Source organism: Thalassoroseus pseudoceratinae (genome assembly GCF_011634775.1).
GTDB lineage: Bacteria > Planctomycetota > Planctomycetia > Planctomycetales > Planctomycetaceae > Thalassoroseus > Thalassoroseus pseudoceratinae.
The window spans coordinates 57,672-173,014 of sequence record NZ_JAALXT010000002.1 but is presented as its reverse complement, the minus strand read 5'-3'; the positions used below and the strand labels follow the sequence as shown (position 1 = coordinate 173,014).

The window sequence follows — 115,343 nt, the reverse complement described above, 5'->3', positions numbered from 1 at the left end:
AGAAAGACTTGCACGGCCAACCGTGGGCGGTTTGTTTCGTGTTTACACGCTGTGCCGGACCGTGCCTGAACATCACCGCAAAGATGGCTCAGTTGCAGGAACGGGTTGCCGATGATGACGTTCGACTCGTGACGATCACTGTCGATCCGACATACGACAAACCGAAGGTTCTGCAAAATTACGCGGACAACTTCGGTGCCGATCCGGAGAAGTGGTTGTTCCTCACCGGTGACAAATCCTATGTGTACCCGCTGCTGCGAAGTGCATTCCGACAAGGCGTTGTGGAACATACCGGGGAAGCCCGTCAACCCGGCTATGAAGTGTTCCATACCACCGACGTATTACACATCGACGCCGAGGGGAACATCGTCAAACGGTACAACGGTGCGAGTGACTCCGAAATGATGGAACTCGCCTTCGCCCTGCGAGACGAAGCCGAACGATTGCGTCACTCGCCGGTGCAACCGAAAACCTCCGGCCCCGCGATCGCCGAAGAACCCTAATACAATTTCGATCAATAACAGTGGGACTGAATTCGTGGACGTGCCTGAGTGGGTCAATTCCCTGCCGACCGTCAACGCCAGCCTGAATGGCTTGGCGACCGTGCTGCTTGCGGTCGGTTACGTACTGATTCGAAGTGGACGAGTGACGGCTCACAAGTGGACAATGCTCGGGTCGTTTGCCGTCTCGATTGTGTTCCTCGGGTGTTATCTGGTTTACCACTATTACATCGGTTCCAAGAAGTTCGCCGGGACCGGAGCGGTACGAACTGTCTATCTTTTGATTTTAGTCACGCACATCATTTTGGCGGCCGCGGTTCCGTTTCTTGCGAGCATCACGATCTATCGCGGACTCATGGGCCAATGGGAGAAACACCGCCGGATTGCAAGAATCACTTGGCCAATTTGGATGTATGTCTCGGTGACGGGTGTGATCATCTACTTTATGTTGTATCATTGGTACGGTACGTTGCCGTGAACGTCTAGGAAGGATTGCAAAGCATGTCCCGATTTCTCCGCAGCCTGATGCTGGCGTCCGCAATTCTGTTGAGCACCGTGGGTAGTGCGTCGGCATGTCCGATGTGCAAGGAAGCCAACAAGAAAGATTCCAAGCTGCCCCAGGCCTACATGTACAGCATCCTGTTCATGATGTCGATGCCGGTCCTCGTATTCACTGGCTTTGGAGTGACCTTGTATCGACTGCATCGCAATGCCCAAGCGGACCAACAAGCGGAAGCCGAATTCAACGATTGGCAAGAACCTTGGACGCCGGATGAGTAGTCGAACCGTTGACTGACGGCACCATTTGAGACCGTGCTCGAATCGAGAGCGGCCATGGATCTTACGCTCGAACAAGTCACCGAGATGGCCCCGGATAGCAATTCGGCGGCTGCCGGCAAGAAGCTGATGGCCCTCAAGAATTGGCCAGACGTGGGGCGTGATGACCACTCGCTTTGGGGGAAGTGCCAGGGCAGTAAGGTCTACCAGATTATGGTCGACCTCTCGAATCTCGGCTACAAATGCAACTGCCCCAGCCGTAAATTTCCCTGCAAGCACGTGTTGGGACTCTTGATGCTTACGGCGTCGTCGCCCGATGCCGTTGCCGAAGCAACCCGTCCCGAATGGGTCGACGATTGGCTCAAACAACGCCAAGCCCGAGCCGAGAAAAAAGCGGAAGTCGCAAGCACGCCCAAAAAGCCGGTTGACGAGAAAGCGAAGAAACGTCGAGCAGCCAAACGTGAGAAGTTAGTCACCGAAGGGCTGTCGCGTCTCGACTTGTGGATGAAGGATCTCGTGCGAACGGGGCTCGCGGGTGTCGAAGCCAAACCACACTCGTTTTGGGACGAGCAAGCCAAACGGTTGGTCGATTCACAAGCAGGCGGGCTGGCTTCTCGGGTGTCTCGTTGGGCGGAAATTCCCGGGTCTTCACGAGATTGGCCCAAGCAATTGCTCACCGAATTCGGTCGCGTCAAATTGCTTCTCAAAGCGTTTGAGCGAATCGAGCAGCTCACGCCTGAACTGCAAAGCGATGTGCGGCAGATCATCGGATGGAACATCGGCAAAGACGAGTTAAGTTCCGATGGAGAGAAAGTCGAAGACAGCTGGATCGTTGCTGGACAATGGATCGATGACGACGGACGGATTCGGTCGCAGCGGTCGTGGGTCTTCGGTCGCAAGACTGACCGCACGGCATTGGTGTTGCAGTTTGCCGTGGGCGGGCAACCGTTTGCGGAGTCCATCGTCCCCGGCACGGAGCAGGTCGGCACGCTGGTGTTCTATCCCGGTGCCAGCAAACAGCGGGCGAAATTCGTCAGTCGCGAAGGGGAATTGTTGTCTGTGCAATCCCGAGTTTCCGGTTCGGCAACCATCGACGAATTTCTTGGCACCGTCAGCGATGCACTTGCGACGCAACCCTGGTTAGATGCCTTTGGCTGCGTGTTGCACGATGTGACGTTGATCCCCGGAGATGAATGGACTCTCCGCGACCGCAACGGTGCGGGTCTGCCGGTGCGTGGACGCGATCACTGGAAGACATTGGCGGTCACGGGTGGCCATCCAGTCGATCTCGTGGGGGAATGGGACGGACATCAAATACGTTTGCTCAATGTTTTCAACGACCGGTTCCAACACCGTACGGATTGACGCATGGACGACCTCACCAAAGTTGCATTGGCGGGTACTTCGCGGGGCAGATTGTCATCGCAAACCTTGAATGATGGCTTGGGTGCGGAACTTGTGAGTCAGCTGGAAAGTGACTCCGAAGACACTCTGTTACTGCAAGCCGGCGTGCAAACGGTCTGTGAACAAGCGGGGCGAATTTCATCGCGTGAAGTGCAACCGATTTCACCAGCCCCAGCCGAATCGCGAAACTGCGGATCACGGCGGTTAGCGGGTCTGCTACAGAATGCATTCGCGACAAACTCCAAGGAACTGCTTGCCGAGTTTCTTCGACAGATGCAGGGCGGTGGGTTGGTGTTGCCACCGGACTTGCTGCCCACGGCTCTCGACGCCAGTGACGCCAACCTTCGCGAGCAATTGCTACCCGTTCTGGGAGAACGTGGAGTGTGGCTGAGTGAGTTCCGCCCCGAATGGAGTTGGGTCCGTACTGGCGTAGCGAGTTTGAGCGGTCGGGATCGGGACGTACTCCAAACCGAATGGGAGCACGGTACAATCCGCGAACGCTGCCAAGTTCTTCGAACCATTCGGCGAGCCGATCCGAGCGAAGGCCGCACATGGTTGGAATCGACATTCAGCCAAGAGAAAGCCGAGTTTCGTGCCCGGTTGCTAGGGGCGTTCGAACATGGACTGTCGGCGAACGACGAAGAATTTCTCGAAGCGGCTTTGGATGACCGCAGTACGCAAGTTCAATCCGTGGCGGCGTATCTTCTGTCCCAATTGACGGAATCAGCCTTCGCGACGCGGATGCACGAACGAGCCGAAGCCATGTTGTCGAAAACGCCCGACGCGGATCGGGAATGCGGTTTTCAGCTGGTGTGCAATCCGCCAGAAAAAATCGACAAGGCTTGGAAACGTGACGGTATTGCCAGCAAGCCACCAACGGGGCAGGGCAAGCGGGCCTATTGGACGCAGACCGTATTGGCAACGATTCCACCGTTACATTGGGTAACGCGGTTTGATTCCGCACCGGAGCACCTCATCCAAGCCACGCGGGGCGGGACGTTTGATCGTCCGATTCTCAAAGCCTGGACGACCGCGGCCGCTCGGTTTGTCGCAAGTGATCCGAAGTCCGGTGAATGGCTCACACCGTTGTGGAATTATTGGGCCGACCTCGCGGACCTGCTCAAAGGCAAAGGTCGTGAGGAAGCCTTCAGTCAATTGCACATCATTCTGCCCATCATGTCTGCCATGCAGATCGAGGAGACATTCGTCCCGTTCTTGCAAAAGACGGCGAAGAATCAAGCTCTTGAAATGACGGGACTACTCGGGTTCGTACCCCAGCCTTGGAGTGAGAAGCTGGGTCGCGCGTATCTGAACGCGGTCCGCCCGATCCTGAAAGCGTCGTCACGGAATTCGAGTTATCAGTGGAGCAATACGCTGTTCACAGCGGCCAAGGCGTTACCCCGCGAAGTCTTTGAGGAAGCCCTCGCGGGGTGGGAAGTCGCTGCGGCGGAATCGTCAGGATGGCATGCAAAAGCCATCGTCAAAGAGACCGAACGCTTTCAAGACATCATCCGCACGCGGCAGAGTTTCTACGAGGAAGTTCAAACCACGCCGTAGGCGAGCATGGCGTCGGCGACTTTGACGAAGCCGGCGATGTTGGCGCCGTCGACGTAGTTGACCCAGCTGTTGCCATCATTGCCGTATTGCACGCACTTCTCGTGGATGTCCCGCATGATTTCTTGAAGCTTCCCATCCACTTCGTCACGCGACCAACTGATCCGGAGTTGGTTTTGGCTTTGCTCCAAACCGGAGACCGCCACCCCGCCCGCGTTGGCGGCCTTCGCGGGACCGAAGAGAATCTTCGCTTTTAGGAACTCTTGGACGGCGTCGTACTCGCTGGGCATATTCGCCCCTTCGCAGACGACCTTCACGCCGTTCTTGAGCATCGTGCGGGCTTCGTCGGCGTTGATCTCGTTTTGAGTGGCACACGGGAACGCCACATCGGCTGGCACACCCCACGGACGTTGTTCGGCGTGGAATTCGGCTTTCGGATATTTCTTGACGTATTCGCTAATGCGTCCGCGTTGAACTTCTTTGAGGTGCTTGACGAAGGCGAGTTTATCTTCGTCGATACCGTCGGGATCGTATACGAATCCACCGGAATCGGAGAGTGTGAGCACCTTCGCTCCGAGTTCGGTCGCCTTCTGACACGCATAAGTGGCGACGTTGCCCGACCCGGAAATGATACAGGTCTTGCCTTTCAAGCTATCGCCGGTGTGTTCGAGCATGTGATTGCAGAAATAGACGCAGCCGAACCCGGTCGCTTCGGTTCGCACCAAACTGCCGCCGAATGCCAAACCTTTCCCCGTCAGAATGCCAGTGAAGCGGTTTCGCAATCGTTTATACATGCCGAACATGTAGCTGATTTCACGGGCACCGACACCGATATCGCCGGCGGGAACGTCGGTGTCTTCACCGATATGGCGATGCAATTCGACCATCAAACTTTGGCAGAACCGCATGACTTCGCGATCGCTTTTACCTTTCGGATTGAAGTTCGAGCCGCCTTTCCCGCCCCCCATGGGGAGACCGGTCAAACTGTTCTTGAAGGTTTGCTCGAAACCGAGAAACTTCAAGATGCTTTGATTGACCGACGGATGAAATCGCAAACCGCCTTTGTACGGCCCAATGGAATTATTGAACTGCACCCGCCAGGCCCGGTTCGCCCGAATGTTGCCTTCGTCGTCTTCCCAACTGACGCGGAAGATGATGATGCGATCCGGTTCGGTCATCCGTTCGAGAATTTGAGCTTTCTTGTAACTCGGATTGGCCATCACGAAGGGCATCACCGATTCGACGACCTCGTGAACCGCTTGGTGAAATTCGGTTTCATGCGGGTTCCGACGTTCCAACCCGTGCATGAAATGGTCAATTTCCTCACGTAATGAATGTGAGCTGGTCATGAAATCAATCCTTGAGAGTTTGGAAACCGATTGCGGAACACGCGGGAATAGGATGATAGACTGCCCTGTTTTTCGAATGTCGTCAAGGGAGAGCCTGAGAGAGTTCGTCTTGCTCCGATTTGGGGAAGTCGATATGGTTCCGCACCTCACGTCAAAAAAGTCTCAATTTCCCCTATCTTTCGCGGTGTTGACTGTTCCAGTCGCACTCTGAGATCCCTTGTCTTCACGTCTCGCGACACGGAGGTCGCCGGTATGAAATCCGCTTTGAAAACAGTATGGTCGCTGGGCGTTTTGCTTGGTGCCGGGATCATCTCGCTGACTGGCACGCTCTACGGTCAGGATTTCCGAATTTACACGCGTGTCTACAACGAAGCCTCGCCGAATCAGACCCGTGCGTCGGTGCTGGGGCGAAGTCTTTCGCTGTTCCATGCGGGAAAAGTTTACGACTACATCGAAAACGGCTCCGAGAGCGAAGTCATCATCTATGAACCGTCACAAGAACGGTTCGTCGTGTTGAATACCTCTCGAAACTTGGCCACGACGATTCACTTCGACGAAGTCGCTCACAAGATGCACTTGGCCCGGCAGGTCACGGAAAATCGAATTACCGAACTAGAAACGCAACAGCCGCCCGCGTCTCCGGATGTGCTGGATCAACTGCGGTTTCCGTTGGAAGCGAACCTCGTCGAGCACTTCGACGCCGAGCAAAATTTACTCACACTTTCCAGCCCACATCTGACGTACTCCGCCCGCTGCGTGGAAATTGAGAATCAAGAGGTCGTCGATTTCTACTTGGAATACGCTGACCAAATTGCTCAGCTGAATTACATCTTGCATCCCAATGCGTTGTATCCGAAACCGCGTTTGGAGCTTAATCGGCATTTGCGTCGGTTGGTACGATTACCGGTGGAAGTCCGATTGCGGTCGAGCATTGGAGTCGAAACACAATTGCGAGCCGAGCACCAAGTTCATTGGAAACTCGACGCCGGTGATCGCAGCTTGATTCATGAATGGGAATCCACCCTCAAAAGTGAGTTGACTAAAAATGTGCCGTTGAACGAATACCAACGAGCCTTGTTGATTAGCCAAACTTCCCGCCGTTAAACGTTTCCTGAATTGTCGGGTGTGTACGACATCGGCCTTGTCGTACCGACTGGATGCGATAGAGTAACCGCTGCGAACGATGGTGTTCGTCTCGCGTGGTCAATCCGTCCAGGGGATCGGTATGAGTTCAGGCAGTCAGTACCAGGAACGTCCGTTGGTCAAATCCAAGATCGTGGCAACGGTCGGTCCGGCGAGTCAGGAACCGAATCGTCTCCGCGAATTGGTTGAAGCCGGTGTCGACATCTTCCGGCTGAACTTCGCGCACGGGGAATACTCGCAGTTGGAACGGGTGGTGCAATCCATTCGGAGCATCTCCGAGGAACTCGAACGCCCCATTGGAATTCTGGGGGATTTATCCGGTCCCAAAATTCGGTTGGGCGAGCTTCCCGAGGATAGTATTGTTTGCCACGTTGGCGAGCATTTCCATTTCGTGCGGGATGAGAACATCGACGAACCGCACCACCTCACGTCGACCTATCCGCAGTTGATTGACGATCTCCGTAATGGTGATCGCGTCTTGCTTGCTGACGGCACCGTGGCGATGCGGGTCATCGGGAAACACATTGATGAAGGTCGCGTGGCCTGCGTGGTGGAAAACCCCGGTTTGATTCGTTCGCGTCAGGGGATCAATCTGCCGGGAGCCACGCTGAGTGCCCCATGTTTGACGGAGAAAGACCTCGAAGATTTAGCGTGGGCTGTCAAGCATGAGTTGGATTTCATCGGATTGAGTTTCGTCCGCAGCGCGAATGATCTGCAACAGCTCAAACGCAAGATCGAAGAATTCAAACCAACCGTCGTGCCGAGCGTGGTCGCCAAGATCGAAAAGATGGAGGCCGTCAGCGATCTCGATGCGATTCTCGATCTCACCGATGCGGTGATGGTGGCCCGTGGGGATCTCGGTGTGGAAGTCGAGATCGCACACGTCCCGGCGATGCAGAAGCAAATCATTCAGCTATGTAATCGGCATCGGATTCCGGTCATCACAGCAACACAGATGCTCGACAGCATGCAGGAAAATGAACGCCCCACGCGGGCTGAAGCCAGCGATGTCGCCAACGCAATTCTCGACGGCAGCGATGCGGTCATGCTCTCCGGTGAAACGGCGATCGGCAAACATCCGGTGGCTTCGGTCTCGATGATGAGCAGAATTGCAATCGAAGCAGAACGTCTCGTCCAACCGAACCCGAGTATCGACACCGACAGCCAGCCGAGTTCGCGGGCCACACTCGTGAGCGAAGCCGTCACCCTCGGAGCCGGTGCCGCCGCTGGACATCTCGAAGCGGACTTGATCGTGGTGGCGACGCATTCCGGGAAGACGGCAATGGCGTTGTCGAAGCAACGCGGACAGGTTCCGATTCTTGCCCTGACAGATTGCGAATCCGCCGCACGACGGATGTGTCTGTACTGGGGAATTCAGTCCATTCACACGCCCATCGTGAAAGAACCGCCGCAAACGGTTCTGAATTTTGTGATCGATTGGGGGCGGAAAAACAACATCCTCACCCGCGGGAGTCGTGTGGTCCTCGTGACCAGTTCGAATTGGGCGAAGGCACAGGAAGGCAAAGACTCTATGCTCGTGCACGCGATTCCATAACGGGATGCCCGACACTTGAGTCATTGCATCGGAGATTTGGTTTCCATCGCCGCCGTCACTCGGTGTGGGCGGCGCGTTGCAGACGATCGTTGAGGGCTCGACCGAGACCTTCACTCGGAAATGAGTCCGCCACGATTCCGTCGAGTTCCAACGCGTCGAGTCGACGCAGTGCCGCGAAGAAATTGGCGGCGGCCTCGACGAGATCGCCAGTCGACGAAAGCACCTCGACATTGCTCCAACCATCGCGAGAGCTTGGTTCCCGAAACGCAAGCAGGCCCAACTTCCGTGATGGGTCGGGTGGTGTGACGGATTCGCGAATTTGTAGCGGTGTGCCTGGTGCGTAATGGCTGGGCAACATCCCTGGTGCCGACGGATGAGTTTCGGCGGCCGACGAAGGCAACGCGACCGGCCCAATGACGTCTTCCAATGCTTCCACGGTCACACCACCGGGACGCAGTAAAGTCGGCGGATTCGTCGAGACATCGAGCACCGTCGATTCCACACCGACTCGGCAGGGCCCACCGTCGAAAATGTAGTCGATCTTCGTGCCAAGTTGTTCGGCGACGTGGTCCGCACGGGTCGGACTGATGCGTCCAAAGGGGTTGGCACTTGGGGCGGCAATCGGTTTCCCAGCGGCCGCGATCAACGCCCGTGCTTGCGGATGTTCCGGAATTCGCACCGCAACCGTCGGCAAGCCAGACGTGACCAAGTCCGGCACGTTTGGTTTTTTCGGCAAGACCAACGTCAAGGGTCCCGGCCAGAACACCGCCGCCAGTTGTTCGACCAATGAGTTTTCCACGTCGGCAACGGTAGAGAGTTGCTCGTAATCCGCGAGGTGGACAATCAGCGGATCGAATTTCGGACGCTCTTTGACAGCAAAGACACGAGAGACCGCATGCGGATTCAATGCGTCCGCGCCCAAGCCGTAAACGGTTTCGGTGCCGAACGCGACAACGCCTCCGTTGGCCAACAATTGCGCCGCTCGTTCTACATCCGTACCGACCGGACAGATTGCCGACGTTGATTCCGTGTTAGACGACATCGAGAATCAGGCAGGTGATGTTGTCTTTCGACCCGCCTTCCTGAGCAGATTCAACGGCAGTTTGAGCAGCGGTCTGCGGATCGGGATTCTGCGTCAGAATCTCCACGAGTTGGCTATCTGGAACACCATCGGTCACGCCGTCCGAACACATAAGGAACCGATCGCCCGGTTTCGGTTCGAGTTCTTTCGCCTCGGTGCCGTTGCTGCCTTCCTTCGTTCCCAAGTACCGATAGAGAACGTTTCGATAGCGGTGTGTTTTGGCATCTTCCGCGGTGATGGTACCGGCCCGGCGGAGGGCTTCGGTCAACGAGTGGTCTTCGGTGAGTTGCTCCAGCTTGCCGTCACGGAAGAGATAAATTCGACTATCACCGACACCAGCGGCAAACAAGCGTTGACCGACTCGGACGACCAAAGTGATCGTGGTGCCCATGTTGTGAAAAGCCGGCTCGACTTTCCCCAGGGCCATGATTTCATCGTTGGCATAGGCGACGGCTTCGTCGATCGCCCGACAAACCTCTTCAGATTCACCGCTCTGAAAATCGATGAGTTGCTCGAATTTCTCGGAGATCAATTCGGTCGCTAACTCGCTGGCTTTTTCACCGGCCGATTGCCCCCCCATTCCATCGGCCACGAGGAAATAGCGTCCCTCGGGATCGACGAAACCTCGATCTTCGTTATTGTCACGGAAATTGCCGGTGATGCTGACAAATCCGCTGCGAATTTCAATCATGGCGACTGCCGGATCTGCAACAGAACTTTATTCGATAATGACGACAACCTCGGAATGAGGTCAAGCCGATTGGTTTGCACGTCCTTAACCATTTTTTCAGGAAGTGAACCCTGGAAACATTATCGCATCCGATGCAGGAAACGCAACATCAGACACGCCCAGGATTTTCAATCATCAATCCCGCTTGGAAAAGCCGAGTTCGGTGGGTAGCAATGTTTGTACTAAGTCGTGCACTCCCAGAGCCGTCGAAGTAATGAACAACTCCCCGGCCACGAATCCGGCGGTGGTGCCAAGATGGTGGGCTCGGCTTTCCACCATGCGGAAGACACGTTCCTTCTCAGGGGGAAATTGCGTGCGATACGCCCGGACCGACTCCAGTTTCAAATCCAAGGTTTCAGAGATATCCATGACGAACTGTCCGCTGCCTTCGGTTCGTTCGAGCGAATGAAAACCGAGCGGATACCAAATCATTTTCGGAATCGTGTGCACGGGCAAGCCGTCGAAGTGTTCGTCCCATTTCGTCAAGCGTGAATAGAACACGGCGGCGTCGGTGATCTGCATGGCTTGCCAATGGTCGGGAGAGGCCATCGGTGTTTTTTCCGCAATGCCCATTACGATCTTCGGACGATACCGACGGAACACCTTGGCCAACTCACATCGGGATTCGAAGTTATCGAACAACCGCCGGTTGGGAAGTTCCAGAGTGTGTCGCACCTGGATGCCAAGAATCCGAGCGGCTTCCTTGGCTTCTTGCAGTCGAACTTCGGGACCGGGCGAAAGGGGTGTCGGTTCGCCATCGGTCAGATCGACAATCCCCACGCGATAGCCTTGCTGCACGAGTCGGGCCAATGTGCCCCCGACGGCAATTTCCACATCATCCGGATGCGCACCGACAGCGATCACGTCCAATGGTTCCGGAAGTTCGGAGGTTGAAACGGAATCGGTCATGCCTGGTCGTCCTCAAATGTGGAGATCAATTTTGCGACTCGGTGCGGATGCGTAATGTGCGGCAACTGACCGCTGGTATTCAACTTTTCGGAACTTACGTTCGGCAACAATTCCCGAAGTTCCTCCTGATGGGCTTCGAGCACACTGCCGTCACCTTCGGTCCGGATCACGAGAACGGGTTGTTGGATCTGAGGCAGGAGCGCGCGGAAGTTGTGTCGGTGGGCCCAACGTGCCCGTTGTCCCAGCACACGAACCGGGGTTTCACCGCTGTTCTCCAGATAGAACGGCCAACGAACTTGATCAAACGGCGGAAACCACGATCGATGGTTTTGCCGAGCGACAGCTTCACGACCGGGAAGCGATGTGATGCGTCCGGGGCAGATATTCGCTCCCAGCGCGAGTGCTCGTTCGGCCAACGACAACCGCCATTGAGCAAATCCCCCTTGCACGACCGCTCCCTGAACTCGGTCGGGCAATGACGTGAGGAGCTGCCAAGTCGGAAGACTCCCGAACGAAGACGCGTAGATCGTCCACGTGTCGTCACCCAGTTCGTCCGCAATCGTGGCCAGACTGCTCGCCCAATCGCGCGGTGAAGGCAGTTTGGCGGGATGCTCGAACGTCACGCAGCGAAAGTCGTCTTTCAAGAGGTATGTCAGAAAAGCGAATTGATCCGTCGTGCCCAGAAAACCGCCCAGGAAATAGACTGACGGACCATGCCCCCAGATCTTCCCGGTCCATTTCTGTCCGCCGGACGTCACCGTCCAAGGCTCCGCTTTCGACCGGAATTCGTTCAACACCTCGCCCGTCGAGAGCGGTGTGGGACACGGCTCGCCGACAGCGTCGTTGAGAGTTTCGGAGGTCGAATCAACCGTCATATTTTGAACCAATTGCTACAGGGAAACTGTTTCCGCGACGGGTTTCGTCCTCAGTTTACAGGATGAAACCCATCGTCCCAAGCGACGGGTCGGGGCAAACATTGGATTTGTCGATCATTGCCGAAACGCAGCCGATGACGTTACACTGAATCAACTTTGACCGCTCGATGGTCATCACCTCACCCTGCATGACTTTGCTAAAGGCAACTGAATGGCTGTAAGCTCCCTCGTGTACGCTAGTCGGGCAACACGCGATTTTACTTCTGAAGACCTCAACGGCTTGGCCGCACGTGCGAGCAGGAAGAACAAAGGTTTGCGAGTGACGGGTTATCTCTGTCATCAAAAGGGAATTTTCTTTCAATACATCGAAGGTCCAACCGCCGAGTTATCGGCCTTAATCAAATCCATCCGCAACGACGACCGACACGATATCTTCAATGAGATTGATCTCGGACGGATCGACGATCGGAAGTTCCCAGATTGGAACATGCGAAGCATCGACAGTACGAGTTTGCAAATGATTCAGATGGAAGACATCTTGCGTCAAGTGCTGGAAAATATGGCCGAGCGGAATTACGGCCTCGAACGACTTCGCAATTTGGTGCTTCCCATGGTCGCCAAAATCTCGGAACGTCAAGCGATGCTCAGTGGTCAAGCAGGATAGTAGGCATCCGTGTCGATCATGACGCAGATTTTCCACGCCGATGGCAGACGCCATTTCCAACGAAGTTTGCTACAATCTCGGAACTAATCATTCGATGAACTTCGCAGGAGAATTGACCGTGACGAGTTGGAAAATCTGGATGCTCACTGGTGTCGTTTGGATGACCTCGGTCGCCGGAGCAAACGCCGCCGACCCACTCAACGAACTAACCAAAGAAGAACGCCAAGCCGGTTGGGAATTGCTGTTCAACGGTGAAGACTACACCGGCTGGATGTGCAACAACGGAAAAGAAATCGCCTCGCCGATCGAAGATCACGCGATGGTTCCCTACAAATCGGGAGGGTATCTGATTATCCACAAGGAACCCGTGAGCGATTTCATTCTGAAATGCGACGTCAAAATGCCCGAGCAATGCAACAGCGGTATTTTCTTCCGAGTCGCGGACCCGAAAGACCCCGTTCAAACCGGGTTTGAAATGCAAGTCATGAGTGGCAAGGGAACCGGTTATCACGATTTCGGTGCCGTCTACGATCTCGCGAAGCCCGCCCTCAACGCTGCCAGTCCCACTGGTGAGTGGACAGCGATCAAGCTCATCTGCAAAGGACCGCACGTTCAGGTCATCGTGAATGGCAAAGTGACCACGGAAACCGATCTTTCCAAATTCACGGAAGTCGGCAAGCGTCCCGATGGTTCGAAGCACAAGTTCACCAAACACGGAAAACCCGTCTCCGAATGGCCTCACAAGGGGTATGTCGGGTTCCAAGACCACGGCCACCCGGTCTGGTATCGCAATGTGAAACTGCTCGATCTCACAGAGCACCCAGCGCCCAATGCGGGTAAATAATCGCCCCTCGATACTTCGATAGCACGGTGCGAATCGACCGCAACCGTGCTATTTTCTTGTCGTCAATTGCGGAATCCTTCGGAAAATCGAGAAGCAACTCGGCCTTCGCGAGCCGTTTGCAGTCCGAATTCTCGGAGTTTTCTGGCAATTTGTTCCAAATTCTCAGGGTGAAAGCCGACTTCTAAGGGCTTTCACCAATTTGAAGGGGTATCTGTAGATTGAATGGAAGGAGCCGCATATCGAACACACTCGCGAGCTTGTCCGATTCTGAGATGACCTTTCACGTTTCCATGCCAAATTTTAGTATACAATGCTGGTATGGTCCTTTTGCTGCTCGCCACCCTTTCTTGAACGGATCTCATTCCGTTTCCCGGAAACATGAGCCACACAAAAGAGTTCCTGAACCAACTCGTTCAGCTCGGTGTGCTATCAGTCCCAGATGTTAATCTGGACGATGAGACTGCGCTCAAAACGCTCGTGGCTGAGCTGCGAATGCATCAACGCATCACGGATTTTCAACGCTCCGTGATCCTAGGTCAAAAACAAGAACCGCTCATCCTGGGTGATCGCTATCTCCTGTGCGATTATGTCGGCGGTGGCGGAATGGGGTTGGTCTACCAAGCGTTCGATTGCCGAGTCGAGCGAACCGTCGCCATCAAGATGTTGCGGAACGTCGAGAATCTCGGCGAACGCGGGCTGGAACGGTTTAACCGTGAAATCATCGCATTGGGACGACTGAATCACCCGAACATCATCACCGCCTACGACGCGGGCGAGCACGAAGGTTCGCCGTTCTTGGTGATGGAATTGGTGGAAGGACGTGACCTCGGCGCATTGGTCGCCGACAACGGCCCGCTGTCCGTTCAGGGCGCATTGCGAATGACCATCGAAGCCGCCGTCGGCTTGGGGTATGCTCATCGGAAAGGCGTCATTCACCGAGACATCAAACCTTCCAACTTGATGCTGGAACTCGCCGATGACGAAGACGATTATTCACGACGATTGCAGACGGTCAAGATTTTGGACCTCGGACTGGCACGGGTCGGTTCCAAACGGGATGTGGTCGGTGAAGAAAGACCGGAAGCCAGCCTGACCGTTGTGAACACGACAATGGGAACTGTGGACTACATGGCTCCCGAACAGGCATCGAATGCGAAAATGGCGGATCATCGGTCCGACATTTACAGTCTCGGTTGCACGTTGCATTACCTGCTGACCGGGCGCCCGATGTTTGAAACCGACAATTTCATGGCGGCGATGCTGGCTCATGTGCAGAAGCCGATTCCCTCGCTGCGGATCGACCGACCGGATGTCCCCCCGGAATTGGATGCAGTCTTCGCCAAGATGGTCGCCAAGGAGCCAGACGATCGGTTCCAAACGTGGTCAGCGCTCATTAGAGCCTTGGAGCACTTCGTTGCCCGGTCCGATTCCACCTCATTTCCTAATGTCGATGAACTCATCCGGGGGAAACGCAACGACCCCATATCGTCTTATGCCCCAGGGATGGAATCTCAAGACGAGCCAACACAGGAGCTCCCGACTTCCGGATCGGCCCTGGAAGGCGAAGTCTTTGAAGCATCGAGCGGTTCGCGTTCCGGGGCATCGGTTGTTGAAGACACCAACAATCGTACCGGTGACGATAGCATCCCGGATCGAGGTGTTCCGTCACAATCGACGATCACGACTTCCCCAACAAGTCCTCATTTGCTGATCGGGATCGCAGCGGCGGCCGGTGTCCTCGCAGTGCTGGCGGCTTTGGTGTTTGTCTCTCCCCAAGAAACACCGGGAACGGCTCTTCAACTGGCAACGCGAATCGGTGAGGACTTCGATGCCAACGTCCTCACCGCCGTCAACAAACGCGGTCAAGAGACGCAACCCGAAAAAGGAAACAACGTTCCCAAACCTGGAATTCCAGAAGTTCAACAACCGCGATACACATACCCCGCCAAAGACGCAAAAATTCAAAAACTCGCGGTCACAGCGGTCTATTCCTTGTACTACTTCGATCGGATTGAACTCTCCATTAGCGATCTCGTACGAGACAAACACGGCATCGACGTGCCGGACATTCGCATTCCGTTCCGACTCATCAGCCCAAACGAAGGGTTCAACGACAGTTTCTACATGATGGAAACCGAAGTTTGGAACGATGTATTCGCAGAGTTTGCGACGCACAACGAAGACGCAATGACGGACAACAAAGCTTGGCGACTGGGGGCCACGGTGGAAGGGGTCCCGCTGGGCATCACGAACAACGGCCGACTGCCAGTCTTTCAGGTCCACCACCTCGATGCGTTTCGATTTGCGAATTGGATCGGCGGGCGACTTCCCACGAAGAAAGAGTGGAACATCGCTGCGGGAAGTGAAATCGAAAATCCCCCCACGGCAGGTCCGTTTCAAAACCCGAGCGATGGTCGGGAACTCGACATTGCGATCAACCGTCCAGGTGTCGGCCCGATGTCCGTTGGACAGGCAATTGACGATGTTAGCGTGTATGGCATTCGCGACATGACCGGAAACGGCGCGGAGTTCACATGCACCGGAATCGACACCAACAGTTTCGACTTGGCCGCAGCGACCTACGACAAAGGAATTCCTCCACAAACGGAGGACCTGTATTTTGTTCTTCGGGGTAGCCATTACCTCGCGGAAGACCTCTGGAACTTCACCGAAGCCTCGCGTGACGGTCCCACATGGAATGGCTCCGCGAACTACATCACGTTCCGCGTGATTATGGAGATGCAGTAGACGCCAAACGAAAACCGGCCGCTCGGTCAAGACAACCGAACGGCCGGCCAGGGAAGACAGATCAAGCAGTCTTCGTCAGATTTCTTGTTGAAACCGTTTTCTGCCTCGTGATGGTCTGGGACAACGAGCTTCCCAAACCCACCACCGACACAGACCATCGGAATCCGGTTTAGCGGAAGACGTTGAGGATCACGCTGAACTCACCGTCGAACGTCCGGTCGAATTCGCCATCACGCAACGGCACGTTGTAACCGGTGGTCAACAGCATGTTGCTGCCGATCAGCGTGTGAGCACCGACGGAGAGGTCGAGAATATCGACCCGGTTGCCAATGTTCCCAATGCGAGGACTTTGCTCGAACTGACGTTGGGTTCCATCGGCATTGAAGGTATCGCCGCGAATTGGCTCGGATGCCACGTTGATGATGTCCGCATCGTTGAGCGTGGTCGTGTAGTGAAGTTCCAACAGCGATGCGAGACCGGTGACGTACTTCGCACACGGATCACGATAGTGCCAGTATCCACCACCAAGGTCGAGGTGCATGAGAACTTGGTCGTCGATTTCACCGCTTTGGGAATTCGAGAACTGCTCGAAGTTCTCGGACGCACCGGGAAGCACACCTTGAAGGTCAACATCGCGTTCGGTGTATGTCCAGCTGCTGGAGTTCACAGGAACATCCAACTGCCAGAAACCGTTGAAGTACCACCGATTCGTGGGCACGGCTGTGAAGGCCATGAACGGTGACACCCCCCAGGTTTCGTTCTCGATGTCGAACGTGCGAACACGTTGGTCGATCGCCAGCGGGAACACACCTTGCAAGATCGCCAAGTTCTGGGAGGGTGCTGCCGAGCCATCGGGATTGAAGATCGCGAAGGTCAGGTCGGAGCCGGTTCCGAGGTAACGATTGAATGCGAAATCATCCACGCTGAAGTCGGTGACTCGCACGTTGAGATCCGGTCCGGTCGGTGCAGTCACACCTAGACCACCGGAAACGGTCCAACGACGATCAGCACTTTGGTAAAGAATTCCCTTCAGGATCAACTGAATGTCTTGGAATTCAACGTCGTCAAACCCCAGAGTTTGCCCCGGAGTAGCATTGATTCCGGGACGAATGTCATTCGCGTTGATGGCCCCAAAGTTCGTGCTGATATCCGGTGAGCCACTAAGCTGTCCCGAAACCAAGTCCAGATCGGAAGACAACGTATCCGCGAACGGAACACGCACGGCAACCGACGCCAATCCATCAAACAACGTCTTTTCGAGATCGAACGTGTAAAGGTGAACGTCGTAGGACTTCGAAGCCGGTCCCACTTGTTGGATGGGCTGATCCGAGGTCGCAACGAAATTCGAGCTACCGATGGACTGAATCACGTTGTCAATTGACGCTTGGCTGGCACCAACTGCGTCACCGACGGCTTGAACCGGAACTCCAAACTCCGATTGTGTGTCTCCCGTGAAACCGAGGCCGTCAACATCCAGTGCGTTTCGGAAGTACTGGTATCGGAACGACAAACGATCGACCGGGATGGCGAGGTTGTTCTCGGCGACTTTCGTGTTCCGGAAGTTAACCGTTCCCGATTGGTTCGCAGCGGCCAGGTCGCCCGAGAGCAGGTATTGGAACGTGATTCCGCGGTATGCACGGAGCAAGTTTCCTTGCATCGGCGGTGCGGCGTTGAAGGCCACTTCATTGCCACCGGCGGCCAAACCGGTATCGAAGGACAAATCCAACGGTTGCTGGGCTGGCGGTTGTGCAGCGGGTGGTTGTGCTACCGGAGGCGTCACCGGGTCAGGCGTGGTCGGTGGTGCGACCGGCGGTGTCATTGGATCTTGCGTTGACGGAGTCGGCGGGACCATGGGGTCTTGGGGTGTCGGCGGCGTGACCGGTGGAACCGAAGGGTCCATCGTCGATGGTGGAATCGTGCTTGGCATCTCGGTTCCCGGCATCATTTCTTGACCGGGTTGAGTCGGGACAACGTGCGGATGGTAAACCGGCGGTGTGGCACATTTGTGGCCCACCTGCGAAACATGACCCGTCGCATTCGTCGGATACGGGTTATACGGTTTCCAACCGGAAGGCAATTGTTGGGCGGAAGCCCCTCCCGCTGTCACGAACATCCCGAACGCGGCAGCCGCCGACCATCGGGTGAATTGTTTTGAAAATGGCATCATGCCGAACTCCTGTCGAACGACCATGTTCTGAGTGATTGACGGGCGATTCCGATCATGCCGTTTTCGCCACTATTGTCACTCAATCGGTCTGGCCGATCCGATCGATTGTGACAAAATAAGCGTTCATGTGGACCAGTGGACAAAGTCGGTCCGGTTGTAACGGTTGTGACTTTGATCACTACCGAACAGTTCAACAGATCCCAAGTTCCTCCCATCACATAAAAAAAACGTGAAGAGCCCGAATCGAGCCTTCACGTTTTTCATAACTTCAACTGAGAAATAAGTTTATCACCCTTCATCACCAAGAACGAGGTCTTGGAGTTCATTTGGGATTTGCGAATCGAACAAACTGGATTCAGGAATCGGCAAACGCGATCGGAGTTCCTCAACCAGTCGACCGATGCGTGTTGCCTGTGGAAGAACCTGGCCAATCATCCCGAAGAGTGTCTGATTTTCGGGCGAATCCGGATTAAACCAAATCGCACGGATCACTCCCAAATGGGCAACGCTCGGCCATAATTCCGCCGGCCGGCCGTCGGGTCGCATAACGTCGAGCATCACGAGATGAGCGCCTGGTGCCCGCTCCATAATTCTCGCCAGCCGCTGACTTTCATAGTGCTGAGCCGAAGTTCCGTTGGATGGGTTGATTCGCGTGGTGAGTGCGAATTGGCCGGCGTGCATGGTCCGTTCGATCCCGCGATAATACAGCAAAATCACATCCAACGACGGTTCCTCGCCATTCTGCATATGGACACGGCGTAGACCTTCAATCAGGTAGCTATTGAATTCCGATGGGTCGAACTGATCAATTAACGGTTTGTACGGAATCACTTTATTGAATGCCGGTGCTTGATCGACCGTGACCTGAAACGCTCGCTTAGCGTCAGCAATGAACTGGTCGCCGTTCTTTTCATTCAAGCCAACCAGGAACATGTGCAATTTCTGACGCGTCTCGGGATTTCGGCAATCGGTCACGAGAATCGCCGGGTGATCGGGTGCGTCGGGAAGTTCCAAAACGATGCGGTTGAAAGACTCACGGTTTAAGATGAAGTCCGTCGAGAATGGGATTGCACCATCAGCCGCATTCTGCCGAAGAACCGGCACGGACTTTTGCAGAAAACCATTGACCCAACATTTGATCCAGAACTTATTCTGGAGTCGGCCTTGGTCGTCTGCATTCGTCGGCAAAACGAGACGTCCATGCAATCGCCATCGGGGTGTTTCGGGTGGAGATTCCAACGCGAGAAATTGCCCGTCCCCTTCCGGCGTCAACGTTTCGGAACGATCGGCCGAAACCAGCTGATCAATTACGACCCGCACCGCTTGATGCACGACGGAAATTCGGACTTCCCGCTGATCCATGCTGCCATTCTCATCCACCACGAGTAACTCGACCCGGTTGGACGCCTGATTGAATTGCAACGTCGGCTTGAAAGTGTATTTGTTGTCCACCGGCAACGGGACATCTAGGCTCAGGTAGGCTCCTCGATTGTTCCGAATCTGAACACGGTCCAGTTTAGCTTCGGTTTCCACGGTGAATTCGAAGTTCGGGGCGTAGGTATCGACCGTTGTTTCCCGAGCGAATTGAAGTTGAATCCGAGGCGGCGGCGGGAGTGGTCGTTCCCACTCAACTTTGGTCTGCACGGTGTTCTGCAACGCGCCGTCTTCGTTCCAGATCATCAATTCCAATTGATTCGTACCTTCAGCCAACGGCACGCTATCAATCGACACTTGCCATTCGTCCGGTTTCTCGGTGGCGGCGATTTTCACATGAGGATCAGGTTCGTACTGCGGAACGCTATCGACCAAAACATCCTGGTTGTTTCGAAGTTGAAGATGAACCAAAGGCAACTCCGATCGCACTCGCGATGTGACCGTTGCCATCGGATTCGTCCCCGTCTCGGCTGACAATTCCAGCACACTGGGCAAACGAAGTACGCGAACTTCCACTTCATTCGACAACCGTTCCACACCATTCGGTCCAATCAACCGAACGGTCAACAAGTTGCTCCCAGCTTGAAGTGGAACTTCTTGTGCCAACGTCGTTTTATCTTTGTTGGCGGTCTTTCGCAGAGCCTTACCGTTCTTGAGAATCGGTTCGCCAGCGTTTTCAAATTGCACATCGAACGCGACGGGGGCGGGTTTATCGAACCGAACTTGCACCGGCACCGCTGACGGTTGGTCTCCTGCGATGATCGCTCGTAACGCTTCCGCCACCTCGATGCGAATTTTCGGCATCTCTGGTGACAATTCGAGTGGTGGTGGATCACCGGGCACGGGTTTTCGACGCGGAATGCCCGCCCGTCCAACGCGAATGGGGTTGGGATCTCCTTCGATTTCCGGTCGCCCGCTGATGACTGTCGGCCCCGATCCTAATTTCGCCGCGTCGAACTTCGCTTCCCATGCACCGGTCATTGTCTTCGACGGTTTGAATTCGCCAAGCCGTTTTTTGCCGCTATATAGACCGAAACTCCGCACACGTCGCGGATCGACATTGGGCAAATCGAAAACAACGTTCGTTTCACCCTCTGGAATCGCAACGTGCCCGTGAGACCCAGACGGTAACAAATCCCCATCGGGACCGATAAAAAAGATGTCGCCAGCGGAAATTTCCGGTTTCGGGGGCCAAATATCCGGCGGACCATCATTCTCGATGAGAGCTTTAAACAGACCTGTTCCGTAGAACTTGGGACGGTATTGGGCGATTGGTACGAAATCGGCGGGTTGGTCGGCGTTCTGGGTGTTGAAGTGCCAACCGACGAGCTCCTCGAACTCCTGGTTATTCGATTCGAACGGACCGACCGGACTCCACCCAATCCACGGTCGGCTTTCCAGCTCAGCATTCGCATTGCGACCAAAGAGCAAGGAAAACAATGGTTTTCGTTCATCGACCGCTTGACCAACTGTCACCGTTTTCTGTTGGCCAGCATTGTCCCCACGACGGATGGAAAGCGTGAGCTGCGTGCCGGGTTTCAAACGCGACACCAACCAATAGAAGTGTTGAGCCGTCGGGAACGTGCGATCCTTGCCGTGGACCACCGCGTGTTCGATGACGTCGTCTTCTTGCAGAACGGTTTTGATTTCCTCGGGAGTCGTCGACTCAAAGCGGTCAATCACGAGTGTGCCATCACGCATTGTGGCCACCACCCCGGGGAGCAGTCCGAGTTTTCCAATCGTTTCGGACAAGTCTCGTAGCGACCACACGCGAGTGGTTCGGTCATCGGCCACGGAGGCCAAAAGTTGGCCATTCTCCTCGAAGCTCAACCCCTGAATTAACGCAGAGTGCCCGAAGAAACGTCGGACACGTTCGCCGGTCTCTGCGTTGTAAATGTTCAAGACCGGCTCACCGAGACGGTTGAACGCCACCGCCAACAGAGCCGGTTGGTTGTCGATTGGCGGCACGAAAGCATGAGCAGTCATTTTCAAGGAATCCGGCCATGCCACGGTCGCAGACTCGTTGTCGGGGGATGTTACGACAACCTTCGCAGGCTCGGTTTGAGCGACCTGCCAACCTTTCGGGGCGGCACTTGCGGAATCCCAATCATCGACGACGGGCTGATCGTTGTTTGGGTCATCCTTCGGTCCGGGGACCGTAAAGCCATTCGTCAAATTGAAATCGAAGGTCCAACTGAGAATGCCATCGCCCGATCCGTCCGGATCTTCCGAGCGAAGCCGAAGCCCGAGATCGCCATCTTTGCGAATGAACTCGACCGACGAATGACGAACAACCGACGACTTCAATACCTGATGGGGTTCGTTTCGGTTCCGAAGTAAATCGGCCAACAGAAACATCCGCACGGTGTCATCACCGTTCGGTGCCACCGCGATCACATCGCTTTTCCCGCTGACGGCACATGACGGACGAGCGGACAGACTTCCAATCGACACGAAATCCGACGCGATCTTCCACTGCGGTTGAGTAGCGTCGACGAGAACCATTTGGAGTTGGCCTGAGCGATGGAAACAGACGGCGAACACGTAGGTCTTGCCGTTACTGCGGAACGTTTGCACTTCGATCGGTGCTCGACCGTCTGGCAACGCAACTTTCGATGCGAACCCGTCGGCGGCGGTCCATGTTCCCAGTGCCCCCTGCGTACTTGTGACCAGTTCGCCGGTTGGAAGCGTGGCGATTCCGTAGGCGTTCACCAATTGATGCTTCGTGATTTGATTGTTCGCGGTGTTCCACACACGAACCGTATGATCCCCCCAAGTCACAGCGACTTTGGTGACACCTCGACGGCCATTGTTGAACACAGCCATTTGAAATGGCGGTTGTTTCTGGAATGTCGGCAGCGATTCGTTCACCGCGATACATTCCGAGTCTTGGACATTCCAAAGCCGCAATGTGCCGGCGAATTCGGTTTCCTGCCGATCGAACTCCAATGCCAGCGAAACCAACCGCAGAGCGTCTTCCCGCCCTTGGTTCACGAACTCCAACGAAAGAACTTCCCCACGCGTGCCCTTCAATCGCAATGTGCGACCGGTCTGCCGATCATGGGCAAAGATTACGCCCTGGGCTTCCAACTGCTCATCGGATTGAGCCGCTGCGGGCCACATCAGACCATCGTTGTCGTAGGCACTTTCGTGTTGTCCGAAACTTCGGCCGCCAACCGCCACCCAACGTCCACTCGGCGAAATGGCGATGGCGTTCAAGTTTCCTTGGCGACCGGGACCGATGGGAACTTCCAACAGATCCTGCGGATCGGCGGAAATTGATTGGGCTACCGCATCCCAATTCCAAGTTTGCACCCGCTTGTTCCAACCAACCGCGTGCAAATCCTGGCCATTTTGATCGAACCGCATGGCGTTAATCGCCAAATACGGAGAATCGGAATTCATCCGTAAAATGGGTTTGACCAATGGGTCCGCTTTTGGACCCTCTTGGGCGAGCAGACTCGTCCCCAATGTGACGAGAGTTACGAGGGTGACGAAACAACGCATTTTCAACCTCGCCGAGTTGCAAGACCACCAAAGTGGTACGAAAGAATGGGAAGTGAACCCACGGATATCATATAGTGGAGCATCCGCGCAGACAATTTCCACGTCTACACTTAAAGATACCGGTTTTCATTCGGACGCGGACAGGGAAACTTGACTCACCGGAAAAGTTCCCTGTCGAATTGAATCACGCGGTCACGTCATTTATTCGCCGGCAAGAATTGAATCGCATCAACAACCACGTATCCATCCGTTTCGTCCGTGTTGATTTGCACCCACGCGTTCGCGGCATCGAACGTGTACGTTCCCAGGCTGACGAATACGCCGTCGATGTCGGGCTTTTGCCGTTCGTTGACCGTACGCAGAGTCGTTCCGTCCGCATGATGGATCGCAACGGGCACGTTCGTGGCACGATTGTTGTTCGGAGCGTAAGACATCCGGACTTCATACCGACCGGGTTTCAATTCCGCTTTGAAGACAACCGATTTTTTGCCCTGCTCGGTGTTGTCGTTGTGAATGTATCCAGCATCGACAAAAGCACGGTTCGTCGAAGACGATTTCCATTGGCCGGTTTTTTCGGCTTGCCGATCGTCGACGACGACACCCGGAAGTTTCCGAGAAAGAATCGCATCGGGATCGGTCAGTTCCAGCACTTGCCCGTCTTTCAGGAGTCGTTCCCGCAGTTCGGGGTAGGGCACTTCTTGGACGGCAATCGCTTGATCGATCGCCATACACGCCGCCGTGGCTGCGGATTGGCCGAGAATCATGAAGACCGGTTCCATCCGGATGGATCCAAAGGCGATATGACTCGACGACACACACACCGGCACGAGCAGGTTCTCGCACTGTGACTTCTTCGGCACCAACGATCCGTAACTGATTTCATAAGGACGCGGCACATGCACGCCGATGTCGCCCTCGTTCTGCACATAGCCGTCGGGTTTGATGTATCGTTGCACGTTATGTGAATCGAGCGTGTAAGAACCCATCCCGACGGAATTCGGCGTAACCTTCTCATCAAGCACGTCGTGTTCGGTCATTACATAATCCCCGATCATCCGACGGGCTTCGCGGACGTAAATTTGATGCGGCCAACCACCGTTATCGGTGAATTCGTCTTTCGCCAGCCCCCACTTGGCCATTTTCGTGCGAATCTCGTCCGGCACCCGCGGATCGTTCGCTAGGAAGTACATCAACCCTTTTTGGTAGTCTTCATGTTCTTTGATGATCTCCCGTCGGCGTTCGTAGGTCGCTTCGGGGTAATCGTAGTTTTCACCGATTTTGTCGGTGCTGAATGGGCCGTGATTGTTGGTGTCGGTCTTGTGATTGGGGATCGGATCGAACTTGTTGAACGCCTGCCGCCAACCGCTTTCGAAGACTCGCACGAGCAACTCGTACTCATCCGGGTCGTAGCCGCTTGGTTTCGGAAACGGAATGCGGTTTTCATCGACGTTCGTTAAACACATCCGGAAACAATACGCCTGCAATCGGTGATCGCCTTCGCCTTTTTTGCCGGGTGGTTCGTCCGAAATGTGTGGCAGCAACCCGCTATCGGGGTCGCCGGGTGTGCGGTAGGGGGAGACGGGTTTCTTGAAGTGGTGACCGTGATGTAACACGCCAACTTGGACACCATTCCATTTTTCGTTGTAGACCGAATTCGCTTCCCGACCGACGTGGTAATCGACACCGGCCGCCGCGATCAAGTCGCCTTCGTAGGTGGTGTCGAGGAACATCTTTCCGACGTAAGTATTGCCGGACTTCATCGTGATCGACTGAATCCGCCCGTTCTTTTTCGTCACGCCTTTGCCGGTTGTACGGTCGAGCCATTCGTCTCGATGAACCGGAATGTCGTATTCCTCGATGTAGTCTTCGAAAATCGCTTCAGCGACGTGCGGTTCGAAAACCCACATCGTGCTGCCATCACCGTTCTTGCTAGGTGGGCTTTGGTTCCGATTGCCGAACTTGCTTTGATCTTCGAACGTCCAGGCGTCGGCGTCTTGGTAGTACTTCCAGACGCGATGATAGAATTGCCGACTGAGCCCGCCGATGGCGTCTTTCTTACCGGAATCGGTCCAACCAAGACCGCCAGACGTCAAACCGCCGAGATGTTTATCCGGGCAAACGATCAGAGCGGACTTGCCCATCTGTTTGACCTGCACCGCAGCCGTCACGGCAGCGCTGGTGCCACCGTAGATGACGACATCCGCGGTGTATTGGTCTGCAGCGACGGCCGGACTGAAATAGGTCGCAACAACAGCGAACGCGAGTAGAAAACGCATATTGTCCTCGATGATCGGATGGAATGTGTATCCCATCCTTTTACCAAATCAATCGAGGTAAATGAACTCGTTGAGGTTCAAGACCACCAAGCAGAAGTATTTCAACGACTCCGCTTCCGAGAGAGCCTGCTCGGTGTCGAGCTTTTCGATCAACTCCACGCCCCATTCGATTTCCTCAGGTTTCGGCGGTCGTGACAATGCCAACGCCAACGCCACGCGAACTTGCTCGCTGCGATCATCACCGGCTTGGTGACGCACTCGCGACGCAAATTTCTGTGCCTGACCGTTCAGGAATTCCCCGTTGAGCAAGTTAAGCGCTTGAGCGGGTTGCACGGTCACGAAACGCACGGGGCAGGTGTTGTCGGTGTCGGCGACGTCGAAATCGGAGAGCAGTGGCGTCACGAGCGACCGTTTCGCGTGAATATAGATGCTGCGTCGGGCTTGCTCCTCGGGGGGAGATTTCCCCCAACCGGCTCCCGGTCGCGATTGCCCTTTCAGCACCTCTTGAGAAATCTGCGGATAGATACTCGGCCCGAACATCTCGGGATTGAACACGCCCGTGACGACGTGCACGCTGTCGCGGATTTCCTCGGCGGTCAATCGTCGCATGTTGAACCGCCAGAACAAATCGTTGCCCGGATCCTTCGCCAGCCCTTCCGCTGTGGACTGCGAAGACATTCGATAAGTCGACGACAGCAGAATCTCTCGATGAACCGCCTTGAGATGCCAATCGTTCCGGATCAGTTCCGCCGCCAACCAGTCAAGCAATTTCGGATGTGTGGGCGGTTCGCCGAGCAAACCGAAGTTATTCGGACTCTTGACGATGCCACGACCGAAATGGTGCTGCCAAATGCGATTGGCCATCACGCGGGCGGTCAGTAGGTTGTCGTCAGAGGCAATCCAATCGGCCAGTGCCGTCCGACGACCTGACGACCGGGGGTTCGGTTCAATCTTCGGTTCGGTATCGCCAAAGATCGACGGAAACGAAGGCTGCACCACATCACCAGGTGCGTGCGGACTGCCACGCAGCAGAATGTTCGTGGCTTTCGGTTCGCGATCCACACGGACAACGGCCATGGCCGACAATCGGTCCGGCAACTCGCGATATTCCCGTTCCACTGACGCCAGACGTTCTTTGAGCGATCGGTAATGCGTCCAATCGTCGTCACTAAGATGCCGCTTGAGTTTCATTTTCAGAACACGCTCGCGGCGTCGGCCTTCGGTTGCGCGTTGATCCTCGGCGGACATTTTCACAATGCCCTTCTGCTCGATTTCCCGCATCCGTTCGACCAATTCCGCCTTTTTGCGATCGAGTGCTTGGTACTGCTTCGTCACCTCGGGCGGCGTGATGTCCCACTGGCTGTTAGAACGCTCGTCGCCACGACGACCGTACTCACTTAACCCACGGAAGAACGCCAGGAAACTGTAATAGTCGGCCTGCGGAATTGGATCGATTTTGTGATCATGACAGCGAGCACATCCCACCGTCAGTCCCAAAAACACCTCGCCGGTGGTACGGACGATGTCATCGAATTGATCGAATTTGTGCAGCAACGGATCGGCTGGTTCATCGTCCCACAAACCGAGTCGGTAATAGCCGGTGGCAACAATTTCCTCCACGGACGGTTCCCGGACTTCATCACCGGCCAACTGTTCGCGAATGAATTGGTCATAGGGTTTATCGTCGTTCATCGAACGAATGACGTAATCACGATACCGCCAAGCATTCGGTTTGGGATTGTCGCGTTCGAAACTGTTCGTCTCGGCATAGCGAACAAGATCGAGCCAAGCCCGCCCCCATTTCTCGCCGTAATGCGGTGACGCAAGCAGCCGATCGACAACGGTTTCGTATGCGGTCGGGGAATTGTCGGCGAGGAATTCCGCGAGTTCCTGTGGAGTTGGCGGCAACCCGGTGAGGTTGTAGGTCACGCGTCGCAGCAACTGAACTTTATCGGCGGGGTCTGCCGGTGTGAGGCCAGCCGACTCCAACCGCGAGAGCACAAACGCATCAATCGGCGAGGACACCCATGCAGCGTTCTTGACGGCAGGAACTTCCGGTCGCGTCGGTGTCTCGAACGCCCAGTGCTTTTTCCATTCCGCTCCGGTTGCGATCCACTCGCGCAACGTTTCGATTTGCGATTTCGTCAACGGCTCACCTTCGGGCGGCATCCGCAATGATTCGTCCGTCTCCAGAATGCGAGCGAGCAACTCACTCTCGTCCGGTTTGCCAGGAATGACGGCATGCAAACCGGTCTCGGTTTCTTGGACGATGCCTTCACGGCTATCCAGCCGCAACCCCGATTCTGCCGTCTCGGGACCATGACAATGAAAACAACGCTTCGCCAAAATTGGCAACACTTCCCGATTGAAATCGACCGTCGGCTCGGCTTGATCCTGAGACCATACCGACCCCGAAACCATCAGGTATGCAAAACAAAGAATGAGAAAACGCATTGGCAAACTTTCGTTTTCAGCCGATAATAGACAGTTGCTGCCGATGTTCATTCCGTCGTTCCAAGTGGTTGACAGCCATGAGTATCACCGATATCCAAACCCCACCGCAATCCATCGATCATACATCGAACGGGATGCGTCTCACCGCCGAGGAATTCGATGCACTCGAAGAATGGGAACCAGGGTTTCGTTATGAATTGATTCATGGAGTACTAATCGTGACCCCACCCGCCGGACCAGGTGAGCGAAGTCCGAATGACGATTTGGGCTTCTTGTTGCGTAATTTTCGCGAAAACCATGCGAATGGATTCCTTTTGGATGAAACACTGCCCGAACAGGAAATTCGCATAGGCGACAATCGACGCCGTGCCGATCGGGCTGTGTGGGTTGGTCTTGGTCACCGTCCCGATCCTTTGAATGATGTCCCCGCCATTGCAATCGAATTCGTTTCGGCATCCAGTCGTGACCGGCATCGTGATTATGTGGAGAAGCGAGACGAATATGCACAAGCCGGCATCCAGGAGTATTGGGTCATCGATCGATTCCGTCGCGAAATGACCGTCTTCCGGGGAACGGCCGAAGTTGTCGTGGCCGAGAACGAAATCTATTCGACACCACTGCTACCAGAATTCGAGCTTCCTCTATCCCGCTTACTCGCGGCCGCCGACGACTACCCCGAGTCAGTCAGATGATCTCGTGAATTGGTTCGACATGCTCGACGCCCACAAGTTTCCGATCCAAACCGGCGTAGAAATAACTCAACTGGTTCGGATCAAAGCCCATTTGATGGAGCACCGTGGCGTGGAGATGCTTGACGTGCAGCGGCTTTTCGACGGCTTGTGAACCAAGTTCGTCGGTCGTGCCGACGCTCACGCCGCCTTTGATTCCACCGCCGGCCATCCACATTGTGAAGCCGTAGGAGTTGTGATCGCGACCGGTGCCCTTGGCATACTCCGCCGTCGGTTGGCGACCGAATTCACCGCCCCACACAACCAACGTGGAATCGAACAGCCCGCGGTCTTTCAAGTCTTGGATCAGCCCGGCAATAGCTTTGTCCGTGCGACCGGCGTGATAATTGTGATTCTTCTCCAAGTCGCCATGGGCGTCCCAGTTCGCATCGTTGTGGTTGCCACCGGAGTACAACTGCACGTACCGCACACCCCGTTCGACCAAGCGTCGTGCCAGCAAACAGCGGCGACCGAATTCCTCGGTCTGTGGACTATCTAAGCCGTAGAGTTTTTGCGTCGCTTCCGTTTCCTGCGCAAGGTCCGCCGCTTCGGGAGCGGACCGCTGCATTTGATAAGCGAGTTCGTAACTACTGATGCGGGCGGCTAACTCCGTGTTATCGATGCGGGTCGAAAGGTGCGAGTTGTTCGCCTGACTCAGGGAATTCAACAGCGTCCGCTGCACTTCTTCCGACATGCCCCGCGGACGCTTGAGGTTCAGAATCGGAGCGCCCTCGGCTTTCATGGTGGTGCCCTGATACGTAGCAGGCATGTAGCCACTGGTCCAGTTTTTTGCACCGCTGATCGGTCCACCAGTCGGGTCGAGCATCACGACATAACCGGGCAGATTTTCGTTCTCGCTGCCGAGCCCGTAAGTCAGCCAGGAACCGAGTGTCGGATGGCCGCTCTGAATGTTGCCCGAGTTCATCATCAGCATGGCCGAGCCATGAATCGGGCTGTCGGCGGTCATCGAATTTAAGAACGCGATGTCGTCGACTTTCTGAGCCAAGTGCGGGAACAAATCACTGACCCACTTGCCGCATTCGCCGTACTGCTTGAACTTCCACTTCGGCTCGACAATCCGGCCCTGATTCTTGTGCCCGCCGCGACCAAAGGTTTTGACATCGACCGTTTTGCCGTCCATGCCGTTCATGGCGGGTTTGTAGTCGAACGTGTCGATATGGCTCGGCCCACCGTACATGAACAGGAAGATGACCGATTTCGCCTTCGGAGCAAACTGCGGCGGCTTCGGTGCCAACGGATTGACGTATGGTGTCACCCCGTCCGCTGCGACGGCTTGATTCGAGAGAAACCCGTCACCGGCCAGCATCCCGGTCATCGCCACTGACGCAAATCCACCGGCAGCTTGATGCAAAAACTCCCGACGTGTGCGGCCACAGAACGTATTTCGCGGTGTCATCGTCAACGGCTCCCCAGGTAATCCGCGTTCGATTGATCAATCAAAGCGGCAACCATTCAGATTCGACTTTCCTCACGAATTCTAACATTCGAGGAAGATACTCTACCATTCTGGGAACAAAATCGCAGATGACAATGAGAAATAGCGTAACCGTTCTGAGATATATTGTCAGGGGCACCATATCCCAAGGGGAAATGTGTGCCACAGCAGGAATTTGCATCACGGCGAGAGCACGATTTCGTCTCGGCGAATTTGGTTTCGACGTGACATGAAACATGCCTACGCCAAGAGGGCTCCTACGATCAGCCAGCGAGCTGTGAGCAGCGTGAGAACCAGACAAACCCACCACGAAGCCAATTGAGCGATGCGACGCTTCCAAAGGACTGCCATCACTCCGAGTCCGAACAGAGTCAGTCCAACCTTGAACGCGACCAGCAAGTACGGGTTGTGAACGAACTCGGCGGCGATGGGGTTGGTCTCTCTCATCGCACCAGCATCGATGGTCAGCAATGTCAGGATCAGATCGTGAAGTGAAAACAGTCCGGCTAACCCAAGAGACAAATAGATTTGGTTTCGGACTGCCGTTGACGATTCCAACGAAGGATTCAGAGACGGATGCGATTTGATCAGATGCCCAAAGGCACCGACACACAAAACCATTGCCAAGATGCTTAACGGATAGTTCCAGCTTTCTAATCTGCGGACAGCTGCAATCTGCTGTCGTCCTTTCGCTTCGACCAACTGTTTGTCTTCGATGGTCGCCGTTGCGCGGGCGGTGAAATCGTCGGTTGCCTCGAAGTTCTCGATCAACTCCTGAACGACCGGACGCAATTCCTCTGAAAACTCTTGCACCCACGCAGTTGGATCAGTTGGGGCATCGTCTCGTCCGCTCAAAACGCTCAACAGTTCCAATCCGAGTTTATCTTCATTGAGATAAATTGTCGGCATCCCCTCCGATACCAGCAGGACTCCTTCCGAGACTTCGAGGAACAACTTCAATCCAGAACCAGCGCCGCCTCGACGAGTCTGCCAACTTGGCGTTCGTCGTCCGCCACGGCCAAAACGCCCATAACCTGCAAATCGACTCGAAAAGCTTTCGATAACATTCGTGGGCAGTTGATGATCGTTGATTGTGATGCTGTCGGCCGAACTTTCGATCGTGTAGGGAGGTGGCAGGTACTTGCCGTTCAAGAAAACCCAGCCGCCTTCGATTGGCTCCTGGGTCGTCCATTCGTCGGCTTCCACGTCTTGCTCGTACCGCACGTTTTGACGTGGCGACCAACCGCCGGATTGCGTGTTCTGACGAAACCCACGTCGCCACGTCGGTGACCAAGAATTGGGACCGCGTGGCCGCTCCTGCTCGACGGCATCATCATCGTCGTCAACGCCCGAAGATTCCAACTTGGCCGTCGGCGGTTTATCGGCCAAGAGTTCGCAAGGGATCGCTATCACAGAAGCCCACATCAGAACACGGATGGTCAGACTGCTGAAATAATTCATGACAACCCTTTGGATACAAACTCGCCAACGACAGTCACCCAACAACACGTTGCCCGCACGAGATCACACGTGGCAGCGCGGACCGGTAGCCCCTCAAACCAATTGGGTCGAGTGACTAAACTTTGCCCCCATTACAGAAATAGGAAGGCTCCGCGCGTTGTTTGATCGAGACTTCAAAACACACGCCCGTCACGCTTCACACTCCCTCTTCAAGCAGTATGAAGTTGACGCTCGACAAGAACTTAAACACCCCACTTTGCATGGGGTTCTTGTCGAAATTCGGGCGGCGCTAAAAAAGATGACATTTCACCATGTCACGCGGGACATCGACGACAACCTCTGCGTCACGAATGTGCCAAGGCTGGCGAGTCACTCCTCGTTCCGTTGTTCCGCGGCGTCGAATCCCGCTGGCATCAGTTGCACGACGATGTCCTAAACACACCAATCGAGATTGAAGATCAGTTCTTGAGCTTCCGTCACGCGGGGGATCAAATTCCGCTAATCTTCGAGGGCGATGAAGGCCTCTCCGAAAAAGACTTGCCCGTGTCCACGCAGACGCACCCGGGCGTCCTGGCCCCAATCAAGTTTTTGCAATTCGGTTTGGATTCTCGCCGGAAGTCCTTCCGTTCTTTGATGGTCCACTGATCGAAGAGCGCCGGGTGCCACTGGCTCTGCCAGTGGCACCCCGAGAAACAACTTCCGCCAGTGCCGCCCAGCCGGGAGACATACATCAAGAAGAAACATCATCCGAAGTACGCTAATCGACTTAGAAAACCTGGCACTGCTTTATCGGTCGATGACTTGGTGAAACGTGGGCAGTCATTTGCAAATAGTAACGACTATTGGAAAAACTTTCGGAAGGGACTGTCAATTAAAGCTGGAATAGTGGCGGGCCTAGGTGCTGGTATCATCACTGACAACGTAGAAGCAGCAAATTGTATTCTTGCAAACAAGAAACTCAAGCAGGCATATGTAGCCTTGAATCAAGGCCAAATTGCTCGTGCACACAAGTTGTTAACTTCGGAAACCTCAAACTCGATATACTTAGATCTCCTCGAAGAATTGAGTACTGCTCAGCCGGCCTTAACTTTAAAAAAATACGTCGACGGACTGTTTTCTAGAATGCAGAATGGATGCTTCAACTTACTGACGCCTTGAATGTCCTAAATGTTGCTTGAGAGAGTATCATGTCGTCATTTGAACTTGTCCCAGCGAGGATATGGATACATACAACTGAAAACTCAAGCGTTCAGTTCATTGCCCCAGTCATCCAATCCCCTAAGTCTGACTCCTTCATGTTGTGTACTTCCGACGCAAACTTGGGTTGGGTCTCGAGAGATGATCCACCTATTAAGATGCCATGCATCCAATTTGATGAGGAGATCCAAGCCCTCAGCTTTTGTTACGGCAAAAATCCGTTTATGGCAATCGCCACCGAGCAACATGTGGGATGGGGCAAATTTGAGTCAGGAGCTATTAAAGACTTCGAGGCTCAACAAGTCTCAAGCACACCATCTGGATGTGTCGCACGTGCCAGTGGAGAGATAGTTATTTGTCTAGCTTCTGGAGAAATATGTTCCATCAAGAAAAACAGAGGTGATTTAACCACTTCACGTGTAACGGATGAACCACTCTTGTGTATAGAAGAAATACAGTGGGGAAATTGCAAAGCAATCGCTGTAGGTGATTTGCTCGGATATGTTCATATCGTCGATTACAAGTTGCAGCCAATTGCTGAGCCACTTCGCATCTCTACTGATCCGGTCCAGTGCATTTGCTCATTGCAAGAAGGGATCTTTTGCTTCGCAACATCTGGCGGTGAAGGTGAAGCAGAATTGGCTATTTACAACGGTGCGATAAAACAAGCGATTGCTCGACACAGAACACCTTTTTCTGTTATTTCGATGGACTCACTTCTATACAAAAGTAATCGAATACTGCTTACATTAGGTTTCATGGGAGAAGTCGGTCTTGTAGACATATCAAATAGAAAACGCAATTGGATGCTCCAAGACTCACCTCATGAACACGGGGTACCGCACGCTGTTTCATGCTCGCATGACGGCAGACACGCAATCACTGTAGGTTCTGAAGGAAATCTCGTGTTTTGGACCATTCGTAGTGAGGTTTAACTCGGTAGTCACGTAGGGTGCGTCACGACGCCGAGTGCCACTGGCTCTGCCAGTGCAAACCAAGAATTGCCCCCAACTCGTGAAGCACTGGCAGAGCCAGTGGCGCCAGATTGATCGTTTGATACGGATGCCGATCAGCGTTTACACCATTGTCGTCAAGGCATCTTCGGTATTCTTGCGGCGGCGACCGTACCAGAGTCCGAAGCCGAAGATCCCCACGACAGCGACTGCACAGGTGCCGCTGAACCAGTCGCCGGTTTGGACGTACCAACTTTGACGGGCATCGAGCGGGATGGGGGCGACCATCATGGCGTTCAGGGATTTCTTGAGCCGTCCGGTTTCGGGGTCGCGGCTGGTGGTGACTTCCCGTTTGTCGCCATCGAAGAAGATTTCCGGCTCCCGCACGACGCCATCACCATCGATGAACGCGGAGATGCCGGTGTTGACCGCTCGCACCATCGGCGTGCGACACTCGACCGCTCGGAATTGAGCCGTGATCAAATGCTGATCAAGTTCACTCGACCCCTTGAACCAACCGTCGTTCGTCAGATTAACAAGCATGTCGACCGGCTTCCCATCGGACGACGATTCCATGGTGCCTTTGACAATGCCGCGGACAAGCTGTGGGACCGTGTCTTCGTAGCAGATCACCGGAGCGATGCGGTAAGAGCCGAGCTGAAAAACCTTTGCGGATTCACCGGCGTCCAAACCGGAGCCGTACGGCGTGAAGGAACGCAACGCGGGGAAGACATCTTGCAGCGGGAAGTATTCGCCGAAAGGCACGCGGTGGAGTTTGTCGTAACGCGAGACCACGCCACGTTCGGGCAGTACATACGCTGCCGAGTTGAAGCGTTGCATCTTGGATTCACCGACCGCGAACGTATCGATGCCGATAATCAAGCCCGCTCCGCAGCGTTCGCAGAGTTCTTGTAGGGCTCCGTGAACCTGCCGTTTTCGCCAAGCTTCCACAGGAATATAGGGAGACGCTTCGCGAAGTTTCGTGTCGGATGCGTTGGCATCGGCTTCCAACAACGGGACGCGGTACATCGTTTCCGGCCACACAATGAGATCCGGATGTTCGCCGACACTCACGGCTCGACCGGTGAGCCATTCGTGCATCCGATAAATGCGTTCGCCTTCGTTCGGGTCGTGTTTGACACTCACCGGGAAGTTGCCCTGTACGAGTGCGACTCGCGGACCGTCCACGAATTTCGCTTCCGATCGTCGAACGATTCCGTACGTCAGCACACTGCCGAAAACAAGCAGCGTTGCAGCGACCGCAAGTGCCTGGCGTTTTCGTGTGGGTTCGCTAACGGCTTCGACACCCACACCTGGAGGCAACATTTTGAGTTTGTCGAACACTCGCACCGAGACCAAACCCGCCGCACACGCACTGACCATCGCCACGACGAAACTCACGCCGTACGCGCCAGTGATGTCGCTGATTTGGATCAATTCCACAAACTGATACTGCGTGTGCCCCAGGAAATACCACGCGAAACCGGTCATCAGCCGCGCCCGGAAAAACTCCAGTCCCACCCAGACCACCGGGACCGCCAACGTCATTGGCATTTGCAATTTGTGAACCGCCGTGCGGGAGAGCCCCACGAAGATCGGAAAGTACAATCCGAGATAGAACGACAACGCCACCCATGCGGGGTACATCATGACATCGCCGAGTCGCATCCATTGAAGCATCGCCAAGGAACTGACAAACCCACATGTGAGCGTCGCTGTGTACATCCACCGCGTTGGCTTTGGCAGCCGGATCAGCAGGCACATCGGCACCAACGCCCACCAGCCGAGGAATCCCCAATCGAGCGGGGTGAAACTGGCCCACATCAACACGCCGGTGATCGCGGAGAGAATCCATGCCCCCCGACTTCCCGCCAGCACCGGAGCTTTCCGCGCATTGGCGATGATATCCTCGACCGTCATCTCACCGCCTTTGCGGGGTTTCGGTGGTGCGACAGGTTGCACATCGGGCGAGGACGGCGAACTCGGAGTGGTGGACGGCATGGGTTCTTGGGGGGCAGTCGTTGATGGCATAGTCGTCCGTCCTTGGACAGGGTCAATTTTGTAGGGTACGTCGCGACGCACCCTACGGATTTACAAAAACCGTTCTCGCAGTTCCGGGGTGGGCATCATGCATTCGTCTTTTTTGCCAAACCAGCGGTACCGGTTGCGGGCGATGATTCCGTACACTCCGTTGCGGAGAAATCGCGGGACAATGCGGAAGACGGCCATCGCCTTCCACGGCCCATCGAGTTCCCCGGCAATTCGCAAGGCGGCATCGCTTTTGGTGTACGCTTTGCCGTCTTGAATAAGAATCATCGTCCCCGTTTGAATTGAGTCAAGACCATATTGCTCCTGCAACTCTTGCCCCGCCTCCGACTGAGCCGACGCAAACCGGAATTTCGCGTCTTTATCGCGGCGAATCACAAACTGCACCGATGACTCGCACAGGTTACATTCGCCGTCAAAAATAATGATGGGATGGTCGGTCATTGTGATTGTATTCGTAGGATGCGTCGCGACACACCATGATTCAGGAAGGTCTGCCCATTGCGGTGCGTCACGACGCACTCCACCATTTTCCGTTCAAAGTTGCACAAAACCAATGATGTCCCCCTGCTGATAACTCTTGTCGCCAGCGGGAAACACGGCGAGGGCGTTGGCGTCTGCGGTGGCTCGTAGGTCCGCGGAACCTTGCCACGGCAATGGGATGATGCGGGGACCGGCAACCGTCCAGTGAATTTTGGCTGGGTGATAGGTCGGACGGTCTCCGCTGTGCTGAAAGTTGATCGTGATTTGTCCGGTTTTCTGAAGCGGTTCTGGGTGGTCGATGTTCATCAGCCGTCGGATTGCCGTGCGGGCGAACAGTTCGAAACAGACCATACTACTGACCGGATTTCCCGGCAACCCGAATACAAACCGCCGGGATGCCCCGGATTTAACGTCTTTTCCATCTTCGTCCAGCACTCCGAACCAGATCGGTTTGCCAGGTTTGACGCGGACTTTGTGAAAGACCTCTCGCACGCCCGCCGCTTCCAATTCCGACGGGACCAAATCCAACTTGCCCGCCGAGACGCCACCGGAAAGGATCAAGATGTCTGCCTTCAATCCCTCTCGAATTTTCGCGGCCAAGTCTTCGCGGTCGTCTCGGGCAATGCCCAACGGCACGGGTTCGGCCCCCGCTCGTCGTAGTTGAGCACACAGCATCGTTTCGTTCGAGTTGCGAATTTGCCCTGGTCTGGGTGTTTCGTCGATGGGCACCAACTCGTCACCCGTTGCGAGGACAGCGACTTTCGGACGCCGATAGACCGACACCCGCGCTTGCCCCAACTCCGCCAACACACCGATTTCTTGCGGCCCCAGCACGCGTCCGGCGGGAAGAATCGTTTCGCCAGATTTCATTGCCGCCCCGCGACGCAGAATGCTCGTGCCGGGTGATTGATCGGTTGTTTCCAGGTGAACTTGGTTTGCATCCTCAGCGAAATTGGAATGCTCTACACGAACGACGACATCCGCTCCGTCGGGAATCGGCGCTCCGGTCATGATGCGGGTTGCCTGTCCCGCCTCGATCGGTTTCGTCGGTGTGCGACCGGCGGTGATTTCTTCGATAACATCCAACGTCGCGGTGCCCGATCTGACATCCACAGACCGCACGGCGTAACCGTCCATCAGGGCTTTGTCGAACGGTGGCGAGTCCTGCCCGCTGACGATTTCCTCAGCCAACGTCAAACCCAATGCGTCACTCAGCGGGCACGCATTGGGCGCGAACGATTGGACGTGTTCCAAGATGGCGGCCAAAGCCGCGTCGACGGTTAACATTGAGAACGTATTCGTTGAAGAAGGAACTTAGAACCGTGGCACCCGAGTGTTTTCGGGTTATTGACCACTGACATTCATCTGAACAGCGTAGAACCCTGTGCGGGCGGTGATGAACAGGGTCTTGTTGTCTTTGCCCCCGAACGTGACGTTGGCCGGTCCTTCGGGGACTTCGATGGTCGTCAACTTTTCGCCATTGGGTTTGTAGACTTGGACATGACCTCGCGTCAGATAGATGTTGCCTTTTTCGTCGAGCGTCATGCCGTCGGAACCGCTGTCGATGAGTTTCTTGCGGTTGGTGAGTACACCGGGTTTCTGAATTTTGTAAGCATAGATTTTCCCACCGCCCGCGTCGGCCACGTAGAGCGTTTTTCCGTCAGCTGTTCCGATGATTCCATTGGGTTTCACGAGATCGCCGATCACCCGTTGGAGTTCTCCGCCACCAGCTGGCAGATAGTAAACGTGATAGCCATCTTGTTCCAACCCATCTTCACTGCCGTAACGCGGGTCCGTGAAGTACACACCACCTTGAGCATCAATCCATAGATCGTTCGGGCTGTTGAGTTTCTTGCCGTTATAGGAATCGGCGAGAACCTCCACTTTCAACTTGTCGCCAAGCGTGATCCGCGTGAGTTGACGACTGCCGCCCTCGCAAGCGAGGAGATTTCCGTCTTTGTCGAAGTACAGTCCGTTAGCCCGACCGCTATTCTCCCGGACCGTGCTCAGTTTTCCTTCGACCGACCACTTGTGAATGCGAGCGTTGGGAATGTCGGTGAAGTACACATTGCCCTCGGCATCGGCGGCGGGTCCTTCGGTGAATTTGAAACCGTCGGCCAGCTTTTCGACTTTCGCACCGTCAGCGACCAAGCCCGCGTCCGCGGCACAGAGTTCGATGGGCAACCCGATCAACAAGCCAATGGCAAGAAGTTTGAGGCGGTGAAGAAGTGTCATGGCGAGGTCTCTCTCAGGAATGGTGGAGAAGGCATGTCAGCATATTTCTGTTATACCGTAGATTGATCCCACACGAAAACCCGCGACCGATCGCGAATTTCCTTCTTGCATGCGGTATCCGGCTTGAGCGCCAGCGAAGTGCGGGCTATTCTGCCAACTCCCGCATCCTCGACCGTGTCTCGTCGAGTGTTGTCGCCACATCGGAAAGGAAAGCCGTACCGCGATGAGTTCGCAAAAAATTGGTTTCGTCTCGACTCGGTTCGCTGGCACCGATGGCGTATCGCTCGAAAGTGCGAAGTGGGCTCAGGTGTTGTGGGATCATCGACACGTCAGCTATTGGTACGCTGGCAAACTCGACCGCGACCCCGATTTCTCGATGGAAGTCCCCGAAGCGTATTTCGGCCACCCGGACATTCAACGCATCAACAATGCCGTATTTGGGGGCATGCGACGGTCTCCAGAGATCACCCGCAAAATCAATTCGATCGCCGAGCATCTCAAGAACACGATTTACGAGTTCGTCGAGAAGTTCAAAATCGACATTCTCATCGTGCAGAATGCGTTGTGCATTCCGATGAATATTCCGCTAGGAGTGGCCCTCACGCAGTTCATCGCGGAAACCGAATTCCCCACGATCGCCCATCACCACGATTTCTACTGGGAACGCGATCGGTTCGCCGTCAACGCGGTTGGTGACTATTTGGAGATGGCGTTTCCGCCGCGACTCCCCAACATTCATCACGTGACAATCAACACGCCCGCCCAACTCGACTTGGCTCACCGCACCGGCTGTTCGTCGATTCTTGTGCCGAACGTGCTCGACTTCGAAACACCGCCGGAACCGCAAGACCAATACGCCGCCGACTTCCGTGAGGAAATCGGGCTGTCTCCCGATGACATTCTCGTGCTGCAACCGACACGTGTGGTGCCACGGAAGGGGATCGAACACTCGATCGACTTGCTCGCTCAGTTGAAAGACCCGCGGTTCAAGTTGGTCATTACGCATTCATCCGGTGACGAAGGGTTCGAATATCAACAAGCCCTCGTTGAGATGGCCCATGCCGCCGGTGTCGATCTGCGGTTCGTCGATACTCGCGTCGGGGAAACTCGGCACTCCGACAAAGACGGCCACAAGATTTATTCGCTGTGGGACACCTATCCGCACGCCGACTTCGTGACGTATCCCAGTTTGTACGAAGGTTTCGGCAATGCCCTATTAGAGGCGTTCTACTTCAAGAAGCCAGTGCTAGTGAATCGGTATTCGATCTTCCGTAGCGACATCGAACCGAAAGGGTTTCGCGTCATCACGATGGAAGGATTCCTCACGAAAAGCGTCGCCGAGCAAGTTCGCCGGGTCATTGAAGATGATGTCTACCGAGCGGAGATGGTGGAAACGAATTACGAACTCGCCACCCGCTTTTTCAGTTACGCAGTCCTCCGTCGCAAACTTCGCGCCATCGTTTGCAACTACACCGGGCAGGATGATTTGTAATGGCACTCTCCGAAAACTTTCGTAACCGTGCGTTGCCACGATTGGAATTACTCTACCCCGGTTCTGCGAAGGAAGTGCTGACCGAACTGGAATCGATGGCGAGCCGCTACACGCTTCCCATCGGTCCCGGTCGTGAACAACTTTGGGACGAACGCGATGCCGTGCTGATCACGTATGGCGACCAAGTCCGTGGCGAAGGTGGTTCCGCACTTGCGGCCCAACAACAGTGGTTGCTCGATCACGGTTACAAGGACGCCCTCGGCGGTGTCCACATTTTGCCGTTCTGCCCGTATTCCTCGGACGATGGTTTTTCCGTCATCGATTACAACGCCATTGATGACATCATCGGCGATTGGAGCGATGTCGAGCGGTTGGGCGATGACTTCGATTTGATGTTCGATCTCGTGCTCAATCACTGTTCGTCTCAAAGTGAGTGGTTCCAAAAGTACCTCGCCGGTGAGGAACCCTACACGGAGTACTTCATCGAAGCCGATCCGACGGACCCGCGATTGTCCCAAGTCGTTCGACCACGCAGTTTGCCGTTGCTCTCACCGTTTGACACTGCCAACGGTCCACGTCATTTGTGGACCACGTTCAGCGATGACCAAATCGATCTGAACTTTGGCAGCGTGCGTGTGCTCATCGAGATGCTCGATGTCTTGCTGAATTATGCCGCTCACGGGGCTCGGATTATTCGGCTGGATGCCATCGCATATCTTTGGAAGGAACTTGGCACGACGTGCATCCATTTGCAGCAGACGCATGAAGTAGTAAAACTCATGCGGGACTTGCTCGACGAGTGTGCTCCCGGCACGATTTTGCTGACGGAAACCAACGTCCCGCACCGGGAGAACGTGAGTTACTTCGGCGATGGCGATGAAGCCCAGATGGTGTACCAATTCAGTTTAGCACCGCTGCTGCTCGATGCGTTTCTCACCGGCGATGGCAAACCATTGACCGATTGGTTGACGAATCTGGAAGAAACCGGAGCGGGCACCACGTACTTCAACTTCACCGCATCGCATGACGGCATCGGTGTGCGACCGGCGGAAGGGTTGTTGCCGACGTCGCGGATCGGCGAACTCGTCGAATCCGTGAAAGCACGCGGTGGACGGGTCAGCACCAAACGCAACGCCGACGGTTCCGACAGCCCGTACGAACTCAATATCACCTGGTTTTCGGCACTCGGCGAACCCGATGGTTCTCTGTCATCCGAATTGCATGCCAGACGGTTCTTGTCATCGCAAGCCGTGATGATCGCGTTGCGGGGCATTCCGGGCATTTACTTCCAAAGCTTGTTCGGGGCACCGAACGATTTGGAAGGCATGGCGGGAACCGGTCGGGCTCGGACGATCAATCGTCGCAAGTATCAACGCGATGATCTCGATGCAATCGTCTCCGCCGCCGGTTCACCACAGCAACTCATCGCCGAAGAATACCGCCGGATGCTCGCCGTGCGTCGTCGACAACCCGCCTTCCATCCCGACGCCGCTCAGACAATTCTGCAATTCGAGAATCCGGCGTTGGTCGGTTTTGTGCGGGAAAGCAGTGACGGACAAATCATTTTGGTGGTCGTGAATCTTTCCGCCGACGAGGTTCAAGTCGACATCACACCGAACACGACTCAGCCGTTGACGACCGACCTGATGCAATCTGACGCGGCCATCGAACCGACATCGGTCACACTTCCGCCGTACGGTTTCCGTTGGTTGGTGAATCAAAGCGGCTGAGGCATGCGGGTTTTCGTTTCAGAACACCTCACTTGCGGGGCGATGCACGACGAACCGGAGTTGCCCGCATCGCTGCTGAACGAAGGTCGGGCGATGCACGCGGCCATCGTCACCGACTGTGCTCAACTCGACGGCGTGGATGTGGTGACGACTTGGGACGACCGGTTGCCGTTACCGCAAGTTCCTGGCAATGTCATCGTCCATCGGACGGACTCGGCAGACTCCGAACGTGACTTATTCTTCGAGTTGGTCCGCCAGGCGGATGCAACGTTGGTCATCGCACCGGAATTTCAGAATTGCTTACTCGACCGCTGGCAGATGGTGGCGGAGGCCGGTGGTCACTGGCTCGGTTGCGATGCCGACGCCATCGCGATTTGCTCCGATAAATTACGCATGTCGCAAGTTCTCGCGTCACATGGTTTGCCGGTGGTTTCGACGGTTTTCATCGCTCCCGAACAATTGCCGCCATGGTCTTGGCCGGTGGTGGTCAAACCGCGTGATGGTGCGGGTTCGGTCAATGTGCAGCAAATAACATCGCTGAGCGAATGGCACGAGATGCTCCGCAGGCGTGACGCGTGCGAGTTTTGCCCACCGGATTTGGTGCAACCGTTCGTGACCGGAAACGCAATCTCAGTGGCGGCGATTGTTTCCGATGCCGGCCAAGTCAATGTGTTGCCGACCGCCACACAAGAATTGACTACCGATGGTCACTTCATTTACTCTGGAGGGACGGTTCCGGGATTGACAGATCACGATCCGATTAATTTTGCAGAACTCGTCGGGCAAATTCGCAATGCGATTCCGGGGCTTCGTGGATACTTCGGCGTTGATTTGATCGTCGGTGACGACGGTGTGACGATCATTGAAATCAATCCGCGGTTGACGACATCGTACCTCGGGTATCGTCGACTCACGCCCAAAAACCTTGCGGGCTGCATGCTGGGCAAACCCGTTCTGAGCCCGATGGCTTGGAATCGGGAACAGGTTCGGTTCACGCCGTCCGAACTTTAGACGGAATCACAGTCGGCTGTGTTCGCGATGAATCGGATTGTCCCGCCGATGAGTCACGATACCCACGACCGTTGCCGTCCGCACGACCGGAGTTGTGGCCGGAGCGTGTGGCGAAAAAAACACAAATCGCTGCGACCGGCCTTCCATTCGTGTTGTAAGTTGAACTTTGGATGCAGTTTACTTTGGCCCTCGAAAAGCAAGGATCGGCGATGCTAGTACTCAGCCGTAAGAAGGACGAAAAGATTATCATCGGTGACCAGATTAAAGTCATGGTCATTGAAATTCGTGGAGACAAGGTTCGTTTGGGGATCGATGCACCGAAAGAGGTCACGGTTCACCGCGAGGAGGTCTACGAGGCCATCAAACGCGAACAAACCACTGGTGTTCCTTCACCAATCGACTCAGCCGATTGACCGCGTACTCGCTGACTTCCCCCCGTCAGCACACGTGGTGTTGTGATTCTATAAACGAGGCCGCCCGGAATTTCGGTTCCAGGCGGCTTTTTTTCGTTTGCGGGGAGTGAGTTGAGAGTGGTGGGTTGAGTGTGAGGAGTTTCCAATTGCTGATCGCAACCAATCACCTTGTGAATACGGTTTCCAAGAGGTCTCCTCTTTCAGGATCGATTCTCAACGAAAAACCAGACCAAGTTGCAGCCCAAAGGTCGCCATCATTGGTGCAAATGTCAACGATCCCTTCATAGGCGTTATCGTCATCGACCAGGCCGCCTAGCTCCCAGCGAATAATACCATCGTCAATTGATGTTCCAATCAAATTTGTATCCTGCTCTCGTTTAATACCAGTTTTGTGTATTGCTATGATCATCCCATCAATACGAAGCTCTTGAGCAACCGTGTCGAACACGGATCGATACGGTTTTCCAATGTAGACGTTCGACATCTCCGATCCATTCAGAGTCGCAGAGTGAGGCGTTATCGAATCCTGCTTGCCACTCCCCACTCTCTACCCTCTACTCACCACTTCCTCGCCCGGTGATTGCACGAACTCGGCGACCGTGGCGATCGCTTCGCACATGGCGACTTCGTCAATCTCGTGCACGTCGATTGCATCACCGATGCCTCGCAGCATTGTCACAGTTAACCGTCCACCAAGGTGTTGGCGGAACTCTTCCAAGCCGGCGAACAAGTCGACCGGTTCATGCAGGGCAGGGTGATCGAGCGACAAACCGAGTGCGTCCAAACATTGCAAGACTCGTCGTGCGTCTTCCTCTGGCAATCCGTGTTGCAGGGACGAATAAACACAATCGACCGCAACACCAATCGCGACCGCTTCCCCATGCCGCAGCTCGAAGTTCGAGAGCACTTCCAATTTGTGAGCCGACCAGTGCCCGAAATCGAGCGGCCGTGCTTCGAGTGCTTCAAACGGATCGCCACCTTTCGTGATGTGATCAAGATGCATCTTTGCGGACGCTTTGATGATCGGCATCGCCGCTTGCATGTCTCGCTCGGCAATTCGAGGAGCGAGACGGCATAGGTCGTCGAAGACTTGCGGACTTTTCAACAACGACACTTTGACGGCTTCGGAGAATCCACAACGGAAATCGCGGTCCGGCAGTGTTGTGAGCAAAGCCGCATCGTTGACGACACCCCATGGAACCGCGAACGTACCAACCCAGTTTTTCTTGTCGAACAGGTTCACACTGTTCTTCACCCCCACGCCGGAATCGTCTTGTGCGAGCACCGTCGTCGGTAGACGGACCAACCGAATCCCTCGGTGAGCGATCGCGGCGGCGAACCCGACCGCGTCCAAAACGGCTCCGCCACCAACTACAACCACGTAGCTGCGGCGATCGAGATCGTGAGCGTTGAAGACTTTCAGCATTCGCTCAACGATGTGAATGTCGTTCTTGACCGCCTCACCACCAGGAACAATCTGCACGTTCCCGGCAAGTTGCAACCGTTCCGGGTATGTCTCGACCAGTGCGGTGAGTCGTTCCCGGATGTCTGGCTGAGCCTTCAGGATGTGCTCGTCCAACCAGAATTGCACGCGAGCCGGTTTCTCCCCAGACTGTTCCAAGAGGTCGGCCAACACGTCTCGGTCGGCTCCCAACACATCATTGGTAAATCGCAGACGATGCACAAAAGGAACTTGGAACGCGCAATCAATCGAGTCGCAGTCGGGCGGGACAGCCATACTCCATCCATCTATTGTTTGTGAGGTAATTGCCAGGCGGGACCACAAAATTCATCGGGGAAGTCGTTCATCGAATACCATAGTTTATCATGCGAGCAGGCGGCGGCAACGGAATGGTTGAAATTGATTTGAACAGGTCACGTCCATCCACCCGCCGGATTTTTTTTGACATCGCCGATTCGGACCGGTAGAGTGAGACCACAACTCGGAATCCGCGGAATAACTGTCAAACTCGACAGGCTTCCACTTTTTCCGAGAACCCTTCTTCGATTGGATGCAGCTTCATCCGGTCACATTTCGCGGGCGAGCCGGATTGGTCCATTCGGGCCATTTCAACCTCGGATTCATTCGTCGCAACGCGAAAGCTGACGTGCTGCGGAAAGTTCTGGCGAAAGGAGAACTATCATGGATTCCACTCTCCCTCCGAGTCTGCTCAACTCGTTGACCCTAGAGTACATCTTGCTTGGCGACTTGCGGGATCTGCTCGAAGACACTCCCGACGAGCAAACCGGACGCTGGCTGACCGCCGTCATCGACGCTTTGCTAAAAACGCTTCCCGATGAAATTGCGGTCCAGTCGCGTGACGGTTACCTCAGTGAAGTGCTCGAGGAAAATCCGAATTGGGAACCGCAAGTGGAACATCTTCGGCGGGAAAAAATTGCGTTGTTCTTAAAGTTACAGGAACTCCGCAACGGTATCGGTCAGCCGGAACGGTATGCGGCGGTGGCCGCTCAAGTGCAGGTCAGTCTTCGGGACTGGATGCACGCCTTCACCGCTCACCATCGTCACGAACGTCGCATTTTCCAAGAAGCGTTCACCGTCGATTTCGGGGGCGGTGATTAATCGCGGTCCGTTTTCCGTTGAAAGTGAGAAATCCTGTATGGATACGAATATCCTGATTGCAATCATTCTCTGCCTTCTGGTAGTCGTATTCATCATATTAGCTAACAACAAGAAGGCAGACGAATAACACCGCCAGCAACCGTTTGCTGACAAATCACCTGTGGTTTGAGTACGATGTGGCTTTCCCGTGTTGTCTGGATTCGCGAGAGCCACTTTGGATATGTCTGATTCTGCGTCCATTTCACCCCGACTGCGACCCCTTGCGATCGTCCTGACCATTTTGGGCATTGGTGTTTGGCTGACAACGGCGGTCTTGTTTGTCCAAGAAACCGAAGCGGTCCTGATCGAGCGTTTCGGTCGTTTGGTCGCGGTCTACGACCAACCCTCGGATCGTGGTTTGCAATGGAAATGGCCTTGGCCGATCGAGTTGGCTCACCGATTCGACGGACGAATCCAACTCCTTGATCCCGCCGGTCGGGAGTTGCTCACGCGGGATCGAAAGAACATCGTGCTCGACGCGTGGGTCAGCTGGCGAATTGCCGATCCAATCGCAGATGCACCAGAGGATTTGACAAATCGGCCGAGTGTCCGGTTCTATCGAGCGTTCGGACAACACGATTTTGCCACCTCCCGATTGGCCACGCGGATACGGTCCATCTTGGCCAATCGCATCGGACAAACCGAACTCTCGGAGATTCTCAACTCCAGTGACCAGCAAGCACAAGAAGCGGCTTTGACGCAGCTGAATCAAAGCGTGCTTGAAGAACTGCGAAAACAGCCTCACGAAGACGATAGCGTCACCGATCGATTTGGCGTTGAGATTCTGGACTTCGGTATCAAACGGCTGAATTTTCCTGAGGGCAACCGGCGAGCGGTGTTCGCCCGAATGCAGAGCGAACGTCAGAAGATTGCCAGTCGCTATCGAAGTGCTGGGGAAGCAGAAGCGCAGAAGATTCGCAGCCGAGCCGACCTACAAGCAGCGGCCATTCTCGGCAAAGCGGAAGCCGATGCTGACCGAATCCGTGGAGCCGGAGAAGCGGCGGCTCTCGCTTTATTGAACGCTGCCCATGTCCAGGATGAAGAGTTCTACCGCGTACTACGAACCCTCGACTCCTACCGCAAAATTCTCTCGCCCAAATCGACGCTTGTTTTGTCCACATCGTCCGAGTTGTTCCGTTTGCTAACCGATGGGCTGCCGACAAACCGCGTTCAGCCCAACGCAAATTCGCAGGAGCCACTCGAACCATGAAGAAGTGGCTTGCAGCGATTTTCGGTCTCGGTTGGTTGATGACGGGGCTGTTCCTGGTTTCGGCGAATGAGGTCGCGGTCGTCGAACGTTGCGGACAAATCGTGCGGAACGACACCGGCCAAATCACATTGTGGCCGAGTGGCGTGTACTTCGACTGGCCTTGGCCGATTTCTCAAGTGCGGCGTGTGAACGTGCAGCAGGTGCGGTCGTTGACGATCGGTGCCGTCTTGCGAACGCCAAACATCGGCGAGCAAAATGTTTTGCCGATCACCCAACCGGCGGGTGATCAATACCTGACCGGCGATAAGAACATTCTCGAAGTGCAACTGACGGTTCAATACCACATCGCCCCCGAACAGGTGGATCGATTTCTGTACCACGCCGTGGATCCGGTGCGACAACTCGAATTGCTCACAAAGACGGCTGCGACTCAGGCGTTTTCGACGAGCGGTGTCGACTCCGTTTACCCACTTGGCTTGTCCGATTTGCAAGACCGACTGACACAAGATGTGCGAATGGCGACCCGAAATGCCGGAATCGGTTTGGCTGTCGATGATGTGACACTGGCGGACGTGTCGCCACCACTTGCGGTGCAAGCGTCGTTCTTGGATGTGGTGAACGCCCGAGCGGACCGCGAACGCTTCGTTCAAACAGCGGAGACCGCAGCCGAACAGCGTGTGGAACAGGCCAAAGCCGAAGCGTCGGAGTTGCGGAATCTCGCATTGCAAGATCGCGACCGGCGACTCGCCCAAGCAGAGGGTGCCGCCGCCCGGTTTCAGCAAATCGTTGATGCCGTTTCCAGCGAAGACCGACGAATGACGCTTCAACGCTTGTATTGGAAAACCGTCGCGGAGGTGTTCGGCCAACTTCGCGGACAAGTGATCCTCGATACTGGTCAACCCGTGGATCTCAATCTCTTGCCAACAGCCAAGTCTCAGGAAACCGACATCAACAATCTTCCCTGAGATGCCTATCTCACGAACACAGATTGTTTTTATCCGAGCATCGTCTTGAGAACATCCGGCGGTGCTTCGGCGTACTTGAGCGGTTCCATCGAGTACGACGCCCGGCCTTGTGAGAGACTTCGGCTGTCGTTCGAGTAGCCAAACATTTGCGAGAGCGGAACTTCCGCTTCCAGCACGTGCAAGTTGCCCCGCAATTCGGAATGCGTAATGATCGCACGGCGTTTGTTCAAGTCGCCTTGGATGTTCCCGACAAATTCGTCCGGCGTGACGACCTCCAGTTTCATCACCGGTTCAAGCAGGGCGATGGACCCTTTGTCTTCCGCTTGGTTGAGACATTCACGAATGGCCTGAGCCGCCGCCGCCCGGATAGCCGCTTCGTTGGTTTCCCCTTCGCGGTACTCGACATCGGTGATGGTCAACTGGACCTTCATCAAGGGATAACCGAGAATCCCCCCACCATCGACTTGGTCTTTTACCGCTTCCAGCAAAGCCGCTTCGAGCTCGCCAGGCAGTTTGCCCGGTTTGATCTCGTTCTTGAACGCAACCGGGGCTTCCCCATTGAACGGCTCCATCCGAACAGTGACTGCCGCGAAGTGAGCTTCCCCGGCCATCTGTCGATCGAACTGTCCCCGCCCTTGCACGGGAGCACTCAGCGATTCGCGATAACTCACACGCGGCTTATGGACCTTCACATTCAAATTGAAGTCGCGAAGCATGCGATTCTTCAACACTTCGAGGTGCAGTTCGCCCATGCCGCTGATGATTGTCTGGCCGGTTTCCTCGCTGATATTCGCCCGAAATGTGGGGTCTTGCCGGCCAAGTTTGGTCAGTGTATCCGTGAGTTTTTTCCGGTCGGCATTCGACTCCGGTTCGACGGCCATTGAGATCACAGTTTCTGGAAAGGTGATACTCTCCAAAATGATCGGTTTGCCCTGATCGCAAAGCGTATCACCGGTCGCCGCTTCCTTGGGACCAATCACGCCGACGATGTCGCCAGCTTCGATTTCGTCCGACTCCAACTTTTCGCGTCGATCCGCTTGGATGTGCCAAAGTTGGTTGATAAGTTCCTTCTTGTTCGTCCGCGGATTCAGAACCCGCGTGCCGCTTTTCAGCACACCCGAGTACACGCGGCAGAAGTACAAATCCGCGTGGGCATCGCTTTGAATCTTGAAGATCAACCCACAGAATGGTTCATCGGTGGACGGCTTGCGTGTTTCCGGTCCCTTGGCTTGTTTCTTGGGATTGGGGTGCAATCCCTGGACAGGGGGGACATCGAGTGGGCTCGGGAGATACTCGGCAACGGCATCCAACACCGGTTGCACACCGATATAGTCCAACGCAGAACCACAAAACGTCGGCTGCAAAGTGCCGGCAATCGTGGCCTTGCGAAGCAGGCGGTGGATATCCTCGGAAGGAATTGTCTCGGTTTCCATATAGGTTTGCAGCACGTCGTCATCTAGCAACGCGACTGCCTCGAGCAATTTCCCCCGCCATTCCTCGGCAGCTTCCAGGTGCTCTTCCGGGATTTCGCGGGGTTCGAATTTCGAGCCCTCGCTTTCAGGATCCCAGTACAACGCCTTCATCTCAACGAGATCGATAATCCCTTCGAAGTCATCGGACGCCCCGATCGGTAATTGCAACGCGATCGGATTCGCTTGAAGACGGTTTTCGATTTCCCCAAGCGTCCGTTCGAAGTCGGCACCGATCCGGTCCAATTTGTTGATGAAGCAAATTCGAGGAACCCGGTAGCGGTCCGCCTGTCGCCATACGGTTTCGCTTTGTGCCTCGACCCCCTCAACGGCACTGAAAACGACCACTGCACCGTCGAGAACCCGCAAACTCCGCTCGACTTCCGCGGTGAAGTCCACGTGCCCGGGGGTGTCGATCAGGTTGATCGTCACGTCTTTCCATTGGCATTGGACCGCTGCGGAATAGATCGTAATACCACGATCGGCTTCTTCGGAATCGTAGTCGGTGACGGTGGTCCCTTCGTCAACCGATCCCAACCGATGCGACGCCCCGGAATAGAACAGAATTCGTTCCGTGGTTGTTGTCTTTCCGGCATCGATATGGGCGACAATGCCGATATTGCGTAGCTTTTCGATGGCCCTGGACATGGTGCGTAAACCCTTCGGATGCGAAACCGGCAACACAAATTGCCAGGCCGTGACTGAGAGACTAATCTATACGCAGAAACGCTGGAAGTCCTACGAATTTTCATTCGAGTTCTTCCAGCGTCTTGATTGTTTGGCTTCGTCTGTTACCACGCGAAGTGGGCGAACGCCTTGTTAGCGTCGGCCATGCGGTGCGTGTTATCGCGTTTGGTCATTGCGGCCCCTTCGCGACGATACGCAGCCGACAACTCATCAGCCAACCGAATGTGCATCGGTCGCCCTTTCTTGGAGCGAACGGCTTCGAGCAACCAGCGAATTGCCAGCGTTTGCTGACGCTTGGGGTTCACTTGCGTCGGCACTTGGTAGGTCGCACCACCAACCCGCTTCGAACGAACTTCGATCATCGGGCGGACGTTTTCAATCGCTTCGTGAAAGACTTCGATCGGCTCGACGTCTTTGACCTTTTGACCAATCAGGTCGAGGGCATCGTAAAAGACTCGTTGAGCGACGCTTTTCTTGCCATCGTACATCAGGCAATTCACAAACTTGGCCGCCAACACCGAGTTGAAACGCGGGTCCGGGCGGAGTTGATCTCGACTTGCAGTAAAACGGGCGGCCATAAGTATTAAATCCGTAGGCTGTTATAAATGATCTTGGGTACCGAGTGATGATTACTTAGGCTTCTTGGCACCGTAGCGACTACGGGCCTGACGACGATCGCCGACACCAAGCGTATCCAGAACACCACGAATAATTTTGTATCGCACACCAGGCAAGTCGCGAACACGACCGCCACGAACCAGCACGATTGAGTGCTCCTGAAGGTTGTGCCCCTCACCTGGAATGTAGGCGGTGCATTCTTTGCCATTCGACAGCCGCACACGAGCCACTTTACGCAACGCCGAGTTCGGTTTCTTCGGGGTTACGGTTTTCACGTTCAAGCAAACACCACGTTTTTGTGGACAGCCCTCAAGCAGGGGAGTCTTCGACTTAACGTTTTGCTTCTTACGAGGCTTGCGGACAAGCTGATTAATTGTTGGCATGAAACAACCTAATGACCTAAACCGGGCTTCGAATCGAAGCAACCGCAATTTGGAGCAGTGTCAGTAGAATACGTCCTCGCCACCGGCGAGCGGCGTATTCGTGAAAGTTATCGACCCAGCGTGCACTCGTCAAGGGATCGACCGGCTGGAATCTGTAGCAGGGCGAAAACTTGTTCCCCCGCTGCACTTTAGATACCGTGGCAGACACAAAAAGTCCACAGTTCACACACACTTTTTTGATCGGAGAGTCCTGATGCGTTCTTTATTTGCAGTGATGGTCCTTGCTGTCTTGGTGTCCACATCGACGACATTCGCAGATGAGACCGAGAAAGCCGAGAAGACCCAGTTTTCAAACCCGCGTGTTGATTTTGGCATCGTGGTCAGCGATATCGACAAGGCGCTGAAGTTTTACAAAGAGGCACTCGGTTTGAATGAACGCAAGGGGTTTGAGGCTTCGGCCGAGATGTGTGAGAAAGCGGGGCTGACAGATTCACTGCCTTTGAAAATCCATGTCTTGCAACTTGGAGACGGCGATGCAGCCACTCGGGTCAAGCTGATGCAAACCAAGACATCCCCCGGCAAGCGAGCCGACAACCGCTTCATCAACTCAACCTACGGCGTGAGCTACTTGACGATGTACGTCAAGGATATCGACGCTGCATTGGCTCGAGCCAAGAAACACGACGTGAAACCAATCGCCAAAGGTCCGGTTGATTTGGCAGGTGATGGCACTGGCGCGTTTTTGGCCATCGTCCGTGACCCTGACGGAAACATGATCGAACTGGTGGGCCCGAAAGCGAAGTGAGTCCTACTGAACTCATGCGAAAACTTCGTTGACGACTTCTTGGAATCGACGAATGGCGTCCGGACAGATAGGTCCGTTCCGGTCGCCATTCCGGCACGCTGCGGTGCGAATGGCGAGGATATCGCAAGGGACATCAGCGAGTTCAGGAAGCGAATCGGCATTGAGCGCCCCCGCCAACGCAACCCGACTTCCCTGTTCTCGAATTTCGTTGCAAAGCCGGCGAAATCGCGTGGGCTCCACGCAATCCGTCAAGGTGCGGCCGTCTTTTGTAAATGTGTCGAACAGTGTGACTGGTGGCGTCCCGGTCGCTTTCTGAAGCACTTCTTCCATTGCGGGAGCGTTCGCGAGTTCGTGGTCCGCGTAGATTGCCCGAACCCATCGCGGCGTGGCTGTTTGACTCGTGATGCTGTCGCGGACATCTCGCAGCTCGCGGTCCCAATGCGGAAGTTTCGCACACCCGGCCAAGCCAAGTTTAACGTAGGCAAGACCCGCCGGGAGAGAAGACGATGCAGGAGCTTTCCGGATGTCCCGAAGTTCTCCCAAAGCAGCACTCACCGGTGGAGCATCGGAACCGAGTGAGTCAATAATGTCGTGAATCGTGGTGTCGTCCGCGCGTCCCAATGAACCGCGTGATGGTTCTTTGATATCAAGGATATCGCAGCCACCTTCGATCGCCGCCTGCGCTTCGTCGGCGTTCCGTACGCTAATCAACAATTGTGGAACCACGCTGACCTCTTCGTCCGCACCAATCCTGTTGATCGCATCTCCGCTAAACCTGACCGACTCCGCCAGATCAGAACCCGGTACTGGTCGGTCCTTTCTGACCGGATTTGGATGGTCGATCCGGGTTGGCTCGGAGCGTGTCCATGGTCAACTCGAACAAGTCGACTGCTTCGCCCGGTCGATCGTGACGGTGAATCGTCGGCAGTTCGCCGCCGGTCGGAATTACAAGCAGCAAAACGACTTCGGCGGCATGCGCTTTGTAGTTTCCGATTTCCAGTGTCGCGGTTTCCCCGTCCGGCGTTTCGATGCCTTCAAACTTCGCACGGTAGTATTTCGACGGCTCCAAGTAACTCGTCGACGGCACTTCCTGAGAATTCCAGTATCGTTGTGATACATAATCGCCCGGAATTCCTCGCACGAGTTTCAAATCTGCACCGATCACAACTTCGAAGAACTGCGATGCCCGAGCTTCTCCCTTCGTGTTCCACAAATGATAATTCGTGCAAGCAAATAGGTACGCCGTTTTATCCTCGCCCCCCACATTGACCGGCGTTGTCCACACGCCCACCAATCCGTAGGGATTCAATCCGCCCAAATACTCCAGACCGGGCGGTTCGGGTGGCGGTTCCGCTTCGACCTCTTCTTCGTCATCCGATTTTGGTTTGGCCGGTACGTAGTTCCAAGCCAACTGGAAGATATGCGGGACACGCAGCATCAAACCGTGTTCGGCCCCCCATGCAGGAGCCAAATTTTCGTTGACCATCGTGACAAACGTGAATTGATCGGCGGTCGCCTTCAAACGCTCTTCGTAGTAGCCCGAATCGCACCCCACAAACCCGATAAGCGTTACCCACAGACATAACCGACAGGGCAGTCGGAGATTCCTGATCGTCGAGGAACCTGAAGAACTTTCCATCGGAAACACCTTGTGGTTTGAACTCCGCTAGACCATAGGAAGCTGGTCGCGGTCGACTTGCTGAATTTGAGAGTGTTCCTTCATCTTAATCGAGCGATTCACCGTCGGCTACTCTGGATTCCGGTCGTCAAGCTCACGAACCCGATTTTCCCAGAAGGCGAGTTCGTCTTTGTCAATGTCCAACTCTTGATTGGGGTCGGGCTTGTCGGTTGGTTCGATGTCGGCGGACGGCTTCGGAACCGTTTTCGGCGATGGAGGCGGTTCTTTGGGCTTGCTCGATTTGGGCGGTGTTTTTTGGGGAGTCGGTTTGGCCTGTGGTGAAGCGGACGGCGTCGGAGTTGCCGTTTTCGACTTGCGGGAACTCGGAAAAATGGCCCCGAAGATGTTCAACCAATGTCGGACTTCAGCGGGAGCCGGTTGGCCCTCGTACTTCTCCGGAGCGACTTCCGACTCCTGCGGCAAGCGGCTGCGACGGTCAGCGTGTTCGACCAGTTTCTCCCAGTAGTCGAGACTACTCCATGGTCGTGCTTTGCGTTTGCGGGCGGCTCGCTTGAGACGGCGATCATCCGAGACCACACGAACTTGCCGAGGAGCAGAGTGCTCGGCGATCAGCGTTTCGATCAAAGAGTCTGCGTCACCACCAGCACCCGCGAAGACGACGGTCACGCTTTCTCGACGGGACTTTCGCTGATCGTTGCCGGGGGAATCGAAGGCATCGAAGACGACCGTCGTTCGCGGTTGCATCTCAGGAGTGACCATCCCGACCAATGCCCGCAGAAACTGTTCGCGAGCACGTTCGAGTCCGCCGGGTCCGTACCTGTGTTTGGCGAACCCGGCGGCGTGCATCAGATTGTAACCGTCGATAATGACGAACGGTTTCGCCACTTTAGTCTCGCAGTCGCTCCACGCGAGAGACCTGATAACGGGTGGCCCGTTTGCTCACCATTCGCTCAGACGACTCGCGACGTTCGGCGGACAGACGACGATCAAGAGAACGCATCCGCTCTTCGCCACGAACTCCATGCCAACCGGCGTTGACCATTTTCGGCGACGCTTTCACGGTCGCGCGTGGCGGAACGATTTTCCAATCGGTTTGTTCCTCACCACCAGTTGTTCCCTTGGCAGGGGCTTCTGGAATCAATGGTTCCACGCAAGCAACTTTTGCCGAGTGCACCTTGGTCCAGACTTTCGAACCCGACTCATTGTGATTGTGCCACACGGCATATTTGCATTGAGAACAAGGTGTGCGAGCCACAGCCCATTCACGAGGCGTCGTGGGGGTTTCCGCACCTGGCGGCGTGACTTCTTCAAAGTACTTGAACTTGTCGTCTTCACGACGGAACACAATTTCGCTGGAATGGAGTCGGTTGCCCCACGTGATTTCCATAAATCCCCGTCCGCGATCCAAATAGACCATCCCGTTCGGTCCGTTGAAAACCTGGGCATCATCGACTGTGCATTTCAGGCAGGTTTGTGGCGATTCGGAGATGGGATCGCTAGACGGTGTGGTCACACGACCGGCAATCACACTTTCCGCCGTTCCGCAGCATTGGGAACATCCGGTCGAACAACAGGACGACGGACGAGCTGAAACAATTGTCGCAGAACTACCGGAACAGCACGAAACTGTCGGTGCATAGTAAGAACTACTCGCATAGTAGGACGTCGTCGGTGTGTAGTACGACGACGTGTAGCTTGGCGAATAGTACGACGTATAAGACGGACTGTAGCCGGTCGTATATGGGGAATATCCGGCGGAGTACGAGTAGCCGCGGGAGTACGAGTAGCCGCGGGAGTACGGCGAGTATCCCGACCAGTACGGAGAATAACTGGTGGAATACCGAAATCCTCCCAAACCGAAGTCCCAGTTCCAAAAGAACTGAGCCGACGCGGTTTGAGTCATCGACAACATCGCAAAACAAACGGCCAGCGCGGTCAAAAAGCGACGCGGCATGGATAGTTTCTCCTCGAAAGGACGATTGTGGTCATTTTCAGCCCGAGCTGACTCAACTCGCCGTTTCCGTGTGATTGCAACGAAAACGTATTTGGATGAGTTGGACCAACGGGTTCCGGAATTCCACTGTATCGCCCGCGAGGAGCAAGTTCAATCTGAAACCATTATGCCGATCGAATCGATTGCCACCGTTAGGTGAGATGAATGACGGCTACGCGTAAATGCCGAAAGCCGCCGGGGATGGACTCCCGGCGGCGTGCCTGCCGAATGTGTTCGGCAAGCGATTGAGTTGTTCGGTTCGCAATGCTGTCTGGCTAGTGTCTTCGTGTGGAGACTGTTGACACAGAAGACCGGGAACCGGTCTAGCGTCCGGCTGCTTCGACGTTGATCAACCGGGCTGACGGTCGGCTGAGGTCGATGAGCAATGGTTGCTCCGACTCGGCTTTGCTGAGGTTGCCAGCGGAATCGCGAGCGGTCACTCGCAGATAGACCCGCGTGGGCGTATTCGGAGCCAATGACCACACATATTCGCCGGTGTTTTCAGTCCAACCGGAGATCGGTTCCCAAATCCCGTTCGGGTCGGTCGCATAGGACAAGGCAACCGGTCGGTCGGCGGGGTGGTTGTCGGAGGTTTCCCACATCACGCGGACTTTCATCAAGTTCGATCCGCTGCCTTGCTCTGCCCCGATCAACTTGACCTCGGGAGCCGTCTGGTCGACCACAACCACCATCGATGGTTTCTCACCCACTTGTGGAGGAGGGCTGCTCAATCCCGTACCGCTTTTGACGCGAACGGCGAAACCGTAGATGCCATCGCTTGGTGTTTCCACAACGAACGGGCTTTTCGCATCCGGGTCAGCACCGTAACGGAACCACTGTCCGCCATCGTTCTCGGTGATAAACAACTCCACGGCTCCCACACCAGACGGGCCAACGTCTTCCAGTTCGTAGTCAATGTTGAACTGACGTGTATTGACGACGCGAGTGTGTTTCGTGACGCGAGGCGGTTTGCCTTCGGTCGTGTAAGGATTCTGAAGAATGTCCGGTCGCGATGCGGTCGAGCTGGAAATCAGATCGGTTTTAGGCGAATCCCAATTCCCAGACGGTGGAGACATCACCAAGTTATTGCCGGGTTGGGTCGCAATCGGGCCGTCGGGTTCTTGCCGATTCCGTGGCGGACGGATCACCGGTTGAACCGGGACGTCGAGCCGAATTTGTTTTTCGACCTGTTGCAGGTTACCCGCACGATCGGCAATCGAACCGCGAACGGTAACGAAGCCACGGTCAGGAGCCGTCCAAGAAGTTTGTCCCGCGGCGGCTGGTTGCACACGCACGGTTTCCCATTGGATCGTGCCGGTTTGCAAGAATTCGAGTTTCAACGTCGACGCATCGAGGTTGGTGTCATCCGCTTGCCAGGAAAGTTGCACGCGTCCACCGGGTGTGCCTTGCAGGTTGACCGTCAAATCCGGTTTGGCGGTGTCGATAACAACTTGCAAGCCGGGTTCGGTGATTCCACCCGCCGGATACAATTGGTTGCGGCCATCGAGCGTACGAACCGCGAACCAGAATTCTCCGTCGCGGGTCGCTTGATAGTCGAATCGTCCCATCTTCGGATCGACAGCTTTGGCGAGTTGCCAACTCCGTCCTTGATCTCGGGATTCATACAACCGAATTTCCTGCGCGCCGATCCGCCGCATCTCTTCGGGATCGAAGCGGTAGGGGATTCGGAACTCCGTTTTGTTAGTGTAAACGGGGGCCGCGAATGCGTGTTGTGCGAGACCAACGACGACAGCCGTCAGCATCAACAAACGAGTTCGCATTGCCCACTGGGAAAACGGGGTTCGCATCGCGTGCCCTCACGGTCGGTAGTTCACGGAACGAGCCAACCGAACGGCAACCACCGCGCTCGGTCAACCACATGACCAATCTTGAGACAATTGGCCCATCTTCACTATCGACCGATTCCCGCCGTCCGCTTCAAGGAATTACAGCGACTTTGCCGGTTGAACCGGGTTTTATCGTTATGCCGAAGAAAACGTGCTCTCACAGTTCCGCCAGAAATCGACGATTCCGATTGATCTCCGCAGTCACAGCCGACGCGGTAGGCAAAATGGGAATTCCGCGCGGAACGGGGTGCATGAAGATTTCCGTCCAACCTTGGAAGTTGATGGTTTCCAAAGCAGACACGACCGGTCCGAAATTGAGTTCGCCGCGTGCGGGAAGTTGCAACAGTTCCTCCTCTTTCGGCAATTTCGTCATACAACCGTGCCCATGTTCCCAGGCGTAAAAGTGCAGCAACCGATCGCCCAGGTCTTCGATCAGTTTCCCCAACTGCTCTGGATTTTGCGGCAGGTGATACGGTGCCAACGCGATTCCCAATCGAGGTGACGGCGAGAACTCCGCCAACCATCGCAGCGAATCCGGCGATTCAATCAGGTTGTTCCCGTGGTTTTCGATCCCGATGGAATACCCATGTTCTTCCGCGATTTTCAGTTGCGGTTCGAGCTTCTTCACAAACGTTTTCACGGCTGACTTCAGCTCATCGCCTTTGAGGTTCTTCGGACCGGAACCGCCGGTGATCATCAATTTCACGCCGAATCGTTTGGCGAAGGCGGCGTCTTCACTGAGTCGAAACGGTCCCAACCGATAATGCGTGAGAATCCCCAACTTCACAGCGTGTTTGTCGAGTAACTCCGCGAAGGCGTCGTGCCCCATTTTCTCAATCTGTTCCCGTTGATCGCCATGCGGCAGCGGCCAAATATCGAGCACTTCGCTGCCGGTTTTCTTCACCTCGGGGAGAATCTCCGCGAGCGGCAATTTGCCATACATGCACGACGCCAACGCCCACTTCAACTGATACGACTTCGACTCCGCCGCGCTCCCGGAAACCGCCCCGGCAGCAAGAAGCCCGGCGGTAGCTCCCAAGAATTGGCGACGATTGAGCGGAGACAACGCTGAACGCAACATGACTCATTCCTCAGAGTTAGGAAAATCGAAGATGGATCGGCGACAGCCCTGCCTGCCGTGTTGAATGATGAAAGCTCGGTCCATTCTCAGGAAACTCACGCTCCGCTTGCAACCCTACGCCGACGCTTGCAGAATGATCGTACTTAGACTTTGAACACCACTCACAGGAGATTCACGATGTCTGATCGCTCCAGACGATTGCTCACCCGCGTTTGCACAACGGCGTGTCTCGTTGGTTTGTTGTCTTTGCAAGCACAAGCCGCGGGCAAGGACGGCGTGCTCGATCCTCAAAAAGCCGACGAAGATTTCGCCTACCAAGGCGAATACAGCGGCCGGATTACAGAAGACGGCTCCAAAGTCAAACTTGGTGTGCAAGTGATTGCGTTGGGAGACGGCAAATTTCGTGCGGTGGGTTATCCCGGCGGTTTGCCCGGCGAAGGTTGGGACGGGGAAAACACCGTGACATCAGAAGCCACACGCAACGGTCACAGCATTGTGTTCATCCAAGGCGATGGCCCGAAGGGCGTGCTGACGAAAGGCAAGTTGCGTATCGAAACCAATGACGGCTCCGTGATGGGTACGCTCAAGAAAGTGCACCGCAATAGCGTGACGCTCGGCGAGAAACCACCGAAGGGGGCCATTGTGCTTTATGGTGGCGAAGACGATGTGAAGAACTGGAAAAACGGGAAAGTTTCCGAAGACGGCTGGCTCCAACAGGGCACACAATCGAAGCAGACGTTCCAAGATCACACGCTGCACTTGGAGTTCTATCTGTCCTACATGCCCCATGCTCGCGGACAGGCTCGCAGCAATTCCGGGTGCTATCTCCAAGGTCGATACGAAGTGCAAATTCTCGATTCGTTCGGGCTCTCAGGCGAGAACAACGAATGCGGCGGGATTTACACGGTCAGCCAACCGCGGATCAACATGTGCTACCCGCCGTTAACTTGGCAGACCTACGATATCGACTTCACCGCCCCGAAATTCGATAGCACTGGCAAAAAGACCGCCAATGCCCGCATGACTGTTCGTCACAACGGTGTGCTGATTCAGAACGATGTCGAGATTCCCGGCCCAACCCGCGCGGCCCCGAACAAGGAAGACGCCAACGGCGGCCCGGTCTTCATCCAGAACCATGGCAACCCACTCCGCTTCCGCAACGTGTGGGTGATCGAAAAGTAAAGAATCGGGGAGAGAACGAACTTCTCCCCCGCGACTCACAACAGCAATCACGCCGCCTCTTCGTCGTCGTCCTCACCAACTCGGGCGACACGGAGGTTTGGCGTTTGCGATTCGGGTTTGTCTTCGAGCTTGAACCACTTGGCAACCTTGGCAAGCGTTTGCGGTCGGACTCGCTTGAGTTCCAACACCGCCATGGAACGCCCCTCAAGATGATATTCGAAGCCCTCAGGCAACCAGCGTTTCTTCGGACGCTGAACTTGGGTGTCGATCGTAGCTTGCCAATATTCGTCGGGGCCGTGTGCCGGCAACACGAAATTGACGTCAAAATGATGGGCATTCATCAATAGCAAAATCGTTTGCCCAACGATCGGACGGCCCTTTTCGTCGGTTTCGTGCATCATCTCGCCTTCGAGTTGCAACCCGAGACAGCGAGCACTCGCCGCTTGCCAATCGCGATCGGTCATCTCCCGCCCATCAGGCGCGATCCATTGAATGTCCGTCGCATCCGTCCCGCGAATTTCCCGACCTTGGAAGAAGTGTCGCCGTTTGAATACCGGCTGATCCCGCCAAAACTTGATCACTCGTTGTACGAATTGAAGCAATTCATTCTGCGGTTCGGTCAACTCCCAATCAAGCCAACTGATTTCGTTGTCTTGGCAATAGGCGTTGTTGTTGCCGCCTTGCGAATGGGCGAACTCGTCCCCCATACGGATCATCGGCACGCCCTGCGAAAGCAAAAGCGTCGTCAGGAAGTTCCGCATCTGCCGCGTACGGAGCCGGACAATTTCCTCGTCATCGGTCGGCCCTTCGGCACCACAGTTCCAACTGATGTTGTGGTTATCGCCGTCTTCACCGTTCTGCTGATTGGCGAGGTTATGTTTGTGGTTGTAGCTGACCAAATCGTTCAGGCTGAACCCATCATGACTGGTCACAAAGTTGATGCTCGCGTACGGTCGACGCCCGCTGTGTTCGTAGAGGTCACTCGACCCGCACAGTCGCGTCGCAAACTCGCTGACGGCGTGTCCGTCGCCTCGCCAAAACGAACGGACGGTATCACGATATCGGCCGTTCCATTCCGTCCACAGAACCGGGAAATTCCCGACCTGATAACCGCCCTCACCGAGATCCCACGGCTCCGCGATGAGCTTCACATTCGAGAGCACCGGGTCTTGATGGATAATATCGAAGAACGCCCCGAGTTTATCGACTTCGTGCAATTCCCGTGCGAGAGCACTACACAAGTCGAATCGGAACCCATCGACCCGCATTTCCAAAACCCAATACCGCAGACTATCCATGATGAGCTGCAACACACGCGGCGATTGCATGTTGAGCGTGTTGCCACAGCCGGTGTAGTCCATGTAATACCGCTCGTTTCCGGGCACGGTGCGGTAGTAACTGGCGTTATCCAACCCACGTAGCGAGATCGTCGGTCCGTTGTGGTTGCCCTCGCCGGTATGGTTGTAGACCACGTCGAGAATCACTTCGATTCCCGCGGCGTGCATTTTCTTGACCATCTTCTTGAATTCCCGGATCGCATTCCGGGGAGACTTGGTCGCGGCGAATCGCTGCTCCGGTGCGAAGAACGACATCGTGTTGTAACCCCAATAGTTACTCAGACCGTTCTCGACCAAATGCCGATCGTTCACACAATGATGCACCGGCATCAATTCGACGGCAGTGACGCCTAAGTCTTTCAGGTATTTGATGATCGGTTTCGACGCCAACCCCGCGTACGTTCCCCGCAGATGTTCAGGAACTTCCGGGTGACGCATTGTCATCCCCCGGACGTGGGCTTCGTAGATGATCGTGCGATGCCACGGTGTGCGGGGGCGTTTGTCTTTGCCCCAGCGAAACTTCGGGTTCGTCACCACACCCAAGGGAGCGCAATCGGCGTTGTCGCGGTCGTCGAAAGACAAATCGCCAGCCGGATCGCCAATTCGGTAACCGAACATCTTGTCGGACCAACGGATATCCCGCCCGATCGCCTTCGCGTACGGGTCCAACACGATTTTATTCGCATTGAAACGGTGTCCGTGCTCGGGCGCATACGGCCCGTGAATCCGGTAGCCGTAAAGCTGCCCTGGTTTGACATCCGGCAGATAGCCGTGCCAAACGATATCAGTTTGCTCCGCCAACGGGATACAATGACTTTCCCGTTGTGACGAAACCGAATCGAACAGACAAAGTTCGACCCGTGTTGCATGTTCCGAGAAAACGGCGAAATTGACGCCTTGCCCGTCGTATGTTGCCCCCAAAGGTGAGGGTCGCCCCGGCCAGACCCGCATCGCTGTGTCTCCCTACATCCTGACGGCCATAGAAGACTCCGACGCGCCAGCCGGAAAATCCCCCAACGGTCGCCTTTCGTTTCTTCCGGCCATTTCCTTTGAAATCGGCGACGTGGTCGAAGAGCTTGATCGTTCCACGTCGCTCACTCAACCACCGGCATCTTAGCTGTTCAGCAAATCCGCTGCAATCTGCGTTCAGTGGATTGAACGAATTAACATGTATTGATTGGTCACTGGTTTTGAAGTTCCTGTCCGCACAGGCTACGATGGGACAACTTGACCTCGACCACCAGGACACCTTCAGTCGTGGACCGCATGAGTGAAACCCCCGTCGCCCGGCAGATCGTCCTGATTGGAGGGGGTCATACCCATTTGCATATCGTCAATGCATGGCAAAAGAATCCAATTCCTCGGACCGAATTGACGCTGGTTTCCCCATTCGACCATTCCACGTACAGTGGAATGCTGCCGGGAGTGCTGGCTGGTCAGTACGACGATGCGGACATGAAAATCGACTTGCGGCGGCTCACCGAACGTTGCCATGTCAATTTGATCACCTCTCCGATGTCGGGATTGGATGCCGACGCTTCTCAGGTGCTGTTCGAGGACCGGCCTCCGTTGCGGTACCAGATCGCCTCCATCGGGATTGGCTCGGTTCCCAATGGTCAAGAGGTATGTCGGAAGCACCCGGAAGTCATTTCGATCAAGCCGATGCAAACGTTTCTCGACCGATTGGAAGATCAACTGACCGAGGACAGCGGCCACGGTGACGACGCCCCGGCATTGCAGGTGGCGATTGTCGGTGCCGGAGCCGCGGGTTTTGAAGTTGCCTGTTGCCTGGATGCCTTGCTCGATTCCCGCGCGATTGATGCCGAACTCACATTGTTCGACGCGGGCGAAACCATCCTGTCCGGTTTTCGCAGCCAAACCGTCGGTTATGGGATGCAAGTTCTGACCAAGAAAGGCATCCAGGTTCGGACGAATCATCGTGTCACGGACTACGTGGACGAGCAGTTAGAATTCGCGGATGGATCGAGACTCTCGGCCGACTTGATTCTCTGGACCGTTGCCGCCGCTCCGCCGCCAGTATTGGAGCAGGTTCAGTTACCCAAAGCCGATGACGGATTTCTCGCTGTCGAGACAACGCACCAGACGACTTCCGGACATCCTGTATTTGTTGTCGGTGATACGGCGACACGCGTGAGCAATCCGATTCCCAAAGCCGGTGTGTTCGCGGTCCGCGAAGGTCCAGTGCTCTGGGAGAACCTACAACGTCTCTCCCGCAAACTGCCGCCGCTGCCATATGAACCACAATCGAATTATCTGCGATTACTCAACACCGGTGATGGCCAAGCATTGATGGAATGGGGTCCGTTCTCGTTTCATCATCGCTGGATGTGGAAATGGAAAGACGCCATCGACCGCCGATTCATCAAAGAATTCCAGACGTAACGAAATACCGAACGCCCGAAACTCCACAATCACACATTCCCGAGATATGCCTCCGAAACCCGCCATCGCTCTGATTCCTCGCACGACATCGAACTGCCTCGATTTGGCAGTCGTGTATTTCGGGCGGAATTACTCGGTGCTCTTTGGCATGTGGATGCTGGTCGCATTGCCGGCGGCGTTGTTGGTTTATTTCCTCACACGATGGTGGGAACTTGATTGGCGATTCGCGATTGCGACCGTCTACTTTTCCAGTCTGGCGTTGAGCGTGCTTGTGATTAACGATGCCGTTCCCCGACTGTTCACCGAAGCCGACGGCTCAAGCGAGGATGAACCACGTTCGTCTCGCGGACTGTTCGGAGCCACCATGGTCTTGGTGATACTCGGTGTCGGAGGTGGTCTGCTAATTCGCAATATGGGCGATGCCTTTGGCCTTACAGTGAGTCTGCAACGCATCGGAGTCGCGACCGGTTTTTGTTCTGCGGGAGTGGCATTGTTGGTTCAGTCGAGCATCACCGTGGGGCGGTATCAACATTTGAGTTGGAGTATGGCTCGGGCGTTCTATCTGGGACTGTCCGTGCGAAGTTTGGCCGCTGTCGGACCGGCGTTGGTGCTGTTTCCCCCCGAAAGTTGGGTGATTCTCCTGGGACTCATTCTCTGCATTTGGCCGGGTGCATGGGTGCTGCTGCGAACCGGATTTAATTTCGAACGCACCTGCCTGAACCGCATCGATCCGAATTGGCAAGCCACGCATGTGAAGAAGATCGTCCGTAGCGAAGGAGCTGATCTTATCGCTCGGGCATTCTGGACGAACCTGTTTTGGCTGGGTTTAACGGCGTTGGCGTTCGTAACTTTGGACGCGATGATCTCGCTGCTTTTTCAAGTGCCGATTTTCTTCGGACGTGCCTTCACCGCCGAACTTTCCGCCGGACGAGCATTGGAATTACTGCGGTCGGACCCGCTCGTTCTGACCACGCTCACCGCGACCGCACTCCTAACGTGGCCGTTGGCTCGGATCGCGTGGTTGTTTACCTATCTCGACATCCGTGTGCGACGAGACTGCTGGGACCTCCAATTTCGAATGGCCGAAGAAAGCCAGCGACTTCGCACACAGGGTCTCGCTCGCTGATGTCCCGCCCGGTATAATATCGAGATGCCAAAACGCAGAGCCGATTTCTGGATCACTCATGAAATCTTGTAGTTGGACGTTCCTACAGCGATCAATTCTGGCGATTGGTTTGACGCTAATTGTCCACGAGACATTCGCCGACGATCTCTCCGAAACGGGGCCGCAACCGCCACAAGCTCGACGTGTGCGACGGACGGCGGAGGAAATCTTATCGTCTCCGGAGTTTCAGAATTTCGAGCGTCTCCGACGTGGCAGTTCAAGACGGCAGTCGATCGGTTCGGGGAGTGGACGTACTCGGCTACGGATGCGAACGGGATCGGGGGGGAGTCAGTCGGACTCGTCCTCGGGGCCTCAGAACTCGGACACTCGCCAACGACTTCCCGGCCCCGGCCAAAATGCTCCCCGCGAATTCGGTGGCAATGAACAACCCGGAGAGAACCGCGGCCCCAACGAACAACAGGGAACCGATCCCTTCGGCGGCAACACCCCCGATGGCCAGAACCCCGGCGAACTGGGCAACAACATCGGTGAGAATCTTGGGCGGAACGATTTTCCCGAGATCGACGACAACATCCCGAACCCCGCCGATCGCAACTTCGGCCAAGACAACCAACCCGGTGAGAACGCCAACGACAATCAGCCCGGAAACGCTGGCGGCCCCGGAGACGAAGACGACCCGCTCGGTGGTGAAAACAACACCGAGCCTAATGACGGATTGGACAATAATGCCGACAACCGGAATGGCAATCCGGCGGGCCCCGGGAATAACGGCGATAACCAAAACCCCAACGGCGGGGAAAACGGAGCAAACCAAAACCCCGCCGGCGACAACAATCCACGCGAGAACAATGAGCCGCTCCCGCCGGTTCGACAGAACAATCCCCCGGCTGAAAATCCACCACCTTCAGAGCCAATCAACGAACCGGACGAGGACGAACAGGAACTCGCGTCCCAATCGCCCGCGTCCAGCTCGTTTGCCGGATTCGTCGCAGGACTGTTTCACTTGTTGGCCTACGCGATTTTGGGTGTTGTCATCGGCTTGATTCTGTGGCTGATCATCAAAGCGATCAAGGATTTTGAACTGCCGACGAAACTCGATCATGAGCACGAAACCGGTGGCGATCTGCCGTCGAACGCCAACGAACCGGAGAACGCTCCCGGCGAACATCCGCCCGATGTGTATATTGCCAAAGCTCGTGAGTTGGCGGCGATAGGGAACTATCGCGACGCGATTGCTCAACTCACAATGGGCGCCATGAGCCGCATCGAACGGACCAACCGAATCCGCTACCGACGCGGTCTCACCATTCGCGATTACCTCCGAGCCTTACGCCAGAACAGAACCGAATACCAGGCGTTTCGGTCAATCGTGCGTGTGTTCGAGCCGATCAGCTTTGGCCGTCGTGAACCGACCAAAGCACTGTTCGAGAAAACTCTCGGCGGTTACGAAGCTGGTTTCGCAACCAGTATGGAGAACGGCGCTTAGTGCGTTGCGATTGGGATCCCTTCAACACTGACACCTGACAACCATGCCCACCTCGACCGGCAAAACTCCTTCGTTCCCCCGCAGTTCTTGGCTATGGTTGGTCGTGGTGTTGGGCGTGGCGAGCATGCACTTCTGGTTTCCCAATTTCTCGCCAGGCTCTGACTACGACAGCTACAGCACCAAAGCGGAAGGCAAACTGGCGTTCTATCGGTTGTTACGCGAGGAGGGTGAGAAACTCGGCTGGAAAGTGAAACGCTCGTTCTCGTCGCTCACCAAACGAGAACAATCGACGGGATTCGCACGCGGTTCGTTGCTGGCTCTGCTGGGACCAGGTCGCGAGCTGACTGCGGATGAATGGGACGCATTGCTCACGTGGATTCGCCAAGGGGGAACCCTGTTGGTTGCCGCCCGTGACGACTCGCCAGGCTTGTCGATCCCCGGTCTCGACATGCACGTCAGACCGCTCGAAGACGCCACCGCGGCCGACCGCTACGAAGACACCACCGGTGTGGTGCATACCAGTCTGATCGAGTTCGGTGATCTGTATTGGGAATCGTCGGCCTTTGTTGACGCACCCAATTCGCAAGCACTGATTGAATACAGTGGCTACAAACAGGCGGTGGTACAGGAAGTCGGACGGGGGCAAGTCATTTTGGTCGCGACCGATTTTCTGTTCTGGAACCAATCGCTCGCATGGGACGACAACCCCATCCTTGCGTTTGCCGTTCTGAAGACCGACCGTCACGACTACAACGCCGTCAACTCGCATCCGATCAAACGCGTGATGCTCGACGAATCTTTGAACGCTAGCAGCACACCGAAAGTGGTAGGGTTGCTGTTGGAACCGCCGTTGCGATCAGTCACGATTCAAGTCTTCGTGCTGGTGTTGCTGTTCGCTTGGTGGCGGAACCGCCGATTCGGACCGATCGAACCGGAAGCCTCGGCAGTTCGGCGAAATCTCGTCGATCACACCGATACCGTGGGAAGCCACGCGTGGAAGGCTCGCAGTTCCGGACGAATGGTGGAGGCGTATCTCAGCCATCTTCGTCAGGAACTCAAACTTGGCACGATGCACGGTCACGAAGACCGTGTGCTGGAACCGATCGCCCGCCGGCTAAACCGTCCGGTGTCTAAGGTTCAGCGATTGCTCGAACAGGCGGAGAAAGCCACGCAGATGCCGAAGTTGCCTCGCAAGACCGCCGCAGAAGTCATCCGCCGCTTGGCGATGATCCACCGAGCGTCGCGGCCACAAGTCGGAAGTCCGGACGGCGAGTAGTCTCGTTGCCAACGACCGACGTTTTCTCACCGACTGCTACGACTCAGCGACCGACCGTGCACTTCTTCCCATTCGCTGAGGTCCGCCCATTCATCGGGAACTTCAGCGACTGGTTCCGTGGCGACCATGTCTTCCTTGGGTTCGCTTTGCAGCAGGTAACTGCCGTCTTCGGTCAGATCGAAGAATTGACGAAACCACAACATCTCGGCTACGTTCGGCTGCGGTGAGAACAAACGAATCTCGATGCCTTTTTCCTGCCAATCGTACAACATGCCGAAGAATCCGCTGGGGATGTACTTCACGAACTGCATGTTGACACCCAACCGCCGCACGCCTTCACTCTCGACTTGCTCGGACAGCGTATCCCGCAGCAACGCCAAGTCCGCACCATCCCAAATCTCGATTTCTCCCAAATCGAGAACGGTTGTTTTGTTCCAAAGATGAATCGTCATACGCTTTTTGCGGCGTGAGGCCATTGGCTGTTGTCTCCTCGTGTCTGTCATTGAAAGATTGCTATCCGGAAGCATCCGCGGACATCCGCGGGGGATTCTCAGGACAACCGAAGACAACACCTTGGAAATGCAAAGAGCGGACCGGAAACCGACACCACTTCAAAATAAATTTGAACACACGCCGTAACACCAAACCCATCAACATGTTCCGCTGAATACTGCACGCGAGCACCGTTCGAGGTTTTGAACATTCATGTTTCCGACTTCAAACATGCCACCGAAGATGTTGTGTTTGCACAACATGCGTTGTCGGGGATCATCAGAAACGCAAGAGCTTCCCAAGGTTCAACGAGTCTGCCCGAAAACCATCGACAGACGGTTCACGGATCCGTAGAGTGAACACAATTCGGGCCGACCACTCACAGGAGAAATACAATGCAGCGGGTAACTCGTTGGATCAGTCGCATTGGTGTTGGTGTGCTCTTTCTGGTTGCTGCAGGCATTGTGACTGCTGAGGAAGTTCAACTGATCAACGGCGACCGGATTACCGGCAGTGTCGTATCGCTTTCCGAAAAGTCGCTCACACTCAAGAGCGACTTGCTGGGAAAGATCATCATCCCTCGAGACAAAGTCGGTGCCATCTACCTGGGGGATGTGAAACCACCCGCCCAAACGAATCCGGCTCCGCAACCCGAATCGCCGACATCGATGTCCACCGTGAAAACGCCGGAGGACATCATCGACCAACTCACCGGTCGTGCCGTTCCCGGTCAAAAAGGAGCGTCTCCCGACGATGTGATTCAGCAACTCCAACGGGGTGGCACGATCGCCCCGAAAGATTTGCAGGACATTCAGCAAGCGTTCCCACTGCTGGCTGCACCGGAAGCACAGTCGTACTTCAACGACATGGTTGGTGGCTTGATGACCGGTCGCAAGAATCTCGGGGATCTTCGTAAAGACGCGATCACCTCCCGTGATGCCCTCGAAGACCTGAAGAAAGACCTCGGTCCCGATGGTGCGGCTCTCAACGGATATCTCAGCATCTTGAATCGCTTCATCAACGAAACCGAACCACCGCAGAACAAATCATCAAGCAAACCACCCGCGACCGACGAGCAACCCAAATCTCCCGCTCGTTTTCCAGCGGTCGAGCCACCCTCAACAGACAACTGACAAACCATGCAACACGGACCGTGGAAGATTTTGCAGCAACGCCCCATTCATGCCGACCCGTGGGTCACGTTGAGACAGGATGACGTAATTCGTCCCGATGGCGAACCCGGAACTTACACCGTGGTGTACGTCAAACCTGGCGTGTGTGTGTTGGCAGTCGATGACGAACAAAACGTGTATCTCACCGAGGAATTCCACTACGGTGTGGGTCGCGACACGCTCGAAGCTGTCAGCGGGGGCACAGAAGCCAACGAAGACACACGCCAAACCGCCGCTCGTGAACTTCAGGAAGAAATCGGAGTCGTCGCGTCAAGCCTCGTCAAACTTGGCACGGTCGATCCGCTCACGTCGTGTCTTGTCTCACCGACGGAGTTGTATTTGGCTCAAGGGCTGCAATTTGTCGACCCATCTCCGGAAGGTACGGAAGTGATTCGACGCGTGAAAGTCCCGTTGGCCGAAGCGGTGGAGAAGGTGCTTATCGGCGAGATCACGCACGGCCCGAGTTGCGTCCTGATTTTGAAAACCCACCTCACGTTCACCAACCAATAATGTCTCAACGGTCTGGTTGCACACGCGGCACGTCGGGAATGGTTGAGAAGTGTTCGGTTGCGATTTTCCACGTCTTGCCATCATTCCGCAGAATGAATGTGCCACGCGACTGCAAAACGAATTTCATCTGAGTTTCTTTGAGTCGAACATTCGCCCGGTAACGAAACGTCGCCCACGCCACGGAGTCTTGGCGTTTCTGGGTGAGAATCGTGACGGACACGCGATCGAAGACCAACTCCTCGAATGCCCCTTCGAACATTTTCCGAATCTGCTCCGGTCCTTGACGAACATGACCCAGCGACTCGATCGCCAGAGTCTCTGGACCGTCGTCGTAAAACTGCATCATGCGATCGACGTTTGAAGTCTTCCAAGCGGCCGCCCATTGCCGAAGAAACGTTTCCGCAACCGTTGGCTCAGCGGCGTTGATGTCGGCCACAGAGCCAACCAAGAGGACTGTAAACACAAAGCAACGGAACCACTTCATAACTGACTCGATTGCTGGGTTCGTTCTTGACCACAAGGAGTTCGGGCATCCAAGCGATCGCAAACCGTTCGCAACTTCGCAGCGGTTTGCGAAAGTGGATTCAGGGGCATGGTATCGCAGCAACGTATTCGTTGGACGAAAGAGCTGTCGCAATACCGTGGCAGGTCGACGTCCACCAGCATTCGCCAGTGGACGGATCGTCCTCATCACTAGGATATCATTTTTTCCCTGCACTGGCGTCTTCAAGGGACTTGATAAACGCTAGTACGTCGGCCAGTTGTTGCTTCGTGATGTCTTTCTCGAGTCCCTCGGGCATCAGAGATTTGCCACTGGATTTCAGCAAATCGATCGCATCACGGGGCACGGTTTCTTCCTTGCCTTCCGGCTGTCGCAGGGTGATCGCAGTAGCCGTTTCCGCAACGACAATGCCGGTAAAGACCCGCCCGTCCACGGTAATGAGATTGTACGAAGTGTAATTCGGCTGACGTTCACGGTTCGGATCAAGAATACTGATCAGCAAGTCATCCAGCGACTTGTTCTTGATGGAGATCAAATCCGGGCCCACATTGTGACCGGCTCCGTCGGCGCGGTGACATTGCGAGCAACGCTTCATATACACCTCGCGACCCGCTTTCGCATTGCCCACAAGTTCCACGACTCCTTGCCAATCAGCGATGACTTTGTCGCGGTCGCCAGTTGGTTCGGCTTTCAACAGTCGGGCGGCGAGACTACGAACCGACTTGGTCGGATGCTCTCGCAACGATTCTTGCTGAGTACGGGAAAGGTCGGTCCGCGAAATGTCGTTGTCCTGAACGGCTTTCAACATCGCCAACGTTGCATCGGTTTGTGAGAGGAACTCACTCACTGCCATCTCCCGCACACTTGGGCTTAATCCCCCCCAATTTTTCAGAACGGTGGAGGTAGAATCGGAATCCTGGTGCTGCACCAAAGAAGCGATTGCGGCCCGTTGCAAACCTTGCGGGGTCGCGGGGGTGAGCAATGAACCCAAAGCTTTTCGAATCGTCTTCGACACAGACAGCCCGAGAAGTTCCGTCGCGGCGATGCGTTCCGCCAGGGGAGCATCGGTGTCGCGTGCCGTCTTTCCGGCTTCGCGGAATAGCGTATCCACGGCTTTTCGCACGTCGTCGGTGGCCGCATCAGATTGCAGCACCTTGGCCAACGTTTGCCGACGTTGCCCCAAACCGGTGGCAATGGCAACGAGTGTGCCACGTTGCAATCCACGATCGGCGGCGTTCTTCGGTTCCCAAGACGTGACCCGCGAAAGCCAATTCAAAGTACCCGTGTTGTCGTCGAGTGCAGTCGCCGTTTGCATGAGTTTTGGCAACAGAGATTTCGGATTGAGTGGTTTACCGAGCACCTCCGCTTTGTGATTTTGAGCGGCTGTCATCAACAAATTCAACATCGCATCGGCATGCATGGGAACCGAGGACAAGACCGCTTTGGCGACATCACCACTTTCGTTCGCCGCCATCAACGCCAACAACCCCGTGGATGCACTGAGCGAATCCACATCACCCAGCGTGAAAGCAAGTTGTCGCCGAACACGCACTGAGGAATCTTCCATCAGCTCAGCGATGGCGTCCGCAGTCAACACTTCCGCCGTGGCAATTTTGGTGGCGTATTCCCGAACGGCTGGGTGCGAGTCTTTCAGCGATTTCGCAAGCATCGCAGCATCGGCACCACCAATGCGATCCAACGTAGCCAAGATCTGCACGCGACCGGCTGGATTCTCTGTTTTCGAGAACTGCGTCTTCAACAGTTGTGAAATCTCGGCACTCGTTGATTGATCCGCCTGCTGCCACAACAGTCGTGCGGCGGTTTCCCGATTCCAACTATTGTCGGAAGCAAGTTCCGCGACGAGTTCCTCCCGCGAAAGTTTGCTGAGATCCTTCGGAGTTTGTCGCTTCCAATTCGGCGGCGTGATCCGGTAAATCCGTCCGCGATCGTGTCCGCTTTCCAAATCGAGAAACGCTTTGATGTCTTCCGGGATGGAGTAAGGGTGTTCGATTGTTTCACGATACATGTCGAGCACGTACAGCGAACCATCGGGGGCGTTCACAAAATTCACCGGTCGAAACCACGTGTCGGTCGAGGTAATGAATTCCGTGTTCTGATCCGCGCGGGTGGCAATGAAGCTGACACCGTTTGGCGTCAACGTTTTGCGGTGAATCAGGTTGCCGCCTACGTCTCCGATGAAGGCGTTGCCATGATATTCCTCAGGGTATGCATCACCTCGATAAATTGTGACACCGGTTGCCGATGTGAAAAACCCGGTTGGCACGAGTTCGGTTTTCGCGACTCGTTTGACGAAATTCGGGTCGGATGCCCGTCGGCGTGTTCGCACGATCCGCCATGGTTCAGCGGGACTCCGACGAAACACTGGGGCAGCCGCCCCTTCTTTCGCAATCGTGCGGATCGATCCCGATGCACTGACCAACGGGTTTCGTTCGAGGTACGCCACTTCAGTCACAACATGCTGAATGTGGTTACTGTTGCTGCACACGAAGCGATTGCCGAAGTCGTCAAAAGAATGGCCGAATTGCCCGCCACCGGTGACGGCGTCGAGTTTCTCGGTTTTGGGATCGAATCGAAAATCGCGAGCCCCGAGCGTAATCAGCTTTTCTCCGCGATGGCTCAGGTCTGCACCACTGCGTCCGCCAGCTGCCCAAATACGATGATCGAGCCCCCACTTCATGTTGTTGGCAAGAGCTTGCACATTCGTGCGTTTGAATCCGGAGTAAACAATTTCTTTGACATCGGCGATGTCGTCGCCATCGGTGTCTTCAAAGTAATACAAGTTTGGCGGAGCCAACAGAAACACGCCGTCACCGAAGCAACACACCGATTGCGGCCAACTCACGCCGTCGGCGAAAATCGTGCTTTTGTCCATCACGCCGTCGCCATCGGTGTCTTTCAGCAGACGAACCGTGCCGGCGTTGCGTTTGCCGAGCCCCTTGGGGCACTGCTGGCGTTTTTCCTCCGAGTACGGATAGCCATGCATCTCGGCGACGTACATCCAACCGTGTTCGTCGAAACACGCGTCGACGGGGTCTGCAACCATCGGCTCAGACGCCACCAATTCAAGCTGGAAGCCTTTTTCGATATTGAATGTTTTCATTGCGTCTTCCGCTTCCACAGGGGGAAGACGCTTCATGACCGACGCCAAATCCTCGTCGGCGGCAACACTTACAGTTGGGACAAAAAGTCGCGTTAGCACTCCCAATAAAACCAAACGGAGAGCAGTTAATGGCAATTCACGAGCAAGCATCACGTCGATTGTTCCATGCAACGAAAGAGAAGAACAGAGGGCATTGATCAACGGTTGTTGATCAGTCTTCCTCAAGATACAAACTTTCGGCAGGAAAAACAGGTCCCTCAACGCAGGTTCGACGATAATCCCAATCTCCATCGGCTTGACGGACCCGAGTCACGCAGCTGAAACACGCTCCAAATCCGCACGCCATTGGGGTTTCCAGCGACAACCAACACGCCACGTTATGTTCGGCACACAATTTCGCGGTCGCGGCCATCATCGGTTCGGGACCGCAGCAGTAGACGCGGTCGGGTGGATCGTCCGAGGTCAGTGCTTCTTTGACCAAATCTGTGACGAAACCATGATGGCCCGCCGACCCGTCATCGGTCGCCAACCGCAATTCCAATCCGTCGATGGTGAAATCCTTCACGCCGGCTAAATAATCCGCCGACCGCACACCGTAATACATCCCGACTTGCCGAGGGAGCAGCGAAAGCTCACGGTCTTCACCGCCGTACTTCCGCAATCCCAACGCCTCGCGAACGACCGCCAAGAACGGTGTCTGCCCGATTCCGCCTGCCACGCAAAGCAGGCTCTCGCAATCGGGCGTCGGAAACCCATTCCCGAGCGGCCCCCACAATTCCACCGGTTGACCAGGTTTCCAGTCGGCCATCAGCGACGTGAGTTTTCCGACCACGACATAACCGAAATCGACGCCCATCGGTTGGCCGTCTTTTTCATAGACATCGAACAACGCGAACGGACGGCCCAGCAGCGGATCCGTACGGCCTGGGGCGTGCACCATAAAAAACTGCCCCGGCAGAATCTGCCCGGCAATGTCCGGACACTGAATCCGCAACCGATACGTATCCTTCGCCATCGGCTCATGAGCCACCACCGTGGCCAGTGTTTGTCGAGCCGTGGGAACCAAACCAGGCAATGTGCTCATCGAAATATCCGTCATGATTTCCGTAGGGTGCGTGCAGCGAAGCGAACCGCACCATCGCCGGACCAGGGGCCAGAGTCAAGGGACCAATAGCCGGAGTTGGATTATCTAAGAATTGTCGTGCCACTTTGCCAGCAATCAATCGGTATCAACCCAGGAGGCGATCCGTTCGCCGGGCTGCAGGTCTTTGCATCGATAATGAAAGACTGTGCCAAGACTGACCTCAAGTTTCTCGGCCGCAATTGCAAAATCTTTATCTTCAGCCTGAATTCCAGTGAAAAAAGCTCCGCAACCGCAACCGCATGAACCCATTTCAAAAAACTGAGGATGGTGGAAATCGACATCACAATTGATGTGATAAACGTCTGTGAAGACGAGTTCCACCTCGTGATGATAGGTAAGGTCATTGTCTCCGATGACCAGCAGCCGAGATCCGTCGAAGTGCTGAATTCGGTAATCCCACAGTTTTAAACGATTCACATCTTCGAGTGTCGACATATCGACCTACGGCTTTCTTCGCCCCCGCCGCCCCGATGACTTCATCGACGAGTGTTTGGAACCTGTACTCTTGCCTGATGACTTGCGGCCGCCGCCTTTTTTGCCAGTCGGTTTGCGTTTGCCACTGGTTGGTTTCTTCGAACCGCCGGAACGGTTCGCCTTCTGACGCTGCACGAGTTTTTTGAGGTCTTCGAGTTCACCTTCCCGCAACGGACGATATTTGCCCATACCGAGATTGCCAAGCTTGACCGGACCGAAGGTGACGCGTTGCAGTTTCATCACCTTGTGACCGACGCGGGCGAACAGGCGGCGGATTTCGCGGTTGCGGCCTTGGCGGAGTTCGATTTCCAGAATCGTACTGTTGCCTTGCCCACGGACGCGTTCAATGTGGTTGACGAAAAATTTCCCTTCGTTGAACCACACACCCTCGCGGAGCTGCTTGAACGTTTCCGCGTTCGGTTTGCCGGCGACATGTACCTGGTAACGCCGTGGCACCGCATACCGGGGATGAGCCAACCGATTGGCCAGTTCACCATCATTGGTGATCAGCAACAAACCAAGACTGTTTTCATCGAGCCGACCGACCGAAAACAGACGGGCATCGTCGGCGATCAAGTCCACCGCTCTGGGGCGACCGCCAGGATCGTGATTCGTGCACACATAACCCGGCGGCTTGTGCAGCACGTAGTACTTCTTCTTTTCCTGCTTGATGCGTTCGCCATCGACTGCGACGGTTTGCGATCGCGGATCGACCTTCACCCCAAGATCAACTGCGGGCTTTCCGTCAATCGTGACACGCCCATCGGTAATGTACTCTTCGCACTTCCGCCGCGAACCAAAACCGGCGGCAGCGAGAAATTTTTGTAAGCGAATCTGCAGTTCGTCATCGTCGTTCGACAATGCAGATTCAATCGGACCAACCATTGGAATTTCGATCGTTATGGAATGTAAGGCAAGGGAAAAGTGGCCCGTCAGACTCCGGCGGCTTTCAGGTATTGCACACCCGCGAGCATGACGGCGGCACACTGGATGGTTTCCAATATAGCTTCGTCTTTCACGCCGAGATCGCGAGCTTTCTTGACGTGACCGCTCACGCAGGGTTTGCAGGCATTCATATCGCTGATGGCGATGTTGATTAGTTCGACGGTGGCGTCATCAAAACCGGTGCCGTGGAAGGTGTGGGCACGCAGGCCAACCGACATGCCTTCGAAGACATCGGTGCCGGCGATGTCGCGGAATTTGAAGAACGTGTTGTACATGTAGTTCGTCGAGGCGACGGCGAGGGCCTCGGCAATTTGTTCGTCGGAAAATCCTTGCGATTTCGCCCGTTCGGTGAAGAAATTCGCCCACACATCACACCCCGCCGACGCGCACACGCAGAGGGCAATCAACGTGCGTTTTTGCTCGTCGAGCGCTCCGCTGCCGACAACGAACTTCTTAAAGTTCATGAAGAAGTCTTGCAAAAATGCCGGCACGCGACCGTAGGCCAAGAACGGTTCCGGGACCGATTCCGTGCCCAACAGTTCGCAGACTCGTTCGTACGTCCGAGCGGTTTTTTCGACTGCCTCCGCAGCCGGTAGTGGGGCGATTCGCGACATGGGAAACCCTCTTTCCAATAACGAAACAAAGCCACCGGGTCAAAACCCGATGGCGTGCCCGCCCATGTGCTAGGGCGGGCTTCGAATGATTTTCGATCGGCGTTGATGCGATTAGTTCAACGTTTCTTCGCCTTGCTTCCAGTTGCAGGGGCAAAGTTTGTCGGTTTGGAGAGCGTCGAGCACTCGCAATGTTTCGTCGACATTTCGGCCGACACCGAGATCGTGCACAGCCATCCAACGCACGATGCCGTTCGGGTCGATCAGGAAGATACCCCGGTAGGCCAAGCCTTTTTCGTCATCGAACACGCCGAACGCTTCGGAAAGCGTGTGGCCGGGATCGGCGAGCATGGGGTACTTCATCTTCGCCAAATCTTCGTGCGATGCACACCAACCTTTGTGTGAATATTCGCTGTCGGTGCTGGCGGTCAGCACGACACAATCGCGATCGTCGAACTCGTCGAGATTTTGATTGAACGACACGATTTCGGTCGGGCAGACGAAGGTGAAGTCGCGGGGGTAGAAGAACAGGCAAACCCATTTGCCTTTGAAGTCCCCCAGGGAGACGGTTGAAAACTCATCGTCCGTCCCGTCCTTGTCACGGTTGTAAGCGGTTACTTCGAATTCGGGGGCAGGTTTGCCGACGCGGACACTCATTGTTAGTTGCTCCAGTTGAGACATTTCGTTTGCGACATCTAAGGGGTCGCGTTTTAACGATCGCGAGATTGTGTTGCGGGGTGTGTCGTCGTGGGACTTCGCACGGCGATCGCGAACACGAACGACCGGGACACGGTCTAGCCGGAAGTATATCCACCACGTCCCTGACGACAAGGGTGCGAGACGATTGAGTCACGCGAAGCGACACGAACATGTATGAAAAAACGCGGCTCGGATTCCCGAACCGCGTTCATTCGTATCGATAGCGACGGTCAGGTCAATTACTTGAACTGATCGGCGGAAATCTTCAAGACTTGGCCAGGAGACATTTGATCGGCGTTGTCGGCTTCAGCTGCGGTGCCGAAGATTGCGACGTACAAGTTGCCGTCTTTGTCGAAGGCAGCGTCGGTCGGTTTGTCGAGCGACATCAGCTTTTTCTTGGTGATTTTCAGAGTCTTGGCTTCGCCTTCTTTGCCGTCTTCAGCTTTGACGTCGAGTTCGTACAACGCACCAGCTTTGGCATCGACCCAAGAGAAGTCCGTGGCGTACCACTTCTTCGTTTTCGGGCTGTAAGCTAGACCACAGACGTCGTTCAGACCGTCCATCTCACCTTTGGCAACCAAGTCGCCGGTTTTGGGATCGTAGACGGTCAGCAAGCTGTCCCCAGGAGCGGAGACTTCACCCATTTGGCCAACGATGAGATGATCTTTGAATGGGCCTTCGGTAGCGGTCACAACTGGGACAGGAGCGTCCACGCCGACTTTCTCTTTGGTGGCGATGAATGGTTCGAGTTTGGAGTCGTCCCACTTGCCGTCTTTCGGAGCGATTTTGGAAATCCAGCCTTTGGTGTCGTCGCCGTTGTTGGTCACGAAGATTTCACCGTTCGCGATGGCCACACCGTAGTAGTTGCCTTCGCCGCGAGCGGATTGCTCACCCTTTTTGATCGGGCCGAAGGTGTAAACGGCGTCGTCTTCTTTTTGGTATTCGCCTGGGTGCTTTTCAGGAATCTTATAGACACGCACGAGTTCTTCGCCATCGGGACGGCTGCCGTCACCCACGACGATGGTGTTGGCATCGAGCATCGCAACGCCTAGCGGGCCGATCTTGTAAGTTGGACCTTTGCCGTAGTTGTCGGTTGGGAAACCGCTGATGGCCAAGGGGCAGGTGTTTGGCTCGGGCATGAAGCGGTGAATTCCATCGTGGCTGGCGATGAAGATGTCTCCACTTTCGCTGACAGCCAAACCGGTTGGGTTATCAAGATTGATGACCACGGTACGGCCGACGAGTTCCGCTTCCTCAGCTGGTTTCTCTTCGGTTTTTGGCTTGTCCTCGGGCTTCGGCTTATCTTCCGTTTTTGGTTTGTCTTCGGTTTTTGGCTTATCTTCGGTCTTGGGTTTTTCTTCCGGCTTTTTTTCTTCCGGCTTGTCAGCGGGTTTGTCTTCTTTGGGCTTGTCTGCTGGCTTATCAGCAGGCTTCTCTTCTTTGGGTTTGTCCGCTGGTTTTTCTTCTTTGGGCTTGTCCGCCGGTTTTTCTTCGACTGGTTTCACATCGGGATTTTCTTCCGCCGGTTTCTCAGCTGGTTTTTCTTCAGCTGGCTTTTCCGCCGGTTTTTCTTCGGCGGGCTTCTCTTCAGCAGCAGGTTTTTCTTCAGCGGCTGGCTTTTCGTCGTCTTGAGCTGTCACCGTCAATGGTGCCATGCAGATGCTGACACCGAAGAACAGCGTTAGCAAATACGATTTGGGTTTGAACATCGCCCATTCACTCCTTGAAACATGTGGTAAATCAGTGAACAACATCCGCGATCGAATTCCACTCCGGAACTCGCCACGCCTCTCTGGTTGCCAAGTTTCAAACACACCTAGCAATGCTCGGGATCCTAACGCAAGTCTTGCGGCATTACAATCATCGGACACGTGAAGGCCAGGTGATACCGGGATTCATGGCTCTCGTTTCGACATTGCGGTACGATGAGGTGATTGGATCAATCGCGATTCTTCGAAATCCGCCCATCATGACCGTAGTGACCGACGAAGCCATCCCGCCCACCGAGAACCCAGCCATCGGTTCCCCGTACGTTTCGTATGCGTATTCCTATCCGCACAAAACTGCGTATCGCCGACTGAATCCCGTGGTGCCATTGTCGACCGTTTGGCAAGAGGAACGGCGTGACGGACTCTTCCTGTATTTGCATATTCCGTTCTGTGAACACCGATGCGGATTCTGCAACTTGTTCACGGCGGCCAACCCGGAAGACGGTTTGGTCGGCCGGTATTTGCGACAGCTTCACGCAGAAGCTCAGCAGGTCCGCGACAGCATCGGCCCGCGAACATTCGCACAGATGGCCATTGGTGGCGGCACACCTTCGTTTCTGACGCTCCCGGAATTGCAAAAACTTTTTGGCATCGTCAATGATGTGATGGAAGCCACCACCGGGTCGGTTCCACTTTCGTTTGAAGTCTCCCCCGCAACGATCGACCGAGAGAAACTGGAATGGCTCCGGCATACCGGCGTAACACGCGTGAGCATGGGCGTGGAGTCCTTCGACGACGCAACCGCTCATCGCATGGGCCGCCCGCAGAACCGAAGTCGGGTCGAAGACGCAATTGAATTGCTGCAGGACATCAGGTTCCCCACGCTCAACCTCGATTTGATCTATGGCACTCCTGGCCAATCCACGGATGATTGGTTGAAAGATGTCTCCACCGCGATTCGCTACTCGCCAGAGGAATTGTATTTGTATCCGCTTTACGTTCGCCCACTGACGGGATTGGCCAACCGCGAACAAACGTGGGACGAACAACGATTGACCGCGTATCGGGCCGCCCGTGATCTGCTCCTGAACACCGGCTACGAACAGGTTTCCATGCGAATGTTTCGTCGCTGCTCGCAGATGGATTCCGTTGCGACTCCCGATTACCACTGTCAAACCGATGGCATGATCGGTCTCGGTTGCGGCGCCCGATCGTATTCGCAATCGCTACATTACTCGACCGAGTATGCCGTCCGCCGAAACGGTGTGCGGGCGATTCTTGGCGATTACATCAATCGGGACGCGGCAAGTTTTCGGTCCGCTCAACACGGGTTTCACTTAGCCCCCGACGATAGGCAACGCCGGTTTGTGGTACTTTCCCTGTTGCAAGCGGAAGGGCTTTCGCGACGAGAGTACCAAGACCAATTCCAGTCTGATGTGCTGGAACATCTGCCAGAGTTGCAGACCCTGCAAACTTCGGAACTCGCGGTAATCGACGCTGAACGAATCACACTCACGCCAGCCGGTTTGGAACGCTCGGATGCCATCGGTCCTTGGTTGAACTCAGTCACGGTCCGCAACCACATGCGAGAATACGAATTGAAGTAATCGTCATGGCAGCCGACTTGACCATCCTGTATCGTGGGCCGCTTTCGAGTTGCAACTACGCCTGCGAATACTGTCCCTTTGCCAAGCATCACGAGACGGCCGCAGAACTTGCGACCGATCGTCGGGCCCTCGAACGGTTCACCGATTGGGTCTTGAACGATGCGGTTGGAAAACTTGCGATATTCTTCACGCCTTGGGGCGAAGCATTGACGCGACGTTGGTACCACGACGCGTTCCGTCGGCTATCGCATGCCGACCATATCCAACGGGTCGTTGCACAGACGAATCTGTCAGGTCCGCTCGATTGGCTCCGCGACACTCGGACCGATCGCGTTGCGTTATGGTGCACTTACCATCCGTCGGAAACCAGCCGAACAGGCTTTCTGACGAGATGCAAGCAATTGCAAGATTTTGGTATCCAACACAGTGTCGGGATGGTCGGACGCCCGCAAGACTTTGACGAAATCACCGTGATGCGTGCGGAACTTCCGCCAGAAACCTATTTGTGGATCAACGCCTACGATAGCGGTGACGGGACGAAATTTCCCTACTCACCCACCGAGCGGAATCGTCTCACGGAGATCGACCCGTATTTCCCGACGAACATCGTCGATCACCCGAGTTTGGGACGAGATTGCAGAACCGGTCGGTCGGTGATCTCTGTTGATGGAGATGGGACCATCCGTCGTTGTCACTTCGTTCGCACACCGATCGGTAACATCTACGATCCCGATTGGCAGTCCGCCCTGACATCGCGACCGTGCCCCAACAACACCTGCGGTTGCCACATCGGTTACGTCCACATGCCGGAACTTGGGCAAGAGGCAATCTACGGCGACGAAATTCTCGCACGCATTCCGCAGACACGTGTCCTCGAAGATTCAACAGCGATACCAAACCGATGAGTCATCGTTGACGAACAACGAATTCAAGGTTCCACCGCAACGTCGATTTCGTTGGTGTCGTACTCGCTACGCGTCCGGATGGCGAGGTAAGGGGTGACAGGTTCGACTCGGCCTTTCAGCTGAATGGGAACGAGCGGTTGAGTAACCACCTTTCTGCCAACCAACTGTTCTGTTCCTGGACCAACCACGACTTGCCCCGGTTTTGCGACGGAAGATTCCAACCGGCTGGCAACATTGACTGTGTCCCCGATGACGGTATAGTCCTTGCGGGTCAAGCTGCCGATGTCTCCGACGACCGCTGGTCCGCTGTTGATCCCCACGCGGATTCCGATATCCGGCTGGTCGGGATTGGCGGCGTTGTATCGCTGAATTTCGAGCTGCATTTGCAACGCGGCTTTGACTGCATGCAACGCATGCTGCGGTTGTTCCAGCGGAGCACCGAAAAACGCCAGCATGCCATCGCCCATGAACTTGTCGAGCGTTCCTTTGTGCAGAAACACGCACTCACTGAGCATCTCGAACACGGTGTTCAACAGACGAACAACATCGGCCGGCTTGAGTTTTTCCGAGAGCGTCGTGAAACCGCACAGGTCTGCGAAAAGCACGCTGACGACCCGGTCTTCGGCCATCATTTCTTGATCATCGGCGCGGGCCAAGATTTGCTCGACAACGGCCGCCGGGTGATAACGGGACAATCGTTGCCGTTTAACCTGCTCAGCCGCGATCTCTTCCCGCAACCGAGCCTGCTCCAGAGCGACAGCCGAGAACAACGACATCGCCGTGACAAGTTCCAAATGGCTTTGCAAAAAGCGTTCCCGATTGCCAACGGTATCGATGTAGATCACACCGTCGACGTTTCCCTTGTTGTATAGAGGCACGCACATTGCGGCTTTGATGTCGAAGCTATGAATACTTTTGGCTTCGGCAAAACGCGAATCGCTTGTGGCATCGCCCACCAACAAGGAGCGTTGCATCCGAATCGCCTCGTCGGTGATGCTTCGACTGATCCCAAAGGGAACGGACTTCTTGTCACTCGGTTCACGGCCACGGATCTTCATGGCCTGGGGGATCAGCTCGTTGGTCTTGTCATCGATCAAGCAAATCAGACCACGCTGAGCGGGCACATGCTGGAAGACCAGATCGAGAATGCCTTCGAGCATCTGTTCCAGGGCATCGGTTTTGGCGAGCGCTTCACCGAGTCGGCTGAACAACTCAATTCCCAGCGGTCCCGACGCCCCTACGGTACTCAATGGGCCATCTTCGTCGATGGGCACCGCACTGGCTTCCAAACTTTCCAGCCGCCCGCCACCGACGTTCGCCGACTCGCCTCCGGATCCAACCATCCGCAGCATGCTCGTTAAGTCGATCGACATGCTCACGTTTGGAGCCGGTCCGTCCTCAAAACGCACGCTGCTCTCGGCTTGCTCACGGCGGGTCGATTTCGGAGTGCTCTTGGAACTGGCATCGCCCGTGCGAAAGACGATCGCAAGCGGTCCCAGGTTGATCACATCGCCGTCTTTAAGAGTTTGCTCGGCCACGGGCGACTGATTGACAAAAGTCCCGTTTCGGCTGCCGGCATCTTTGACACGCCACTTTCCGCCGATCACCAGTAACGTCGCGTGATGGCGGCTCATTCCGGCGACACTGTCCGGGAAGACCATATCACAGTTGGCGGCCCGTCCCATCGTGACCACCGCCTGTGAGAGAACTCGCTGCCGCGGCTCTCCGGCGATCTCGTATTCCAGCGTGCAAGATTGAATTTTATCGGTACCGGTCAACGGTTTCCCTCCGTGGGAACGGCTTCATTGTTCCCTTCGTTGCGCGTCCATCGCAATCGTGATTCAAACATCCCCGCCATGTCTGTGTGTGATCCGCCCATTGTGATCACACGAAAACAGTTTCACAAGTTGGCTATTCTCGAAACCCGAAAAATACCGGCCGGTTGCGATGGCTGATCTCAAGCAGGGACAACCGAGGGAACACAACACCACTCGTTGTCGTCGCCGCTGAAGACGAGTCAGACGATCGAAACCGACATCTTTTCATCTTAATATATTTACGACTCTGGAATCGGCTCCAGTTGTGCTTCGGTGAAACAAGACATCGAAAACAACAGGTTTTTCTCTTCACATTGTTGTTCGTAGCCGTCCGGCATCGCACTGATCGTGGCGTCGTCCCACTCGACGACGTACTGAGGATCGGATTTCTTTCCGATCGTATCGCGAACCACACCGGTCCAACCCGCACATTCGACATCTGGAAATTCAGGGGCCGTGATTCCCGGACGAACGCGAACCGGAGTGCCGAGGGCAAACCCCTTTTTTCGACTGGCTTTCTTCTTGGCCATGGAAATCCCGCGGGGAAACGACAGACGGTCAGCGAAACAGACCCCCCATTTCAAATAAGGGGGCTAATTAGCCGTCCATTGTAGAAGGCCATTCACGAATTTCCAGCCGACAGGCCATTTCCACCGGATTCCGATCGCAGTGTCTTAATATTCCGCTTCCGCGTAGGAGTCGCCCAGCGGTTCCAAGTAGCGGGAATCGGAATCTTGGCTGAGTGCGTTGTAGGCGTTGGCAACGTCGTGCAGTTCGTTGTTGACGGCGAACGAAATCTCCGAAAGACCGACCACCAAAGACAACGTGACAATCGTTCCAATCAGAACCAGTTCCGCCGACATAATGTAGCCGGCTTCGTCGTTGAACAGCTTACGAGCGAGGTTGAACATCAAAAGAAGCTCCATCGAAAGGTTTGTCGAGGTCGTCGGAAGTGCAAACCGGGATTACGGTCTCGATACGCTCCGTCGCAGCATCAGCTCCGTCATGGAAACATAGGTCGAGAATTCACACGTGTCGTCCGAAATCAACAAAATCCTAAAAATGGTTGCCGAAACGCCACACACACCGCCGCGATTCCGAACTTGGTTTAGCGAAATGCCGGAGCCAGCACGTCCATCGCTTCAAGTTCTTCGATGATCGGTCCCATCTTCGCCGGATCGACGTTCGCCAATGGCGAGCGGATCGGTCCGCAATCGACGCCCAAATGCTTCATCAAGGCTTTCGATGTTCCCAAGAAACCGGTCTTTCGCATGGCATCGACCATTCGCACCGAAAGCCCTTGCTCGTGCCGAGCGGTTTCCAAATCGCCGCGTTCGCAGGCATCGAGAATCCGTCGGTAGAGCGGCGCTGCAAAGTTGTACGTGCTGCCAACGGCTGCCCGCACACCAAAAATCCATGCCGCAATCAACATTTGATCGGTCCCGAAGAACACCTTGGCATTCGGGTCGACGGCTTGCGTGAGTTGAAGCAATTCCAGGTCCGTGCTGCTGAATTTGTAGCCGGCGTAGTTGGGGACTTCCTCTCGGAATCGTTGGGCAATCTCAGGCAACGACAACGTCAGACCGGTCATCGGTGGGATGTGGTAATAGTAAAACGGCAAATCCTCGGCAGCGGCGGCGACGGGCTTCATGAAATCGACCAAGTCGGCCACACTCGCCGGTTTGAAATATGATGGTGCCACCGCGGAAATTGCCGTCAGTCCCAATTCGCTGGATTGACGTGCCAGTTCGATCGCATCGGGCTGCGAGTGGCTCCCGACATGCGAAATGACTTGCAGTTCGGTCCCGCGAGCCACATTCGCCCATTGCTCGTTGAGGGCCATTCGCTCCGGCAACGTCAGTGAATGACATTCGCCAGTGCTCCCAGCGATGAAAACGCCATCCACCTCGGTCGCCAAACAATGTTCCGCCATCGGTTCGACGGAATCAAGATTCAACGCCCCGTCGGCACACATCGGCGTGTAAGCGGCGGCAATCAGTTCGGTTCTTGTCATGGGAAGTTGATCCAAGATCCTCCGTAGCTCATTCGGTCGAAAAACGGGTCGGTCCGGCTTTCCACCTGGTCACCACGAAGACGTGTATTTGATGGTTTCAGTCAACACCATACCGTGCGATTATGCTGCACGCACTTGGCTTTCCGGATGCAACTTGAGTTTCTTTCCGAAACGATCACAGGCTTTGTAAAAATACCACTAGATTACGCAGATTCTCCGGATTAAGCGGAGTTTCGAGTTGGTGGTGCCATTCCGAAAAGACTTCCTCTAGCGATGTCGCTCGTCCATCGTGCAACCACCGATCGCGTTGACTCACGCCCCGCAGCGAGGGCGGGCTGAACTTGCGATTGCCAACCGTGTCGTGCAGACCAACATCGTACGCACCGTCGGTCGTGTAGGTGAACGACGGCACATGACATTCCGCACATCCCTGGGATTGAAAAACCGCCCGTCCTTTTTCAATCTGCTTCTGGATGTCAGGATCGTTTCGCGCATCGCGAGCGTCGATCAGCGATGGTGCAAAGTCGAGGGTGAACAAATACGTCGCCAAATCGCCAGCGGTTTCAGCGGTGATCGTACCGCCCCGCATGGTGGTTTCGACGGACTTCCGCATTTGTTCGGTGAGTTCCCGAACCGAACCGTTCCAGGCCCAGTCATTCGTGTCCGCAACGCCACCGAGAGAGAGCACGCGTTTCGGATCGCCGTACGCACCATCGCCGAGCGTGTCCGCCAAACCGTTGTTGGTGTGTCCATCGGGATGACACGACTGGCAACTCATCCACCCCACGTGCGACAACCGACCGGAATGAAACAACCGTTCGCCCCGATCCTTCGCCGACAACGTTCGCGGCGGCCCCAGGGGAACCGTCTTGATGACAGCTTGTTCCGCGAGATCGACAATCGTCATCGAATCCGATAGTTGATTCAGCACGACAGCCCGATCATGTTTTGAGTCGACAATCACCTCCACCGGACGCGAACCAACCGAAAGACGTTGCACCGCATTCCAATCCGGCGAACAGATCGCAAGTTTGTCGATGCCGCCCAAGCAGACCAGCCAATCGTCCTTGAACGGCACTAACGCTTCGGGATCGCTGGCCCCACCGCCGATGTCACCGCCCAGACGGACCAGTCGGCTGTCTTCGAGGATATTGCTTTCGGGATCAATCCAATCGGTGATCGCCAACGACCGGACGGCGTTCGTCATCAACACACCCCAGCGGATGTTCTGAGCGGTCGTGTGTGCGGTGTCGGTGAGAATTTGATGCGTCAGCCACAACCGCCCATCCCGCACGATCATGTCCGTGATGTTATGAGCCGGGATGTCGTGAATCGCACGAATTTGCCAGTCATCACAACTGACAACCGCCAACCGTCCACCGAACGCATCCGCGACAACCAGCGTATTATCATCCAAAAAGGTTTGCGACTCGGGAGCGAACGGCAAATCGATCGTCTTCAAAACGTTGGGCGGGTTGGCGTCCAAATTGACCACACTCAGCCGCCGGGACCACAACGACGTTACAAATCCCAGGCTACGTTGTTCCTCGACCGCAACTCGCACCGGATACTTCGCAACCGGCACCCGGAACCGCACAATCGGCGTTTCGTCTCGAACTTGGAAGCCAATCAGCTCGTGCGATTGGAAATCGGTGACGAGGTATTCATCACCGAATCGCTGTAGGTCAGTTGGTTCCCGAGCGATGTGATACTCGCCGACGACCTCCAATCGCTCCGAATCCAACCGCGAGACGCTACCGCCACGTCGGTTGGCGATCCACACGCCGCTGCCATCCGCCGACACCACCGCAGCGACAGGGTGTCTCGCCGTCACCCGATCGGAAACGTCTTCAGATGCCGAAACCTGCGCTGAGCAAACCGTTCCGGTTGTCATCCAGAAGAAAAAAATCAATAACCGATTCACGCTATCCGTCCTTCCCTCATCTCATCGCCTCCCATTCTGCAAAGTCGCAACTCATTATGTTAGCATCTGCCGAGACAAGTTTGCGTTCACGACTTCCAAAAAGGTTCGACACAATGTCATCTCGTCTGCTCTTGTTGGTTTTGCTGTTGGTGTCTCTTCCCCTTCGAGCCGCGGAACGTCCACCGAATATTGTATTGATCGTGGCTGATGACCTCGGTTGGAACGAACTTGGTTGCTATGGACAAAAGTGGATCAAGACCCCATATATCGACAGCATCGCCGAGCAGGGAATTCGGTTTACGGATTTCTATTCTGGGAACGCCGTGTGTGCACCGTCACGATGCAACTTGATGACCGGCAAACATCCCGGACACGCTTATATCCGTACCAATGGGAACCCGAAGAAAACGCCCGAATATCTTGCTGAGAAGGAAAAAAACGGCTGGGAGTTTCCCGGTCAGAATCCTATTCCGAGTGAGGAAGTCACGATTGCAGAAGTCCTCAAGCAGAAAGACTATGCCACGATGGCCGCCGGAAAATGGGGGCTCGGTCATTTCGGCACGACTGGCGATCCGAACAAACAGGGGTTCGATTTATTCTACGGTTTCAATTGCCAAGTTCATGCCCACAATCACTATCCCAAGTTCCTATGGCGGAACAATCAAAAAATCCCGCAACCGGGCAACGATCGCACACTGAACGGCAAAACGTTCTCCCAAGATGGTTTCACCAAAACGGCTCTCGACTTCATCCGTGAGAAAAAAGACGAACCGTTCTTTGTGTATCTGCCGTTCGCGATCCCCCACCTCTCGATTCAAGTCCCTCAGGATTCGCTCGACGAGTACACCGACGTCATCCCCGAGGAAGACTACAAACACCGTGGATACCTACAACATCCGAAACCGCGAGCCGGTTATGCGGCGATGGTCTCACATATGGATCGCGATGTCGGCAAGATTTTGAGTTTGCTCGAGGAACTCGATCTGGATGACAACACCGTGGTCTTCTTCTCCTCGGACAACGGACCGACGTACAATCGCCTCGGCGGTTCCGATTCGGAGTTCTTCGAATCCAATGGACCGATGACGGGATTAAAGGGAAGTCTGAAAGAAGGTGGAATTCGTGTGCCCATGGTTGCTCGTTGGCCCGGTCACATTCCTGCCGGCACTGTGACTGATCACCAAGCCGCGTTCTGGGATTTTCTGCCGACGATCGCCGAACTCACCGGCACCAAAGCTCCGAAAGACATTGACGGCCTAAGTTTCGCTCCCACCTTGATGGGCAAGACCGACGACCAACAACCGCGAGGTTTCTTGTATTGGGAGTTCCCGTCCTACGGCGGTCAACAAGCCGTCCGCATGGGCAAGTGGAAAGCGTTGCGGGAGAATTTGTTCCGCAAGAACAACAAGAAACCGCTGAAAACACAGCTCTACAATCTCGACGAAGATATCGCCGAAGCTCACGATGTCGCCGACCAACACCCCGACATCCTTGCCAAACTCGAAGCCATCATGGAACGCGAGCACACCCCAAGCAAATTGTTCCCGATCCCGGCCATCGATTGATGTTTTCTGATATCGTTCGTCCAAATCCCTACGAGATTTTCCCGAGATCCTCCGCAACTCCGTGGCACCAAATTGAAACACCACGGAGTGACGCAAAGTTCTTCGACTACCAACTCAGATGTGCCCCCAATGACCGATTCGCTTTCGCGAGACGACCTCTGTGCGATGTACCTGGAACAACTCCCCTACGAACCGTATCCGGTTCAGGAGGAGGCGCTTTTGGCGTGGTTCACCGACTCACAAGGCGTGCTCGTGTGTGCTCCGACTGGCACAGGCAAAACGTTGATCGCTGAAGCGGCCTTGTTCGAAGCGTTGCACACCGGCAAGAAAGCGTACCTGACAACGCCGCTGATCGCGTTGACCGAGCAAAAGTATCACGAACTCTGTGAGTCCGCCGAGAAGTGGGGCTTTTCCGCGGATGATGTCGGGCTGATCACCGGGAATCGCAAAGTGAATCCCGACGCGAAAATCCTCTGCGTCGTTGCGGAAATTTTGCTGAATCGATTGCTGCATCCCGAAGGCTTTGAGTTTGAAGATGTCGCCGCTGTGGTGATGGATGAATTCCACACGTTCAACTCGCCCGATCGAGGCATCGTCTGGGAACTCTCGCTCGGCTTGCTGCCGAAACACACGCGGCTATTGTTGCTATCGGCGACGGTCGGCAACAGTGTCGATTTTCTTGTGTGGTTGGCGAAGAGTCACGGACGACGGTTGCAACTCGTACAGGGACACGAACGGAAAGTCCCGTTGGAGTATGTGTGGGTCGGCGATCGGTTGTTGAATGAGCATCTCGAAGACATCGCTGCCGGCGACGACGAAGACCGCCGCACGCCGGTTCTGGTGTTCTGTTTCAACCGCGAGCAGTGTTGGAGCGTCGCGGAACAACTCCGCGGAAAATCGCTCATTGACAGTGATCGACAGAAACAACTCGCTGCCGAAATCGACACGCACGACCTCTCGCATGGGGCTGGTCCCAAATTGAAGACGATCCTCCTTCGCGGCGTGGGCGTGCATCACGCGGGGTTGCTGCCGAAGTATCGCCGGATCGTCGAACACCTCTTTCAAAAGAAACTTCTCAGCGTCTGCGTGTGCACCGAGACGCTCGCCGCTGGCATCAATCTTCCTGCGCGATCGGTGTTGCTCACGACACTTTTGAAAGGACCGCCCGGAAAGAAAAAAGTCATCGATGCCAGCTCCGCTCATCAAATGTTCGGTCGAGCCGGTCGCCCGCAGTTCGATACGGAAGGATACGTGTACGCACTCGCCCACGAGGATGATGTCAAAATCGCCCGTTGGAAGGAAAAACACGACACGATCCCCGAAGACACCAAAGACCCGAACTTGATCAAAGCCCGCAAACGCATCATGAAGAAGATGCCCAAGCGGCGGCAGAACGAACAGTATTGGAGTGAAGAACAGTTCGAGAAACTCACCACCGCACCACCCGGCAAACTCGCCAGTCGTGGACAACTTCCGTGGCGACTCTTGGCGTATTTGCTCGAACTCTCGCCAGATGTCGAACGCATTCGGCAGGTCATCAGCAAACGATTGCTCACCGATAAGCAATTGGAGACCTCGCAGAAAGCACTCAATCGGATGCTGAAAACCCTATGGGCTGGCGGTTTTGTCCGATTGGAACCGGCACCGCCCGAACCGCCGCCGACGGTCGTCGCGAAAACAGAAACCAACGAGCAACCCGAACCGGAAGAACCACCCGCTACTCAGGGTTTGCTTGGGGCACTCATCCAAGAAGCTCGCGAAGACGAAGGCAAAACGAAGAAACCAGAAGCCAAGAAAAAGAAGGACCAACCGGCCGACTCGCCAAACGACGACGCCGAAGCGTACGTACCTAAGTTCGCGCACCCGACAGAGAAACTCTCTCAGTTGCTCGCGTTTCGCAGTATTAATCCGATTTACGGATCGTTTCTGGTCGATCATCTCGCGAAGGCGGATCCGATTGAACGCATCCAGGCTCTGGAAAGTGTGTTGGAAATGCCGGGTTCGATGCGGCGACACGTCCGCGTGCCGGAAGATCTTCCCCGGGGACCGCTGGCGACAGAATATCTCGATAACGAACTCATCCAACGCGGACTGGCCACCGCCGAACAGTTAGCGTTCAAAACCGACGACGAAAAACGCGAACTCCCGTTCGAAGAACGTTGGACCCCCACGCTCGGCGACAAGTTGCGACTGCTGTTCGATTCCGAATTCCCTGGTGTGAAAGACGTCCGCACGATGGGTGTGTGGGTCGCGGGGGACTTGCTTTCGCTCGGCGGCGACTTCGATTTGTTCGTCCGCTCCAACGAATTGACCAAACAAGAGGGCATGGTCTTTCGGCATCTGTTGCGGCTGATTCTGCTATGCGGTGAGTTTCAGCAAGTCACGCCGCCCGGCATGGATCCCAAAGAGTGGCAAGCCGAACTGCAAGACATCGCCGACCGCGTGACCGAAAGCTGTCGCGGCGTCGATCCGGAAAGCACCGACAAAGCTATCGAAGCCGCCAAGAACCAAGCCGACCCCGTCAAAGGTGAAGCCGAAGCAGAAACCGCCGACGCCCTCACCGACCTCGACGAAGACGCCGACGAATTCGGCGGCGACTTACTGGATGAGGACTGATCGTTTACCAATCGAGTTGCTGCCTGACGCAACATTTCAGCCGTGACTCTGCTGAATATGGTGACGAGCACTCACGTAACCCTCAATGTTGTTAGGGCATGGGTCAGCGACGTTCGATTATCCATGCATGCCCACGCTAAGTGTGCCACTGCAGGCTCGTCCAGCGGTGCTTGAGTCGACGGGCGATGTGCTGGTGAACCGCACTACTAGGCAGGACAATGCCAGCACGCCTGTTCATCGAAAAACCGGAGCATTGTCAGCGGAACATTTCGACCGGCTCGTTGCCAGCTTGGCGACCGTGGCTGACACCTTCGGTGATCGAGAACGCCGCCCAGACCGGTTCGTGGTCGGAGACTTCCAGAGCTTCTTCGAGTGTCAGACCGAATTCGTCAGCCATTCGCAGCACACCAGATTGGCCTTGGAATTCCACGGTCGAGCGACTGTCGAAGATCAGATTGTCGTAGGTCTTCGTGCCCCGTGTGTTGGTCGGCACACCGGAGATCACCGCCACCAACGACGGCAACTTCCCGAGTCGACCGAGGTGATACGGGTCGGCGTTCAAGTCGCCCAAGAGAATCACGTCGTCTTCGCGAATTCGGTCCTGCTGAACCTGCACGAACACATCGGCCAACGCATCAACTTCATAATCGACTTCGTCCGGGTCCGTGTGAATGTTGACGAGCGTAAACCGAAACGGATTGGCAACCCCCACGGCTTGGAACGTCGCCACCAATGGTTCGCGGTGCAACAAATCTTGCGGATCGTTCACAGTGTAGACCGACTGCGGAACCACTTCCAAACGGTTCGTATCATACACGAACACATATTGTTCCTTGCTGGATGTTCGCCCCAACCGCGGACCGATCACGTAATCATACTTGGAGCCGTCGCTGTTCACGAGTGACAGAAACCGGGGAATCACGTCCTGCTGTTTCGACCGCAATTCCTGAATCGCAACGACATCGAAACGTCGCACGATCTGCGCCAAAATTTCCGTCGCCCTGCGGTTTTCGAGTTTGCTTTGACCGAAGACCTGAATGTTGAACGACGCGACCGTCAGCGAGTCCGCCGACTTCAGAACTGGTGAACCATCGGTTGACGCTGTCTGCTGTGGTTGATCGGTTTTTGGCTTCAGGGCGTCTTTGACAACTTCCTTCGCCTTGCGTTTGATGGCCAACTCGACGGCATCAAAGTCGCACCCCGAGAAAAGCGTCCCGCAAGTCACTGCGAGACAGGCCAAAATATACGGACGAAGAACAGTAGCGACCATGAAACGCCTCCTTGCGTACCGGGTCGGATGGGAACAATCCGCGGGACCGTAGCGAAAAGTTCAGACAGCGTCTAGACCGATCCCGGCCACCCAATCGAGACATGGTCGAGATACGACGACATCAACGCGACGGCCCGAAAGACCAGACAGCCGCAATGTGGGTCTACCAATGTCACACGAACTGGAGGTGTTTTTGCCCTCAAAGGTTTCTGTCCACAATCCGACTGACAGCACCGCCGCCGCCACACATCCGCTATACTATTGGCCCCACTTTGAGCCAAAGGAACTCCCATGACATTCATTCGCCCCACCCACACGCTAGTCTGTGGACTACTATGTGTCTTGCTGACCTCTCACCAAAACAATGCGGTGGCTGATGACGCAGTCGGCGCCGATCTCCTGCTCAAGGGAGGAACAATCCACACCGGCGATGGTCAACCGGGCCAGCTTGGTGACGTTGCAATCTCTGATGGAAAGATCGTCGCTGTCGGAGAGTTCCAGGCCGGTCTGATCAAACGCACGGTTGACTGTACCGGCTATATCGTCTCACCAGGATTCATCGATCTTCACTCCCATAGCGATGGACCCATCGTCAGGAAAGAGACCCGGCTGGCGGCCAACTTTCTCACGCAAGGTTGCACAACGGCACTGACCGGGAACTGCGGAAGTGGACCTGTCGACGTGGGCGAGTTCTACGAAACAGTCGACGAGTACGGTGCCGGAATCAACATTGCTCATCTTTTGCCTCAAGGGTCACTTCGACGAAAAGTCTTAGGAAGCGAACGAAGAGCGGCCACGGCCGATGAAATGCACGAAATGACATCGCTAACAAAAAAGGCGATGGAAGACGGTGCGTGGGGTATGTCGACCGGGTTGATTTATGTGCCAAGTTCCTATGCCGACACAAAAGAACTCATCCAGACTGCTCGCGTGGTCGCCAAACATGGCGGGATATACGTCAGCCATATTCGCGGAGAAGGAACCGGGTTGCTCGCCGCCGTTGATGAAGCCATCAAGATCGGTCAAGAAGCGGAACTTCCAGTTCACGTCTCACACTTCAAGTCGTCTGGCAAAAATTCCTGGGGCCTGGTTCGTGTGGCCATTGATCGTATCGAAGAACTCAGAGCAAAAGGGCAGCAAATCACTGCGGATCAGTATCCGTATATCGCCTCAAGTACGTCACTGGCAGCGACGTTCCTACCTGCGTGGGCCCGAGCGGGAGGGTCGCAAAAAATGCTCGAACGTCTCAACAACAGCGACGATTCCGAAAGAATCCATCGTGCGATTCGCCGCAAACTGGAACTCACCAACCAAGGAGAGCTGATTCAGATCGCCCGCTATCGTCCGAAACCGCAATGGGCGGGAATGAGGATCAGTGAAATTGCAGCCGACCAAAAGACGGCTCCTTTTGATTTGCTAATCGAAATGCTTCAAAAGGACAGCGGCACGAAGGTCGTCAATTTCGGAATCAGTGAAGAGGATGTTCGCTATGTGATGAAACGTCCCTGGGTCGCGACAGCTTCGGATGGCTCGGCTCGCATTCCTAGCGAAGAGGTACCTCACCCAAGAAACTATGGCACCTTTCCTCGCAAGATCGGTCATTATTCAGTGCAAGAACAAGTGATCGATCTTCCGCATGCCATCCGGAGTGCAACAGGGCTTCCCGCCGACATTCTTGGACTGCAAGATCGTGGCTATCTTCGTGTCGGCTATGCAGCCGACATTGCAGTCTGGAAGAAGCAAGAATTGATTGATCAAGCCACCTTCAAAGCCCCTGATCGGTATTCAACGGGGATTCGGTATTTGCTCGTCAACGGTGTCCCGGCGATCTGGGACAGCAACATCACAGGCGCGTTGGCAGGAAAAGCCCTCCGGCATTCGAGCAACGAACGCGAAATGCCAAGCGTGAGCAGCGTAGTTCGGAAGTACTTTCCAATCGGGTCGTCCGGAGGACTTGCGGTGCTCGTCACCAAAGATGGCAAGGTGATTCATAGTCGCGGTTACGGCACAGTTCGGAACAATCAACGAGTCACCTCACGAACACAATTGTCGCTAGCTTCGATCACCAAACAATACGCCGCTATGTGCGTCGCGATGCTAGTCGAAGCGGGAAAGCTAGATCTTGATGAACCGGTTTCAACTTATCTCCCCGACCTAGACTTGCCGACGAACGGGCGAGAGCTGTTGGTCAGGGATCTCATCAGGCACACGAGTGGGCTTGCGAACTTCATCAAGCAGAACGAGAAGGAGTCGATTGCGGAGTTCAAGAAACGACACAACCTCACATGGCTGTCTAATACAACACATGCACAGTGGCTAGCAACAACGCAACTCAAAAGACCACCGGGTACCGAATACGAGTACACGAATTCCGGCTATGTCCTGTTAGCAAGACTCATTGAAGTCACTAGCGGCCGTCCATTTCACGAGTTTCAAAAGCAACGAATCTTTGATGTGTTAGAGTTCAAAGACTCCTCAGACAGCACTCGGTTCAACGGTTCAGGAAGCATGAGGACATCTCTTCGCGACTACGCGATTTGGGATCAAGCATTATGGGACAAAAATGAGATGTTACTCAGCAGACAGGGTTTCGACATGCTGTTTCAGCGAGGAACGCTTGATGACGGGACACCAGTCGACTACGGATTTGGATGGAAGCTAACTTATGAAGACGACAAATTAGTCACAGCAGAACATGGCGGCTGGGGAAGCGGAACCACTGCTGCCAGAAATCAAATCAAGCGATTCATTGACGATCGAATCACAGTCGCAGTCTTTGCACAAGAACATCCAGAGTTCGGCCGTAAAAACGAGGCGGGAGAAAAGATTCGAGAAGTAATAGTCGACGAAATCTACAAAGCTGTGCGTTAGTCTCAACATTGACATCTTCGAACAACAACCCACGCAACAAGCCCCTAACCAAAGTCGAGTCGCGTGGGTTGATAGTTCTCAATCGGGTTGTCGAAAGGACGCTATTGTCGACCCGCTGTTGATTTCCAGCGGATCAACTACCATTTCGAAGATTGTCCCTGACTTCGAAACCTAGTGTCCGATCAGATGGTGATTTGTCGGTTGTTTCCGGTGATGGCCGAAAACCCGTTCCTGCACTTGGAGGGGCACAATGTTCGGACCGACCGTCGGCGGGAACGTCGATCACTTTCAACGGAGGACTTCGGGCGATTATTGGTGGCAACCCGGCCGAGCAAACAGGCGTTCCGATATTTGACCGGGGAAGATCGCTACATCCTCTATCTGACGGCCAGCCGGACTGGTTTGCGGGTACAGGAACTCACCTCTCTGACTCGGGGGCATTTCGATCTGACCGCCGAAGTTCCGACAGTCGCAATCAACGCGGTAGACGATAAGGCCCGACGCGGCGAAACGATCCCGCTTCATCCGGAAGTCGTAAGGGAGTTATCGCGATGGTTTGAACTGCGGTCGCGCTGTGCGACTTCGGTGCCGATCACAGGGAACTGGCGAGACGAACCATTGTGGCCGGGAAGTTGGTGGCGAGTAGCGGCAAAGATGCTCCGCAAGGATCTGCAAGCGGTTCGATCGGCGTGGATTAAAGAGGCGTCTGATGATGCCGAACGCGGACGCCGGGAGCAATCTGACCGACTCACCTTCACCGACGACAATGGTCGTGTATTTGACTTCCACAGTCTGCGTGGACAGTTCGTGAGCGATCTTGGCCGGGCTGGTGTCTCGTTGCAGGATGCCCAGAAACTGGCAAGGCATTCTGACCCGCGACTGACGGCCAACTTCTACACCCACCTGTCGGTCAGTGATTTGTCCGAATCTGTTTCGAAACTTCCGCACGTCCCGACCGAACATCGCGAAACAGTTGCAGCGACCGGCACCGATGGAAATTGTGAGACCAACCACAGGACCAAAACGGGTGCCGAACAGTGCCGTTCAATGCCGAAACCTGAGTTTTTCACGGGCTTGAAACTGGTCGAATTAGCCAAAGAGAAAACCCGCAAGTCTCAGTCAGATGAGGACTTACGGGTTGATTCGATTGAAGAGGCGCCGCCCGGATTTGAACCGGGGATGGCGGATTTGCAATCCGCTGCCTTAGGCCACTTGGCTACGGCGCCTGATTGTTTGCTACAAAAACATTGATCGGCAAATTGGGAACATCAATTGAGTGAAATTCTCGATTCTTTCCAGATCATGCTTGCAACTTGCGTAAACGAATCCTAGTGCCAGCGGTGCATTCGGTCAAGACATACTGAATCCATCGGTTTTGAGAACCTCAACCGCCGCCTCTTGACTCTGTGGGAATCGTCAGGACTTGCAATTCTGTGTTGAACATTTGAATTAAGGCGTGCAAGATCGACGCCAACAATGGCCCAATGAACACGCCCCAAAGCCCCATGGCTTGAATTCCGCCGAGTACGCAGACGAACCCAAGTAAGGGATGCAGCTTGGCGTTGGATTGCAACACGAACACGCGAACGAGATTGTCCATCGACCCCACAATCGCGACGCCGAGCACCCACATGACGACCGCCTGCCAAACATTGCCGTCGAGAAACAACCACAATACACAAGGGCCCCAAACAAGAGCCGTGCCGAAAAGCGGGATCAGCGAGCATAACGTGGCCAGCGGAAATATCAGATAGAATGGACGGAAGCCGAACGTGGCCACCATCACTGCGGCGGCAAAGCCTTGAACAATAGCCGCAAGGAATGTGCCAGCGGCGATGGCTCGGGTGGTGGTGTTGAACTTCGTGATCAACTGATCCTGCTGATTCTTTTGGAGCGGGATCAGCTTCTCGGCTGCCGATCGGAAGGCGTCGCCATCGGCCAGAAAGTAGTAGAAGGCGATAATAAAAATGGTCATCTGAACGAGAGCCGCCACGAGTGCGCCCATAAACCCAATTGCGGTTCCGAGAATTCCCGATGTCTGACGAGAAAGCCATTTCGCAGCGGTTTGCAACGCTCGTTCCACTTCCCGTTCGATTTGCAACGCGTTCCAATTTGTCCCGAACAGCGAATTCAGTCGGCTGGCCACACGTTCGCCGTCAATTTCTCGTTCCACCATTCGTGACCACTCCAGAAAGGATTCGTCACGGATGGCCCCGGAAACGAAGTTGCCGAGTTTGATGGACAACAAAAACACCGTCATGACGACCGGAATCAAGACGACCAACAGGACGATTCCGGTCGAAACCCCCGCCGCAAACCGATTTCGGCCCTGAAATCGCCGACAAAGACGCCGGTACAGAGGCTGGCAAATGACGGCCAACACGCCGGCCAGAAACAAAGAGAGTAGAAACGGGGCCACGACCTGAAAAAACAGGACGCCGATCACGACAATCAACGTCGTGATGATGGCCAACGACGTCCACTGGATGGTCGTGGACTTTCCTGAATTCGAGCTTTCGGCCGGTGTTTGATTGGACACAAGCACACTTCCAATATTTTTTTGTGGATATCGCACGCAGAACTGTTTATACTCGGTCCGACTTCAAGATGCTCACCTGTTGACTAAGACTTCCAATTATCAGCTCGAGTCGCTTTCTCAGCGTCGGTTTTGATTCTCGGGCGAATACCCTTTCCAATTTGAATTGCGAATTCGCTTCGCTGATAATCCCTACCAATTACCCTCATGGATGGTTCTCATGCCACGACGACTGATTGTCACACTGACTGCAGCCAACCGGGTCGGCATTTTAGCAGCTGTCTCAAACGCATTGGCGGAACTCAGCGGAGATCTTCAGGAAATCCGCCAAACCGTTGTGCAAAAGTTTTTCACGATGATCATCGTCGCCGACTTTCCCGAGCATCGGGAACCACAAGTCGTGCTGGATCATATCCGTGACGTCTGCCGGCCGTATTCTGTCGATGTGACGTTGAAAGATCCGCTGGATGAGCAGTTGCAAAACGATGCTCCGCAGGAACTTGCTCGCTACTGGCTGACAATGCGGGGGCACAACGAACCCGAAGTCATGCGGCGGGTCTCCTCGCGATTGGCACAAGATCACATCGATATTTGCAACATGCATGCGATTAATACCGATCAAGGCGACCGGTTCCGTTTCCTCATGGAAATCGCCGTGCCCGCAAACATCGATATCGACTTACTGCAAGCCGATTTGATGTGTCTTGGCGAGCAAGGCAACATGGACGGTGTCGCCATTCAAGAAATTGAATTGGATGACTCGGCGATCTATCAACGAACAAACATGTTCATGGCCGACCTATCCGCCATTGACTAGATTCTGTTTGGAATCATGTCGTCAACCGGGAGCACACAAACGCTCTCCACAAGCGGTATGCGTTCTAACTCAAAGTCAGTGATGATTGTCCTTTCGGGAGCGCGAAACACACGGTTGTGGTTTTCGCGTCTCGCAGCCACGTCCCAGTCTTCAGGTCGCGTGGGTTGTAAACTTCACGGAGTTTCACAACCTGATCGCCCTCGGTCACACGGGGTTGCCCAGTGACTTCGCGATTCCACTCTAGCGTGTAGTTCGGACAATCAAACGGAGCGTGGAAGACAAGCTTCTCACCCTGGCGTTCAATCCGAGTCAGTTCTTTAGCGGCCCAGTACCGACCGATTTCACTGACCTTCATCCACAACGTGTCGTTCGCAAAACGCTTATTGACCGCCGTCACGACCCGTTGAAACGCGTGGAATCCGGTTTTTGATCCGTGGCAATACATGCCCGGCCAATGACACAGAAACACCGCCGGTTCGCCCCGCGTGATCAATTCCACCAACCGACCGGCAGACGCATCTTCGTTGGCATACCGATCGGGATCTGGTTCCAAATCGCCATCCCAACCGCCGAACCAATCCCCGGTTCCAGCCACGACATTCACAGTTGCCCGTACGTCGTCGGTGCCCAATCCGGAAGCAAACTCAACTTGCGGAGCCGTGGTTTCCTGATTGCCGACCACGTACTTGAAATAGTGTGGCAAGTCGGTCCCATACACATCTCGAACAGCTTCGAAGACGGCCTGCGACAATTCCGGCTTAACGAAATTCCCGAATCCGCCCGGCGTCGTGACACCTTCACAGGGGAGATCACAATTCTTGAGAATTCGCAACGCATACGCGAGATACGCCGCGAGTTCGTCGATGCTTTTCTTCTCCCGAGGGTAGCTGTTCTCCATTGTGGCGGGACTGATTTCCTCGAACGGCCGTCCGGTTTTGAGGTCGATCACTCGCGTGTGGGTGATCATCTCCGGATGGATATCCCAGTTCGGAACCATCAGCGTGCGGACCAGTTTCAGACTGTCTTGAAGTTGTTTTCGTGACCATCCTGGCAACTCACGATCCATCCACCCCACACACGCCGGGTACGGCACGATACTGTATTTGCCTTTAACGCCGTTCTCCGCACACCACTCTCCGAATTCCCGGACGAACGCATCGGGGATTTCGCGTGGCCATGTTTGCCAAGGCGTGTTGTAACGTCCCGGCCATGCAGCGGCGAATTGGGGCGTGCAAAAATGTCCCATGTTGACCAGGCATGTGGAGTCGTCAATGATGAACGACAACGGCACACGGCCCTGCGGATTCAACACCGTGACGGACTCATCTTGCTTCGCCCGCTCCCCCTGGGGAATCTGAGAGTGTGCAGCCGCCGACAATTGCGAAGGCAACCAAGCCATGCCAGCCGCTCCAACCGCCGACCGCTTCAAGAATTCACGCCGATCGAAAGACTGCATCGTTTTCCTCTTTGCTGTTGAGTCGCTGGGGAACTTCTTGCAACCGACATCTGTCCCCACCATACGCTGCCCCCTCAACGGATGCAATTTCACCGATCCAAACGATTGCATGCCCTCCACGGACCACCAAGACCAGATTACAGCCTAACTCAGCATACGTTCGACGATTCGGGAGATTCGTTCGATGGCGAGTTGAATCTCCTCGCTGGTCGTCTCAAAGCTGACGGAAAACCGGATTGCCGAGCGGTACACGTCTTCCGACAACCCCATTGCAACCAGAGCTTGATTCGGCATGGTCGAGCCGCTCGCACATGTGCTGCCCAGAGAACAGCAGATTCCGGCCAAATCGAGATTGACCAACAATGCTTCGGCATCGACGCCGACAAACGAGATATTCAGTGTGTTTGGCAGACGCTCGGCTCCAATGCCATTTACGACCGCATGGGGAATCGATTTGAGAAGGCCCACTTGGAGTTCGTCCCGTCGTTGTTGCATGTGTTGCGTTCGCGTCGTTTGATCGCCGTGCCACAACTCCAACGCCTTCGCCATCCCGACCGCCAACGCCACGGGTTCCGTACCGGGACGATGCTCACTTTCTTGATGTCCCCCGCGAAGCAACGGCGGCAATTTCGTGCCTCGGCGAAGTAGCAACGCCCCAATTCCCCGGGGCCCATGGAACTTGTGAGCTGCCAACGACATCGCCGTGCAGCCAAGTTCCGCGAACGATACCGGGATTTTCCCAACCGCCTGAACCGCATCGACATGCAACGGCACACCACGTTCGCGGCAAAATTCGGCGAGCAGTCGCAACTCCTGCACGACGCCGGTTTCGTTATGAGCCAAAATGACGGTTGCCATCCGAAGGTCCGACGCATCCAAATTCAATAGCTGATCATGTTGCAATCGGCCGTTTGAGTCGACGTCGAGAAACTGCAACCAGAACTCGCGATCACGTTCCAACGTCCGGCAACACTCCAAACTGGCCAAGTGTTCTCCGGCCGTCAGCAGAATGCCCCCTGGCGATGTCGCCTGTGCAAACCCCAAGAGCGCCAGATTCGTCGATTCCGTGCCACCACTGGTGAAAATTATTTCACTAGTATCAGCTTGAAGGATCGAGGCCATCGTCTCGCGGGCATCCTCCAACGCTCGCCTTGCGCTTCTTCCCAGGGCGTGATGACTCCCCGGATTCGCAAAACTCGCCCGCCAATGTTCATTCATCGCCTCCAGCACTTCGGGCCGTGGGCGAGTTGTGGCGTTGTTATCCAGATAAATGGTCGTGGGCATTCTCGTCACACATCAGGTTCGTGAATTTCAACATCTTCAGACTTGCAGTGGCTTGAAAACTCGTTATCCTAACCCAATTCTAGACTTCTTCTAAGAGAGATCACGGGTGCTGCTATGGCGGAACTTCGAGGACAAGCCAAAAAAATCGATCGCCTGATCGAAACCAAGACCAAGTTGGCCGACAAATACGAACGTAAAGCCATCAATACCGCGAGCCAACCGCAACGCAAGTCGGCAATGTATCGCTCCAACCGATTCCGTCGTCAGATCGCGAACCTGATTCGCCAGCGGGACGCGATTGTCGCTGAATACTCGAACTAGACCCTGTCTAGTTTCGATGTAGCGGGTGACGTGCGTGGTCCGTGAGGAAAACCCGTCCGAAGACGCTACACAGACGGTCAAAGCGCTCAAAAGAGTGCGTCAGCCACAAAAATACACCTTAACCGCACAAAGCATTTTCGTCTTGTGCGGTTTGTGTTGCGTTACTGGTCAAGCAGATAGACCGTCATCGAGCGTGCGCCGTGGGCTCCGATGACGAGTGACTGCTCAATATCGGCTGTTTTCGACGGACCGGCGATCCAGGCACCAAATCCCTGCTTCGAGAATGCAGTGGGGGAGTTGGCTTCCAACCACGCATATGCTTCGTGCAGATTGCTCACGACGTGACCACCTTCCACAACCAACGCAATATGTTGTGGAAGAAAGTACAGAACACGGTGCTTCAAGGTCTCGTCACTGACCCAAACGGCACCGTTTTCCGCGACGGCTAACCGAGCTGGCAGAACGGCGAAGTCGATGTCTTCCAAATCGTGGGGATCATCAATGGTGTCTGGGTCGACGTTGCCCACATCCAACCCAGAGATCAGCGAGACGGTTTTTTGCCCTTCTGTGAAGGCCAGCAGTTCTCGCAAATGATCTTGGATCTGCGAGACATTGTCAACGGGAACACAGACTCCGCCGATTCCCCCCAATGTTTCTGCAAACTGCTCACGCGGATCGGGATAGGTTGTCCAATCCCCGGCGAGTGTGGGATGCGAAACCGCCTCCACCAACTGCCCGCGAACCCGCTTTAAAACTTCATCTCGGCTGGACATAACATTCCGATCGGGACTGAACTCCAAAGTGCATTACGCACCTGGTTTGTTTCGGGCAGGGGCGAAGTTGATGTTTTGGATGTAACGAATCATCTTCGTTTTGCCATCGGATGTCTTCTGCATCCGTCCGCTGACTGCCCCGACCGCACTGATGACGTACTCATAATTGAGATTGTAGTCAGCTTCGATCTCGACTTCTTGTTCCTCGGTCAACGGATTTCCCGGTCGCCCAATCGCTTTGAGAATCAACCCATTGAGACGCTCGAAAGCGGCTGGCCCGGTTCCCAAATCGCTGTTGTTATATCGCAGACTTTGCAACTCGCCGTTGCCTTGCGCTAACAACTGAACCTTCAGCGGCGGCAAGTTTTGCTCGGGGACCGCATTGGACGCCTGAGCAGCGACGGGCATATTGATGCTGAAATCGCCTTCCGGCTCGACGATTTTGAGGGTCAACATGAAGAAGATCAGCAGCTGAAACACGACATCGATCATCGGAGCCATTTGTGGCTCGATCTTGGCGGCTTCGCGAGAGTTGCGGAATTTCATAACGGCGAACCTATTGCGTGTCGAGGGCGACGACCGAACTTAAAGCGTCTTCTGCTGAGCTTTGAGGGCGAATGTTGTGAAGCCGATTTCCTGGCAGAGCTTGATTAATTCCTGCACCTGACCAAACGGCACTTGCGAGTCCGCCCGGATCGTCACCGACACATCTTTGGGATCAACACCCGTGGCGGCGTAGTTCGCGTGTTCCAGCTTCAACGGCGACCGGAATTGTTGCACGGGCATTTCCTCTCCCGCGTAGAACACCAAAGGCGTGCCCGCTCCGATGACCTCGCCCTTTTTGTTCCGTTCATAACCGAAGTTAATGACGAACTCTTTGTCGCGTTTAACTTGCGGCGGCTGGGCCAACTGGTCCTTCGGCAGTTTCACTCGTTCGTCTGCCTGAGTTTGCTCGAAGTTCGAGATCACCATAAAGAAGGCGATCAACTGGAACACGATATCAATCATGGGAGTCATGTCGACTTCGGGAACAGTCGAGGTGGACTTCTTGAATTTCATAGCAAACTCACGCGGACCGATAAAAACTCGCCCGTGCAATACGAGCGAGAATTGGAGAGTGAACCAAAGACAATTACTCTTGCGGTGCTGCTGGAGCAGCGGCGGGAGCGGCAGCTCCGGCGGCGGGCTTCTTGTTCACGGTGGAGAAGCGGCTCATCAGACCTTCGCTGACCATACCCACTTCCAGAACCAACCGTTGCACTCGGTTTCGCAAGAGGCTGTAGAAAACCATCGCCGGAATCGCCACCGCGAGACCTTCGATCGTGGTAAACAACGCCGTCGAAATACCACCGGCCAATTCACTTGGTTTAGGTGAGGTCTTGCTGGTCGCGATGGTCTGGAATGACTGAATCATCCCGTAAACGGTTCCCATCAAACCAAGCATCGGAGCAATGGTCCCAATCAACGCGAGATAGCTCAGACGGTGCTCAAGAGCCATGTTCTCTTCTTCGCCGACTTCTTGCATGCCTTCGGCGGCTTCTTCATATCCGCGGTTGAGCTTGCTCAGACCAGCCGCCAACACGCGAGCAATGAATGAATCGTCAGCTTTCGCGGTTTCGTAAGCACCTTGATAGTCCTTTTGAGTCAGACGTTGCTCAAAGTCATCAATGAAACCCGCGGGCATCAGGTTGTCCCGACGAACTTGCAACGTGTTCATCATGATCAAGGCGACCATAATGAAGGACAGAATCAACAACAGCAGACCGAAGAAACCCGATGCGCGAATTGCGTAGCTCAGGAAACTCTCTTTCGGAGCCGGAGCATCGTCGGCGGCTTCTTCGCCACCAGCGTCCGCTCCGTCATCGGCGGCTTCTTCTTCCTCTTGAGCATAGACGGCAGCCGGGGTAAACGCAGTCGCCGTGAACGCACCGCAAGCCAATGCGCCGCAAAGCAGCATCGACCAACTTACGCTGAGAGTGGCTCCCGCATTTGAAATTCTTGACAACAAACCTCGCAACATGGATCTCACTCCGCAACGCAGATATTCGGTAACTTCCAGGTGTTTTCTGGGTGATTCACACGGCCTGCCGTCAAGCAGGGCTTCCATTGATTGAGACTGACGATTCTAAACAGCGCTGATGGTCCAACGCCAGCATTGAAGTTCGGGATTTCCGTCTTTGTCTGAATCGTACTGGGGATGACAGGTTAAACGGGCAGATCAACTGCCGCCAGCCAGTTTCTTGGCCCATTCGGAATTGCCATAGAGAGAACCCAACTGAGCCCGAGAGTCGGCGGCTCGCTCTGGCTTACCAACTTCGTTCCAAAGACTTGACAGCCGATACAAGGCCTCGGCGTGCAAATCTTTCTCTTGGTTGAACAGTACGTCGACATGCAGGTACGCGATGAGTGCGTCCTTTTTCTTGCCACTCGCCAGCAGTGTATCACCTTTGCGAAGAAATGCTTCGGCGAGCGTTTTGGTGTCGTCGGTTGCGGCTTGATCGATTACTTCCGTCAGCATCTTGGCAGCCGCGTCAGCTTGGTTCTGACGTTGCAATGTTGTCGCCAACCCGAGCATTGCCTCGAATCGGCGTGCCTTTTCGATATCGGAGGTGGCATTTGCATCGACAACGGCTTGGAACTGAGCCTGGGCTTGAGGGATTTGGTTTTGCTTCAGCAACAACCGTCCTTGCGAGATCTTCGCCGACATCTTGTAGTCTTCCCACGGAGAATTGGCGAGTTTCGACAGTGTTGCATCCGCTTTGACGCCGTCACCTTTCGCGATGTACAAGTCCGCCAACCACGAGGTGGCCGGGAAGTAGCGAAAACTATTAGGGTGTGCGGTCTGAAACGCTTCGAGCTTCGTGATCGCTTCGTCGATTTTCGAAGGATCGGCCTTGGCCATCTTTGCCAATGTGCGACCGATGAGGAATTCGATATCCGTCCGCACAATTTCGTTGTCTGGCTTCACTTCACCGAGCATTTCCTGGTAGCCCGCCAACGCGTCGTCCAGTTTGCCTTGGCCTTCGTTCCCACGCACAATCTGCAACCGCAATGGTTCTTCTTCAAAGTCCACGCGGTCGACCTCGTTCGCCGGGATCTTGTAGGTCTTCTTCAAGCTCCCCACACCACTGGTCACCACCAACTCCGTGGCAGTTTCACTGGTGATTGTGCCAGTTTTCCTCTCGTTGCCACTCCCCTTGAGGTAAACGGTATCGGCGGCTTGCACCGAAAACGCTCCGGTAAGAACCGCACCGGCGATGAGTGTTGCAACAACGTTTGAACGACAAAACAGGGACATCGGACGATTCCTGATTGATGAACGGAACAAATAACCAAACCCTTGAACAATCGGACTCTCTACGCGTCGTCGGTTGGTGGTTTCGGACGCGGCTTCGGACGTGGTTTGGCTTGTGGTTTTGGAGCAGCCCCGGCATCGGATGAACGTGGTGGAGCCGGTCGTTTCTTTCTCGGTGCTTGGCCCTCGGCTGGCTTCCGAGTGGGAGCCGGTTTCTGAGATGCGGCTTTCTTGGGTGCAGCCGCGGACTTCTGGGGTGGAGCGGCGGCCTTTTTCGTGGCCCCGCTGCGTTTTCGCGTTTTCGTTGCCGGAGCGGTGGCACCACCAGCCCCAAACACCGGTTCGGCGGCCGCATATGACGGGCGACGTGCCGGACGCTTCGAGCCTTTCATGAGGAAGAACATCGTTCCGCCAGTGGCTCCCAATGCAACTAGCAGCCCCAGAATGATGAACACCATACTCGGACCTTCCGGTTGGGTTTCTTCCGCATCGGCTGAGTCCCCGTCGGTCGATTCGGCTTCCACGATGGTTTCCGGAACAATCGTGGGAGTCTCGATCCATGTGGGATCGGATTTGACTTCTGCAACTTTCGTAATCACCTGCGGAGTCGCATTCGGATCCGCGGCTTTCTGGACATCGCGATACAGCGAGTTGAATTTCGCCAACCATTCGGAGTCCACCTGCTCGATATTGACGAACAACGGCAGGTTGCCCAGTTCTGAGGCGGCGATCTCGAGTTGGTTCTTCTTGGCGTCAGATGAACTCTGCTGATCCGCGTAAGTCTGGCGGCTGATCGCAATTTGGTACAACGAATTCAGCATTTGCTCGCGAGGCAGTTCGGATTTCGCTTCGATCTGCGTGAGATTTTGTAGCAACTCTGGTTTGCGATCGACGTCGGCAAGCGGTGAGTTGATCGCATCCCGCAGAACTTGCACTTCTTGAACAGCCGCTTGGATTTCCGCCGGTGTGGCAACGCTTTTCAGCTTGTCCAAATGCTGCTGGCCTTTGTCGGTGATCATGTAAGGAGCACCCGGATCAGCACTGACGACTTTGACCAGATCGTCAAACTCCAGCTGATCGATCGCTCCGTCAATCGCCCAAACGGCTCGCCCCAACTCCAAAGCTGCGGAGATTTCCTCAACGGTGTGCTGCTGTTGTTGCAACAATCGCAGGGTCGCTTCACCGACGAGATTTTCCACCGTCGCTTTGTGCTTCTGAATTCGGCGGTAGGTGGCACTTCCTTCTGGATCGCTCGTCACCAAGCCTTCGATCTTCCGGTTGAGTGCTTCGATCTGTGCGGCTCGTTTCTTCTCCGCATCGGCACTACCGGTGGGAGCGGACTGCAAAGCCGCGAGTTGATCCCCTAATTCCTGCCATTTCTCGGTAACTGCGATGGCATCTGTGACAGTTTTCAACCGTTCCTCGACGGGTTGAATTTCCTCTGTCGAGGCGTCGCCAGCTTTGATCGTTTCATATTCCAGCTGACGTTTTTCGAGAATCTTCGCGGTATTCTCGGCCGCGTAGATTTTCTGAAGCTCCTGGTTGAATCTGGCTTTGGCTTCCTCGTTGGATCGCAGTTGCTGCCCGATTCGCTGAGCAATTCCCTGCCATCCCCAGACGCCGGCCTCTTTGTCACCGCCGATGCCTTTCATCAGGTATTGCAAGGTGTCCGGTCGGCTACTCGCCCCCCAAGCTTGCAGTAATTCGGCCACTGCGATTTGCACTTCGATGGCGTTCGGCAACTCTTTGACGAGTTCCTTGAGCTTCTCGTAACCCTTCTCAAATTGACCGGCGGCTTGATAAACCTGACCCAATCGCAGTTTGATTCCAGTGATTCCCTGCGGTGGTTTGGAGTCCTTCGCCGCTTTGTCGAGAATCATCTGATAGGTTTCCGCAGAGCGATTGAAGTATTCCGTCGCTTTGGCCCCTTCAGCGGTTTCCCCCAACGCCAAGTAGGTTTCGGCGATCCATTGAAGCGCCCCGTATGAGGTCCCCGCATCATTTCGCTTTTGATACAGGGCATCCAAGAACTGCGAGAACGAGTTCAGAATCTGATTGAATTTCTCCGGCGGACCGGCAATCTTGGTGCGGTCCAATTCTTCTTGAATTTGCCGCCCGAGTTGGACGTAAATCTGCGTCACCTCGCTGCCACCACCTTCGCCGACGGTGGCTTCAAGCTTCTTCATCGTGTCCTGAGCTTCGTCGATTTGCTGCGTGCCAACGTACGCCCGCAACAGCAGTTGATAGACCACACTCGCAAATGCTTTGCTTTGGACACCGACTTTCGGACGCGGTTTGTCCTCGGCAATCTGAATCGCTTTGACCGGAGCGTGAGGTTCACTCGTCACGAGCCCAATGGCTTCTTTGAACTTCTGTTGATTGACGAAAATCTGCCCACGGGTGACTTTCGCGGCGATCAGGTCAGCCAGTTTCTCCGGTGGGGCATCTTTCGGTGTCGAAGCTTCAACTTTCTCGATGCCCGTTTTCAGATAGTTCTGAGCTTTGTTTTGCCACTCTGTGAGGGTCTTTTCGTCGGGGCGTTCTTCCGCGGATTTGCGGAGTGCCTTCAGATAGGCGTTCCAATACGCTTCCCCCGCGCTGATTTGAGCGGATGCGTAGTGTTTGGTCGACGAGACTGGAACGGCTCCGAACCACTTTGCGGCTTCTTCGGGAACATCGCGACGCATGTAAATCCGTCCGACGGTCATCCGGGAATCGTCCGCCAGACCACTTTCCGGGAATCGGTCGATGATCATTTGGCAGACACGTAGCAACTGATCGAGTTCGAAACTCACATCGGCTTCGTTTCCGTTTTCGTCCTTGGGCTTCGCGGCAGCTTCGTTGTAGGCTTTTACATAGGCAGCCATAGCGATCTTGGCGGCATCGCGAGCCATTTCTGGTTCTTCGCGAGCGTATCGATTTGCGATAAACTCGGTCATCACCCCAGCTTCCAGTGACCGATCCATCTTGTAATACACAAAAGCTAAGAGGTAACGAGCCAAGTTGATCTGCCGAGCGTCCACCGATGAATCGGCCAATTGCAATCCAAGTTGCAGCATCTTGGCGGTTTCATCGAGATGGGCTTCGAGCAGGTCTTCTCGTTGCCGAACTTCCGCGGCGGGCAGTTTCTTCGCTTTGGCTTGATTGATGTCGTCTTCGAATTCGCCAATCTTTTTGATCCGAACTTTCGCAAGCCCGAACGCTTCGTCGAAAGACTTGGGATCGCTGGGATTGATGTTCAACGATGCTTTCAAACGCTGCGCCATGAACTGGGCCACGTCTTTGTATTGGCCTGTCCAACGGGTGAGTTCTTGGGCTTCCTTAAGTGCCAACCGGAGTTGTTGCTCGACGACTTTCTCGGGCTGTTCTTCCTGACGGAGCTTGTTCGCCAACGATTCGTGCGCGAGAGCTTTTTGATAGCGAATCCCGAGCCCTGTGGGAGTTCGAGCCAAGATACGATTACTGGAATCACTCAACCATTCGCCGGACTCGTCGACAACGAGTTGGTAATCCGCTCGGCTTCGATGATTCAAACAGATCAAACGGAAATGCCGGACTTGGTCCTGCAAGACTCGCAACGACCGAGACACCGTCGCCTTGTCTTTGCCGTGTTCGAGGAGTTCGTTGTAAATCCCCAAGGCTTTGCCGATGTCGTCTTGCTCTTCGAAACACTTGCCTTGCCACATCCGAGCGTACAACCCGCCGACCATACTCCGATACTTTTGGTGAATCGCTTCGAAGGCGTTGGCTGCTTCGGTGAGTTTTTTCTTGAACTCATCGGAGCCATCGGTGTAGGTTTGGGCTTCCTCGTATGTGCACATCGCCAGATCGATTTGCGCCTGCATGTAATCGATTTCCGCCTTCTGGCGGGTGGCACGTTGTTCTTTCTCGTCGGCAGGAATGAACTTCGGAAAGCCTTCGTAGACTTCCTTATACTTATCGTGAGCGGACTGAAAAATCTTGCGAGCGGCGAGAACATCTTTCCGGGCTTCTTGCTGAAGCTGCGGTTTTTTGTCTTCGTTGACCGGCGAATTCGCATCCCAAATTTTCACGCGAGCTTTGCCGAGCAGGATATTTCCGCGTTCGGCCTGAGCTTTTCCGACGAGAGCATGATTGGGATTTTCCCGCACGAAGGTTTCGAGTTGCCCCGCCGCCTGATCGAGTGCCGCTTCTTGGGCCTCGGGGTTTCGCATCGTCTGGGCGTTTTTCAGCAACGTCAGTCCGCGTTCGTACGGCAGACGCTTCTTCAAATCCGCATCGAGCGTGGTGTTCTGCTCCAGCGTGTCGAGGTAGTACAACGCCTCGTCATAGAAACCTCGAGCTCGCAAACCGTCGAGGAATTCTTGGTGCAATTCCGCAGCATTTGCCACAGGTGTGAACACGGCATCCGATGCACCGATCGCTACAAAAAGGCTGAGGAGCGCCCACAAAGGTGCGACTTGCCAGCGTCGAAGATTGATCATGGTTTGATTCCGAAACGCTTCGGTCAAAGTTCGTCCGATTCAAATCGTGCTTGAAGCGGGAATGGCTAAGAAAAAGCCGAGACCGTGAGCCAGTGTTAGCCCAACGATCTTCTATAGTCAGCATAAACCGCGCTGGCGACGTTCGCAACAACACGCGTTTGGAATTGTCGTGTTATTCAGGGATTGTGAACGTGCGTCGCATAGTCGGCACAATCGGCCTGCGTTTGGTCTCGCGAGAGATGTCGACTTCGAACGGCCGACCGAGGCTGTTGCCCGCACGGTCTTCGAGAATGGTTTCCGCGACGATCTGATACCGACCGGCAACCCAGCGGGATTCCGGTTGAAATTTCCACTGCGTTTCACCGTCAGCCAACCGGACTTGTCCAGGTACTGGTTGCCCTTGGGAATCGTGAATCGTCAACACGCGGGATGCCAAAGCATGATCGAGCGGTTCATCGAAATGCACGGTCAATGTGCCGGTTCCGTTTGCCTTGGGAACTTCGTAAGTCCAAGCCGAGATATCCGGTTGCTTCGCATCGGCGGCAACGACCTGGAAAGTCTTCCGGAATTCCTGTTTGAGCGGTTTTCCACCGAGATTCTTCCAGTCGGCGTCGATGACCAGCGTGTATTCTCGACCTGCTTCCAATGCGGGACCGGAGTCCTCACGGGGTTTCAACCCGCGTTTGATCCGACCGGGATCGAGAAGTAGCGTCAGACGGGTGCCATCGGGACTCCACATTTCCTGGGCGAGTTCCAAGAACGGCAATTCGACTTCGTCGCCATCATCGTTGATCAGATGAATTAAACGGTAGGAATCGCCCTGTTGCATCGGTGTAGAGAAGTGCAAATAGAACTTCAGCAAGTTTTCCGGAAGCGTATCGCCGGACGGGAAGACATCCGTAACTTCAGGAGTTTGGGTGGGTTTCGGAGCGGGAATCTTAAATTGCGAGCGGACCGGTCCGACAGTCTTGCCCGTGAGAACCGCGTGATACGTCAAACCGGGGTCGAGGGGGAATCGAGGATGAAATTGAAGCCGGTTCTCCTGGACCGATTGAATCCCCAACAACGCCGGAGAGTCGTTAGCCGTGCCGGCCACGGAAACACGCAAATTCGCCGTGCGTAGTTGGCTGGAAGAAAGCCCGTGAACCGTGAATACGTTCGACTTTCGTTCATACACGATGCGGACCGGCGATTCCTCGGATGCAGTCCCGAGCGAATCGGAGCCGAACATCACACAGATCAACAGTGTCAGCGTCCGCATGGTTCCCTCACTCCGTTGGAATCATCCAAAACCGGCGAGACCACACAGACAGGTCTCGCCGGAATTTCATGGGGCATGTTACGGCAGTTCCATCGATTTCAGATGTTTCTTGCCGTCTTCGGTTTCTTGAATGACCACGGCGTGGGTGTCGTTCAAGCGGTCGAGTTGCACGATGCCTTTCCAATCTTCGATCGTCTCGTAGGACAGACCAGCGGTTCCGTTGATGCGTTCTTCGATGGCATCAATGTCGTCAACGCCGGCGGTCTTGATCTTCATGACCCCACGAGCACTGTTGGCCATCAACACGTAGTTTTGGCCGCTTTGTTCGTAGACGAACATATCGAGTGGTCGGTTGCGGTTGCCGAGTTCCGCGACGGTTTCTCCACGGACTTTTTTGCCGGGCTTGAGGTCGCTGATCGGAAACTTCACAAGCGGGGTACACGTGTACGCTGCAAGCAAGTGAGGCTTGCCGTCGATACTGAAGGGCACGAATGTCCGAACCGGCGAACGGGTTTCGAATTTTCCGTGGGCTCCGTGGAAGATTTCAACGCTGGTCCCGGAATCAGCTTCGGCAAACGGGAAATAAACCGCTCGCAAGTTGGAAGCGAACTCTTCGTTCGACAACCCAGCAATGATCACGCGACCGTCGAGGAACGCGATATCGGTGATGGATTCCTGACGAGGATTCTTACGACGACGACCTTGCCCGACGACTTTATCCGCCGGTGCATTGGGAATCTTCACTTGAGAGAAGGACACATCTTTCATCGCGACATCGCTGATTTCCCCATCAGGACCGACACGGAACAACGCTGGCATTGCTTGTGGTCCGCGGCCTCGCGAAACGGAGAGGAACACGTTGCCGGTAGCTGGGTTGGCAGCCATGTCATTGATCATGACGTTGTCGGCTTTGGTACCGAGAGCGGCGGCGAGCTTTTGATCAATGTTCTCGACATTCACCGCAGCCGAATCGCTGCCCGGGGTTTTCACGTCTTCTGTGTCGATCGCAAAGACGGCAGCCGATTGGGGGTCGGCTACGAACAGGATCCCTTCCGGTCCAAAGGCCAACGCTCCGGCCGATTTGATTTCCGGGGTGCCTGTCTTCAATCCAAACTGCGAAGAATCTGCCGCGATCGCTGGGGACACGATTGCTCCGAACAGTCCCAAACACATCAGACCTTGAATTCGTCGTCGCATCATGACTGGCTTCTCCATCGTCACTGCACACGAAATTTCGCGGGGGAAACAAATACCCGCGACCGTACAATTCGATTATGCCCAAAAATCGCCTGGGAAAACAAGAACGCGGCGGTCTCGCTGAACTTGATTTTTTTTTCACAACGCCATCATGTTTTCCCGGTTGGTCGCTCTTTGCTAAGTCGGGTGGAAGCCGCAGGCGGCCAATTTGATGCAAATGGGCAACCGACCGTCAGAACCTGAACGGTATAACCCCCGAGGTTCCTTGGGTTAACGGTCTTTTTTAGGAAATCCATTTTTACGCGAGCAATCTCGCGTTGTAGAATCATTCTAGTGGTGCTTCTTATTGGAATTGGGATTTGGGTGATTGCTGGCCAATGTGCGGCAAGACCTCCGAATGTCTCCGTTTCAGTGTGGTTGGACCACTGTGGACGATTTGAACTCAGCCGGGAACACGACCGGTGAGGCCCGTCCGAAGCGAGAACCTAGAGGAAATCGATTCACCAAACGGGTCGTTTTTTACCCGGTATTTGACGATCGGAGTCATTGCATGCTCTGCGAAAGTTTTTCAAATCTTAGACGCCGACTACCGGCCGCCTTGTTGGTGGCTGGGTGTGCGGTCGGCGGCGGTTGGCCGACCGGTCTTTGGGCCGACGGGCCATTGTTGCCCGGCTCCACTGCTCAGGTGTCAGCCACGAACATGGCTGATGCGTCTGTCTACAGCATGACCGACGCCACCAACACGACTTATATGGCGTTGATGGTCAAAGCGAGCAACTTGCCGGTCGTGCAAGAGTCGCGGGATCACGTCGTCCTGTTCGACACATCCGCCAGCCAAATTGGTGCGCACCGCAAACAGGCATTGAACGTTCTTCAGCAACTGTTTGCGGAACTGCCCAAAGGTGACCGCGTTTCGTTGATGGCGGTTGACTTGTCAACGCAGTCCATCACCGAAGGCTGGACCGATCCGCACAGCGACGCCGCGAAAGATGCCCTCAAAACTCTCGGCCGACGTGCTCCGTTAGGAGCCACCGATTTGGCTGGCGGGTTGGATGAGGCGTTGTCGCGTGTGACGGGCGAACGCCCCACGTCGATCATCTACATTGGTGACGGCATGAGCATGGCGGAGTTGCTCGACGCCGGCGAGGCAGGGCAACTCGTTCGCCGATTGACCATGCAACGTGTGCCGGTTCACAGTTACGCGGTTGGTCCGAAGAAGGACTTGCAACTGCTCGGCATTCTCGCCCAGCAAACCGGCGGCGTGGTATTGTTCGATTCCGCCAGTGACGAACTCGATCAGCCAGCGAATGTGGCCGAACAGTTGGCCTCCGCTGCACACGCTCCGGTTTACTACCCGGAAGAAATCACGCTCGACGATGATCGCCTGGAGATTCTTCCGCGTGAAGCGTTGCCGTTGCGAGCCGACCGGGGCACGGTTTACCTCGTGAAAGGCCGCACTGAAGACGCTGTTCAAGTCAGTATTACTGGCGATCGTCCGGAAATTGCCGCCTCCGTGCCGCAATCCGACTTCCAACGCCGCAACACATTCGTTCGCAACCTGTGGAACCGAGCGGCTCAGGATGACGGCATCAGCGTGGCGTTTGCCGGTCAATCGATGTTGCGGATGGCTCAAGCCGAGTTCGATAACAACGTCGCCGACATGGTCGCCGCCGGTGAGAAAGCCATCGCGATTGGCAATACCGACCAAGCCAAAGAGATCGCACTCGCGGTTCGCGAAATCGATCCGAAGAACGTCAACGCGGAAGTGTTGTTGCGATCGGCGAAGACCATTCATCTCCAAAATGTGGCGTTCCAACCGGGTGGAAGTCTGCTCGATGACCCCGCCGTTTTGGACGCGGCCGACGACGATATCGCTCCTCCCGCACCGGCACCGCAAACCGGTTCAGGTGGTGTCTTGGACGATGTGGAGCAAGCTCAACGGTTCCGAACCGAGAAAGTCGCCCGCGACATCGATCGCCGTCTCGGTGAAGCGAATTCGCTCGCCCAAACCGATCCGATCGAAGCCTTGGAACAGGTCAAACGTGCGGAATCCGTTCTGCGGGGTATCGACAATATCAACCCGGAAGTGCGTTTGGGTCTGTTGCGTCGACTGCGAGCAACGGGCGAGCAAATTGCGAATCGGGTCCGAATCTCTCAAGAAGAGATGGCTCGACTCGCTGAACGACAAGTCGCGTTGGAAGCTCAAGCCCGACTGCTCGACTTGGCTGCCGAGCAGGAAAACGAGCTGGAACAGTTGATCGACCGAGTTCGTGCATTGATGGTCGAAGGTTACCACGGTGACCCGGATGCGTTCGAGCGTGCGGAAGCCGTCGCCCGAGTGGCGGTTGAACTCGAACCCGGTAACGGCCCGGCAACAGCGGCCTTGTTTACCGCGGAAGCCGCCGGTCAGTTGGACAAAGCGTTCCGGTTGCGGTCGCTCCGTTACGACCGGTTCTTGGAAACCATGTACCAAGTCGAATTGTCGCATGTTCCGTTCCCGGATGAACCGCCGATCCGTTGGCCATCCGCCGCGGATTGGAAAGCTCTCACGGAACGCCGTCGCAAATGGGCATCGGTGGATCTCAAGAAGAACAGCCCGTCCGAAGAGCGGATTCAACAGGCTTTGCGGAATCCGGTCGACTTCCAGTTGATCTTCGAAGACAACACGC

88 protein-coding genes, 1 tRNA gene and 1 pseudogene (2 of these 90 cut by a window edge) are annotated in these 115,343 nt (G+C 55.1%); 36 read left to right on the top strand and 54 right to left on the bottom strand.

From position 1 onward, the window contains the following. The 5 genes in view from G6R38_RS06280 to G6R38_RS06260 are tightly spaced (at most 54 nt apart) and all read left to right on the top strand, a layout consistent with a single transcriptional unit that may run on beyond the window. Positions 1-503, top strand: partial view of an SCO family protein gene (locus G6R38_RS06280; RefSeq protein ID WP_166821593.1) — the 3' end only. Its footprint begins 829 nt before the window's first position; 503 of the gene's 1,332 nt are visible here — the last part of the coding sequence; the start codon falls outside the window, past its left edge; its stop codon occupies positions 501-503. Positions 504-537: 34 nt separating this feature from the next. Further along, positions 538-978 carry a DUF420 domain-containing protein gene (locus G6R38_RS06275; protein ID WP_166821590.1) on the top strand — a complete coding sequence of 147 codons (441 nt, stop codon included), beginning with the start codon at positions 538-540 and terminating at the stop codon, positions 976-978. A gap of 23 nt (positions 979-1,001) precedes the next feature. Continuing rightward, positions 1,002-1,280 (top strand): hypothetical protein, encoded by a 279-nt coding sequence (locus G6R38_RS06270; protein ID WP_166821587.1) that lies wholly within the window; start codon positions 1,002-1,004, stop codon positions 1,278-1,280. Positions 1,281-1,334: 54 nt separating this feature from the next. Next, positions 1,335-2,642 carry an SWIM zinc finger family protein gene (locus tag G6R38_RS06265; protein ID WP_166821584.1) on the top strand — a complete coding sequence of 436 codons (1,308 nt, stop codon included), beginning with the start codon at positions 1,335-1,337 and terminating at the stop codon, positions 2,640-2,642. A 3-nt stretch (positions 2,643-2,645) separates the two neighbouring features. Further along, on the top strand, positions 2,646-4,238 hold the full coding sequence (locus tag G6R38_RS06260) for a DUF5691 domain-containing protein (protein ID WP_166821581.1): 1,593 nt from the start codon (positions 2,646-2,648) through the stop codon (positions 4,236-4,238). Here G6R38_RS06260 and gdhA read toward each other — a convergent pair. Beyond that, positions 4,223-5,584, bottom strand: coding sequence for an NADP-specific glutamate dehydrogenase (gene gdhA / locus G6R38_RS06255; protein WP_166821577.1), 1,362 nt, complete (start codon positions 5,582-5,584; stop codon positions 4,223-4,225). The genes G6R38_RS06260 and gdhA overlap by 16 nt on opposite strands. Before the next feature lie 252 nt (positions 5,585-5,836). On the opposite strand from gdhA, the gene G6R38_RS06250 reads away from it, so the two are divergent. Then, entirely contained in the window at positions 5,837-6,688 is an 852-nt protein-coding gene (locus tag G6R38_RS06250; protein ID WP_166821574.1) for a hypothetical protein, read from the top strand. Positions 6,689-6,809: 121 nt separating this feature from the next. Further along, positions 6,810-8,282, top strand: a complete 1,473-nt coding sequence (pyk, locus tag G6R38_RS06245; protein WP_166821570.1) for a pyruvate kinase — start codon at positions 6,810-6,812, stop codon at positions 8,280-8,282. A gap of 55 nt (positions 8,283-8,337) precedes the next feature. Here pyk and G6R38_RS06240 read toward each other — a convergent pair whose 3' ends face one another. From G6R38_RS06240 to G6R38_RS06225, 4 genes are all read right to left on the bottom strand, one after another. Beyond that, on the bottom strand, positions 8,338-9,324 hold the full coding sequence (locus G6R38_RS06240) for an L-threonylcarbamoyladenylate synthase (protein ID WP_166821566.1): 987 nt from the start codon (positions 9,322-9,324) through the stop codon (positions 8,338-8,340). After that, entirely contained in the window at positions 9,314-10,054 is a 741-nt protein-coding gene (locus G6R38_RS06235) for a PP2C family protein-serine/threonine phosphatase (RefSeq protein WP_166821563.1), read from the bottom strand. The genes G6R38_RS06240 and G6R38_RS06235 overlap by 11 nt, the downstream gene beginning before the upstream one ends. A gap of 174 nt (positions 10,055-10,228) precedes the next feature. Continuing rightward, complete coding sequence (locus G6R38_RS06230) at positions 10,229-11,002, bottom strand: PIG-L family deacetylase (RefSeq protein ID WP_166821559.1); 774 nt, start codon at positions 11,000-11,002, stop codon at positions 10,229-10,231. Beyond that, positions 10,999-11,877, bottom strand: coding sequence for an alpha/beta fold hydrolase (locus G6R38_RS06225; protein ID WP_166821557.1), 879 nt, complete (start codon positions 11,875-11,877; stop codon positions 10,999-11,001). Before G6R38_RS06225 ends, G6R38_RS06230 begins: the two co-directional genes overlap by 4 nt. A 211-nt stretch (positions 11,878-12,088) precedes the next feature. Between G6R38_RS06225 and G6R38_RS06220 the strand changes: the two genes are divergently transcribed. The 3 genes from G6R38_RS06220 (at position 12,089) to G6R38_RS06210 (ending at position 16,133) form a co-directional block, all read left to right on the top strand. Continuing rightward, positions 12,089-12,541, top strand: coding sequence for a BLUF domain-containing protein (locus G6R38_RS06220; protein ID WP_166821554.1), 453 nt, complete (start codon positions 12,089-12,091; stop codon positions 12,539-12,541). Between the two features lie 118 nt (positions 12,542-12,659). Beyond that, positions 12,660-13,385, top strand: a complete 726-nt coding sequence (locus G6R38_RS06215) for a 3-keto-disaccharide hydrolase (protein WP_166821551.1) — start codon at positions 12,660-12,662, stop codon at positions 13,383-13,385. 378 nt (positions 13,386-13,763) lie between these two features. After that, positions 13,764-16,133, top strand: coding sequence for a bifunctional serine/threonine-protein kinase/formylglycine-generating enzyme family protein (locus G6R38_RS06210; protein WP_166821548.1), 2,370 nt, complete (start codon positions 13,764-13,766; stop codon positions 16,131-16,133). Positions 16,134-16,302: 169 nt separating this feature from the next. Here the strand turns inward: G6R38_RS06210 and G6R38_RS06205 are convergent, their stop codons facing one another. The 4 genes from G6R38_RS06205 to G6R38_RS06190 form a co-directional block, all read right to left on the bottom strand. Beyond that, positions 16,303-18,300: a hypothetical protein gene (locus tag G6R38_RS06205; RefSeq protein WP_166821545.1), complete on the bottom strand. Its 1,998-nt coding sequence runs from the start codon at positions 18,298-18,300 to the stop codon at positions 16,303-16,305. A 288-nt stretch (positions 18,301-18,588) separates the two neighbouring features. Then, positions 18,589-23,241 carry a WD40 repeat domain-containing protein gene (locus G6R38_RS06200; protein ID WP_166821542.1) on the bottom strand — a complete coding sequence of 1,551 codons (4,653 nt, stop codon included), beginning with the start codon at positions 23,239-23,241 and terminating at the stop codon, positions 18,589-18,591. A gap of 197 nt (positions 23,242-23,438) precedes the next feature. After that, entirely contained in the window at positions 23,439-25,517 is a 2,079-nt protein-coding gene (locus G6R38_RS06195; protein ID WP_166821539.1) for an FAD-dependent oxidoreductase, read from the bottom strand. Positions 25,518-25,565: 48 nt separating this feature from the next. After that, complete coding sequence (locus G6R38_RS06190; RefSeq protein ID WP_206028488.1) at positions 25,566-27,971, bottom strand: PSD1 and planctomycete cytochrome C domain-containing protein; 2,406 nt, start codon at positions 27,969-27,971, stop codon at positions 25,566-25,568. A 77-nt stretch (positions 27,972-28,048) separates the two neighbouring features. Between G6R38_RS06190 and G6R38_RS06185 the strand changes: the two genes are divergently transcribed. Further along, positions 28,049-28,663 (top strand): Uma2 family endonuclease, encoded by a 615-nt coding sequence (locus G6R38_RS06185; protein ID WP_166821536.1) that lies wholly within the window; start codon positions 28,049-28,051, stop codon positions 28,661-28,663. Here the strand turns inward: G6R38_RS06185 and G6R38_RS06180 are convergent. Together G6R38_RS06180 and G6R38_RS06175 are read right to left on the bottom strand one after the other, a co-directional pair. Then, complete coding sequence (locus G6R38_RS06180; RefSeq protein WP_166821533.1) at positions 28,656-30,116, bottom strand: DUF1501 domain-containing protein; 1,461 nt, start codon at positions 30,114-30,116, stop codon at positions 28,656-28,658. The genes G6R38_RS06185 and G6R38_RS06180 overlap by 8 nt on opposite strands. Before the next feature lie 279 nt (positions 30,117-30,395). Next, positions 30,396-31,616: a DUF5658 family protein gene (locus tag G6R38_RS06175; protein WP_166821528.1), complete on the bottom strand. Its 1,221-nt coding sequence runs from the start codon at positions 31,614-31,616 to the stop codon at positions 30,396-30,398. A gap of 1,355 nt (positions 31,617-32,971) precedes the next feature. Between G6R38_RS06175 and G6R38_RS06170 the strand changes: the two genes are divergently transcribed. Continuing rightward, positions 32,972-33,748, top strand: a complete 777-nt coding sequence (locus G6R38_RS06170) for a WD40 repeat domain-containing protein (RefSeq protein WP_166821524.1) — start codon at positions 32,972-32,974, stop codon at positions 33,746-33,748. A 141-nt stretch (positions 33,749-33,889) separates the two neighbouring features. On the opposite strand, the gene lnt is transcribed toward G6R38_RS06170, so the two are convergent. The 4 genes from lnt to G6R38_RS06150 form a co-directional block, all read right to left on the bottom strand. Then, positions 33,890-35,797: an apolipoprotein N-acyltransferase gene (lnt, locus tag G6R38_RS06165; RefSeq protein WP_240928092.1), complete on the bottom strand. Its 1,908-nt coding sequence runs from the start codon at positions 35,795-35,797 to the stop codon at positions 33,890-33,892. 60 nt (positions 35,798-35,857) lie between these two features. Further along, positions 35,858-36,256, bottom strand: coding sequence for a thiol-disulfide oxidoreductase DCC family protein (locus tag G6R38_RS06160; RefSeq protein WP_166821521.1), 399 nt, complete (start codon positions 36,254-36,256; stop codon positions 35,858-35,860). Positions 36,257-36,349: 93 nt separating this feature from the next. Next, the gene (locus G6R38_RS06155) at positions 36,350-37,582 is read right to left on the bottom strand and encodes a molybdopterin molybdotransferase MoeA (RefSeq protein WP_166821518.1); all 1,233 of its coding nucleotides are present in this window, start codon (positions 37,580-37,582) and stop codon (positions 36,350-36,352) included. A gap of 57 nt (positions 37,583-37,639) precedes the next feature. Further along, on the bottom strand, positions 37,640-38,530 hold the full coding sequence (locus G6R38_RS06150; RefSeq protein ID WP_166821515.1) for an SMP-30/gluconolactonase/LRE family protein: 891 nt from the start codon (positions 38,528-38,530) through the stop codon (positions 37,640-37,642). Between the two features lie 223 nt (positions 38,531-38,753). Between G6R38_RS06150 and G6R38_RS06145 the strand changes: the two genes are divergently transcribed. From G6R38_RS06145 to csrA, 4 genes are all read left to right on the top strand, one after another. Then, entirely contained in the window at positions 38,754-40,022 is a 1,269-nt protein-coding gene (locus G6R38_RS06145; protein ID WP_166821512.1) for a glycosyltransferase family 4 protein, read from the top strand. After that, positions 40,022-41,752 (top strand): alpha-amylase family glycosyl hydrolase, encoded by a 1,731-nt coding sequence (locus tag G6R38_RS06140; protein WP_166821509.1) that lies wholly within the window; start codon positions 40,022-40,024, stop codon positions 41,750-41,752. The genes G6R38_RS06145 and G6R38_RS06140 overlap by 1 nt, the downstream gene beginning before the upstream one ends. A 3-nt stretch (positions 41,753-41,755) precedes the next feature. Further along, on the top strand, positions 41,756-42,763 hold the full coding sequence (locus tag G6R38_RS06135) for an ATP-grasp domain-containing protein (RefSeq protein ID WP_166821506.1): 1,008 nt from the start codon (positions 41,756-41,758) through the stop codon (positions 42,761-42,763). 209 nt (positions 42,764-42,972) lie between these two features. Continuing rightward, complete coding sequence (gene csrA / locus G6R38_RS06130) at positions 42,973-43,176, top strand: carbon storage regulator CsrA (RefSeq protein ID WP_166823953.1); 204 nt, start codon at positions 42,973-42,975, stop codon at positions 43,174-43,176. Positions 43,177-43,339: 163 nt separating this feature from the next. Here the strand turns inward: csrA and G6R38_RS06125 are convergent, their stop codons facing one another. Next, positions 43,340-43,660 carry a hypothetical protein gene (locus G6R38_RS06125; protein ID WP_166821503.1) on the bottom strand — a complete coding sequence of 107 codons (321 nt, stop codon included), beginning with the start codon at positions 43,658-43,660 and terminating at the stop codon, positions 43,340-43,342. A gap of 63 nt (positions 43,661-43,723) precedes the next feature. Beyond that, on the bottom strand, positions 43,724-44,914 hold the full coding sequence (locus G6R38_RS06120) for a 3-dehydroquinate synthase (protein WP_166821500.1): 1,191 nt from the start codon (positions 44,912-44,914) through the stop codon (positions 43,724-43,726). A gap of 405 nt (positions 44,915-45,319) precedes the next feature. Here G6R38_RS06120 and G6R38_RS06115 point away from each other — a divergent pair, with 405 nt between their 5' ends. From G6R38_RS06115 to hflK, 3 genes are all read left to right on the top strand, one after another. After that, entirely contained in the window at positions 45,320-45,757 is a 438-nt protein-coding gene (locus G6R38_RS06115) for a hypothetical protein (protein ID WP_166821497.1), read from the top strand. A gap of 220 nt (positions 45,758-45,977) precedes the next feature. Continuing rightward, the gene (gene hflC / locus G6R38_RS06110; protein ID WP_166821494.1) at positions 45,978-47,006 is read left to right on the top strand and encodes a protease modulator HflC; all 1,029 of its coding nucleotides are present in this window, start codon (positions 45,978-45,980) and stop codon (positions 47,004-47,006) included. Beyond that, positions 47,003-47,971 (top strand): protease modulator HflK, encoded by a 969-nt coding sequence (gene hflK / locus G6R38_RS06105; protein ID WP_166821490.1) that lies wholly within the window; start codon positions 47,003-47,005, stop codon positions 47,969-47,971. Before hflC ends, hflK begins: the two co-directional genes overlap by 4 nt. A gap of 29 nt (positions 47,972-48,000) precedes the next feature. Here the strand turns inward: hflK and fusA are convergent, their stop codons facing one another. The 3 genes from fusA to rpsL all read right to left on the bottom strand — a co-directional run bounded on the left by fusA (position 48,001) and on the right by rpsL (position 51,128). Further along, on the bottom strand, positions 48,001-50,088 hold the full coding sequence (gene fusA / locus G6R38_RS06100) for an elongation factor G (RefSeq protein WP_166821487.1): 2,088 nt from the start codon (positions 50,086-50,088) through the stop codon (positions 48,001-48,003). A 143-nt stretch (positions 50,089-50,231) separates the two neighbouring features. Beyond that, positions 50,232-50,705, bottom strand: coding sequence for a 30S ribosomal protein S7 (gene rpsG / locus G6R38_RS06095; RefSeq protein WP_166821483.1), 474 nt, complete (start codon positions 50,703-50,705; stop codon positions 50,232-50,234). A gap of 51 nt (positions 50,706-50,756) precedes the next feature. Next, on the bottom strand, positions 50,757-51,128 hold the full coding sequence (gene rpsL, locus G6R38_RS06090; protein WP_166821480.1) for a 30S ribosomal protein S12: 372 nt from the start codon (positions 51,126-51,128) through the stop codon (positions 50,757-50,759). Positions 51,129-51,381: 253 nt separating this feature from the next. Between rpsL and G6R38_RS06085 the strand changes: the two genes are divergently transcribed. Continuing rightward, positions 51,382-51,933, top strand: coding sequence for a VOC family protein (locus G6R38_RS06085; RefSeq protein WP_166821477.1), 552 nt, complete (start codon positions 51,382-51,384; stop codon positions 51,931-51,933). Between the two features lie 12 nt (positions 51,934-51,945). Here the strand turns inward: G6R38_RS06085 and G6R38_RS06080 are convergent, their stop codons facing one another. The 6 genes from G6R38_RS06080 to G6R38_RS06055 all read right to left on the bottom strand — a co-directional run bounded on the left by G6R38_RS06080 (position 51,946) and on the right by G6R38_RS06055 (position 58,493). Further along, complete coding sequence (locus tag G6R38_RS06080; protein ID WP_166821472.1) at positions 51,946-52,659, bottom strand: (5-formylfuran-3-yl)methyl phosphate synthase; 714 nt, start codon at positions 52,657-52,659, stop codon at positions 51,946-51,948. Positions 52,660-52,726: 67 nt separating this feature from the next. Further along, entirely contained in the window at positions 52,727-53,572 is an 846-nt protein-coding gene (locus G6R38_RS06075; protein WP_166821469.1) for a hypothetical protein, read from the bottom strand. Between the two features lie 108 nt (positions 53,573-53,680). Further along, on the bottom strand, positions 53,681-54,457 hold the full coding sequence (locus tag G6R38_RS06070; RefSeq protein WP_166821466.1) for an NYN domain-containing protein: 777 nt from the start codon (positions 54,455-54,457) through the stop codon (positions 53,681-53,683). A gap of 1 nt (position 54,458) precedes the next feature. Beyond that, positions 54,459-55,526 (bottom strand): hypothetical protein, encoded by a 1,068-nt coding sequence (locus G6R38_RS06065; RefSeq protein ID WP_166821463.1) that lies wholly within the window; start codon positions 55,524-55,526, stop codon positions 54,459-54,461. Between the two features lie 362 nt (positions 55,527-55,888). Beyond that, a complete protein-coding gene (locus G6R38_RS06060) occupies positions 55,889-57,373 on the bottom strand; it encodes a fibronectin type III domain-containing protein (protein WP_166821460.1) in 1,485 nt (494 codons plus the stop codon). 196 nt (positions 57,374-57,569) lie between these two features. Further along, positions 57,570-58,493, bottom strand: a complete 924-nt coding sequence (locus G6R38_RS06055; protein WP_166821457.1) for a sugar phosphate isomerase/epimerase family protein — start codon at positions 58,491-58,493, stop codon at positions 57,570-57,572. Positions 58,494-58,670: 177 nt separating this feature from the next. On the opposite strand from G6R38_RS06055, the gene G6R38_RS06050 reads away from it, so the two are divergent. Continuing rightward, positions 58,671-59,675 carry a 3-keto-disaccharide hydrolase gene (locus G6R38_RS06050; RefSeq protein ID WP_166821454.1) on the top strand — a complete coding sequence of 335 codons (1,005 nt, stop codon included), beginning with the start codon at positions 58,671-58,673 and terminating at the stop codon, positions 59,673-59,675. 47 nt (positions 59,676-59,722) lie between these two features. Here G6R38_RS06050 and glgX read toward each other — a convergent pair whose 3' ends face one another. Beyond that, positions 59,723-61,963: a glycogen debranching protein GlgX gene (gene glgX, locus G6R38_RS06045; RefSeq protein ID WP_166821450.1), complete on the bottom strand. Its 2,241-nt coding sequence runs from the start codon at positions 61,961-61,963 to the stop codon at positions 59,723-59,725. A 315-nt stretch (positions 61,964-62,278) separates the two neighbouring features. Between glgX and G6R38_RS06040 the strand changes: the two genes are divergently transcribed. The 4 genes from G6R38_RS06040 to G6R38_RS06025 are packed head-to-tail and all read left to right on the top strand — an operon-like array spanning position 62,279 to position 67,303. Then, entirely contained in the window at positions 62,279-63,415 is a 1,137-nt protein-coding gene (locus G6R38_RS06040; RefSeq protein WP_166821446.1) for an FAD-dependent oxidoreductase, read from the top strand. A gap of 46 nt (positions 63,416-63,461) precedes the next feature. Continuing rightward, positions 63,462-64,541 (top strand): hypothetical protein, encoded by a 1,080-nt coding sequence (locus G6R38_RS06035; RefSeq protein WP_166821442.1) that lies wholly within the window; start codon positions 63,462-63,464, stop codon positions 64,539-64,541. A gap of 58 nt (positions 64,542-64,599) precedes the next feature. After that, on the top strand, positions 64,600-66,027 hold the full coding sequence (locus tag G6R38_RS06030; RefSeq protein ID WP_166821439.1) for a DUF4129 domain-containing protein: 1,428 nt from the start codon (positions 64,600-64,602) through the stop codon (positions 66,025-66,027). Between the two features lie 43 nt (positions 66,028-66,070). Then, positions 66,071-67,303, top strand: coding sequence for a DUF4350 domain-containing protein (locus tag G6R38_RS06025; protein WP_166821436.1), 1,233 nt, complete (start codon positions 66,071-66,073; stop codon positions 67,301-67,303). A gap of 26 nt (positions 67,304-67,329) precedes the next feature. Here the strand turns inward: G6R38_RS06025 and G6R38_RS06020 are convergent, their stop codons facing one another. Then, positions 67,330-67,779 carry an STAS domain-containing protein gene (locus tag G6R38_RS06020; RefSeq protein ID WP_166821434.1) on the bottom strand — a complete coding sequence of 150 codons (450 nt, stop codon included), beginning with the start codon at positions 67,777-67,779 and terminating at the stop codon, positions 67,330-67,332. A gap of 411 nt (positions 67,780-68,190) precedes the next feature. Here G6R38_RS06020 and G6R38_RS06015 point away from each other — a divergent pair, with 411 nt between their 5' ends. Together G6R38_RS06015 and G6R38_RS06010 are read left to right on the top strand one after the other, a co-directional pair. After that, the gene (locus G6R38_RS06015) at positions 68,191-68,928 is read left to right on the top strand and encodes a hypothetical protein (RefSeq protein ID WP_166821431.1); all 738 of its coding nucleotides are present in this window, start codon (positions 68,191-68,193) and stop codon (positions 68,926-68,928) included. A gap of 6 nt (positions 68,929-68,934) precedes the next feature. Beyond that, entirely contained in the window at positions 68,935-69,477 is a 543-nt protein-coding gene (locus G6R38_RS06010; protein ID WP_166821428.1) for an NUDIX domain-containing protein, read from the top strand. A gap of 4 nt (positions 69,478-69,481) precedes the next feature. On the opposite strand, the gene G6R38_RS06005 is transcribed toward G6R38_RS06010, so the two are convergent. The 8 genes from G6R38_RS06005 to G6R38_RS05970 all read right to left on the bottom strand — a co-directional run bounded on the left by G6R38_RS06005 (position 69,482) and on the right by G6R38_RS05970 (position 78,682). Beyond that, the gene (locus G6R38_RS06005) at positions 69,482-69,961 is read right to left on the bottom strand and encodes a YybH family protein (protein WP_166821425.1); all 480 of its coding nucleotides are present in this window, start codon (positions 69,959-69,961) and stop codon (positions 69,482-69,484) included. Positions 69,962-70,178: 217 nt separating this feature from the next. Next, entirely contained in the window at positions 70,179-73,250 is a 3,072-nt protein-coding gene (locus tag G6R38_RS06000) for a PVC-type heme-binding CxxCH protein (protein ID WP_166821422.1), read from the bottom strand. A 61-nt stretch (positions 73,251-73,311) separates the two neighbouring features. Further along, complete coding sequence (locus G6R38_RS05995) at positions 73,312-74,184, bottom strand: dihydroorotate dehydrogenase electron transfer subunit (RefSeq protein WP_240928091.1); 873 nt, start codon at positions 74,182-74,184, stop codon at positions 73,312-73,314. A 135-nt stretch (positions 74,185-74,319) separates the two neighbouring features. Beyond that, positions 74,320-74,679 carry a hypothetical protein gene (locus tag G6R38_RS05990; protein ID WP_166821416.1) on the bottom strand — a complete coding sequence of 120 codons (360 nt, stop codon included), beginning with the start codon at positions 74,677-74,679 and terminating at the stop codon, positions 74,320-74,322. A gap of 6 nt (positions 74,680-74,685) precedes the next feature. Continuing rightward, positions 74,686-75,603 (bottom strand): pseudouridine synthase, encoded by a 918-nt coding sequence (locus G6R38_RS05985; protein ID WP_206028487.1) that lies wholly within the window; start codon positions 75,601-75,603, stop codon positions 74,686-74,688. A gap of 47 nt (positions 75,604-75,650) precedes the next feature. Further along, positions 75,651-76,277 carry a carboxymuconolactone decarboxylase family protein gene (locus G6R38_RS05980; protein ID WP_166821413.1) on the bottom strand — a complete coding sequence of 209 codons (627 nt, stop codon included), beginning with the start codon at positions 76,275-76,277 and terminating at the stop codon, positions 75,651-75,653. 111 nt (positions 76,278-76,388) lie between these two features. Beyond that, positions 76,389-76,931 carry a peroxiredoxin gene (locus G6R38_RS05975; protein ID WP_166821410.1) on the bottom strand — a complete coding sequence of 181 codons (543 nt, stop codon included), beginning with the start codon at positions 76,929-76,931 and terminating at the stop codon, positions 76,389-76,391. A 281-nt stretch (positions 76,932-77,212) separates the two neighbouring features. Beyond that, a complete protein-coding gene (locus G6R38_RS05970) occupies positions 77,213-78,682 on the bottom strand; it encodes an NHL repeat-containing protein (protein ID WP_166821407.1) in 1,470 nt (489 codons plus the stop codon). A 188-nt stretch (positions 78,683-78,870) separates the two neighbouring features. Between G6R38_RS05970 and G6R38_RS05965 the strand changes: the two genes are divergently transcribed. Further along, positions 78,871-80,289 (top strand): STM4012 family radical SAM protein, encoded by a 1,419-nt coding sequence (locus G6R38_RS05965; protein WP_240928090.1) that lies wholly within the window; start codon positions 78,871-78,873, stop codon positions 80,287-80,289. Between the two features lie 5 nt (positions 80,290-80,294). Further along, positions 80,295-81,194: an STM4011 family radical SAM protein gene (locus tag G6R38_RS05960; RefSeq protein ID WP_166821404.1), complete on the top strand. Its 900-nt coding sequence runs from the start codon at positions 80,295-80,297 to the stop codon at positions 81,192-81,194. 23 nt (positions 81,195-81,217) lie between these two features. Here G6R38_RS05960 and G6R38_RS05955 read toward each other — a convergent pair whose 3' ends face one another. From G6R38_RS05955 to G6R38_RS05935, 5 genes are all read right to left on the bottom strand, one after another. Further along, the gene (locus G6R38_RS05955; protein ID WP_166821401.1) at positions 81,218-82,972 is read right to left on the bottom strand and encodes an adenylate/guanylate cyclase domain-containing protein; all 1,755 of its coding nucleotides are present in this window, start codon (positions 82,970-82,972) and stop codon (positions 81,218-81,220) included. Between the two features lie 278 nt (positions 82,973-83,250). Then, on the bottom strand, positions 83,251-83,541 hold the full coding sequence (locus G6R38_RS05950) for a hypothetical protein (RefSeq protein ID WP_166821398.1): 291 nt from the start codon (positions 83,539-83,541) through the stop codon (positions 83,251-83,253). A gap of 144 nt (positions 83,542-83,685) precedes the next feature. Further along, entirely contained in the window at positions 83,686-83,922 is a 237-nt protein-coding gene (locus tag G6R38_RS05945; RefSeq protein ID WP_166821395.1) for a hypothetical protein, read from the bottom strand. A gap of 197 nt (positions 83,923-84,119) precedes the next feature. Then, a complete protein-coding gene (locus G6R38_RS05940) occupies positions 84,120-85,025 on the bottom strand; it encodes a dihydrodipicolinate synthase family protein (protein ID WP_166821392.1) in 906 nt (301 codons plus the stop codon). Positions 85,026-85,200: 175 nt separating this feature from the next. After that, entirely contained in the window at positions 85,201-86,949 is a 1,749-nt protein-coding gene (locus G6R38_RS05935; RefSeq protein WP_166821389.1) for a cytochrome c peroxidase, read from the bottom strand. A 113-nt stretch (positions 86,950-87,062) separates the two neighbouring features. On the opposite strand from G6R38_RS05935, the gene G6R38_RS05930 reads away from it, so the two are divergent. Together G6R38_RS05930 and G6R38_RS05925 are read left to right on the top strand one after the other, a co-directional pair. Continuing rightward, entirely contained in the window at positions 87,063-88,514 is a 1,452-nt protein-coding gene (locus G6R38_RS05930) for an arylsulfatase (RefSeq protein WP_206028486.1), read from the top strand. 129 nt (positions 88,515-88,643) lie between these two features. Continuing rightward, positions 88,644-91,130 (top strand): DEAD/DEAH box helicase, encoded by a 2,487-nt coding sequence (locus tag G6R38_RS05925; RefSeq protein WP_166821383.1) that lies wholly within the window; start codon positions 88,644-88,646, stop codon positions 91,128-91,130. Between the two features lie 256 nt (positions 91,131-91,386). Here G6R38_RS05925 and G6R38_RS05920 read toward each other — a convergent pair whose 3' ends face one another. Beyond that, entirely contained in the window at positions 91,387-92,400 is a 1,014-nt protein-coding gene (locus tag G6R38_RS05920) for an endonuclease/exonuclease/phosphatase family protein (protein ID WP_166821380.1), read from the bottom strand. A 291-nt stretch (positions 92,401-92,691) separates the two neighbouring features. On the opposite strand from G6R38_RS05920, the gene G6R38_RS05915 reads away from it, so the two are divergent. Both G6R38_RS05915 and G6R38_RS28355 read left to right on the top strand, forming a co-directional pair. Then, complete coding sequence (locus G6R38_RS05915; protein WP_166821377.1) at positions 92,692-95,271, top strand: serine hydrolase; 2,580 nt, start codon at positions 92,692-92,694, stop codon at positions 95,269-95,271. Between the two features lie 186 nt (positions 95,272-95,457). Next, positions 95,458-96,168, top strand: a pseudogene (locus tag G6R38_RS28355) (tyrosine-type recombinase/integrase); the annotation flags it as partial. 256 nt (positions 96,169-96,424) lie between these two features. On the opposite strand, the gene G6R38_RS05905 reads toward G6R38_RS28355, so the two are convergent. Together G6R38_RS05905 and G6R38_RS05900 are read right to left on the bottom strand one after the other, a co-directional pair. Then, a tRNA-Cys gene (locus G6R38_RS05905) sits at positions 96,425-96,497 on the bottom strand. A gap of 158 nt (positions 96,498-96,655) precedes the next feature. Then, positions 96,656-97,810, bottom strand: a complete 1,155-nt coding sequence (locus G6R38_RS05900; RefSeq protein WP_166821374.1) for an AI-2E family transporter — start codon at positions 97,808-97,810, stop codon at positions 96,656-96,658. A 217-nt stretch (positions 97,811-98,027) separates the two neighbouring features. On the opposite strand from G6R38_RS05900, the gene G6R38_RS05895 reads away from it, so the two are divergent. Further along, positions 98,028-98,624 (top strand): ACT domain-containing protein, encoded by a 597-nt coding sequence (locus tag G6R38_RS05895; protein ID WP_166821371.1) that lies wholly within the window; start codon positions 98,028-98,030, stop codon positions 98,622-98,624. A gap of 64 nt (positions 98,625-98,688) precedes the next feature. Here the strand turns inward: G6R38_RS05895 and G6R38_RS05890 are convergent, their stop codons facing one another. Beyond that, positions 98,689-100,080, bottom strand: coding sequence for a twin-arginine translocation signal domain-containing protein (locus G6R38_RS05890; protein WP_166821368.1), 1,392 nt, complete (start codon positions 100,078-100,080; stop codon positions 98,689-98,691). Between the two features lie 144 nt (positions 100,081-100,224). Beyond that, entirely contained in the window at positions 100,225-101,364 is a 1,140-nt protein-coding gene (locus G6R38_RS05885) for a cysteine desulfurase family protein (protein WP_166821365.1), read from the bottom strand. Between the two features lie 114 nt (positions 101,365-101,478). Here G6R38_RS05885 and G6R38_RS05880 point away from each other — a divergent pair, with 114 nt between their 5' ends. Next, entirely contained in the window at positions 101,479-101,685 is a 207-nt protein-coding gene (locus tag G6R38_RS05880; protein WP_166821362.1) for a hypothetical protein, read from the top strand. A gap of 161 nt (positions 101,686-101,846) precedes the next feature. Here the strand turns inward: G6R38_RS05880 and G6R38_RS05875 are convergent, their stop codons facing one another. The 8 genes from G6R38_RS05875 to G6R38_RS05840 all read right to left on the bottom strand — a co-directional run bounded on the left by G6R38_RS05875 (position 101,847) and on the right by G6R38_RS05840 (position 112,677). Continuing rightward, a complete protein-coding gene (locus G6R38_RS05875) occupies positions 101,847-102,458 on the bottom strand; it encodes a LutC/YkgG family protein (RefSeq protein ID WP_166821359.1) in 612 nt (203 codons plus the stop codon). Positions 102,459-102,491: 33 nt separating this feature from the next. Further along, the gene (locus G6R38_RS05870) at positions 102,492-103,004 is read right to left on the bottom strand and encodes an ExbD/TolR family protein (RefSeq protein WP_166821356.1); all 513 of its coding nucleotides are present in this window, start codon (positions 103,002-103,004) and stop codon (positions 102,492-102,494) included. 39 nt (positions 103,005-103,043) lie between these two features. After that, the gene (locus G6R38_RS05865; RefSeq protein ID WP_166821353.1) at positions 103,044-103,517 is read right to left on the bottom strand and encodes an ExbD/TolR family protein; all 474 of its coding nucleotides are present in this window, start codon (positions 103,515-103,517) and stop codon (positions 103,044-103,046) included. A 73-nt stretch (positions 103,518-103,590) separates the two neighbouring features. After that, positions 103,591-104,463, bottom strand: coding sequence for a MotA/TolQ/ExbB proton channel family protein (locus tag G6R38_RS05860; RefSeq protein WP_240928089.1), 873 nt, complete (start codon positions 104,461-104,463; stop codon positions 103,591-103,593). Between the two features lie 213 nt (positions 104,464-104,676). Further along, positions 104,677-105,756: a tetratricopeptide repeat protein gene (locus tag G6R38_RS05855; RefSeq protein WP_166821347.1), complete on the bottom strand. Its 1,080-nt coding sequence runs from the start codon at positions 105,754-105,756 to the stop codon at positions 104,677-104,679. Positions 105,757-105,815: 59 nt separating this feature from the next. Then, the gene (locus G6R38_RS05850) at positions 105,816-110,216 is read right to left on the bottom strand and encodes a hypothetical protein (protein ID WP_166821344.1); all 4,401 of its coding nucleotides are present in this window, start codon (positions 110,214-110,216) and stop codon (positions 105,816-105,818) included. A gap of 172 nt (positions 110,217-110,388) precedes the next feature. Next, positions 110,389-111,477 carry an Ig-like domain-containing protein gene (locus tag G6R38_RS05845; protein ID WP_166821341.1) on the bottom strand — a complete coding sequence of 363 codons (1,089 nt, stop codon included), beginning with the start codon at positions 111,475-111,477 and terminating at the stop codon, positions 110,389-110,391. Positions 111,478-111,555: 78 nt separating this feature from the next. Beyond that, positions 111,556-112,677 (bottom strand): SMP-30/gluconolactonase/LRE family protein, encoded by a 1,122-nt coding sequence (locus G6R38_RS05840; protein ID WP_166821338.1) that lies wholly within the window; start codon positions 112,675-112,677, stop codon positions 111,556-111,558. A 547-nt stretch (positions 112,678-113,224) separates the two neighbouring features. Between G6R38_RS05840 and G6R38_RS05835 the strand changes: the two genes are divergently transcribed. Beyond that, positions 113,225-115,343: the 5' portion of a vWA domain-containing protein gene (locus G6R38_RS05835; RefSeq protein ID WP_166821335.1), read on the top strand. The gene runs 632 nt beyond the window's last position; only the first 2,119 of its 2,751 coding nucleotides appear in the window; its start codon is at positions 113,225-113,227; its stop codon lies beyond the right edge, outside the window.

What these genes read in the sequence shown, in the direction of transcription:
- G6R38_RS06270 (WP_166821587.1), top strand. Translation starts at nt 1,002, where the DNA reads ATGTCCCGATTTCTCCGCAGCCTGATGCTGGCGTCCGCAATTCTGTTG.
- G6R38_RS06265 (WP_166821584.1), top strand. Translation starts at nt 1,335, where the DNA reads ATGGATCTTACGCTCGAACAAGTCACCGAGATGGCCCCGGATAGCAAT.
- G6R38_RS06260 (WP_166821581.1), top strand. Translation starts at nt 2,646, where the DNA reads ATGGACGACCTCACCAAAGTTGCATTGGCGGGTACTTCGCGGGGCAGA.
- gdhA (WP_166821577.1), bottom strand. Translation starts at nt 5,584, where the DNA reads ATGACCAGCTCACATTCATTACGTGAGGAAATTGACCATTTCATGCAC.
- G6R38_RS06250 (WP_166821574.1), top strand. Translation starts at nt 5,837, where the DNA reads ATGAAATCCGCTTTGAAAACAGTATGGTCGCTGGGCGTTTTGCTTGGT.
- pyk (WP_166821570.1), top strand. Translation starts at nt 6,810, where the DNA reads ATGAGTTCAGGCAGTCAGTACCAGGAACGTCCGTTGGTCAAATCCAAG.
- G6R38_RS06240 (WP_166821566.1), bottom strand. Translation starts at nt 9,324, where the DNA reads ATGTCGTCTAACACGGAATCAACGTCGGCAATCTGTCCGGTCGGTACG.
- G6R38_RS06235 (WP_166821563.1), bottom strand. Translation starts at nt 10,054, where the DNA reads ATGATTGAAATTCGCAGCGGATTTGTCAGCATCACCGGCAATTTCCGT.
- G6R38_RS06230 (WP_166821559.1), bottom strand. Translation starts at nt 11,002, where the DNA reads ATGACCGATTCCGTTTCAACCTCCGAACTTCCGGAACCATTGGACGTG.
- G6R38_RS06225 (WP_166821557.1), bottom strand. Translation starts at nt 11,877, where the DNA reads ATGACGGTTGATTCGACCTCCGAAACTCTCAACGACGCTGTCGGCGAG.
- G6R38_RS06220 (WP_166821554.1), top strand. Translation starts at nt 12,089, where the DNA reads ATGGCTGTAAGCTCCCTCGTGTACGCTAGTCGGGCAACACGCGATTTT.
- G6R38_RS06210 (WP_166821548.1), top strand. Translation starts at nt 13,764, where the DNA reads ATGAGCCACACAAAAGAGTTCCTGAACCAACTCGTTCAGCTCGGTGTG.
- G6R38_RS06205 (WP_166821545.1), bottom strand. Translation starts at nt 18,300, where the DNA reads ATGATGCCATTTTCAAAACAATTCACCCGATGGTCGGCGGCTGCCGCG.
- G6R38_RS06200 (WP_166821542.1), bottom strand. Translation starts at nt 23,241, where the DNA reads ATGCGTTGTTTCGTCACCCTCGTAACTCTCGTCACATTGGGGACGAGT.
- G6R38_RS06195 (WP_166821539.1), bottom strand. Translation starts at nt 25,517, where the DNA reads ATGCGTTTTCTACTCGCGTTCGCTGTTGTTGCGACCTATTTCAGTCCG.
- G6R38_RS06190 (WP_206028488.1), bottom strand. Translation starts at nt 27,971, where the DNA reads ATGCGTTTTCTCATTCTTTGTTTTGCATACCTGATGGTTTCGGGGTCG.
- G6R38_RS06185 (WP_166821536.1), top strand. Translation starts at nt 28,049, where the DNA reads ATGAGTATCACCGATATCCAAACCCCACCGCAATCCATCGATCATACA.
- G6R38_RS06180 (WP_166821533.1), bottom strand. Translation starts at nt 30,116, where the DNA reads ATGACACCGCGAAATACGTTCTGTGGCCGCACACGTCGGGAGTTTTTG.
- G6R38_RS06175 (WP_166821528.1), bottom strand. Translation starts at nt 31,616, where the DNA reads ATGAATTATTTCAGCAGTCTGACCATCCGTGTTCTGATGTGGGCTTCT.
- G6R38_RS06170 (WP_166821524.1), top strand. Translation starts at nt 32,972, where the DNA reads ATGCCATGCATCCAATTTGATGAGGAGATCCAAGCCCTCAGCTTTTGT.
- lnt (WP_240928092.1), bottom strand. Translation starts at nt 35,797, where the DNA reads ATGCCATCAACGACTGCCCCCCAAGAACCCATGCCGTCCACCACTCCG.
- G6R38_RS06160 (WP_166821521.1), bottom strand. Translation starts at nt 36,256, where the DNA reads ATGACCGACCATCCCATCATTATTTTTGACGGCGAATGTAACCTGTGC.
- G6R38_RS06155 (WP_166821518.1), bottom strand. Translation starts at nt 37,582, where the DNA reads ATGTTAACCGTCGACGCGGCTTTGGCCGCCATCTTGGAACACGTCCAA.
- G6R38_RS06150 (WP_166821515.1), bottom strand. Translation starts at nt 38,530, where the DNA reads ATGACACTTCTTCACCGCCTCAAACTTCTTGCCATTGGCTTGTTGATC.
- G6R38_RS06145 (WP_166821512.1), top strand. Translation starts at nt 38,754, where the DNA reads ATGAGTTCGCAAAAAATTGGTTTCGTCTCGACTCGGTTCGCTGGCACC.
- G6R38_RS06140 (WP_166821509.1), top strand. Translation starts at nt 40,022, where the DNA reads ATGGCACTCTCCGAAAACTTTCGTAACCGTGCGTTGCCACGATTGGAA.
- G6R38_RS06135 (WP_166821506.1), top strand. Translation starts at nt 41,756, where the DNA reads ATGCGGGTTTTCGTTTCAGAACACCTCACTTGCGGGGCGATGCACGAC.
- csrA (WP_166823953.1), top strand. Translation starts at nt 42,973, where the DNA reads ATGCTAGTACTCAGCCGTAAGAAGGACGAAAAGATTATCATCGGTGAC.
- G6R38_RS06125 (WP_166821503.1), bottom strand. Translation starts at nt 43,660, where the DNA reads ATGTCGAACGTCTACATTGGAAAACCGTATCGATCCGTGTTCGACACG.
- G6R38_RS06120 (WP_166821500.1), bottom strand. Translation starts at nt 44,914, where the DNA reads ATGGCTGTCCCGCCCGACTGCGACTCGATTGATTGCGCGTTCCAAGTT.
- G6R38_RS06115 (WP_166821497.1), top strand. Translation starts at nt 45,320, where the DNA reads ATGGATTCCACTCTCCCTCCGAGTCTGCTCAACTCGTTGACCCTAGAG.
- hflC (WP_166821494.1), top strand. Translation starts at nt 45,978, where the DNA reads ATGTCTGATTCTGCGTCCATTTCACCCCGACTGCGACCCCTTGCGATC.
- hflK (WP_166821490.1), top strand. Translation starts at nt 47,003, where the DNA reads ATGAAGAAGTGGCTTGCAGCGATTTTCGGTCTCGGTTGGTTGATGACG.
- fusA (WP_166821487.1), bottom strand. Translation starts at nt 50,088, where the DNA reads ATGTCCAGGGCCATCGAAAAGCTACGCAATATCGGCATTGTCGCCCAT.
- rpsG (WP_166821483.1), bottom strand. Translation starts at nt 50,705, where the DNA reads ATGGCCGCCCGTTTTACTGCAAGTCGAGATCAACTCCGCCCGGACCCG.
- rpsL (WP_166821480.1), bottom strand. Translation starts at nt 51,128, where the DNA reads ATGCCAACAATTAATCAGCTTGTCCGCAAGCCTCGTAAGAAGCAAAAC.
- G6R38_RS06085 (WP_166821477.1), top strand. Translation starts at nt 51,382, where the DNA reads ATGCGTTCTTTATTTGCAGTGATGGTCCTTGCTGTCTTGGTGTCCACA.
- G6R38_RS06075 (WP_166821469.1), bottom strand. Translation starts at nt 53,572, where the DNA reads ATGGAAAGTTCTTCAGGTTCCTCGACGATCAGGAATCTCCGACTGCCC.
- G6R38_RS06065 (WP_166821463.1), bottom strand. Translation starts at nt 55,526, where the DNA reads ATGCCGCGTCGCTTTTTGACCGCGCTGGCCGTTTGTTTTGCGATGTTG.
- G6R38_RS06060 (WP_166821460.1), bottom strand. Translation starts at nt 57,373, where the DNA reads ATGCGAACCCCGTTTTCCCAGTGGGCAATGCGAACTCGTTTGTTGATG.
- G6R38_RS06055 (WP_166821457.1), bottom strand. Translation starts at nt 58,493, where the DNA reads ATGTTGCGTTCAGCGTTGTCTCCGCTCAATCGTCGCCAATTCTTGGGA.
- G6R38_RS06050 (WP_166821454.1), top strand. Translation starts at nt 58,671, where the DNA reads ATGTCTGATCGCTCCAGACGATTGCTCACCCGCGTTTGCACAACGGCG.
- glgX (WP_166821450.1), bottom strand. Translation starts at nt 61,963, where the DNA reads ATGCGGGTCTGGCCGGGGCGACCCTCACCTTTGGGGGCAACATACGAC.
- G6R38_RS06040 (WP_166821446.1), top strand. Translation starts at nt 62,279, where the DNA reads ATGAGTGAAACCCCCGTCGCCCGGCAGATCGTCCTGATTGGAGGGGGT.
- G6R38_RS06035 (WP_166821442.1), top strand. Translation starts at nt 63,462, where the DNA reads ATGCCTCCGAAACCCGCCATCGCTCTGATTCCTCGCACGACATCGAAC.
- G6R38_RS06030 (WP_166821439.1), top strand. Translation starts at nt 64,600, where the DNA reads ATGAAATCTTGTAGTTGGACGTTCCTACAGCGATCAATTCTGGCGATT.
- G6R38_RS06025 (WP_166821436.1), top strand. Translation starts at nt 66,071, where the DNA reads ATGCCCACCTCGACCGGCAAAACTCCTTCGTTCCCCCGCAGTTCTTGG.
- G6R38_RS06020 (WP_166821434.1), bottom strand. Translation starts at nt 67,779, where the DNA reads ATGGCCTCACGCCGCAAAAAGCGTATGACGATTCATCTTTGGAACAAA.
- G6R38_RS06015 (WP_166821431.1), top strand. Translation starts at nt 68,191, where the DNA reads ATGCAGCGGGTAACTCGTTGGATCAGTCGCATTGGTGTTGGTGTGCTC.
- G6R38_RS06010 (WP_166821428.1), top strand. Translation starts at nt 68,935, where the DNA reads ATGCAACACGGACCGTGGAAGATTTTGCAGCAACGCCCCATTCATGCC.
- G6R38_RS06005 (WP_166821425.1), bottom strand. Translation starts at nt 69,961, where the DNA reads ATGAAGTGGTTCCGTTGCTTTGTGTTTACAGTCCTCTTGGTTGGCTCT.
- G6R38_RS06000 (WP_166821422.1), bottom strand. Translation starts at nt 73,250, where the DNA reads ATGCTTGCTCGTGAATTGCCATTAACTGCTCTCCGTTTGGTTTTATTG.
- G6R38_RS05995 (WP_240928091.1), bottom strand. Translation starts at nt 74,184, where the DNA reads ATGAGCACATTGCCTGGTTTGGTTCCCACGGCTCGACAAACACTGGCC.
- G6R38_RS05990 (WP_166821416.1), bottom strand. Translation starts at nt 74,679, where the DNA reads ATGTCGACACTCGAAGATGTGAATCGTTTAAAACTGTGGGATTACCGA.
- G6R38_RS05985 (WP_206028487.1), bottom strand. Translation starts at nt 75,603, where the DNA reads ATGGTTGGTCCGATTGAATCTGCATTGTCGAACGACGATGACGAACTG.
- G6R38_RS05980 (WP_166821413.1), bottom strand. Translation starts at nt 76,277, where the DNA reads ATGTCGCGAATCGCCCCACTACCGGCTGCGGAGGCAGTCGAAAAAACC.
- G6R38_RS05975 (WP_166821410.1), bottom strand. Translation starts at nt 76,931, where the DNA reads ATGAGTGTCCGCGTCGGCAAACCTGCCCCCGAATTCGAAGTAACCGCT.
- G6R38_RS05970 (WP_166821407.1), bottom strand. Translation starts at nt 78,682, where the DNA reads ATGTTCAAACCCAAATCGTATTTGCTAACGCTGTTCTTCGGTGTCAGC.
- G6R38_RS05965 (WP_240928090.1), top strand. Translation starts at nt 78,871, where the DNA reads ATGGCTCTCGTTTCGACATTGCGGTACGATGAGGTGATTGGATCAATC.
- G6R38_RS05960 (WP_166821404.1), top strand. Translation starts at nt 80,295, where the DNA reads ATGGCAGCCGACTTGACCATCCTGTATCGTGGGCCGCTTTCGAGTTGC.
- G6R38_RS05950 (WP_166821398.1), bottom strand. Translation starts at nt 83,541, where the DNA reads ATGGCCAAGAAGAAAGCCAGTCGAAAAAAGGGGTTTGCCCTCGGCACT.
- G6R38_RS05945 (WP_166821395.1), bottom strand. Translation starts at nt 83,922, where the DNA reads ATGTTCAACCTCGCTCGTAAGCTGTTCAACGACGAAGCCGGCTACATT.
- G6R38_RS05940 (WP_166821392.1), bottom strand. Translation starts at nt 85,025, where the DNA reads ATGACAAGAACCGAACTGATTGCCGCCGCTTACACGCCGATGTGTGCC.
- G6R38_RS05930 (WP_206028486.1), top strand. Translation starts at nt 87,063, where the DNA reads ATGTCATCTCGTCTGCTCTTGTTGGTTTTGCTGTTGGTGTCTCTTCCC.
- G6R38_RS05925 (WP_166821383.1), top strand. Translation starts at nt 88,644, where the DNA reads ATGACCGATTCGCTTTCGCGAGACGACCTCTGTGCGATGTACCTGGAA.
- G6R38_RS05920 (WP_166821380.1), bottom strand. Translation starts at nt 92,400, where the DNA reads ATGGTCGCTACTGTTCTTCGTCCGTATATTTTGGCCTGTCTCGCAGTG.
- G6R38_RS05915 (WP_166821377.1), top strand. Translation starts at nt 92,692, where the DNA reads ATGACATTCATTCGCCCCACCCACACGCTAGTCTGTGGACTACTATGT.
- G6R38_RS05895 (WP_166821371.1), top strand. Translation starts at nt 98,028, where the DNA reads ATGCCACGACGACTGATTGTCACACTGACTGCAGCCAACCGGGTCGGC.
- G6R38_RS05890 (WP_166821368.1), bottom strand. Translation starts at nt 100,080, where the DNA reads ATGCAGTCTTTCGATCGGCGTGAATTCTTGAAGCGGTCGGCGGTTGGA.
- G6R38_RS05885 (WP_166821365.1), bottom strand. Translation starts at nt 101,364, where the DNA reads ATGCCCACGACCATTTATCTGGATAACAACGCCACAACTCGCCCACGG.
- G6R38_RS05880 (WP_166821362.1), top strand. Translation starts at nt 101,479, where the DNA reads ATGGCGGAACTTCGAGGACAAGCCAAAAAAATCGATCGCCTGATCGAA.
- G6R38_RS05875 (WP_166821359.1), bottom strand. Translation starts at nt 102,458, where the DNA reads ATGTCCAGCCGAGATGAAGTTTTAAAGCGGGTTCGCGGGCAGTTGGTG.
- G6R38_RS05870 (WP_166821356.1), bottom strand. Translation starts at nt 103,004, where the DNA reads ATGAAATTCCGCAACTCTCGCGAAGCCGCCAAGATCGAGCCACAAATG.
- G6R38_RS05865 (WP_166821353.1), bottom strand. Translation starts at nt 103,517, where the DNA reads ATGAAATTCAAGAAGTCCACCTCGACTGTTCCCGAAGTCGACATGACT.
- G6R38_RS05855 (WP_166821347.1), bottom strand. Translation starts at nt 105,756, where the DNA reads ATGTCCCTGTTTTGTCGTTCAAACGTTGTTGCAACACTCATCGCCGGT.
- G6R38_RS05850 (WP_166821344.1), bottom strand. Translation starts at nt 110,216, where the DNA reads ATGATCAATCTTCGACGCTGGCAAGTCGCACCTTTGTGGGCGCTCCTC.
- G6R38_RS05845 (WP_166821341.1), bottom strand. Translation starts at nt 111,477, where the DNA reads ATGCGGACGCTGACACTGTTGATCTGTGTGATGTTCGGCTCCGATTCG.
- G6R38_RS05840 (WP_166821338.1), bottom strand. Translation starts at nt 112,677, where the DNA reads ATGATGCGACGACGAATTCAAGGTCTGATGTGTTTGGGACTGTTCGGA.